This window comes from uncultured Aquimarina sp. (genome assembly GCF_947500065.1).
Taxonomy (GTDB): domain Bacteria; phylum Bacteroidota; class Bacteroidia; order Flavobacteriales; family Flavobacteriaceae; genus Aquimarina.
The window spans coordinates 230,686-346,028 of record NZ_CANMQT010000006.1; the positions used below are offsets into that span (position 1 = coordinate 230,686).

A 115,343-nucleotide genomic window follows, 5' to 3' on the forward strand; every position below is an offset into this window, starting at 1 on the left:
TGGATTTCAATCCATTGATCATACGATCCAAAAAGCCAACTTTTCCATCGGCGCGTTTTTTAATCTTTAGAAAAAACACACAGAATAAAGTGATGATACTCAGTGAAATAATCCAGGAAGATAATAATGCAATGGTAATTACTACAAAAATAGGTCCCATAATATCACCCATCACAGACTCTGCCATAAAAAATGCCAGGAATGCAGCGGAAGTTGTTAGTGTAGAAATCAATAAAGGCATAAATAATTCGGCACATGAATCAATAGCCGCTTTTTTAACTTCAATACCATTTTCCATTTTTACCATAATGGATTCTGCTACTACAATGGCATTATCTACCATCATTCCCAGTGCCATAATCAAAGCTGCTAGTGTTATCTGATTAAGACCTACATCGATTAGTCCCATAACCATTAATGTAGTAATGGTTACAATAGGAATCAAACTAGCAATAACCATTCCCGTGCGGAATCCCAAGAAAATAAGCATCACTGCTAGTACAATAGCAATAGCTTGCATCAAATTCCCTAAAAAGTCGCTAATCTTAAGATCAATATATTGATCTATAGATGCTAATCGGGAAACTTCTAATCCTATGGGGAGTTTTTCTTGCCATTCTTCTAATAGCAGATCAATTTCCTCTCCTAGTTTGATAATATTTCTCCCTTCTTTTAAGGATATATGTAGAGAAATAGCATCCTTTCCATTAATTCGTACTTTTTGTTTTGGTGGATTAATATATCCTTTTTCTATAGCTGTAATATCTCCTAAGGTAACCACTTGACCACTTTGTCCAATAGGAATTAGCATACTTTTGATATCTTCTATTTCATTAAAATTACCTGTTGGCTCTAAAATGATACGTTCGTCTTCAATATTAACTTCTCCACCAGAATTCAGGATATTTGTACTGGCAATAATTCCTTGTAGACTGCTGGAGGTTAACCCATATGCTTTAAGTTTTGTATTGTCAAATTTCACAAAAACACGTTCTTCTTGCGCTCCATTGATTTCTACTTTGGCAGCGTCTTCTAACTTAATCAAATCATCACGAAGATCATCCGCTTGTTCCTTCATAGCTGCATATGAAAAACCATCACTAGTTATTCCTACGGCAATACCAAATACCTCTCCAATACCGTCATCATTTAATTGTGGCACCACATTACTTGGCAATCCTTGGATTGTATTTAATTTACGTCGCAGTCTATCCCAAACTGGTTGTAACTGCTCGGGAGCAACTTCCATTTTTAACTCTACTTGAACCACAGAAAGCCCGGTTCTAGAAGTACTGGTTACTTTTTTTAGTTCAGGAAGCTCCTGCGCTATTTTTTCAATTTTGTCTGTTACTAATTCCTCAACACGTTCTGGACTTGCTCCCGGAAATGATGAAACAACAGATGCCACACGAATCGTATATGGTGGCATACTATCTCGTGACAGTGAGGCATAAAAAACCATTCCCATTACCATTACTACAGCAAGAATACTTAGTGCAACACGATTTTTTTCAATAGAAAATTTAGCAAAATTCATATATTCTTCTTTTGAGAGTGATTATTGTAATTTCACCTTTTGACCATCCAATAAGGTTTGTAATCCTGCAGTAGCGATTTTTTGCCCTTCAGAAAGACCGCTTTTAATTTTAAAACCATCCGTAGTAAGTTCTCCAATTTCTACACGATGTTTTTTTACAATTCCTTTGGTTTCATCCTCAGATTCAATTAAAAAGACAAAATTACCTTCACCATCTTCTCCAACAGCTTTTACCGGAATTACTAATGCGGTATCATTAGTAGTTTGAGTATTTCCAAAATTAAAAGTAACATTGGCGGTCATCCCAGGTTTTATTTCTTTAGTTGGATCTGTAATATCAATTTTAATAGGGTAGGTGGCAGAACCTTCGCTTACAATAGGTGCAATTTCTATAACATTACCGGCAAATTTCTTATCACCCAAAGCTGAAAATGAAATCTCAGGATTCATTCCTAATTGTACTTTGTTAATTACATTTTCGGGTAAGCCTACTTCGATATTAGTATGGTCTCCAGCATTTAGTATTGCAATAACCTGCCCAGCACTTACATTTTCGTTTAGTTGACTGTTTTTTGCAGCAATTATACCTGTCTTTGGCGCTTTGATATATCCATAACTAATCTGAGATTGCTGGATGCTTTTGTTGCGTTTTGCAGATTCATACTGATCTAAAGCACTCTGATATGAATTTTTTGCAGATTCATAATCACTTAAGGAGTTACTCCCTTTTTCATATAATGATTTAATACGATCCAAACTTGATTTTGCAGTATTCATAGCGGATTTAGCACTATTGAGTGCAGAAACAGATTGTTCATATGCCAGATTGGCTTGTACATTATCTAATTTAGCAATCAAATCACCTTTAGTAACTTTTTGCCCAACTTTGATATCGAGAGTCGTAATGATTCCAGTACTTCTGAAACTTAATTCAATTTCATCACCAGCTTTGGCGATCCCACTAAAGGTTCTCACCTTTTGAGCGCTAGAACTACCTACAACTTGATATTCAACCGGTCTTAGTACTTCTTTTTTTATAACTTCTTTTTCTTTACAGTTGGTAAGCATCAAAAATGCGAATACAATTAGCAGTATATGTTTTACGAATTTCATTTCTATTGGTGTATTAGTGATTTTCAAGTTAAAGTTTTATGTTTCCTCTACTTTGAGGGAGAGGATTTAGATGAGGTTGTTCTTCAACAATACCCTTTATCCTATCTCCTAAGCTTCATTCGCCCATCACAGTAGCGTTGTAGTCAAAGGAGAAGAACTCTTATGTTTTATAAATAATAACGCTTCATTAATTTCTATTGAGTATAAATTGGTTAGCTCTCTGAATAAAATCCTGATTACTTGCCTCGTCATTCATTAAAAAGAAATATCCTATAGCTCTTTCTAACTGCATTGACGTTAATAAATAGTCATAATTAGCTGTTGCTCTTGCAAGTATAGCTTGTAAGTAATTGGTCTGCGCATCGATTAATTGAATCAGTGGAACTGCTCCTTGAGAATATGCATTTTGAGTAAGATCCAAACTCTCTTTAGCTGCTTCTTCTGACACTTTAGATATTTCAATATTTGCAATTTGATTGATCATATCTAATAAAATGTCGTTCACATTTCTTTCGATGTTCAGTTCTACGTTCTCTTTCTGGACCAATAATTGATCTTCCTGAATTTTTGCAGTTTGTCTATTAATGTTTCGCTGATTTTGTTGAAATATTGGTAAGGAAAGGTTTATGCCTACATTATAGGTTCCATCAGGCGTGGTAGGAAAACCGGCAGGCACTGTTGATCCTTTACCTGATTCTGAAATAGCTAGATTATATTGCCCCTGTAACGCAACTGTTGGGACAAATCGTCCTAGATTATTCAATCGATAATTACGTTGGGTAGCTTCCATATTATAACCAATGTTTTTTAACTCAGGAGCATTTTTCTTTGCTTCTTCTACTAAAAATTCAATAAGTGCAGGTCTTAGTTTCGGGTCATCCAAAATTTCTCTAAAATCCTGATATTTATAATTTTCAAATACTCCTTCAGATATTTCTGCATTATCGATATCAATCTCAGTAGCGATAGGGTTATTCATTAATTGATTAATCGCATTGAAAGCCTGTTGTTTTTGATTTTCCGCATTAATTAAACTCTGGGTATTCTGTGCTAACTGACTTCTGAAACGCAATACATCAGACTTTCCGGATTCTCCGGCGGTAAAGTTTTGATTCGCTATTTCTAAATTCTTTTTTGTGACCTGAAGATTTTGATTTTGAATTTCAACATTAGTTTTTAAAATCAAAGCATTAAAATAGGCAACCGATGCATCTAATAATGCATCCAGTTCCGCTGCATTATAGGTTTCTTCTTGTGCTTTTTGCAAATTCTCGCTAATTGTAATATTGGCGCCGGCACCTTCTGAGTAAATCACTTGTTCTAACGTTACGTTTCCAGAAGTAGAAAACTCAGGATTAGCACCGTTAGAAATCTCTGCAACATCTGGATCTAGGTATAAACTATTGGCACTGGCGGTTACATTAGGAAGATAACTGCTTTTAGCTGTTTTTAGATCCTGAGTACTTAACTCAATATTTTTTCTTTCTGCATCAAGCGATAGATTTTTAGCTACCACTCCCTTCATAATATCAATAATAGAATAAGACGTACCTACTTGTTGATCATTATTTCCTCCTATGAAATCTGCTGTTGCCAACAAACTGTAACGCAATGGAAAATCAATTTGTTTAGCAGTATTAGAATTTATAGAAAGTTTATTTTTATATTCTAAATAGATTGGTAACTCAGAGGCATTTGTACCATTAATAATCGATTCTATATTTAACGAAATACGTCTAAAAAATTGATCGATATATGTTTCTGGTTGGTTAGATGCTAAAATTCCTCTCTTTACATCTTCAATACTATAAGCTGAAAACGAAGGTAATTTTTTTGTATTAATAGTAGTAACCAATGCGCTAAATTCGGTATCATTTAAATGAAATCCTGTGGTTAGGTATACTGCATCAACAGTATCTAAATCTCTTGGCAAATTTTTATTATTCTGAAGAGGAATCAATGTATAAGTAGCTTCTTTTTTCGAAAAATAGTCATCTAATAACTTTCTTATTGGTAATATGTCGGGTAAGAAATCATCGATAATAACACCTACTTTTTTATAGGAGTAAAGAGATTCGAAAACATCTAAATCTTTTGTGTATGAAAAAGGCGCAATGAGGTAGGTAATATTAGCGACTGCCGAAGTTTTTTGATCTTCAGGAAAGTCATAAAAATCACTATTTGCTGATCCAAACAAAATAACAGGTTTTGAATATTCTTTTTCTTTATCAATAATCAGCGTATTGATCACACCAAAGGCTAAAATGATATCAGCATCAGAATTTACCAATGTTTGATAATTTTCTTTTGCTTTGACAACATTAAATCCGTTTTCCAGTACTTTCTTAAAAACGATAGTTGCATCTTGTCCAACAACACCTTTTATTTCGTTTTGTAATTTAGAAAGTAAGGGCTTTGTTTCTTCGGATGATTTATCAGCAAGAATACCTATGGTCACTGTTTTAGAGGATTGAGAATATCCTGAAAAGTGTACGAAGATAAGTAAGAGTAGTAATCTTATATTTTTCATATTACTAAGATGATGCGTGTATAATATAAATTAAAATAATAGTTTATAATTGATTCAGTCGTTTATTCACTGACCAAGATAGTTTATCATAAAAATTAGAGAAACTCTCGAATTGTTCAGCAGGTAATACTTGTTTAAGTTCCTTATTTTGTTCTTTTACTAAACTGTTAAAATTATTTATAATTTCAATCTTGGTTAGTTTGGGATTCTCACTTAACTGTTTCATTTTTAAGCCATAATAGGAGGTGATGATCTTAAATCGGGCAGTTGTTTCTGGAGTCATTTCTTGATGAGAAATAAGATCTTTCAACCATTTTTTTATATAGTCAGTTTCTTCCTTTTGAAATATCTCCAAAACAGGTTTAGGGTCTTTCTCAATAACTTCTGTTTGCCCAAACGTAGTTGTTGAGAAAAAAACAAAACATACTATAGTAAAGAAAATGTTTTTGATATTCATAATCTACTAGGTGTAGTGACAATGATTTATTATTTGGCCCAACCATTACGATTGTATACACTAGTTACAATTTTGCTAAAGCTTTCTTTATGTATTTCGAATTGCTCTTTGGTCAGGATTTCTTTCATGTCCTCATCTAACTTTTTAATCATCTGCTTAAACTGTGCTATCATCTCTTTTTCGGTGAGTTTAGCATTCTTATCATCTAAACGCCCCATTTTATTGGTATGATATCCAAGAATCATATAATAATCATCTTCTAAATCTTTAGAAAGCTTCATTTTCTCTACCTGCTCAGCAACAAAAACTTGTAAGTTATCTTTTTCACTAGAAGTGAATATTTCTACTTTATTGTTTTGCCTTTCTTGTAGTTTCTCTTCTTGTGTTTGTCCGAACGTGGTTATACAGATTAATAGAAATAACCCAATGAGTGTGGTTTTCATAATTTATTTTTAGTAGATTAAATTTAGTGTTTTTTAATGAACGTTAATTACAAATATACACAGATTGATGAATTAGATATAAAAAGAACGCTTCTAATATTCAATGGTGTATGAGAATCTGCTATTGAAAAAAGAAGTTTGTTCTTTAAGAGTTAAAAATACGGTAATGGAGATGTCTGAGATGATGAGTTTTTCTATCTTGTTATAAAGGGTAATCATAATTTATATTACTTTTAGCTAATCTTACAGTGCTCTAAAAACTGAGTCAGTTTTTTTAGGCAATATAACATCTGTAATACAAGAATAATATTCTTTTTTAAATTCAACGATGAAAAATACATTCTTCCTGATTTCTATATTACTAAGTAGTGTTTGTAAGGCGCAAGACCTTTCTAAACTTTATGAAACTGTAAATCCGGCAGTGGTGGTAATCTTCACGCAGGAAGCAAAATTAGAATCTAATGGCGGTATTACCAAAACAGTTACTTCTGAAGGATTGGGATCTGGTTTTATGGTTTCAGAATCTGAAATTATTACTGCGTCACACGTCGTTGATGCCGCTGAAATTTTAAGAGTTAAATTTATTGATGGAGAAGTACGATCTGCAAAAGTGATTTCTACATTCAAATCAGCAGATGTTGCTTTAATTAAATTAGATATACCTAAAAAGGATGCTGTAACGGTGAGTTTTGGAGACTCTGATCGAGTAAAAATTGGTGAACAGATTTTTATTGTTGGTGCTCCTTTTGGATACAGTCATTCCTTATCTTCAGGCTATGTGAGTGGTATTGTCAAAAACAAAAAAGGTAAGAATCCTTTTACTCAAGCAGAGTTTATACAAACGGATGCTGCTATTAATACAGGTAATTCTGGAGGCCCCATGTTCAATATGAAAGGAGAGGTTGTTGGTGTAGTAAGTCAAATTCTCACCAAATCTGGAGGTTTTGAGGGTATTGGTTTTGCTGCTACTTCTAATATCACCAAAAATTTAATGCTAAACAATAGAACTCCTTGGTTGGGTTTTGATTCATATCCTTTAACAGGTAAAACACAGCGATTATTTAATGTTCCTCAAAGAAGTGGATTGCTAGTGCAACGGGTAGTTTTTGGTTCTGTATTGCATAAAATGGGATTACAAGGAGGAGATACAGAAGCTATTATCGATGGCCAAAAACTGATAATTGGCGGTGATATCATTATGGCATTTAATGGAATTACTTTTGATCTTACGGATGAGGCTCTGGTTAAGCTTGGAGAGTTCGGCAAAAACCTGAAGCCTACAGATCCTTTTGAACTTACAATATTAAGAGGAGGAAAGGTTATGAAGCTAAAAAGGTAATTATATTTATAAAAGTAGTCTTGCTATATCATCTGGATTAATAGAATTAGGCGCAAGAAAAATTATGCATACGAACAAATACTTTAACACTCTAATTGTGCTACTGCTCCTTGTTAACTTAACAGGAAATAGTCAAGAAAAAGAAAATGATTCTGTTGTCACTCCTTTTCGGAAAGGAAGATGGTTTACTGGTTTGTCAGGTACTATTAATTCTAGTACTATTAAGTTACAAAATACAGGAGAAAATACTTCTACTAATGAATTTGGAATCAATCTTACCACAGGAAAATTTATTAAAGATAGATTTCTAGTAGGAGGGACGTTAACACTGAATCGAAGTAATAATTCGGGTATTGTAGAAAGAACATCAGAAAATATATTTATAGCTCCATTAGTATCATATTTTATTTCTAAGAATAACCAAGGCTCTTTGTTTTTTCAATTAGCACCCGGATATGTGCGTTATAAAGATGAAACCCGTATAGAGCAAACGGATTCTTTTGTACAACAACTTGGCGAAGGTGGTGGCTTTGGTTCATTAGTAGGTATAGGGTATTCATATGCGTTTTTTGATCTGGTAACTTTCGATTTGGGACTCAAGTTAAATTTATTATGGATTAATATTGATCAGGAAGCGCTTCCCGCTAATACTGTAACATCAGAAGATATTTTTATAAGTAATATTTCTTTTTCATTTGGTTTTAACATTTTAGTAGATCAATTTTGATGCAAAAGCAAGGTCTAACATACATTCTAGTACTTATTCTATTTTCTACTACTTCGTGGTCTCAAAGTAAAGAGACTGTTTTTAAAACGAATACGATAGCAAGCACAAAAAGTATTCAATTTATAGGAGTTCCTATTGCCTTTTATACCCCAGAAACTGAATTTGGTTTTGGTGGTGGAGGACAACTGTTTCTATTAAATAAAAGCAATATCTATAATGACCGCCAATCAAACATTCTATTTAGCGGAATTTATACACTAAATGAACAGTTTCTATTTGAAGTCAAACCAGAAATCTATTTAGGCAAAGGAGATTATTTTATTGATATAGACTATACTTGGGAAATATACCCTAATTTATTTTGGGGCATAGGTAATAGTACACCAGATAGAGATGAAGAAGTTTATAATATGACTTCGCATAAACTAAAAATGGGATACCTAAGACGCTTACCTCCAAATCTTAATTTCGGATTTGAGTATGTCTTCGAAAACCATGAAGTTACCGAGGTTGAAGAGGGAGGAATTCTAGATGCTGCGACAGTTTTAGGCAGTGATCGAGCAATTATAAGCGGTCTAGGCGTTGTTTTTAATTTAGATACTCGAGATGATATTGGATCTCCTCTATCCGGACGTTATTATAAGCTTAATGCTCAATTTTCTAGCGAACTTCTAGGGGCAACTCATGGGTATAATAAATTCTTTTTGGATTTACGGACCTACGAACCATTAACTAAAGCGAGTATTCTGGCTATGCAAGTCTATAGTGAGAATACTTTTGGAGACGCACCTTTTCAGGGACTAGCAAAGTTTGGTGGAAGCTATAGTGCCAGAGGATATTTCTATGGTAGATTTACAGACAACCATATGTATATTATACAAACAGAGTATAGATGGCGTTTTAGACCACGATGGACAATTGCAGCCTTTGGATTAGTAGGCGAAGTGGCAAGTAATCCTGAAAATTTCTTTAGCATAAGCAATATGAAACCCAGTGCAGGAGCTGGAATACGCTTTAAGTTACTTAAAAACAAAAGTACCTGGCTGCGTTTGGATACTGGATTTGGAGAAAATGGTAATAATGGTTTTTATTTTGGGATTAATGAATCTTTTTAATAATAAACGATGTTAAAAATCAGGAACAAACTAAAAATGATATTGGTATAATACTATCTTCTACTCTTTTGAGCTAATGCAATTTTCGTAGAATTTATGACATATGGGTTTTGTGTTTTGGTGATTTTTAATTTAATATTTTCTTTTAAAACAAACATTATCATGCGAATTAATCGAATAATTCTTTAAATTTAATAAATCAAATATTTACAAGAAGATATTATGAAATCAGAAAGTACCTATCACTATCAATTTGGCGCAGTTGTAAAAATAACCTTAAGAGATGGCGAAGTATCAGAAGAAGAGAAAACCTTTTTAGGTCATTTGGCCAAAGTTTTAGGAATTTCAGGAGAAGAATATGATCACATTATGCAACACTATCTAACCTACTCATTAGAACCAACCACTACCTATAATGATCGATTAGAAAGTATGTATACTTTAACAAAACTTATTTCTGAAGATGAAACCATTTCTGGAGAACGACAAACCCTTTGGTTAGAAAGAATGGCCAAAGCAATAGGATTTACTCCGGGAAATGTTAAATACATCGTTGCAAAATCGTTAGTCGTTATTCAGAAAGGTGTAGACCAAGAAACGTATAAAGAAGAAATTAGGAATATTAATAAGTAATCTATTGTTATACACACTTCTTTAGCTAAAATTAGATGTATGATCATAACATTTTACGGTACCAGAGGTTCTATACCCGTTTGTGAATCTGGTTTTCAGGAGTTTGGAGGTAACACAACTTGTGTAGCTGTATCCGGTAAAAAAGAAGGAGGAAGTGTCCTTGTTTTTGATGCAGGAACTGGTATTAGAAAACTGGGAAAAGAACTCATTTCAAAAAACTTTTCTCAAGGGAATAAGATTTTTCTAACCTTCTCACATTTTCATTGGGATCATATTCAAGGATTTCCATTTTTTGCTCCTGCATATGATGTAAATAAAGAAGTTGAGTTTTTTATCATAGGAGATGATGCTCCAAACATACATGATTTCAAAGAAATATTTGCTAAACAAATGGAGAGCACTTATTTTCCTATAGGCATAGATGATATGGGAGCAGATTTTACTTTTACAGTCAATAAAGGCAATAAAGTTAACTTTGATGGAGGTCAAATAACAGTCAACAAACATAAGCATCCTGGTGGAGCTTATGGGTATCGTTTAGAAACTGAAGGAAAAGTATTAGTCTATTGTACAGATATAGAACACGGTTATGGGTTAGATCAAAATGTTGTTGATTTTTGTAGAAATGCAGATGTGCTTATTCACGATGCTCAATATACTCCTGAAGAGTTACCAAATCACAAAGGTTGGGGGCATAGTAGTTGGGAACAAGCTATTGGAGTTGCAGAAGCCGCGAATGTAAAGAAACTATATCTTACGCACCACGATCCAGAACATAACGATGATTTTTTAATAAAAGTAGAACGGCAATGTCAACAGCGTTTTTCAAATTGTTTTTTGGCTCGTGAAGGGGAAGTAGTGGAAATCTGATTTCACAAATCCGTGCATTTTTTGAATCCAGTAGCTTAGGATATACTTACTATAACTCGTTATTTAGTAATCAAAATAGATATCTTTTTATTTTGATGTATCAAGTGAAAAATAACATTTTTTTTTGCATAAATTTAAGTCGGAAATGGTATAAAATCAAAACCCAAACCGTATCCCTACGCCAAAAACACTTTGATTACGTCTATCTCCATTACCATCTTCACTATAATCTATACTTGCAGCAGCAAAGACATGACTAGACTTTTTAAAATTGTACCCTATTTCGGTTATTCCGAATTTGGTATCAAAATCGCCTAGATTTTGATTGTCATCTGGTTTTAAATAATTAAAACCTGCTGCAACATGCCATCTCTTATTGGTTGAGAATTTATAACGAGCATAGAACTCAACACCTTTAGCATCATAAAAAACATCCCCTAATCGTTGATGTTGTTTTAAAATAGCATACGAAGCTGCTAGTGTAAATCTATTTATTTCATAAGAAACAGAAGCCACAAAAGCCTCATCACCAACTTTTGCTTGATTTGGTAATGGATCTTCGACTCCATCATTCACTTTGTTATAACCAACTCCTATACCAAGTCCTCCTATTTTATAATTAGCTCCAAATCCATAGGTATCAATACTTTCACTATTGTCAGAGATATTTCGTGCTTCTGCTTGAACTCCCAGACTTAATCCATTCTTTTGGTATTTTAGAATAAAAACCTGATTGGCACGACCTGTCCCAGAAACTCCACCATCAGAGATGTTCCATACACCAATAGCAGCACCTCCAAAGGCTAAGAAGCGATCTATTTCAACAGCTCCCATTGTATAATACACAGAGTTTTGTTTCCCGAATGTAAATTCAAAATCTTGATAAGAAACTCCAACAAACCCTAATCGAGTAAATACTGCATCACCAACTTGTGCAATCCCTGCTCCAGGATCTACCGCAAACTCTACGGTATCATCTCTTGATACAAGGTTTACACCAAACTCAATACCGCCAATGATGTTAAAATTTTCTGCTTCGTCATTGGACAAGGCATGTTTAAATTTTAACCCTACACGTGGTGCATTATTAGAAATTCCTATTTCACCTTCTTCAGCAAAACCAGCTCCAATTCGTATACTCCCATAAGGTGTAACCCGAGAGGTAATTTCATCTATCCAATTTGAATCTTTTTTTTCGTTTTCTGAAGTCTTTGTTTCTTCAGCATTAGTGGCTTGTGCATATATTCCATTCATTAGGAGTAGAGCCATAACAATCACTATAACATTTATTAAAGGAAAATTGACATTTTTCATACACTTAAATAATTTAGTCATTCAAAAAACGTATGCTAGCCAAATAATTTAGCTTTAGCATTACGAGCATTCATTTCTGCTATATTTAGTATCGAAATCCCCTCTGGACATTCTACTTCGCAAGCACCTGTAAAAGTGCAACTACCAAATCCTTCTATTTCCATTTGATAGGTCATCTCTTCTACACGTTTATGTTCTTCCGCTTTTCCTTGTGGTAACCTATTGAGGTGATTAATTTTTGCAGCAGTAAATAATGCAGCTGAGGAATTTTTACAGGTCGCAACACAAGCTCCACATCCAATACAAGCGGCAGCATCCATAGCATTATCGGATATTTCTTTGGGAATAGGAATGGCATTGGCTTCTGGTGCGGTTCCTGTCTTTGCCGTTATATAAGCTCCGTGTTCAATGATTCTATCAAAAGCAGAACGATCTACTATCAAATCTTTGAGTATCGGAAAAGATGCTGCTCTCCAGGGTTCCACCACAATGGTATCACCATCTTTAAAGCTGCGCATATGTAATTGACAAGTCGTTATATTATCATGTGGACCATGAGCACGACCATTAATAAAAACACCACATTGTCCGCAAATTCCTTCACGACAATCATACTCATAAGCGATTACTTTTTCGTTTTTAAGCACCAATAATTCATTAAGGTGATCTAATGCCTCCAGAAAAGACATATCTTCTGTTAATCCATCTACCTTATATTCTCTGATGGCTCCCTTATCATCAGGGCCTTCCTGTCTCCAAATTTTGAATGTTACTTGCATAATATATCATTTATAACTTCTAACCGAAGGTTTTACAAATTCAAATTCTAGTTCTTCCTTGTGCAACTTAAAATCTCCATCATCATACTCCCATGCAGATACATAAGAATAGTCCTTATCTACTCTCACGGCTTCACCATCTTCGGTCTGGAATTCTTCTCTAAAATGTGCTCCGCAGGATTCATCACGTTCTAATGCATCTGTACACATTAAAATTCCTAACTCAATGAAGTCAGCCAATCGTAAGGCTTTTTCGAGTTCTGTATTTAACTCATTACTACTTCCAGTAATTTTTACATCATTCCAGAATTCATCACGTATCGTTTTTATTTGTTCTATAGCATCTTTTAATCCTTTTTTATTACGGCTCATAGCACACTCTTGCCACATTACTTTACCTAATTCTCTATGAAAATGATCTACAGTTTTCGTTCCATTAATATTTAAAATGAGATCAATACTAGCTTTTACCTCTTTTTCTGCCTTTTCAAATTCAGGATGATCTATAGTCGGATGATCTTCTTTTAAGGCGCTTGCCAGATAATTATTAATCGTATTAGGCAACACAAAATAACCATCAATACTAGCTTGAAGTAGTGAATTAGCACCTAAACGATTTGCTCCATGATCAGAGAAATTACATTCTCCTATAGCATATAATCCTGGGATAGTCGTCATTAACTCATAATCTACCCACAATCCTCCCATAGAGAAATGAGCTGCGGGTGAAATTTGCATGGGTTCTTTATAGGCATCAATCCCCGTAATTTTTTTATACATCGTAAACAGATTACCATAACGATCTTTGATCGTTTCTAAATCAAATTTTGCAATAGCGTGTTTAAAATCAAGATATACGGCATTTTTAAGCCTTCCTGCACCATAACCAGCATCGATCCGTTCTTTGGCAGCACGAGAAGCAATATCCCTAGGTGCTAAATTTCCGAAACTAGGATATCTGCGTTCCAAATAATAATCACGCTCGTCTTCAGGAATATCGTTTGCTTTTCTTGCATCTTCTTGTTGTTTAGGTACCCATATTCTTCCATCATTACGTAAAGATTCTGACATCAAGGTAAGTTTTGATTGTGCTTCACTTGATTGAGGCAATGCGGTAGGGTGAATCTGCGTAAAACTGGGAGCTGCAAAAAGAGCACCTTTCTTGTGTGCTTTCCAAATAGCACTTCCATTACATCCAATAGCTAGGGTAGATAATCGAAATACTCGTGAATATCCACCAGTAGCCAATACAACGGCATCAGCTGCATATCTTTTAAGTTTACCAGTAACCAAATCCCGAACAATGATCCCTTTAGCTTTTCCGTCAATCACTACCAAATCCAACATCTCACTACGCGGAAACATTTTTACTTTTTTGGCATGTATCATTTTGTATAGCTGTGAATATGCAGCGAGTAACAATTGCTGTCCTGTTTGACCTCTTGCATAAAAAGTACGTTGTACTTGTACACCTCCAAAACTTCGATTCACCAAAACCCCTCCATATTCTCTGGCAAAAGGTACTCCTTGTTGCACATAATGGTCAATCAATGGAGCGGATAATTCTGCAAGTCTATAAGTATTGGCTTCGCGAGATCTAAAATCTCCTCCTTTCAAAGTGTCATAGAACATTCTCCAAACACTATCCCCATCATGCTGATAATTCTTAGCTGCATTTATACCACCTTGTGCGGCTACAGAATGTGCTCTTCTGGCTGAATCTTGGTAACAGAAGCATTGTACATCGTATCCCAATTCTGCAAGGGTAGAGGCTGCTCCAGCACCCGAAAGTCCTGAACCGACTACAATAACATTTAACTTCTTTTTATTGGCTGGATTGATCAATTGTGAGGTAACCTGATAGTTACGCCACTTATCTTCTAGTTTTCCTTCTGGAATTTTTGAATTTAATTTCATACTCCTGCTACTATTTAAAATAAACAATGAATGGTATAATCCCGAAACCAATACCCATAATAAGAGCATAAACCAAAGAGATCTTTGCTATAATCTTTAATCCTTTTCTATGATAAAAGCCTAAGGTTTTGAAACCACTTTTAAAACCGTGATATAAGTGAAATGCCAGAGGTACGGACATGATTGTATAAAAAATGACATAATAAATGTTTTGAAAAAGACCATAAGTAACTGCATATACATCCTTATTTCCATTTATATCTAACGCTACTGTATCACCAAAACCTAATTTGATACGAGCCCAAAAGTTCACAAGATGAATAACAATAAAAATCAAGATAAGAGAACCTAAGATACCCATATTTCTAGAAGCCCAATTGCTATTCTCACTAGCGTGATTTACTACATATTTCTGTGGCTTTGCTTTTCTATTTCTGATAGTAATCAGTAATGCATACATCACATGAAGAATAATAGATAGATATAACAAATAGGCAACAATCTTTATCAAAGGATTTTCTCTTAATGTAGTCGAATATGAATTATACATTCCTCTAGCAATGTCTTCGGGTAATAACAGAATGCAGTTTGCAGAAAGATGTACTACAAGGAAAACGCATAAGAACAGCCCTGTTCCTGCAATCAATGTTTTCCTAAAAAATAATGGATTAAGTGCCATAATCTATTTCTGTTAAATTAATACGTATCAAAAAGTTCTTGCATGTCATTTAATTTTTCACCCTTGGATAGTGCAAGCATTAATAAAATTCTCGCTTTGGCAGGATTTAAATCTCCCGATGCAATCGTATGATAATCTTCGTCTTTAAACTCATTATCGCGCAAAACCCATCCAGTGGCGGCTCGTGTGCTTCTAACGATAATTACACCGTGGTCTTCATAGGCTTTTTTAGCCGCTTCCAAGATGGCATCAGTCATATTACCATTTCCAACACCTGCAATTACAATACCTTTGGCACCAGCTTTTACATGCATATCTATCAAATCCGGAGACATATCTGCATAGGCATAAATAATATCTACGCGGGGTAATTCTTTGACACCAGCTATCGAAAATTTGCTTGTGTTCCCGAATTTTGTGTTAGGCTTACGAAAAAAGCCCAATCTGCCATAAAATACACCTCCAAGCATTCCTTTAATGGGCGATTGAAAACTATTCACATTAGTAGTGTTCATTTTACTCACATCACGAGCAGCGTGTATTTGATCATTGAGCGATACCATCACACCTTTTCCTTTAGCTTCTGGATTTGATGCTATAGCAACCGCATTATATAGGTTCAAAGGACCTTCTGCACTTATAGAGGTTGAGGAACGCATGGAACCTGTAGTAACCACTGGCTTGTCACTTTTGACAACCAAACTTAGGAAATATGCTGTTTCTTCTTGGGTATCGGTCCCATGAGTTATTACAATGCCATCAACGTCGTCAGAAGCTAACAATTCATTAATCCGATTTGCCAATTTCAACCAAATTTCAACGGTTATGTCTTGCGAACCCACATTGGCAACTTGTTCTCCAGAGACATCAGCCAGTTTTTCTATGCCAGGTACAGCATTAATCATGGTCTGAATACCAACCTGACCTGCAGAATAACTCCCAGAAGTGGCTGACGAAGCTGATCCCGCAATGGTACCTCCAGTTGCTAGAATTTTTACATTTGGAAGGTCTGTGTCTTGAGCAAATCCAATAGCAGTTATTACAACTACTATTAGGAATGCCTTTATTTTTATATTAAATAATTTCATAATAAAAGAGTTTGTATTTCTCTATTGCTTTTGGAAAAATCAATTATTTTTATGTAATGCAGCTGTATATTTTGGATGCATCAAATTATCTACACTGAGAATTTTATCTAATTCTTCTTCGGAAAGTAATTCTTTCTCGAGTACCAATTCACGAATTGATTTTCCTGTTGCCACAGCTTCTTTACCCAAAACATCTCCCATATGGTGACCAATGTATGGGTTTAAGAAGGTGATAATTCCAACCGAATTAAACACCATCTGTTTGGTATGCTCTTCATTGGCAGTGATACCATCAATACATTTTTTGGCTAGTGTGACAGATACATTGGAGAGTAGCTCTACAGATTCAAACATACATTGCGCAATTACAGGTTCCATTACGTTTAACTGTAATTGTCCTGCTTCGGCTGCAAATGAAATGGTCACATCATTTCCAATAATCTTAAAACACACCTGATTCGCTACTTCAGGAATTACCGGATTTACCTTCGCTGGCATAATGGAAGAACCTGCTTGCATTTCCGGAAGGTTAATTTCATTTAATCCACATCTGGGACCAGAAGAAAGTAATCTTAAATCATTACAAATTTTAGATAACTTCACCGCTGTTCTTTTCAAAGCTCCAGAAATCATCACATACGCACCACAGTCTGAAGTCGCTTCTATCAAATTTGCAGCAGGCACAAAACTAGCCTTGGTGAATTGTTGTAAATACCCTATGGACAGTTCTGTAAATCCATCAGGTGCATTTACTCTTGTTCCGATTGCTGTGGCGCCTAAATTAACTTCTAAGATAAGATCACGACTATTTTTTAAGTTTTTAGTTTCTTCTTTTAAATTTGCAGACCAAGCCCCAAATTCATCACCCAAAGACATGGGTACAGCATCTTGTAACTGAGTTCTACCCATTTTAAGGACATTTTTGAATTCTGCCGCCTTTTTATCAAAACTAGTGGTCAGTACATTGATTTTTTCCAACAAATGATTCATATAATAATAAACAGCTACCCTAAATCCCGTTGGGTAGGCATCATTCGTAGACTGTGATTTATTTACATGATCATTCGGGTGTAAAATATCATAACTTCCTTTTTCGTGCCCGTTTAGTTCTAAAGCTACATTCGCAATCACTTCATTAGTATTCATATTTACAGAAGTACCTGCTCCTCCTTGGAATACATCTGAAGGAAAATATGCTGCGTACTTATCTAGATTTTCAAGAATTTCATCACAAGCCTGAATAATCATATCCGCTTTGTCTGCCGGAATTGTTCCGATTTCTTTGTTCGCACATGCGCAAGCTTTTTTAGTAACTACTAATCCTTTTATGAAAAACGGATAATCTCCGATTATTGAATGCGAAATTTGAAAATTATTAAGAGCTCTTTGTGTATGAACTCCATAATACAAATCTCTGTTTATTTCCAGTTCTCCTAAAAGATCTGTTTCTTTTCTTGTTTTCATAAGTTCTTTATTTTGATTTGATTATGAGTTTATAAAATAAGACCTCCAAGTATAAATCCGAAGATGACACTAGAAGCAATCGTTACTATTCCAGGAATAATAAAAGAGTGATTAAATACATATTTCCCTATTTTGGTAGAGCCTGTGTCATCCATTTCTACGGCAGCCAATAAGGTTGGATATGTAGGTAATACAAATAAGGCACTTACAGCCGCAAAAGAAGCTATAGCAGCAATGGGGCTTACTCCTAATGCTAAAGCAGCTGGCATTAATGCGGTTGTAGTTGCTGCCTGAGAGTATAGCAACATGCTCGCTAAGAATAAAACAACTGCCAGCATCCAAGAATATTCATTTAAAATGCCTCCTGCTGCTTCTTTAATTTCTACAATATGATTACTCACAAAGGTATCTCCTAACCAAGCAACACCAAGAACGCATATTGCAGCACTCATACCTGATTTAAAAGTGGACATACCTGTAACTTCATTAAGTTTTATTTTACAAACTAATGCAATCACCATAGCAGCTAATAACATAATGGCCATTATGGCGTGATTACGACTAATTGTTGGGTCTGGAATTAGTCCCACTTTCTTAGAAATTAAGCTTGCATAGGTTACTATAATTAATATAGAAGCACCAAAAATACTCACAGACCATTTTGCGCTTTTGGGACTTTCGCTACGTTTCTCTGTTTTCTGTTTTATCAATCCAGACGCTACACGTCTTTGATATTCTGGATCTTCAGCCAAGGGTTTTCCTAATTTGTTAGAAACAATAGCCCCAATCACACAAGCTAAAACTGTAGAAGGAATAGCAACAGCCAGCAACTGTAAATACGACACTCCTAAAGGCTCTAAAAAACTTGCAAAAATAACTACGGCTGCCGAAATAGGCGAAGCTGTAATTGCTATTTGTGATGCAACTACAGAAATACTTAAAGGTTTAGAAGGTCTTACGCCTCCTTCCTTAGCCACTTCAGTAATTACAGGTAATGCAGCATAAGCGGTGTGCCCTGTTCCTGCTAATAGTGTCATCCAATAGGTTACAGCAGGCGCAATAAACGTAACGCGCTTTGGGTTTTTTCTAAGAATCTTTTCGGATACATTGACTAGATAATCCAATCCACCAGCTTTTTGCATCGCAGCAATAGCTGCTATTACAGACATAATAATGAGTATTACATCTACTGGAACAGAACCAGCTTTTAGCCCAAAAATCAAAGTAAGAACAACAACACCAGCACCTCCTGCATAACCAATACCGATACTTCCCAATTTTGAACCCAAGAATATAAAAAAGAGTACAACTAATAATTCAATCCAAATCATATCTTAAGTTTTTAGTTAGTTAATTTCCAGTTTTTACGTTGATAAATACCTTTAAGAATGGCATCCCAACTATTTTTATGGATTTCAAATTGCTTAGGGTTGAGTATGCTTTTAACATCGTTGTGAAGTTTTCTTATTTGCTTTGGAAATTCACGACGAATTTGTTCATCACTTAATTGAACCTCTGGATTCCCTAGACATTCCATTTTGTAGGCATGATACACCACAATTTTTTTATAGTCTTGTCGTAATTTTCCTGAGAGCTTCATTTTATCCATTCGGTCTTCATACCATAATGTTTGCAGTTCTACGTCATCAGTAGAAAAAAGATCAACTTTATATTTAAGACGTTCTTTTTGTTCGTTTGTCAATTCTTGTGCCTGCACATTTAAGAAACAAAAGCAAACTAAAAAAACTGTGATAAAATGATTACAATACATAACTATATATAATTTTATAAACAACAATAATATTAGAATTCTTAACGAAGGTAATTCGATATTAAGATTAAATTTCTAATCATTTAAGTGGAGTAACTTAAATTAAATGTGAAGTGTCTAAACTTAACATTGAAATCTTTTTCACTATAAATTTTATGATTTTTTCTAACTAATTCAAATAATTAACAAAACAATAAAACCTTCTCACTGATGCCTTTCCTCCAGTATCAAAGAAATCAACTAAAACCTTTTTTAAAAATGAATAATTATTTCTTATGATTATAAATGGGGTTCAGGTTCTTAGCGACTGATAATTAAGTAATTGAAATATAAAATTTGTCTATCATAGGGATGAGAATAGAATATGTCAGAATAACAAAACTGAATCACTCGTTTTATTCTTTTTTTTTGTTAAATTTAACTACTAATTCACACCACACAAAATTTGGCTATACAAGATAAAATATTACCAGATAAAAAATCTCGTTGGCGTACTACTGCAGTATTTTTTATTGCTTGTCTTATTGGTTTAGGATTATTTATGGCTAAAGAATCAGAAATCACCTCTTATCTTGGTGATAATCCACAAACTTGTGTTAACTGTCATGTGATGACACCTGTCTATAATAGTTGGATGCATAGTTCACATAGAGAAGTAGCTAACTGTAATGCCTGTCATGTACCTCACGATAACATCGTTAATAAATACTATTTCAAGGCTAAAGATGGTTCTTACCATGCATCTGTTTTTACAATGAGAGCTGAGCCAGATGTTATTAAAATGAAAGAAGCTTCGCAGCGCGTTGTGCAAGCAAACTGTATTCGCTGTCACGTACAACAAGTTACTCAGACTAAATATGATGGATGGATAGAAGATCATAGGGAAAATAGAACAAAAAGACAATGTTGGAGCTGTCATGTAGAAATACCTCATGGTAAAAAACAAGGTATTTCTACCATAAAATATAATTTGGCTCCCATACCTACAGATCAAGCAGAGTCTGTAGTTCCTGATTGGTTGCAAAAAGAAATAGATTCAAAATAAACACAGTATTATGAAAAACAAAGTGTTATTTATCGTTACTATCGTGGTTGTCTTTTTATTAGGATTACTTGCATCAAGTATTATTAATAGAAAGAGTGAAGCAAAGTATGCCTTTGTTCCTCAAGTAAATATTAGCGAAAACGAACCTAGAAATGAAGTTTGGGGTTTAAACTATCCAAAAGAATATCAATCATCATTACAAACATTAGATACCACATTTGCCTCTTTTCAGGGAGGTTCACATATGAGAGATGTTCTTGAAGAAGATCCCAATTTAGTAGTCCTATTTGCCGGATATGGTTTTTCAAAAGATTACAATCAAGGTCGTGGTCATGGATATGCTATTGAAGACATTCATAATACATTGAGAACAGGAGGTCCTAAAGGAAAAGGAGATGGTCCAATGCCAGCTACCTGTTGGACCTGTAAAAGTCCTGATGTACCTCGTTTAATGAATGAAATAGGGATTGCAGAATTCTACAAAGGAAAATGGGCAGATAAAGGTGCAGAAATTGTAAATCCAATTGGTTGTGCGGATTGTCATGATCCTAACAGTATGAAGCTACGAATCACGCGTCCTGCACTAGTCGAAGCTTTTGATGCAATGGGGAAAGATATCAATCAAGCTACGCACAATGAAATGCGTTCTTTAGTATGTGCGCAATGTCATGTAGAATATTATTTTGACAAGAAAATACCAGGAAAAGAAGGCGTTCCATATTTAAAATTCCCTTGGAAAAATGGAATGAGTGTTGAAGATATGGAGGAGTATTATGATGCTATTGCTTTTGCAGATTGGGAACATAAAATTTCTAAAACACCTATGCTTAAAGCACAACACCCAGGTTACGAAACTTTTGTAACGGGTATTCATGCACAACGAGGTGTGTCTTGTGCGGATTGTCATATGCCATATAAAAGCGAAGGAGGGCAGAAGTTTACGGATCACCACTTGCAATCTCCTTTAAACAATATGCAAAACGCTTGTCAAGTATGCCATCGTGAAGAAGAAGGAAAATTGGTACGAAATGTATACGAACGTCAGCGTAAAGCAAACGAAACAAGGTTGAAATTAGAAAGCATATTAGTGAAAGCACATGTGGAAGCTGGTAAATGCTGGGAGCTTGGTGCTAGCAAAGATCAGATGGCGCCTATTTTACAAGACATTCGTCACGCGCAATGGCGCTGGGATTATGGAGCTGCTTCTCACGGAGCATCGTTTCATTCCCCAATAGAAACAGTAAGAGTATTGGCTAGTGGTTTAGTAATTGCACAAGAAGCACGTGTTAAGTTAGTGCGTATGTTGGCTAGTCTAGGACATAATCAAGAAGTTGAGATGCCTGACATTTCTACAAAAGAAAAAGCACAGCAATATGTTGGCTTAGATATGGAAAAGCTTCATGAAGAAAAAGCCGAGTTTAAGAGAACCTTACTACCCAAATGGATGGAAGAAGCAGTTGCAAGAGAGGCAACATATCCAGATGCTAAGGCATCATCAGCTATTGATGCAACTAATGCTACTTCAGAAGAGAAATAATATACTACTGACTTAATAAAACTAAGATACCGTCTTCAATTTAAGGTGGTGTCTTTTTATTTTAAACTTAAACATGAATAAATTATATCGTTTCCTATCTTCTCCGAACCTTGCGGTTCTGTTATTATTTGTTTTTGCAACATCGATGGCAGTCGCTACTTTTGTTGAAAATGATTTTGGAACAGCAACTGCTTGGAAGGTTATTTATGATGCTTGGTGGTTTGAAATGGTGATGATAGGATTAGGAATTTCATTTTTTCTAAACACCTTTAAGTATAAATTATGGCGTAAAGAAAAATGGCCTATTTTGATGTTTCATCTGGCGTTTATCATTATATTATTGGGCGCTGGAATTACACGTTATAGCTCTTATGGCGGTATTATGCGTATTAGAGAAGGTGCCAGTTCTAATATAATTATATCTGACGCAAATTACTTGACTGCTAAAATTTCGGATGGAACCAATACTCGGATGGTTCGCAAAAAAATTGAATTTTCTCCTATTAGTAATAATGATTTCACTATCAATACGAATATTAACGGAACACCCGTAAAAATATCATATAATAACTTTATTGCAGATGCTATTCCACAGGTAAAAGAAAATTCTCCTAATGGAAAACCAATGATCGAAATGGTTGTTACTGCTGGTAAGGGTCGACAGAATGTGTTTTTAGAAAAAGGGGAGATAGAAGCAATTGGAGAACACCAGCACTTAGTAGGTTTTGAGGTAAATAGAGATGATATTATTACTATTTCTGAAGAAAATGGCGAACTTTTTATTAAAACACCTCGTGAGTTAGGCAACTTTGTTATGGCTACGCAAACGGCTAGTACTATTAAAAAAGATAGCTTATATCCACTTGTAATTCGAACCCTATATCGAGATGGTGATGCCTCTTTTGTGCCCATGATGTATTATCCAAAAGGAGAATTAGAACTAGTAAGTCTTGCGGATAAACCCAAAGACAATGATGAGATAAAAGATGATGCCGTAAAAGTAGATGTTACTATAGGTGAGGATACCGAAACCCTTACTATGTTATATCGAGATGGTTTTTTACCTACTGAACACAATACAAAAATTCATAACCTTGACATTACATTATCTTATGGTGCAGAAGCAATAAAAACTCCTTTTGCCTTAAAGTTAAATGATTTTCAATTAGAACGATACCCAGGGTCTACAAGTCCATCTGCTTATGCCAGTGAAGTAACCGTTTTGGATAAAAATAATACTATAAAAATGCCCTATCGCATCTTTATGAATAATGTCTTAGATTATGGTGGATATCGTTTCTATCAGGCGAGTTATGATACAGATGAAAAAGGAACGGTCTTGGCTGTGAATCACGATGTGTTAGGAACGGCTATTACTTATTTAGGGTATCTATTGATGGGAATAGGAATGTTTTTTACGCTCTTTGGAAGAAAATCTCACTATGCTTCGGTAAATAAAAAACTAAAAAAATTAAAGACCAAAGCTGCTATTGTAGGGGTATTATTGCTTTCTTTTTCTTCGGAAGTGATCGCTCAAAACACACCTTGGGCTGGTAATGCCAATGCTACAATAGAACAACAACGTATTGATAAAAACCATTCTGAGTTGTTTGGCCGCTTAATGGTACAAGATCTCGACGGACGTATAAAACCTGTCAATACCCTAGCTTCTGAATTTCTACGAAAACTGTCTGGAAAACCCTATTTCAAACTCGTACAAAACGAGGAAAGAATTATCCTAGATGCTAACCAAGCATTTTTGGCCATGCATGTGGATCCTAATACCTGGCAAGATATCCCCATTATCAAAGTAGATCTTACTAAAGGAGGCGAACTCTTTAAAAATCTACCGATTAGTGATAATGGATTAGTGCCTTTTTCAGGGTTTTTGGATAATGAGGAAGTCTATCTACTTGCTGAAGAAATAGAAAAAGCCAATAAGAAAAAACCTGCAGAGCGTTCTGAATTTGATAAGGAAGTGATTAAAGTAGATGAGCGCTTCAATATTTTGTACAATGTATTTTCTGGAAATTATTTAAAGGTTTTTCCTAATAGTATTGGTGATAATAATAAATGGCATAGTTATTCTCACGATTTTGAAGATTTTCCTCCAGAGGATGCCCGTTTTGCAAAAGGAATTATTCCTCAATATTTTACAGCTTTACTGAAAAAAGATTACGAGAGTGCCTTTGAGAGTTTAGCGTATATAAAGAAATTTCAAGATGTCTTGGGTAAAGAAATTATTCCAAGTGATAAGCGCATAGCAGCCGAGTTGTGGTATAATGAATTAAATCTCAATTTTTGGTTATTTCAAGTGTTTTTTACATTAGGATTTGTGCTACTCCTACTATCAATGGTCAAAATATTTAAACAGAATACAGGTATTGAGTGGATTTGGAATCTTACTATTATTAGTACACTTATTAGCTTTTTATTATTTACAGGAAATATTATACTTCGCTGGTACATTGCTCAGCATGCACCTTGGAGTAATGGATATGAAATGCTCGTATTTGTAGCGTGGGTATTATTACTATGTGGATTACTCACTTTTAGAAAATCTGATTTTGCTTTGCCATTGGCGACCTTGTTCTCCGGAACACTTTTATTTGTTAGTTACTTAGATTGGTTAAGTCCCGAGATAACAAACCTGATGCCTGTACTAAAATCATTTTGGTTAAAAGTACATGTAGCAACTATTGTAAGTAGTTATGCTCCTCTAGCATTATCTGCTCTACTGGGTTTTATGGCTTTGATTCTAATAATTATTAGAACAGATAGAACCAAAGATGTTATAAATGTCAGGATTAAAGAACTTACCTATATTAACGAAATCTCGATGACAATGGGGCTATTTGTATTGACTATTGGTACGTTTTTAGGCGGTATTTGGGCTAATGAATCTTGGGGCCGTTATTGGGCTTGGGACCCTAAAGAAACATGGGCTTTGATTAGCGTTATTGTGTATGCTATTGTATTACACCTACGATTGATTCCTGCCTTGAAAAGTAATTTTGTACTGAATACTGCAAGTGTATTTGCTTTTTGGTCGATTATTATGACTTCTTTTGGAGTAAATTATTATTTATCAGGGCTTCATAGTTACGCAGCTGGAGATCCAATACCTATTCCTAATTTTGTTTATGTAATAGCATTATTGATGATACTTATTGCAGTAACAGCGTATTTCAGGAATAAAAAAGGAAACTATAAACGAGTTTAATTGTACTATAATAAATAGCTAATCATTAAAATTATAAATCCACCCATTTCTTGAACCCAGTAGCTTTAGCTTTGCTTACTACAATACGTTCTTTTGAAACTGGACTTATATTGACAATCAGTTTGCCATTAAAGTACTGTCTAATAGTTGAAATAGCACTTTTTCGGATTATAAATTGTCTATTTACCCGGTTAAAAATTTCGGGGTCTAATTCATCCTCGATATCTTCTAGCTTCTTGTCAATAATGTATGCTTTATTTTCTGAAGTAATTGCCTTCACTATACCTGTGTCTATATAGAAATAAGAAATGTTTTCGGTTTTTACAGGAAGTAATTCATCTCTGTGATGTACCAGATATGTAGTTTTAAAGGGTTTTGTTTTATTTTGAAGTAATTGTAGCATTCCATGAATTTGATTGTCTAGAGAGCCATCTTCTTTGGATCTGTTTTTAAATTTTTGAACAGCTTCGAACAATTCATCTTCATCAATAGGTTTTAATAAATAATCTATACTATTTACTTTGAAGGCTTTAATAGCATATTGATCATAAGCCGTTGTAAAAATAATAGGAGTTTCAATTTTGACCTGTTCAAATATTTCAAAGGAAATACCATCTGCCAGATGAATATCCATAAAAATAAGTGATGCTTCATGAGTATTAGAAAAATATTCAATTGCCGTTTTTACAGAATCTAATACCTTCAATACTTCAATATTTGGATCTATAGCATTCAATAAGAAAGTGAGTTGATCACTTGCCGTTATTTCGTCTTCAACTAATACTACTTTCATATCGTCAATTTATTGGCAGTTTTACACAGAATATATTTTCTTTATTACTAATACTGATGTGTTGTTTTTTTAATAAAAAATATCGTTTATCAAGGTTCATTAATCCGTTACCTGTACTATCTACATACGAGGTTCTTAGTCGTATTTCGTTTTGGACATAAATAATCCCATTTTTTGAATATATGTTTACCAGTAAGGGATTCTTTTCTGAAATCTCATTGTGTTTTACAGCGTTTTCTACTAATAATTGCAATGCTAGCGGAGGAACCTCTCTTAGCATATATTTTTCATTTATTGACACATTAATATCAAAACGATCGCGGTATCTGGTTTTTACCAAATGAACATAGCTATCTAAAAATTTAAGCTCTTCTTGTAAGGAGACTACATCTCTTTCTCCGCTTTGTAAAATATATCGATACATAAAGGATAGTTTTTTTATAAACTCTGTTGCATCTTTATTATCTCGTACTATTGAATTTAATGAGTTTAATGAATTAAAAAGAAAATGAGGATTGATTTGATTTTTTAGAGCTGTTAGTTCCTTTTGAAGGTTTTGTTGTTTTAGTTTTTCGTTTTCTAAAAGATCTTCGTGATGTATCATTTGATATTTAAGAATTCGAGCTATAAAAATAGTAATCACTAAAATTACAAAATACACGAAATACATAAATCCAATTTCTGATTCCGATAAAACTTGCCCTGTTACCAGTGTATAGATCGAAACAAATAATTGCACTATGCCTAAAAACAGAATTGTATTTAATACAATTGTTAAACTCGTTCTTACGAAAACAGAATACTGCGAATATATGCTCTTCCAATTGGTGTTAAGTTCTAAAGAAATTAATGATATTATAAATAGAAATAAAAACCGAATGATAATATCTAATACTGAAACTTCTGAGAAAGAATTAAATAGCTTCTGATTTACATCAAATAATGTCAATGTCCGTGGTAAGTTAATAAGGGCAGCAATCAATAATGCTATCCTTAAAATCACAATGTGTTTTACTTTTCTAGAGTTCAATGTAAATAATATCTTCTTTAATTCGTGTTTGTTAAATTTACGTAAAATTGTGCTGATCATAGGATTATTAGCCGTATTCATACTTCTATTATTTGTTTCAGAATAAGAAAAAGCCTCCGTAAGGGAATTGGAGGCTTCTATGTAGAAGTGAAGATATGGGGAGCTCTCCACTTCTTTAATTTAAATCAATTTGTTATTGTGATTTTTTACATACTTTGAATTGATCACATATTGCTTACTTAGAAAAGGCAGCCGAAAAACATCTACTACATCTCCGACTGCCCGCACTCAACTTAACCTAACAATTATGAAAAAAATATTTACTTATTCAATTCCTTGACAACTCTCTTAGAGAAATCTATAGATACTACTCCTAACGTCTGCGGATCATCTATTTCGGTTGTGATTACCGATAATAGTTGTTTTTCTTCTGGTTGTGTGAGATCATACACTACTGTTTCTAGTGTATATTTTTTTGCGTTTTCTGTTATTACTGTTACTGGGTCAGAATCGAGATATATGGTTCCGTAGTACCTATAAAACCCTCTATAATATCCTAAGCCATAATACGAAGGATATATCGTATGAAAGGAATTATTCTTACTAGTAGTTTTCGTATATTCTTCACAATGCTTTAACACCGTTACGATCACTACATCTACGCCATTATTCTTAAGCTTTTCCTTTATTTCTAATGTTTCAGATTCGTTTAATTCTTTAGTAGGTGATGATTTTGGAAAAATAATATAGCTCTCAACAGACTGGTATCCGTTTTTGTTTAAATTTTCAACTAAATCTTTTTCAAAACGCACTCTAGCAGTGTGATCATCCGTCTTGCTTACTACCATTACTCTTTTATGCTTTATATCTGGTACTTCAAGATTTTTCCAGGAATCTGTTATTCTTACAGATGAGCAACTTGATAAGAGCATCAGTACCATTAATGGGCCTATTATTTTTTTAATTACTTCCATGATTTGTTATGCTTTTAGATGAATAAAAAAACTTCATCTTGTTTGTATAAGGACAGAAACTCTTTTGAATTTTTGTATCCCTTTTTTCTTACTATACTATTCCATAAATTTTTAGCTCGATTTTCTAAAGTTGATTGTATTGTTTTCATTTTTATTGTGCTTTTATATTAACTTTTTTACTTATTTATTTTCTAATCGCATCGCCAGCAGCATATCCCCATTTTTCAAGTTCAATAAAAAACTGTGTAAACCATTTTTTAAATTTTCGAATTGGTGTATCGGTATTTATTTCTTGAGGGACATCAGTTATATCGAATCTGTATTTACGATTGTATACAATTTCTAAAGGTGTGGTTCTTGTTTCCATATCTGTACTTTTTAAATATCTTGTATTTATCTTTATTTTCTTGTACAAATGTAGTTGGGGAAGAGTTGTATATTGTTGATTTTCTGGGTGAAGCTTCTAAAAAGGAAAGTGAAACGGCTTAATTTGGTTATGAAGTATATTAAATGGTTATACCACAAAATCTTTCATATAAAAACAAAAAAAACCCCTGAAAAACAGGGGTTTAACGAATTGCTGTAGCGAGAGGGGGGCACGATCCCCCGACCTCTGGGTTATGAATCCAACGCTCTAACCAGCTGAGCTACCTCGCCAAATAGATGCTACATCATTTTAATTCGGGTGCAAATATAAAAACAAAAAGCGTTGTACCAAACAATAAAGAAGAATTAATTTTTTTCAAATACTTTTTTCAAATGCTTTTAAAGTAAATAATTAATCTATATATTGGCTTACTAACAATTTGCAATATGTCTGAAAAAATAAAATACGAACTTGAATTTGTAATACAATCCTCTCCACAGCTACTATATCAGTATATTTCTACACCTTCAGGGCTTTCTGAGTGGTTTTCTGATAATGTAAATTCCAGAGGCGAAATGTTTACATTCATTTGGGATGATAGTGAAGAGGAAGCAAAACTTCTAAGTAAAAAAAGTGGAGAAAGAATTAAGTTCAGATGGATGGCTGATGATGAAGAAGGCGATGATTATTTTTTCGAACTGCGCATACAGGTTGATGAAATCACCAAGGATGTTTCTTTAATGGTTACTGATTTCTCTGAAGATGATGAAATTGAAGAAAGTAAAATGCTATGGGATAATATGATAAGTAATTTAAAACAAGTTTTAGGTTCTTCATAATTCCTTTTATTTTTATAATGTATATTTGCCCCGCCCAATAGCTATTGGTAATAAGGGGCTTTTTTTATGATCAATATTAACGGAAATTTATTAGCTGATAATGAAGCTTCATTATCCATTACTAATAGAGGATATGCATACGGAGATGCATTATTCGAAACAATACGAGTAAACTCAGGAACTATTCTTTTTTGGGAAGACCATTATTTTAGATTAATGGCCTCCATGAGAATCTTAAGAATGGAAATTCCTATGAATTTTACTCCAGAGTTTTTGCAACAAGAAATTCTAGACCTTATAGAGAAGAGTGGCTTTATGAATTCTTCTGTGAGGATCAAAATTATGGTTAACCGGAAAGAAGGAGGATTATATACTCCTATGAATAATGGTATCGATTACAGTATTTCTGTTAAACCATTGGCTTCGGCTTTTTATACGCTTTCTAATGATTCGTATGAGGTGACCTTGTTTAAAGATCATTATATGGCTCCAGACTTACTTTCGACATTAAAATCTAATAATAAATTAGTGAATATATTAGGCGGTGTTTTTGCAAAAGAAAATGGGTTTGAAAACTGTTTGTTGTTGAATACTAATAAGATGGTGATCGAGGCCTTGAATGGGAATTTATTTTTAGTAAAAGGTAATAAGATAAAGACGCCACCTGTTGCTGATGGTTGTTTAAAAGGGGTTTTAAGGACTCAATTATTAAGAATCTTAGAGAAGTTACCAGAATATGAGTTAGAAGAAGCTTCTGTTTCGCCTTTTGAGTTACAGAAAGCAGATGAATTATTCATTACTAATGTAATTACAGGAATACAACCTATTACCAAGTTTAGGAAAAAAGAATATAAAACTGAAATAACAAAGAGGTTATTGGGAATATTGAATGCAAGAATACGAATAGGGGACTAGTTATAACTTGGATCTTCTGGAGCATTGGACCAAAGAAGGTATTCTCCACCTAATTCAATCATTTTTTCTTTCCAGAAAGTGTCATAAGATTTACCAATAATGTTTTTTTCGTAGGTGTTTTTTACAATTACCCAAGAATTTGCCTCAAGTTCCTGGATTAATTGTTCTGCATCCCAGCCAGAATATCCTAAGAAAAACCGAATTTCATTAGAAGTAATTTTGTTTTGAGCAATTAGCTCTGATACAACAGAAAAATCTCCACCCCAATAAATACCAGAAGAGATTTCTACACTATTAGGTATTAAATTTGGAATCTTATGAATAAAATATAAATTATCCTGTTCTACAGGTCCACCATTATATATTTTAAACTCAGCTTCCACTTCTGGAACCAAGTCAGATAGTACATAATCCAATGGTTTATTCATTATAAAGCCTATAGAACCTTGATCACTATGATCTGCGAGAAGCACGACAGAACGGTTAAAGGAAACGTCACCAATAATCGATGGTTCTGCAATTAGAAGATGTCCTTTACCAGGTTGAAGTGATATCATGGATGGCGTAGTTTATTCTAAAACTAAATAATTATTTCTAATAATCAAAGTGGTTATCCATATTTGTTAGTAGCTCATAAAAAAAAGCTCCCTAATTAGGGAGCTTTCTATAATTATCAAAAACTAAATAAATTAGTTAACTGAACTAGATAAATCCGCACCAGCTTTGAACTTTACAACGTTTTTAGCAGCAATCTTGATAGTTTTACCTGTTTGAGGGTTTCTACCTTCTCTTGCAGCTCTTTTAGAAACTGACCAAGAACCAAATCCTACTAAAGAAACACGGTCACCTTTTTTAAGAGAACCTTCAACATTTCCTAAGAAAGATTCTAAAGCTTTCTTTGCTGCTGCTTTTGTAATTCCAGCATCAGCTGCCATTGCATCGATTAATTCTGTTTTGTTCATAATTCTGTTTTTAAATTAATTGTTGGTTAAACCAAATTTTTGTTAAACGCTCTACAAATTTATACGGATTTATGATTCATGCAAGGATTAGCCCAGTAAATACGGGGTTTTGTTGATAACTCAAGGCGATTGTTAATAAACAAGTATGTTTTCTATGAATTTTCTTACTCTAGTGATAGCAGGGGCTCAGCCCATTTTTGCGTCTTTATAAAAGGTATACCCATTCAATAGAGATTTAGCTTCCATTGCTTTTTTCCCCGGAAGTTGAATTTTATTCAGAATAATGTACCCTTTATTTACTGCTACCTTGATTACAGAATCTTCTACAATGACTTTACCGATATCAAAACTATGCTCTTGGTTTTCTGTTTGCGCATCATAAATTTTTATGGAAACTTCTTCTCCTTTATTATATAATGAACACCAAGCGCTGGGATATGGACTTAAACCTCTAATAAGATTGTAAATAGATTGTATGTCATCGTGCCAATTGATTTTAGTATTATCCCGATGTAGTTTGTAGGCAGTTTTTAACTCACCTTCTTTAGGTTGCTCTTTAGTAGTTACGGTTCCATTTGCTATCTCTTTAATGGTGTCAATAACCAACAAAGCTCCTTTCGCCATTAATTTATCATGAAGAACACCAGCGGTATCATCATCTTGTATTTCTATTTCTTTTTGAAGAATGATATGACCTGTATCTATTTTTTCATCAATAAAAAAAGTAGTAATTCCTGTTTTACGCTCTCCATTAATAACAGCCCAGTTAATAGGTGCAGCACCTCTATAATCAGGAAGTAAAGACGCGTGTAGGTTGAATGTTCCATACTCTGGCATATTCCATACTACTTTAGGTAACATTCTAAAGGCTACAACGATGTTAAGGTTGGGGTGTAGTTTTTTTAGTTCTTCAATAAAGTCCTCATCCTTAAGATTAGTAGGTTGTAATATATTTAGATTTTGCGATAGTGCATATTCTTTAACAGCAGATGCTCTAAGTTTTCTACCTCTTCCCGCAGGTTTGTCTGGAGCAGTTATAACGCCTACCACGTTGTAATTATTTTCTATAATAGCTTTTAGGGTTTCTACCGCAAAATCCGGAGTTCCCATAAATAGAATTCTTAAGTCTCTCATTATATTTTATACTAGTTGATAGTTGTTATATGAATCAATTTTTATGATATTATGTGTATTTAGCTCTCTTAATATCTCCAGCGCTGTTTCTTCAGGGCATTTTAAATGTGATATTATTTCTCTGGAGGACAACTGTTTTTGCTGTAATAGCGCTACAATATCATTTCTGATTTTTTTTGGATCTATAACCGTTTTCTTGTTAGAAATGCAGACACTACAGATACCGCAGTCTTTTGAATCTTTTTCTCCAAAGTAGGCAAGTAGCTGTCTGCTTCGACATATTGATTCATTTTGTACAAAACGAATCATAGTTTTTACTTTGTTAGCTTTAGAAGCACTCAGTTCTTTAATATAAGGTTTAACTCTATTAATAGTGTGCTCATCCTCTCTAGGTACTAAAAAAACGATATCCGCATCTGTTAGTTTATAATTAAACTCAAGTAATTCCGCATCTTGTAATTTTTTTAAAACATCAATCACATTTGCTTCTGATGTATTAATCTTAGAAGCAATCAGTGATAAGTTAACCTTTACTTCCTCATCAAAAATACCACCATAGGTACGTAATATTGCTTTAGTGATCAATTCTAAATGTGTATTTTGTTCTAAATATTTAAGAAGTTGATCTCCTGTAGTTGTTATATGAACGGTACTTTTTTTAGTAAACCTTTGAGTGAAGTTAATAACACTACAGCGATCTAAAAATTGTAATGTATTATAGGTCATTAATGTGTTCAGGTCGTATGTCTTGCAAAAGGTATTAAAATTAAAACCATGTGCTGATTGTTCACCTTCTCCATATGATATTCTAAAATAATTGCACAGTTTGCGATAGACAAATTTTACAAAATCTACATCTGGCAGTACTTTAATGAATTGATTTTGAACTCTTACAATATCATTTTCATTTTTTAGGAGAAAAGCATAAGATGTTTCTCCATCACGTCCAGCTCTTCCTGCTTCCTGAAAATAACTTTCAATACTCTCGGGAATATTATAATGGATAATTGTTTTTACATTCGACTTATCGATACCCATCCCAAATGCATTAGTAGCTACCATAACCCTAACTTCTTCTGCTAACCATTGCTGAAAACGTTTTGTTTTTTCTTTGGCATCAACACCGCCGTGATAATATGCAGAAGTATATCCACTTGCGTTTAGAAAATCACTAATTTCTATAGCTGATTTTCGGTTTCGGACATAAATAATAGAGCTTCCTGGATATCGATTCAGAATCCTAATGAGTTTATCATTTTTATCTAAAGTATGATATACCATATATCCCAAATTACTTCTAAAGAAAGATTGTCTGAATATTTTAGGTTGAAATAAATCCAGTTCTTTAATGATATCATCTACCACTTCAGGCGTGGCCGAAGCTGTTAGAGCAATCATAGAAACTGCAGGTTTGAGCTCTCTTAAGATTTTGATTTTCTTATAAGAAGGTCTAAAATCATTACCCCACTGAGAAATACAATGTGCTTCATCAATCGCAATAAGGTTGATCTTCATTCTTTTGAGTCGCTCTTTTACCAAATCCTGCTGAAGACGTTCTGGCGAGAGGTATAAGAATTTATAATTGCCATAAATACAATTATCCAGTAAAGTATCTAACTCCGTGTATTTAATTCCGCTAGTGAGCGCAATGGCTTTAATACCTTTTTGCTGTAAATGTTGTACCTGATCGTGCATTAATGCAATGAGAGGTGATATTACAATACAAATCCCAGGTCTTAGAAGTGCAGGTATCTGGAAACAAATGGACTTACCGCCACCAGTAGGAAGCAATGCAAAAGCATCATTGTTTTCAATAACGGCATTAATAATCTCTTCCTGTAACGGTCTGAAAGTATCATAATTCCAATTCTCCTGTAATAGCTGGATTGGGCTACTCATCAATACTATTATATTACGTGTTGTAATATAAAGGTACTGCGTTCTTTTACATTTCCAAAAGGAACTTCAATACAATTGTATCCAAATTTTGTATAAGTCTCTAATAAATGGTGATGTATTTGTTGTGCTTCTTCAAAACTTTCATAACGTTCCGCATCAGATATATAAATTTCTTTCCAAGGAGGTAATAGAAAAATCTGATCATAGAGATAGTCCTTGCAAGCCTTTATAAATGGAGCATCGTATGTTTGTTTAAAAAGATCCATATATGCTAGTACGTCTGGTATTCCTCTATCGTAAAAAGCAATGCCCTTGTCGTTGGCAATAGGATCTTTGTATTGATTAATCCTGCCATTCATTAATTGTATATTGAAATCATAAGGATCAGAAACAGAAGCGATGGGATTAGAAACAATATCCACAGCGTCATTATTTTTCGCTTCTTGAGTAATACTTCTGATAAATTCAGGAAAACAAAAGAAACCATCTTCTTCCAGTGCTTTAATGATTGATGTTTTTCCTGTAGAAGGACCTCCTGTGATAACTATTTTATGTTTTGCCAAAGAAATATATTTTGTGGCGAATTTCGGAATTATAAAATGATTTTGAAAATACTTTGATAAGTATACCATAAAGCTCTGTTAAAGTTGAATTTGTCCATCCGTATTTTTAGTAACTTCAATAACGAAATAGTGATTATTCTCTTATTTAGACTAATTAAATACAAATCTTAAAATTTAAACTCATGCCTGTTTATAATCTAAAAGTAAATGGTCAATCGCTTTCTGTAGAAGCGGATGAAGACACGCCTCTTTTATGGGTATTACGAGATCATTTTGATCTGGTTGGAACTAAATTCGGTTGCGGTATTGGACAATGTGGTGCCTGTACTATTCATGTAGATGGAGTTGCTACCAGAAGTTGTTTGTTAAAAGTTTCTGTTGCAACAGAAATGGATATCAAAACAATAGAAGGTTTATCCAAAGATGTTTCACACCCAGTGCAACAAGCTTGGAAAGAAATCGATGTACCTCAATGTGGATACTGCCAAGCTGGTCAGATTATGACTGCTGCAGCTTTTCTGGAACAAAACCCTAATCCTAATAGAGAAGAGATTAGAGATGCTATGAGCGGTAATATCTGTAGATGTGCTTCTTATAATAGAATAGAAAAGGCAGTAGAACAAGCAGCAAGTAAAATAAGCTAACCAATTTAAATCCCAGAAAAATGAAACGTATAACAACTCCTTCTGTAAGTAGAAGGTCATTTATAAGAACATCAGCGTTAGCCGGTGGAGGAATCTTGATTGGCTTTAATCTATTTCAAGCTTGTAAACCCGAGGTTACACCGCCAACAGATATTGTTGATATTGCTGATTTGAACTTTAACGATTTTAATGCTTTTATTAAAATTGCAGATAATGGTATGGTGACTATTTTTTCACCAAATCCAGAAATTGGACAAGGCGTAAAAACATCTATGCCTATGCTGATTGCTGAAGAACTAGATGTTGCATGGGAACATGTTCATGTGGCTCAAGGAGCTTTAGATACCAAAAATTTTACCCGACAAGTTGCTGGAGGAAGTCAATCATTAAGACAGGGTTGGGAGCCATTGAGACAAACCGGAGCTACAGCGAGACAAATGCTGATTAATGCTGCTGCTGCTAAATGGGGTGTTGATGCTTCAACCTGTAGCACAGAGAATGGCGTTATCAAGAATAGTAATGGAGATAAATTAGGGTACGGAGAAGTCGTAAAAGAAGCAGCTTCTTTAAAAGTACCAGAAAACATAAAACTGAAAGACCCAAAAGATTTTACTATTATAGGAAAAGATATTCATAATGTAGATGTGGATAAAATCATTACCGGAAAGCCTTTATTTGGTATGGATTATAAAGAAGAAGGTATGGTGTATGTTTCCGTTTTGAGACCTCCTGCTTTTGGAAAAAAATTAGATGATTTTGATGCAACAGAAGCTAAGGCAGTTACAGGAGTAATAGATGTATTTAAGTTTGGTGATAAAATCGCAGTATTAGGAGAGAATACCTGGTCAGCTATGAAAGGTAAAAAGACTGTGAAAGCAAAGTGGATAGACGATTCTAAGCTTGAAAGTACGGCAGATCATGATAAAGCATTGACAGATCTTTTAAACGGTAAAGAGTTTAATACGATGCGCGCTGATGGTGATGTTAAAAAAGCATTTGCAGCAGCGGATAAAGTCTTGGAAAGAGTATATGAATCTCCTTTTCTTCCGCACAACTGTATGGAACCTATGAATTTCTTTGCGCATGTTACAGATGAGAAAGTGAGATTAGTGGGCCCAATCCAAACACCGGCAGGAACTGCTAGAAGAGTAGCTTCCCTTTTAGAAAGAAAACCTGAAGAAGTATCTGTCGATATGACAAGAATGGGTGGTGGTTTTGGAAGAAGATTGTATGGTGATTTTGCTCTTGAAGCAGCAGAAATATCTAATATCTCCAAGAAACCTGTAAAAGTTGTGTATTCCAGAGAAGACGATATGTCTGCCGGAATATATCGACCTGCTATAAAATACAAAATTAGTGCAGCTATAAAGGATGGTAAATTAACAGGATATCACCTAAAAGAAGCCGCTGTTAATTCTAATATGTATGGATTGATTCCTAACTTCTTTCCAGCAGGAGCTGTAGAGAATTATCAGGTAGATGTAGCGAAGTATGATAGTAATATTACTATTGGAGCCTGGAGAGCGCCTTATACTAATTTTCTGGCTTTTGCGGAGCAAAGTTTCTTTGATGAACTTGCAGAATTAATGGAAGTAGATAATATTCAACTTCGATTAGATTTATTGAAGAACGTAAAAGCAAATACAGATGAACGAATACAATATTCTCCAGAACGTTTAACACAGGTAATTAAAACGGCTGTTGAGAAATCTGAATGGGGCAAAAAACCAGAAGGTGTATACCAAGGATTTAGTTCTTATTACTGCCATAATACGCACGTTGCTGAAGTGGCAGACGTAGTATTAGTGGACGATCAACCAGTTGTTAAAAAAGTGACTTGTGTGGTTGATTGTGGAATTGTAGTTAACCCATTAGGAGCTAAAAATCAGATTGAAGGAGGAGTTATTGATGGTATTGGTCATGCTATGTATGGTGATTTTTCGTTTAAAGTAGGAGAACCACAGGACACCAATTTTGATACCTATCGTTTGATACGAATGAACGAAACACCCATTGTAGAAACTCATTTCATTGAGAGTAATATCGCTCCAACGGGATTAGGAGAGCCTACATTACCTCCTGCAGGTGCCGCAGTGGCTAATGCTATTAAAGCAGCAAAAGGAGTGAGGTTGACGAAACAACCCTTTGTTAAAAACATGGAAAACAAAGCATTGTTGGGATAATATATGACACACGAGTTTAAAGAAATAATAACATCATATCAGGAAGCGAGTCAGAAGGGAATACGAGCCGTCATTGCAACAGTAGTTAACATTGACGGCTCGTCGTACCGAAGACCTGGAGTTGGAATGCTTATTTTGGGAAATGGGCAAATGACCGGTGCCGTAAGTGGTGGTTGTGTAGAAAAAGAAGTATTAAGACAATCTCAATCAGTTTTTACTACCGGTAAAGCTAAGATGATGACCTATAACGGACGATATCGTCTGGGTTGTGAAGGTATCTTATATATATTGATTGAACCTTTTTCTATAAGTAAGGAAACCATTAATAGAATACAGCAGTATTTAGTTTCCCGAACTCCTTTTGAGATTAAATCATATTATACTGAGGATGAAGAACGTGATTGTTATATGGGATCTACAGTTGTTTTTGAGGCTACCGAGGAATTTAAATTTTCTGATCATTTTGATATTGATATCCTAAAACAGGATACCGCTTTGGCTTGTTTTGATCGTGAGATGCTACCCTGTTTTCGGTTGGTTATTATTGGATCTGAACACGATGCGATACAATTAAGTACTATAGCTAATGCAACTGGATGGGAAGTAGAAGTGGTGAATACTCCTAAAAATCCAAAAGTACCATCTGATTTTCCAGGAGCTAATAAAGTGCTAAATCAATCACATGAAAATTTAGTGATTGATAAGGTGGATGAGCAAACAGCAATCATCCTGATGACCCATAATTTTGCTAAAGATTTATTGTATCTACAGGCAATAAAAGATACGCAGCCTGTTTATATAGGACTATTAGGGCCTTCTAGAAGAAGGGAGAAGTTGTTATCTGCATTTATAGAGTATTTTCCGGAGGTGACCGATGAATTTATGGATTGTATTCATGGACCTGCCGGACTAAATCTAGGAGCAGAGACACCACAAGAAATTGCGATTTCTATTATTGCAGAAATATTATCCATCGTTCATAATCAGAAACCAATTCCATTACAGGATAAAAAGGGTGGAATTCATGGAAATATCGAAAAGGAAATGATATCAGACATTGCAAAAAACAACTAACAATATTGCGCATATTATAGTAGCAGCAGGATCTTCTAGTCGTTTGGGAAGTCCTAAGCAGTTATTGGCTTGGAAAAACAGCACATTGATTGGTCATGAAGTTGAAAAATCATTACAATTAAAAAATCTTACAACCTTTGTTGTTTTAGGAGCAAATTTTGAATTAATTCAAAAAGAAATTAAACATTTTTCTGTAGAAATCCTTTACAATCAGAATTGGAAATCTGGCATGGGATCTTCTATAAGTTTCGGAATACAACATATTATGGAAGTACAAAGAAGCTTTGATGCGGCTTTGATAACTTTAGTAGATCAACCTTTAATAGATACGATACATTTAGATAGTTTGATTTCGAAATTTAATAAGAATAAAGATACCGTTGTCGCTACTGCAATAAAAGATCGAAGAGGCGTTCCTGCTATATTTCCAAAGACTTTCTTCAAAGAATTGTTAGGTCTTAAAGAGGATTATGGAGCACGTCATATTATGAAAAAATATAAAGATCATATAATGACGATTGACGGAAAGGGAAAAACGGATGATATTGATACAATCGAACAGTATAATGTATTATTGAAAAGGGATAAAGAGTAAGCAAAAGCATTCTGATATCTGAATGATATGGCGTATCTTTGCCAAAAATTTTGTGATACATGAGTGATGCTTCTAATTCTGAAGAATTTTATAAAAAACTAAAACTACAATTGGCAGATACCGCATTGTGGCCTACTGCTTATTTATATAAATTTATTGTCCCTACTGATTCTGATAAAGTAAACCAAATAGAAGGGATATTTGATAATCTTGGCGCAGTAATTACTACTAAGCAATCTAAAAATGGTAAATATACCAGCGTGTCTGTGAATGTAAGAATGAAAAATCCGGATCAGGTGATTATCAAATATAAAGAGGTAGCGGTGAAAGTAGAAGGAGTTATTTCTTTATAACTGAAATATTTCTATACACTTAATAAGCATACTAATATTATTTTAGTATTTTGCAAAATAATTAATGAGCAACTGAAAAGCCTACACCTTAACAAGTCTTTTTTATAACTTACCATTTCTTTTTAGAGAAGCTCATACTACTATACATTTTTTATGGACGTTAACAAGCATATGGAGATTAACAATTTAGAATATAATACGGAGCGAGAAAAGCTTATAATACCAGAGTATGGTCGTCATTTACAGAAAATGATTGATCAAGCTGTAGAGATAGAAGATAAAGAAGAAAGAAATAAAGTAGCAAAAGCAATTATTGCTGTAATGGGGAACCTACAACCTCACCTTAGAGATGTACCTGATTTCCAACATAAATTATGGGATCAATTATTTATTATCAGTGATTTTAAATTAGATGTAGAAGCTCCATACCCTGTTCTTACCAAGGAAAAGTTGGAAGAAAGACCAGAACCATTAGAATATCCTCAGAATTTTCCAAAATATCGTTACTATGGTAACAATATCAAGCGAATGATCGATGTAGCTATTAGCTGGGAAGATGGAGATCTAAAAACAGCATTGACTTATACGATAGCAAATCATATGAAAAAATGTTACCTTAACTGGAATAAGGATGTAGTTGATGATTCAGCTATTTTTAATCATCTGGTTGAACTTAGTGATGGTAAGATTGATTTAAGAGATAGTACAGAGGACCTAAGCTCTGCTAGTGATTTGATGAGAGGTAAAAAGAAAAGTTATCGTTCCAATACTTCTAGTAAAAAGAATTACCGAAGTGGCGGTAGCAACAACAACCGAGGTAAAAAACGCTATTAACCAATACCAACAACTATAACCATTCGACTTTTATGAGTACTTTTCAGATAGAAGGAGGGCATCAGCTCAAAGGTGAGATAACACCTCAAGGAGCTAAAAATGAAGCCTTACAGATTCTTTGTGCTGTATTACTAACCCCAGAGGAAGTAATCATTTCTAATATTCCAGATATTAGAGATGTCAATAAATTAATAGATATCCTTAGAAATCTTGGTGTCAAAATTCAAAAACTTGATAAAGGCAAGTATTCCTTTAAAAGTGATGAATTGAACCTGGATTACATGGAGAGTGAGCAATTTAAACAAGAAGGAAGCGGTTTAAGAGGGTCTATCATGATTGTAGGACCTTTGCTTGGAAGATTTGGTAAAGGATATATTCCACGTCCTGGAGGAGATAAAATCGGACGACGAAGACTTGATACACACTTTGAAGGGTTTATTAATCTTGGAGCAGAATTTAGATACAACAAGGAAGAACGTTTTTATGGCGTAGAAGCACCAGAAGGATTAACAGGTACTTATATGTTATTGGATGAAGCTTCTGTTACGGGTACTGCTAATATAGTAATGGCTGCTTCGCTTGCAAAAGGAAAAACGACCATCTATAACGCTGCTTGTGAGCCTTATTTGCAACAGTTATGTAAGATGATCAATTCTATGGGGGGTAAGATCGAAGGAGTTGGATCTAATCTATTGACTATAGAAGGAGTTGAATCTCTTGGAGGTTGTGAGCACCGAGTATTACCAGATATGATTGAAATTGGATCATGGATAGGTTTAGCTGCTATGACCAAGAGTGAAATTACAATTAAGAATGTAAGCTGGGAGAATTTAGGAGTTATTCCTAATACTTTCAGAAAACTAGGAATCACTTTAGAACGTGTAGGCGATGATATTTATATTCCTGCACATAAAGATGGGTATCAGATCGAAAGTTATATCGATGGATCTTTTATGACCATTGCAGATGCGCCTTGGCCGGGATTCACTCCTGATTTACTAAGTATCGTTTTAGTAATTGCTACGCAGGCTAGAGGAGAAGTGATGGTACATCAAAAAATGTTCGAGAGTCGTTTGTTCTTTGTAGACAAACTAATTGATATGGGAGCAAAGATTATTCTTTGTGACCCGCACAGAGCAACTATTATAGGTCATGACTTTCAGTCTACACTAAAAGCTACTACAATGGTATCTCCAGATATTAGAGCAGGAATTTCGTTATTGATTGCTGCATTGAGTGCCAAAGGTACTTCTACGATTCATAATATCGAACAAATTGATCGTGGGTACGAAAATATTGATGAACGTCTAAGAGCTATTGGAGCAAAAATTACCCGAATAGAGTCTTAAAAACAGTATTTTTATAGAACATAAATAAGAGGAACTATAGTAATTATGGTTCCTTTTTTTATGGACTTACTTGAAAAAAGCAACAGTCACCTCGAGCATTTCGACTAAGCTCAATACAGGCTTTGTCGAGAGGTAGTTTTTGTAATTACTGGGGTTTCACCTTCTCTTAAAACAACCTTAGTTCGACATAAGAATATTTACGTCAGTCAGATTTCTATAACGTAGCCAAACGATTTTGAAAAAAAGCCTTGTCATGCTGAGCTTGTCGAAGTATAGATACAATTTTTCTCCTGTCACCTCGAGCGTAGTCGAGAGGTCACTGTGAAAAATCACTCAATTTGAAAACTTTTTTAAACTCTGTTCTTAGATCGAACTCACGTTAAAATAACAGTATAGATTAAACTATTTTAGTACTAGTTTTTTGTTATATCATAGAAACTCTTACTTTCTTCTTCTTCAATCTTGTATTTGTAACTTGTTCGATAACTTTCTTTGCTTTAGAAGCTTTGACCGCTACAAACGCACAATCAGGCTTGATTTCGATAATGCCCAATTCATCTTTACTGAGCTTACCTTGCTTAAAGAAAAGTCCGGCGATATCACCTTTGGAAATCTTATCACGTCGTCCTCCAGAAACAAATAAAGTTTCCCAACCAGATGGGGTTGGAATAGAAGCATCTGCTAACACTTCTTCATCTAGATCTGTTATGAATTCCGGAAGTTCCTCGTTTTTCCATTGTAGAATATAAGCAGTTCCATCAGCATTCATTCTGGCGGTTCTACCATTTCTATGAGTAAATTCTTGGCTTTTAAGTGGTAGATGGTAATGAATAATATATTTGATTTCAGGAACATCAATTCCTCTTGCTGCCAGATCAGTAGCGATGATAATCTGATGTGTTCCGTTTCTGAACTTAATCAAAGCACGTTCTCTGTCCTTTTGTTCCATACCTCCATAAAAGCAACCGTGACTAATTTTATGTTCCTTTAGAAAGTCACTCACTCGCTGAATCGATTCTTTATAATTACAAAAGATAATTCCCGGTTGATTCCCGATATGACTTAATGCTTTTACTAATGTTGGAAGCTTATCTTTGGTTTCGGAGATGATTGTTTTTATTTGTAATTGAGAAGAAGCTTCATCCAGATAATCAATTTGTACTGGGTTTTGTAACCCTACGAAATCTGGTATTGCTACTTCTTGTGTTGCTGAGGTTAGTACTCTTTTTTGAATATTTGGTAATGCATCGATAATTTCTGTCATTTCTACTTCGAAACCGACCTCTAATGATTTGTCAAACTCATCTAGAACGATGGTGTTGATATGATCTACAGAAAAACTATCACGTCTTAAACGATCCGCAACTCTACCAGGTGTTCCAATAAGAATCGCAGGTCGATGTCTTAGATCTAATTTATCCTGTGATCCCGATCGACCTCCATACACAGCATTCACCTTATAACCCGTACCCATATCTCTGGCTACTTGTTCTATCTGTATGGCTAATTCTCTGGATGGCACTAGCACCAACGTCTGTATCTCTGCACAATCCGAATCTAATGCTGCAATTATAGGTAGTAAAAAGGCAACGGTTTTACCCGTTCCGGTAGGAGAGAGCAACACAACATTATCACTAGATGAAATCGCTAGTTTAGCCTCTTCCTGCATAGGATTTAGGGTTGAGATTCCTAGTTTTTGTAATATATGTTGCTGATTTTTCATAGTACTTGACATTCGACAAAGGTACAGTTAAAAGAGAAATATGTGAATGTTTTTTTATCCCTTTGATAATTATTCAAGGTAAACTTAGAGAAGCGATTAAATTCATCAATCTATTTAGTTTTTCTGAATTATTGCGAATCATAATTGCTAGTGTTTTAGTATATGTTGCAATAATTTTTGATGTGTTATAAGAAGTGGAAGGAGAGTTTTTCACAGTGATACTCTTTTAATAGTATTTACTAAAAGATTCAAGTTAGTATTATAAATTAGTATTATTGAGTTATAAACTTTATTGTTAGAGTTAATCCATTCCTTGGAAAAAGAAATCTGTATTTTTTTCTTTTTCTTTTTCTTTTTCTACTTCCTGAATTAATTTTTCACAATTCTTTATATTATAAATTTGATTTTCAAGTGCATTCGAATAAGAAACAATATACTTTGAATTATTTTCAACTATTTCTTTTACCGTTTTTGGTAATATATGGCAAGAAATATCATCAAGTTGTGTTTCGTATTTGATATTAAAACTCTTACTTTTTGTAGATTTAATTTTATTGATAGATATTAAACTATCTTTTTTCTTGAAAAGCAATGTTTTAAGAGGGAATTCTTTATTAATATTTAAATAACAAACATGTTTTTTTGAATTTTTTGCATATCCTATTATAAATTCAATTGATTTAATTTTACATTCGAAATGCTTTTCTAACGACGATTGGTCGTCCATCAGTTTATTTATTACTTTTATAATTTCTTTGGTGCTATACTTAAAAAAAATAATTTTGCTATCGAATTGGTAATTTGCAATTTGTACGATAATATCGAAGTTTTTGTGATTTTTATATTGGATAATAAAATTTTTATAAAAGGTTGAGTATTCTTTACACTTCTGGTAAAGTATATGTTTTCTGAAAGATTTATAATCTATTTCATAACACATATCGATTATTCCAAAATACGATTTTGAATTTTCTCCATTATAGAGTTTATTTAAGATTTTACCCTGATTTTCTTTTGTGTCTCTACATATGAATTCTGAAGCAAAATACTCTTGTAGAGTTTTATGTGCCCATTTTAATTTCAATCCTTCCTTTTGGAAAATAGGTACATTACTAATTATATCTAGTATAAACTTATTAGTATCGAACTTTACTCCAGGAAAAAAATTATTAGATTTTTTAATGTAACGCTCTAGCTCAGCATAGTTAAATTCTAATTGATTTAATAAAGCAGTAAAGTAACCTAATCCTCTTAATATTTTGTGGAATTCGTAAAGGCTTAATCCTGATTCTTTTTCTCGCTCAAACCTATCTCCTTTGATTATGTCATGCGCTTGAAAAAGTGCTTCGAATACTTCCCAATAAAATTCTTGCTTTTGGAGAGGGATAGTTTCTCGATGTTCAAATTTTTTATAAAGTAAAGAAATTAATAACGGACTTTCTAAAAACTGAATTAGTTCTTCTCTATCGTCAGATTTAAGTTGAGAAATTAATTGAATTGATTTGGCATTATTATTCCCTATTTTTTTGATTAATTCATACGATTCCTCTGTTTTAAGTCTATCAATGCTAAATTCTTGAAAATTCCCAAAAGTTTTTAATGCATCTTCAGGGCGAGATGTTATTATGAATAAATTATTATCTGCTTTTGCAATAAAATTAGTTAAATCACCTGTAACGCTTGTTTTGTTTTTTTTAGAAATTTCGTCATATCCGTCTAAAAAGAAAATGAAATTTCCTTGAGATATTAAATTTCTTGTAACGGATTTTTCTAATTCAACATTTAATGGTTCCAATTGCATTGTGATTTCATCGATAATCGTATTCTTTTTACTTAAACTTCTTAGTTCTATAAAAATAGGAATCCCCTTATTTTTTAGTATACAGGATCTAAATAACCATTTCAGAATAGTTGATTTACCCATTCCACCTTGGTCACAAATCAATACTTTTTTATACTTAGGAATAAAGTTGTCAGAAAATTCGTAAGTCTTTATTTTAGTATGATTGTCAGATTCCTTTTTACACGTAAGTGTTAAAGGGTAATAATAGTCTTCTATTTTTTTTTGTTGATTTCCAAAAACTAGTGTCTGAGCTGAAGAATATCTGTTAAGAGCTTGCGATAGGTATGTTTTAAATCTGAATGAGAAATCTTTATGATCATTGAAAGGTATTTTATTTCCTTTAAGGCTATTTAATATAGGATCTAAATATGTTGTTATAATGTTTTCAATTAATGTATTATCGGTGGCTGTAAATATTTTAAAGTATGTTTTTGCTATAAGTGGATAATCTTGTAAATATAAATTGAGATCCTCAGGTATTATTTTATTTACTTTAATGTCTTTTACAAGTTTTTTTATTTCTTGGATTTTATCATCAATATTTATGTTTTTTAATAACTCATACTTCGATGCTATTTCAGAGCATAATTTATTCAAATCTTCATTAATAATATTTCGATTAAAATCAGATAAATATCGAATTGCAGTATTAGCAAAACCAGTACTAGTAATAAAGTAATATGTAAAATTATTTTTATTAGGTATAAGATTTGGGTTTATAATAGCATGCAAAACAAATTTTAAGAATTCATTTATAATTTGTGGTTTGGTTAATCTAGTCTTATATTTTTTACATTGTATTAAGCCATTAATTTTGCCCTTATAGTATAAAGTACAGTCGAATCCTTTTTCTCCAACCCCTGACATTAAATCGATTTTATCAAATTTCCCAAAAAAATCTTTATCATCAAATTTGATTCTTTCTTTAAAAATATCGTAGCTCAAAACTTCGAATTCCCTATCAGTTATGTCATTAAAAGGGAATTTTCCATTATAAATAATAGGTTTAGAAGCTTTGTTTTTAATTTCAGCAATTTTGGATTCTCTTATTTTTTGCATTTTTATATATTTTTAAAGCATTTTTTCTCCAATACCAAACCTAACTCAACTTCCTGAATTTCCTTTACGGAAAACCACAATAAGGTAGTCTTGCTACAAATAACGGTATAATGCAATGTTGATAATGGATGGGGTAAGTGCAGCTAAACTAATAATTATTTTTGGTTATCAACAATATAACTGTGTTTTAATGGGATTTTTCCCTCAAAATTGTTAATAACCATCAATGTTCACAGTTTTTTGTTCATAAACCGGATGTTTTTAACAGTTCAACTTAGGTTATCAACAATTTTTGTAGGAAAATAATACTTATAAACATTTTTATTAACATTTTTTCTGCTTTTAATCGATTAAAATGAGTTTTACATATAATTATTAACACTAACTTGCTGATAATGTTGATTATATGTTAATAACTTCGTATATTTACATCAGTTAAACCTTAAATCACACAGTTATGAATCATCTTTATTCTTCTATTGAGCTTATCTTAAAAAGTACAGTTTCTTTTTTAAGAGACCTTCCCGGCGCATCTCGCTATGCGATCCGTAAATAATAATAAATTGTTTAGTGTAGTTTATAAATAGTAAGAGAGGTTGCTCCCATAAGCAACCTCTTTTTTGCATATACAACACATAATAATTTATTACCTGTAACAATTATCGTTTCAAAGCAGCGCTTTGTAAACCTTTTTTCACCAGTATAAGATTTGTTTTGCGTTAAAAAATCTTGAAGCCTTGGAAAGGTTTTAGTAAAATAAATCTGGTTTTATCTGCTTAAGCAGATAAAAATACCTTGAAAAAAGCGTCTTTTCTTTTGTTTCGTTTTCTTTGGACGAACAAAGAAAATGAAAAGGTAGAGTTGTGGTAAATTGATTTAACAGAGTTAAGAATATTATTTAAAACTAAATAGGTTTCAAAATCTGTTTATCCTGAAGTTTATTATTATCTCGGTGATAACATCTATAAGGCTTGCTCAATACCTAAATATTTTGTTCTTTCGCTATTATAGCCAGACACATTGAAAGATTTAGAACAAAAAATACGCTCTTTTACGCCAGTTAGTGACTCTGATATGGAGTTTGGACTTCAATTCTACAAAAGGGAGGAGTTAAAAAAAGGGAGTCACCTTATACAACCTGGTCAATACATTCACGATTTTTATTTCATGAAACAAGGCTGTGTAACCTATTATACGATAGAAGATGGAATAACAAGGGTCATGGAATTTTTCACAGATGGTTCTTTTTTTACAGATTTATATCCATATATAGAAGAAATCCCTTCAGAATCATATTTAGAAGTAACAGAAGATTCTGTTGTGTATACCATTTCTAAGTCTGATGCATTAAAAGTCTTTGATCACTCCCATGCGTTAGAACGTTTTGGAAGATTGTCTATGCAAAAAGCATTTATTAATAATTTCCAGCGGATGAATAGGATCAAAAACCTTTCTAATCAAGAACGTTACTTACAGTTATTAGAGAGACGCCCATCTCTTTTTCAGCGTGTTCCGCAATATCTTATTGCTTCTTATCTAGGGTTAACTCCCGTAGGACTTTCTAAAATCAGAAAAAGATTGAGTAAGCAATAGCCGAAATTCATTATTTCTATCCTTAGCTTTTTTTTTCAGCGTATTGTAGTGATAACATCCCTCTAAATCTCCCTTCTAAGAGAGACTTTTTTGTATCCTTCCTTTGAAGGAAGGACTAAGGATGGATGTTTTTTAATGAATTATTATTTCTCTACTACTTCCCATTCTGTCACCTCGAGCGGAGACGAGAGGTTATGTATGCTTAAGGTGTTTTTAGAAGCTATTTTTTAGATGTTTTTTTTATAACTAAAACCAAAGAAAATCTTAAAATTCGTATTTATTAAACCAGTTTAATTAGAATCTACTAAATATTCACGAAATTTATTGTGTTGTCAATAATCAACTTCTTAAAACTTCAAAGAATGGCTAAAGAATATATAGATATAGATACCCTAAAATACCTTTTGTATGATGTTCATCAATTAAAAGAGGTGCTACAGCAAGATCGTTTTGCAGATCATGATAAAGAATCTCTTAATTTGTTTTTAGATTCAGTTAAAGAATTCTCGGATCGCGAATTGTTTCCTTATATTAAGGAAATGGACGAAAATCCCGCGTATCATAAAGATGGTGGTGTAGTGGTTCATAAACAGGTAGAAGTGATGATGAAAAAAGGAGGGGAGATGGGACTCATTTCCGGAACCTTTGATTATGATGCAGGAGGATTACAGTTACCAATGATGATCTATACAGCATCTGCTTTTATTCAAGATGCTGCTAATAATCATTTACCAGGATATGTAGGACTAACATTAGGAGCTGCAGAATTGATTATTCATTTTGCTAGTAAAGAATTAAATGACACCTATGTTCCTAATATGCTTTCTGGAAATTGGGGAGGTACTATGTGTTTAACAGAACCGCAAGCAGGGAGCTCTTTATCAGATGTGGTTACTAAAGCAACACCTCAAGAAGATGGTTCTTATAAAATATTAGGACAAAAAATATTTATTTCTGGTGGGGATCATCAATATGCTGAGAATTTTGTACACTTGGTTTTAGCTCGTATCGAAGGAGCACCAGCCGGAACCAAAGGAATATCCTTATTTATTGTACCTAAAAAACGGCCTGATGGAAATGGAGGTTTGATAGCAAATGATGTAACTACCGTTGCAGATTTCCAAAAAATGGGACAACGAGGTTATTGCACAACTCACCTGGGCTTTGGGGATGCAGATGATTGTAAAGGTTGGTTAGTAGGAGAAGCTCATCAAGGTCTTAAATATATGTTTTTGATGATGAATGGCGCTCGTATTGCAGTAGGAAGAGGTGCCGCGGCAATTGCCACAGCGGCATATCAAGCTTCATTACAATATGCAAAAGAACGTCCACAAGGGAGAAAACTAGCCAGTACTGGTAAGAAAGATCCAGAGCAAGGACAAACCTTAATTATAAACCATCCGGATGTTCGTAGAATGTTATTATTACAAAAGGTAATAGCAGAAGGTTCTTTGAGTTTGGTGTTATTAGCATCAAAATATTACGATTTTAAACAAACATTAGAGGACAAAGCCGAAAAAGAAAAGTATAGCCTATTATTGGAATTGATTATACCTATGGTGAAAACATATCCATCAGATATGGGAGCACATGCGGTTTCTAATGGGTTACAAGTATTAGGAGGTTATGGATTCTGTTCAGATTTCATACTACAACAATACCATAGAGATATTCGTATTTTTCCTATATATGAAGGCACAACCGGTATACAATCTCAAGATTTATTAGGAAGAAAACTCCTGATGGAAAACGGAAAAGCATTAGAACTACTTAATAATGAAATAATGCAAACCATCAGACAAGCCTCAAAATTTGATGATCTAAAAAAATATGCTAACGCATTAGGCGAAAAACTACTATTGACTCAAAAAGTAATCGGGTTCTTAGTTGGTTTTGCTAAAGAAGGAGATTATCAACGTTTCTTGTCAGATGCAACACCTTTTATGGAATTCTTTAGTAACATTACAATGGCGTGGATATGGTTAGATATGGCAACGAATGCTAAAAATGCAATTGTTACAGGAAAAAATACGTATTCCGAAGAGTTTTATGAAAGTAAGATTCACGCTATGAAGTTCTATTTTAAATATGAATTACCTAAAACAAGTGGTCTTGCTGAAATTCTGATGGATGAGGAAGTATTAACAATCGCAGGAGAGAAAGAGGTTTTTAACTAACTATTGAAGCATTTATAAAATTAATTACACAAACATTTTATCATTTCTCCCTTGGGGAGAAACAAGAATGAGGGATAATTTGCATAATGTTTAATTAATTTTTAGTTTCAACATTGAATCATTTTATCATTAAAAAATTAATTCATTAACTACATAATGAACAGTATAAAACAATCATTTAATTTAGAAGGAAAAGTAGCTATTGTTACAGGTTCAAGTAAAGGAATCGGAAAATCCATAGCACAAGGATTAGCAGAACATGGTGCAAAGGTCGTAATCAGTAGCCGAAATCAGGAAGCTGTAGATGCAGTAGCAGCAGCGTTTAAAGCGGCAGGATTAGAAGCCGTTGGTATTGCTTGTCATATTGGTAAAGCAGATCAACGTAAACATCTGGTACAAAAAACAATCGAGCATTATGGTGGAATAGATATTTTGGTAAATAATGCTGCTATCAATCCAATCTACGGACCTATTGAGGATGCAGAAGAAGAAGTGTTTGATAAAATTATGGACGTTAACGTAAAAGCGCCATGGATGTTATCTAATCTAACCTTGCCTTCAATGCAAGAACGTGGTGGAGGTAGTATTATTAATATTGCTTCAGTAGAAGCACTACATCCAGGAGCAGGATTAGGATTATATAGCACTAGTAAAGCGGCTTTATTAATGTTGACCAAAAATCAAGCAAAAGAATGGGGACAATATGGGATTCGAGCCAATGTACTCTGTCCGGGATTGATCAAAACTAAATTTAGTGCGGCACTTTGGCAAAACGAAAAATTACTTAATAAAATAGAAAAGACGTTACCAACTGCTCGAATGGGAATGCCAGATGAAATGGCTGGAATGGTATGTTTATTAGCTTCAGAAGCAGGAGCTTATATGACAGGAAGTGTATATAACGCAGATGGAGGATATATGATTGCTGGGTAGTTACTACCACAAACTCTTTATCATCTGATCCATAGAAAAACATAATAACATACGTACAGAATGAATTTTGATTATTCAGAAAAAATTATAGTTCTTCAACAAAAGCTGATCGCTTTTTTTGAAGAACACATACTTCCTGTAGAAGAAGAAGTAAATGCCTTTTTATATAACCCAGATAACCGATGGCAATCCTGGCCAGGAATGGAAGATTTAAAAGCAAAGGCAAAAGCAGCCGGTTTATGGAACTTGTTTTTACCTAAAAATTATGGAGATCTAAGCCCTGGATTAACAAATTTAGAATATGCTCCTTTGGCAGAAATTATGGGACGTATATTATGGTCTTCAGAGATCTTCAATTGCAGTGCTCCTGATACTGGAAACATGGAGGTATTAGCCAAATATGGATCTTCAGAACAACAGAAAAGGTGGTTAGAGCCTCTAATGAATGGAGATATTCGCTCAGCTTTTTTGATGACAGAACCTCAGGTAGCTTCGTCGGATGCAACGAATATTGAGACCTCTATTGTCAGAGATGGAGATCAATATGTTATTAATGGTACGAAATGGTGGTCTTCCGGAGGAATGAATCCTGATTGTAAAATTGCAATCGTAATGGGAAAAACAGATCCTAATGCACCAAGACATCAACAACAGAGTATGATATTGGTTCCCATGGATACACCTGGATTAAAAATTATCAGACCCTTATCTGTGTTTGGGTTTTATGATTCGCCAGAAGGACATGCAGAGATCGTTTTGGAAAATGTGCGAGTACCTAAAGAGAATTTGATATTAGGAGAAGGAAGAGGTTTCGAAATTGCACAAGGACGATTAGGGCCAGGACGGATTCATCATTGTATGCGTTTGATTGGTATGGCACAGCGATCTTTAGAATTAATGTCTAAGCGAGCTGCTGAACGTATTGCTTTCGGAAAGACGTTTAGAGACTATAGTAGTATTCGTCAAGAGATAGCTCAATCACAATGTGATATTGAACAAGCAAGATTGTTGACACTTTCTGCTGCCGATAAAATGGACAAGTTAGGTAATAAAGCATCCAAAGACTTGATCGCAATGATAAAAATAGTAGCTCCTAATATGGCATTAAAAGTAATTGATAGAGCTATGCAAATACACGGTGGAAAAGGAGTAGGGCCAGATACACCGCTAGCGCACTTTTTTGTAGCAGCTAGAATGTTACGTTTAGCAGATGGTCCTGATGAGGTTCATATGTATCAGTTAGGGAAAAGTGTTATAAAGAAATACTCGGAGTAAAAAATAATAAGTATCTATTAAGTTTATGGAGCAATGAAATTTAATACAATATATAAGTAGTTCCTTCTCCAGAGGGAGAAGGCTAGGATGAGGAGATTTTCAAAATAAACTCATTTCAATCTTACTCTTTCCCCTAGAGAAGAAAACATAAGTGATATATCATAATATTAGATACAATGTTTTTTGTACTAATCAACTATATAAATAATGCAAAACGTACGTAAAGGAGAAGAACTTAACGAAGAAACCTTAAAATCATACCTACATAAAGAAGGTTTGATTGATGATGATCAAAGTAGTTGGCAAGTAGAACAATATACACATGGCTATTCTAATCTCACCTATTTAATAAAAATAGAAGGTAAGGAATATGTGCTGCGTCGTCCTCCATTTGGAGCTATAAAAAGAGGTCACGATATGGGGCGTGAATTTAAAGTACAATCAGGAGTGTATACCGCTTTTCCGAAAGTTCCAAAAATGTATTCGTTTACAGATGATGAAAGCATTTTAGGTTGCCCTTTTTATATTATGGAAAAGGTAGATGGTATTATTTTAAGTGCTCGAGAAGCTAAAAAAAGAAATGTTTCTGCAGGTGATTTTAAAACCATTGCAGATTCCTGGTTAGATACTTTTGTAGAACTTCATAAAATAGATTATCGAGCGGTAGGGTTAGGTGATTTAGGGAAACCAGAAGGATATGTAAGTCGACAAGTGCTGAATTGGGGGAAGCAATATCTCAATGCAGCAACAGATGATGTTCCAGCAGCAGAAAAGGTAATGAAATGGATGGATGAACATCAACCTAAGGATTATAAGTATAGTCTGGTTCATAATGATTTTAAATACGACAATGTAGTTTTTAAAGATGATAGTTGGAAAGAAGTAAATGCAGTACTAGACTGGGAAATGGCAACTTTAGGAGATCCGCTAATGGATTTAGGAACCTCTTTGGGGTATTGGACCATGAGTAGTGATCACGCATTTGTTCAACAAGGAATTCCATCACCAACGATTATGGAAGGAAATCCAAGCAGAAGTGAGATCGTTGAATTGTATGCCCAAAAAAGCGGCAGAGAAGTGGACCATCTTGTGTTTTATTATGCTTTTGGACTTTTTAAGATCGCTGTAATTGCTCAACAGATTTATTATAGATATAGTAAAGGATTAACTACGGATCCTCGTTTTGCTCAACTAAATAAAGCAGCAGAGTTATTATGCAATCTAGCATGGCAAGCTATTCAGACTAAAAAAATAGATTAAAATAAATAAGAATGGATTATTTAGCAGCAACATACTTTTTTGATTATGAAAGAGAAGAGATCCAGAATATTATTAAGGAATTCAAAACAGATACATTAACTCCTAAAGAAAAAGCAAAACAATTATATCTAAAAATACGGGATAACTGGCGTTACGATCCATATCTTATTAGTTTAACTACAGAAGGGTATAAAGCAAGTACTACCGCAAAAAAGAACAGTGGTCACTGTTTGGATAAGGCAATTTTGTTAATTGCTTGCTTACGTGCATTGGGAATACCGGCAAGAATACATTTAGCCAAAGTAAAGAATCATATTGGTGTCGAACGATTGATAGAAAAATTCGGGACAAATGAATTAACACCACACGGAATGGTGAATGTATATTTAGATGGAAAATGGGTAAAAGCGTCTCCCGCTTTTAATAAAGCGCTATGCGAAAAATGTAATGTGGCACCTTTGGAATTTGACGGAGAACAGGATTCTATGTTTCAGGAATATGACAATCAAGGAGGTGTTTTTATGGAGTATATAGAAGATTATGGACATTTTGAAGATGTACCTCTTGATTTTATATTTAATAACATTAAAGAACACTATTCAGAAATAGCTAAAAAGTATGAAGGGCAAACTGAAATTAATTTATAAAGATATACAACGCTAATAGGATATATAAAACCACTTTTATGAATAACACATATGTAGGGATCACTCAAAAACAGTTTCAGGATTTTACAGCATTACCAGTTGAAGGAGCTTTTCAGATGATCAATCTGTTGAAATTTAAAGATAAAGTAGAAGAAACAGGAACTACTGGAGCAGAGGCTTATGCACAATATATGAATGCGATATTGCCGTTTTTTCAAAATACTAAAGCTAAAGTGGTGTATCAAGGGAAACCGTTATTTGGTTTAATTGGCCCAGAAGATACGGTAGAGTGGGATAAAATACTTATTGTATCGTATGAAAGTAAACAAGAGTTTATTGGAATGATTACTAAAGAAGGATATCCTGCAGAAATGCGTAGTCGTGCTTTGGCTGATTCTAGATTGATTTTGTGCACTGAAAAATAAACAACCAACCTAAACAACAATATGCAAGTAAAAAATAAAATAGTAATAGTGACAGGAGCAGGTTCAGGAATTGGAGCCGCGACCGCAAAACATTTTGCAAAACATAAGGCTACTGTAGTAGTTTCTGATATCAAAGAAACAAAAGCACAGCAGATAGTAGATGAAATTATTGGTGATGGAGGTAAAGCTATCGTTATTACAGCAAATGTTGCCAACTTTGAGGAAGTAGCGCAACTAATAACAAAAACGGTTGAGCAATTAGGACAAGTAGATATTATGGTTAATAATGCGGGTATTGGTCCTAGAAATATGTCCAAAACAGCAGAATACACATTAGAAGACTGGGATAGTGTTATCGCGGTTAATCAAACAGGAGTATTCTATTGCATGAAATTAGCATTGCAGCAAATGATGAAACAAGGTCATGGAAACATTGTCAATATTGCTTCATTGGCTGGATTGAAAGCTTCTCTTAATAATCTTTCCTATAGCGCCAGTAAATTCGCTGTAGTTGGAATGACTAAATCAGCAGCTTTAGAATACGCAACAAAGAATATTCGTATTAATGCAGTATGTCCTGGTTATACAGAATCTGCTTTATTAGAGAAGTTATTATCAGTACGTCCGGATATGGATCAAATGCTTAAAAGTGTTATTCCAATGAAACGATATGGATTAGCAGAAGAGATTGCAGAGGCTGTTGTTTGGTTGGCATCTGATAATACCAAATTCATAACAGGTCAGACTATTACTTTAGATGGAGGAACGTCATTATAAAAATATTCATTTATTACATATTAAATTAAGTTACAACAAAGCATGCAAACTATTAAGATAGAAAGAAAACAGAACTATGCGATTGTTCAGTTGAGCAGAGGTAAGGTAAATGCGATTAATCATGAAATGACTAGAGAAATACGACAAGCTTTTGCAGAGTTAGAAACTGATGATACAGTAAAGGGAGTTATTATCACTGGAACTCCACATTTCTTTTCTGCAGGCTTAGATGTAATTGAATTGTATAGTTACGATAAACCAAAAATGAATGAGTTCTTTAACGATTTTGGCGGAATGTATATTCAACTGGCAAAGTTCACCAAACCTTTTATATGTGCAATTACTGGATATTCTCCAGCGGGAGGTTGTGTAATAGCAATTACTGCAGATCACCGGATTATGGCAGAAGGAGAAAAGTATACCATCGGGTTAAATGAAGTTGCGGTGAACATTCAAATTTCTAATAACCTGATTCGAGGATATTCATATTGGTTAGGTGAAGGAAAAGCAAACGAATGTATTTTAGGAGGGAAATTATTAAATGTAGAAGAAGCTTTAACCTCTGGATTAGTCAATGAGGTATGTGACTTGGAAGAAGTGTTGCCTAAAGCAGAAGCTAAGATGCAGCAATATTTACAAGCAGACGAGGATATTTTTAAAAACACAAAATACAAACTCCGTAAAGATTGGTTAGAAAGTATGGAGGAAAACCCTAAAATTGATCTGGAACAAGCAATTTCACTTTGGTGGAAACCGGAAATAAGAGCAAAAATGAAAGCTTTTGTAGAGAGTCTTCAGAAAAAATAGGAAAAAATTTAAAACTTTTAGTAAAACATAATAATACACAAAAATGAATAAGCAAATCATCTTAAAAAACCGCCCTGAAGGATTACCAGATAACAATACTTGGGAATTACAATCCAATCCAATTCCTGAACCTGCTGACGGAGAAGTACTGGTACAGCATCATTATATTTCACTAGATCCAGCAATGAGAGGTTGGATGCGTGAAGGTAAATCATATATAGAACCTGTTGAATTAGATGATGTTATGCGTGCTGGTTCTATTGGAAAAGTTATAAAATCGAATAACCATCCAAAGTTTAAAGAGGGTGATTATCTAACTGGTTGGGGTGGTGTACAACAATATACGGTTACTAATGGAGATAATTGGTATGCAGTGGATCCGAGCTTAGCACCTTTACCGTTGTATATAGGAACTCTAGGTATGCCTGGAATGACAGCGTATTTCGGGATTTTAGAAGTAGGGAAAATCAAAGAAGGCGATACTGTTTTGGTTTCTGGAGCAGCTGGAGCTGTTGGTAGTGTGGTTGGACAAATCGCAAAAATCAAAGGATGTCGTGTTATTGGAATTGCAGGCGGAAAGGATAAATGTGACTATGTCGTAAACGAATTAGGCTTTGATGCTGCGATTGATTATAAGTCAGAAGATATTTATGAAGCAATTAAGCGGGATTGCCCAAAAGGAATTGATGTCTATTTTGATAATGTTGGAGGAGAAATCTTAGATGCTGCATTGTCAAGACTTCGTATGCATGCTCGAATTGTGATCTGCGGAGCCATTTCTCAGTACAATAATATGGAAGATATGCGCGGACCTAAAAACTACCTGTCGTTATTAGTAAACAGAGCTACTATGCAGGGAATGGTAGTAATGGATTATGCTAAAGACTATGGCAAGGCTGCTATGGAAATGGGGGGGTGGATTGCTCATGGAAAACTAAAAACAAAAGAAGATATTTATAACGGAATCGAAAACTTTCATGAAACATTCTTACGCCTCTTTTCTGGTGATAAAATGGGGAAACTGGTCTTAAAGGTTATTGAAGAATAGTATTATTAAGACCTTTCAGATTTTTAAAACCTGAAAGGTCGATTCATAATAAGTAACTTAATTCCTCAAATACTCAAATACTCAAATACTCAAAAACTATTATGAAAGCAATAGTCTGTAAACAATATGGTCAACCATCTAATTTGGTGTTAGAAGATATAGAAAGTCCAAAGCCTAAAGAGAATGAAGTTGTAGTAGCTGTAGAAGCTTGTGGAGTTAATTTTCCGGATACCCTTATCATTCAGGGATTATATCAGTTTAAGCCAGAATTACCATTCACACCAGGAAGCGATGTAGCGGGAGTGGTAAAAGAAGTGGGTGAAGGAGTCAAGCATCTTAAGGTAGGTGATGAAGTTTTTGGGTTTGTAATGCAAGGAGGATATGCAGAAGAAGTAGCTGTTCCAGCAAATGTATGTTTCAAAAAGCCACCAAAAATGGATTTCCCGATAGCTTCCTCTTTTATGATTGCTTATGGAACATCATATCATGCATTAAAAGATAGAGCAAAACTAAAAGAAGGAGAAACATTATTGGTATTAGGAGCTTCTGGAGGTGTAGGTCTTGCTGCTGTAGAGTTAGGGAAATTAATGGGAGCTAAGGTAATTGCCGCCGCTTCTTCTGATGAAAAACTCAAATTATGTAAAGAATACGGAGCTGATGAGGTCATTAATTATTCAGAAGAAGACTTGAGGTCTAGAATAAAAGAATTAACAAACGGAAAAGGAGTAGATGTTGTTTATGACCCAGTAGGAGGTGATTATTCTGAAGTGGCATTACGCGGAATGGCTTGGGAAGGCAGATATTTAGTTATAGGTTTTGCTGCAGGACAAATTCCAAAGATTCCTTTGAACCTGGCATTGTTAAAAGGTTGCTCTATAGTAGGAGTGTTTTGGGGTAATTTTGCTATGAAAACTCCCAAGAAAAACTTGGAGAACACGATGCAATTAATGCAATGGCTCGAAGAAGGGAAACTTAAACCACATATTCATAAAATATATCCATTAGAAGAAGCTCCTAATGCCTTAGAAGAAATGATGGAACGAAAAGTAAGAGGTAAAGTAGTGATTCAGTGTTCTTGATATATAAAGTCATATCGATTGACTCGACGATAGGAGAGTTGTATCGAGATATATAGTGAACACTCTTATTTTGATTCCTGTGTGATAGTTAGGAAGGCTTTCTCAAGGAATAGGAAATCGTAAAATAATAAGCAAAAAAACATGAGACTAAAAAATAAAGTAGCAATTGTAACAGGCGGTGCCAGAGGGATTGGTAAAGCAATTTCAGAATTGTTTGCTCAAGAAGGTGCAACAGTGATAATATGGGATTTATTAACCGAAGGTGAAGGTGTTGCTAAAGAGATTATAGCAAAAGGCCAAGTAGCGGAATTCACGAATATTTCTGTGACAAATAAAATTGCTATCGAAGCTGAAGCTGAAAGAATTCATAAAAAATACGGTAAAATCGATATTCTGATTAATAATGCAGGTATTACTAAGGATCGTACGCTTCATAAAATGAGCGAAGCAGAATGGGATGCAGTAATTGATGTAAACCTGAAAGGTGTTTTTCTATGTACACAAGTTGTTTCGCAGTACATGAAAGACGCTGGATATGGTCGTATTGTTTCTGCAGCGTCTAATGTTGGATTGCGAGGTAATTTTGGGCAAACGAACTATGCTGCAACCAAAGCAGGAGTAATTGCAATGTCTAAAACCTGGACGATGGAATTAGGGAAATACGGTATTACAGCTAATGCATTAGCACCAGGTTTTACTTTAACAGAAATGACAGAACAAATACCTGAAGAGCATATTGAAAGTATTAAATCACAGATTCCACTTAAAAAAGCAGCTACACCACTAGATATAGCATATGGATATCTGTATCTGGCATCAGATGAAGCATCATATGTTTCGGGTATTTGCCTAACAATTGACGGAGGAATCTCGAGGTAGTTAGCGAGTGTTTGAGATTGTGAGTTTTTGAGCCTACGAACTTTTGAGATTAAGATATAGCTTTTCTTGAGAAATGAGTAATAAAGCATATAGTATAATATCCTTGTCAATCTGAACTTGTCGAAGATAAGTAAAACTTTAGTTGTCAATTCACTTCGACTAGCTCAGCGTGACATCGATTCATAAAGTATAAAATCATGAATCAACTAATTTGTAAAAACTTTGAAGAGTTTAAAACCTATGAAGGGAAACCATTACCAATAGGTGAGTGGTTAACCGTTACACAGGAAATGATCAATGCTTTTGCAGAAGCAACGCAGGATTTTCAATGGGTGCATGTAGATTTAGAACGCATCAAAAAAGAATCACCATTTAAAAAGCCTATTGCACATGGTTTTCTGTCGATTTCTTTATTGTCTAAGATGTTAATGGATCTGATCTATATAGAAAGCTTTGCGATGGGTGTTAATTATGGGCTCAATAAAGTACGGTTTCCAAGCCCTGTGTTGGTAGATAGTAGATTGAGATTACATAGTAGTATTAAGATGATAGAACCTTATGCGAATGAAGGATTAAAAATCACTTGGGATTGTTCTGTGGAAATAGAAGGTGTTGATAAACCTGCATGCGTGGCAGAATTTGTTTCTTTGATGTTCGAAGGGTAGGAGTTTGATATGTATCCTAGACAAACTATCTCTGGATGATGTGTTAGTCTAAAGGAAAAGAATACCCTAATGTTATTGCTCCCACAAATTGTTCTACCTCAGGTTGATAGTAATAGGCGAATGAAAATTCATAGTTGTGGTTACGGCCAATAGCTAATCCTAATGTAAATGGATAATGATCTATTATTCCACTTTTTTCGATATTTTCAGTTCTTCCATCAAAATTTTTAAAAGAACCGATAGATGCTCCAATGCCAAATTCTATAAACGGCGCTACCCAAGGAATTGGGGCAGCAAGACGAATTTTACCACCAATTAGGAATGCTCTTGATGTAACCTCAAGATTATCTTGATTAAGTGTATTGTCATTATTGTCGGGCCAGGTTAAAATAACTCCAGCATAGGGTCTAATCCCAAACCATTTGGTAATTCCTAGAGCATATTCCCCTTGGGCATAAAAACCAGAGCCAATTGCCTCAGAAGATGAAGCGTAAGGAATGCTTATTCCATATCCAATCTCTACATCGATAGATTGACCTTTGGTAGGTTGAGCATTGGTGGAATTAGAAAAAAATGTTAGTATGCAAAAGATAAGAGTAATCCTAAAAATAGATAGCATAAAGATTGTTTTGGTGTGAATGATGAATGTTATCTGTGCAATTTTACTAATTGTTTTCGATAGTTTCACTATTTGTACCGTGCAAATAAATAAAATTTCCCTTGTTTATGTATTGCGAATAAAGTAAAATATCCTTTCTATACTTCTTTCGAAACCAAAGATATTTGAGTTTTATGATAAAAGGAAATAACCTTTTGATTTAGGGCTAAAATTTGCTCTGATTTTATACATAATGTAGTGTGTGTTATTCGAATTCGTCAGCGATTTCTTCTGTATCATCAACTATTTTTAGTGGAATTTTTTCATCCCAATATTTGTTTTCTTCAAACTGTTCAGATATACGTATTAATTTTGGAGTTTTCTTAAAGTTTTTTATGGTAAAATCAAAATAAAAAAAGCAATCGCAATCAGTCAAAGGATATGATTCTTCAATCTCATATTCAATCACATTGTTTTTTAAAGTATCTATTCTTAAAGTGTCAATATCATGAGGTCTATCTAATTTAATTAGTAAAGTGTCATTTTTGTCTATAACACTCTTTAAGTATCCATTTCCCCAAGAACAATTAACAATATATCCCAGTCTTACAAATAAATCTCCGTTCTTAACTTTATTTAGCCTAATTCCGATTGAATCAACACCACATTCTTTTTTGCACTCGGAAATTTTGAAATTTTCAGTTCTTTCAAAGAGAGATATTTCTCTGGGTTTAGAGCAGCTTATAATTAGGAGCAATATAATTCCAACATTAAGTATAACTTTCATTCTTTATTTTTCATTGTCTTTATTGCATATAATGCCAAATATATGAATGGGAGCAAGATAAATATGCATGAACCAATCGATTTATCCCTACCTACTTGGCGGATGGCAGGCAGGTGTGCATTTTTATTTCTTGTTTAATTTATAAAAGCTTGTACTCAGCTTGACTGGTATATATTTCCATTCCAAAAATGCAACAACTATTCGGTCGATCACTTAGTTTAGTTGTTATGATCATATATGCAATGGTGCCTACTGGCTTTTATTTCGTTATAACCGAACCAGAACAAACATCACCTTCTTCAATTCCAGCTAGCCAAACGTTTAATTTTTAAGTTCGCTGCTCAGTAAGTTTTTTCAAAAAGTTGGAAACGCACATTGGATAAACACTTCCATATTCCGCTTGCTTATTTTTTGCCGGGAATTTCATTTCTAATTCAGCGTCTCTGTATGAAATCCAAATTCTTTGAACTTTTTTAAGTCTGTCAATAAAAACTGAGTCAGATTTATATTCAATCAATATTTTTTGATAAACATTATTAAGTTCAATGTCAGCTTTTTGATATTCATTATTCGCATCTTTATTCATTTCTGATTGAGTCTGCGAAAAACAAGGCAAATAAAAAGTTAGAAATAATATTAAAAGTATTCGATTCATTTTTCAGAGTTTTTTTTAGATTGTTATCAACTTGTTTGTGTATGGCTGGTGTGACTTAGAATTCACAGGATTTTTAGTTACAATAAATGGTTGTTTAAATGTATACGTTTTGCTTAGAGCAGAAGTTAAGCATTTATTATACACGTCTTATAGGTAGTAGTCATTTCTATAATTTCAATTTCATTATAATATTTTTTGCATTTTCGTTTTTTGGATCTAATTCTAGCGATTTTTCATAATTTAAAAGAGCTTGTTTTTTATTTCCATTTTTTAAATACGCTTCTGCCAAACTATCATATGCATTTGAAGATTTTGGAAATTCTACAACATTTAATTTAAAGGCTTCAATTGCATCCTTTATTCTATCCATCTTTAACAAAGCATATCCAACTTGATTCATCTCTGCCTCTGATAAATAATAAGTTCCCAAGGCTTTGTGTTTATTGAAAAATTGGATTCCAGTTTCCATATTTTCGTTCTGAATAATATCAATAAAGGATTGAGCTAGCGACTTTTTTGGCTTCGAATAAGGCATTTCAATTAGCTTATGATAAATTTCAGTAGCTAGAGGACCCATCCAAGGACCTCCACTAGAAGTAAAAAGAATCAAAGCAATATCGTAATCTGGAAAAAGCAGATACAATGTTCTAAACCCATTGTTGTTTCCTTCGTTCACATAAAATGTATAGTTTTCTTTTTCTCCTTTTATAAGCCCTAATCCATAATCTCCGGTGATTTCATCGAAATCTGTAAGAATTAAAGGTGTTCTAATGCCATTGGTTTTGTAATCCTGATAAGCTCGCATTTGCACAATAGCCAATTTGGATAAATCGGTAACAGTTGAATAAGTACCACTTGCAGGAACAGCCTTACCCCAATCGGTTTTAACGTTAGCGGGTTTACTTCTATTCTCAGGACGATAAGCTGTTACTAAATTGTTTGTTTGTTTTTCATTTAGTGAAATGACGGTGTTTTTCATGCCATATTTAATAGACCTTCCCGTAACATATTCCCTTAAAAGCTCATCATAACTTTGTCCTGAAACGAGCTCACAAATGTATCCTGCGATATTATATCCGGAACTAGAGTAAGAAAATTTTTCTCCTGGTTCAGAGTTTAAAACGATTTTATTTAAATCATTGATGAATTCCTGTTCGGTATATCCTTTAGTATAATTAGACTCTTGCTTATTGTATATTGAGCATAATCTATGAGGAATTCCTGCTGTATGAGACATTAAATGTTTAAGCTGTACATTTTTTAAATTTTCTTTTGCCTCTTTTGTCAATACATTGTCTAAGTAAGTGATGATAGGTTCCTCTAAATTTAGTTTCCCTTCATCTATTAAATAGTTTGTAATAATTCCAGTAAACGTTTTGGCAATAGATGCTAACTCATACATCGAATTTTTATCGATCTTTTTTTCGCTTCCTCGCTTCATGATACCAAATTCATCAACATATGAAATAGCACCTCCTCTTACTACACTTATGGAAACAGCAGGAATATTGTTTTCTATCATTGCCGACTCTATGGTAGCCGCAATCCACTTATTTTCTTCTATAATTTTATCTTTAGATTCGTTCACTAATTTCTGTCTACTTTGTGCTTCCGAACTTTTACAACTAGTAAATGCTAATAAAAATATAGAAGTGTAAATAAGACTCATTTTAATTTTCATAATGGATAGTATTAATATTTATAAAAACCAAAAGTAGTTTAGCTTATATTCGTATGCGACCGAATAAACTATTCGAACCTTTTTTTTTCTAAAAATCTGAAATTATTTTTTTAGATAATTTCTTGATTTAGGAATATTGTTTTCTATACGAAGTGGGAGTTAGCCCTGTGTGTTTTTTAAAACTAGAATTAAATGACGATTTTGAATTAAAGCCAACTTCATATAAGATTTCCAGGATGGTAGTTTTTTTTTGGTTTGGGTCTTGGAAAATTTTCTTAGCAACCTCAATTCTATAGTCGTTAATAAATTCATAGAAGTTTTTATGAATATGATGGTTTATGAGAATTGATAATTCTTGTGGTGTCATATCCAGATCGCTTGCTAATTCTTTAATGGTCAAATTTGGATTTAAAAAGGGTTTTTGTTCTTCCATATACAACTTCAATGAATTAATCTTTTTGGATATGGATTCTAGATGATTATAATTTTCACCCGCTCTAGAATTAACCAATGTAGATATCAATTGAATTTTAGAATCAATCCCTCTAAACATTTTTGGTATAAGTAAGGCCTTTAGTATTAACCAGCAAGTAAAAGCTAAAATTAGAATAAGGATAATGAGCCTTATCTCTATCATGTAATTTGGTGAAGAACTAAATTTGTAGATGTTCTTAGCCACGGTTGCTACAAATAGAATAGTTAATATTACATTCATTTGAAACAACCAGTTGTAATTGTCTTTTATGGTCGAAGAATAATTTTCGTACATTATTCTTTTATATTTCCAAAGTGCGAGAAATGTAGCTATGATGTAGCCCAATCTTTGAAATGTTGCCAGAATATAAGTAAATGAGCCTTCAATTTCTTTCGAATTTGTTGGTAATTCCCCAAGAATAAATGACAAATAAAACCTAGGGAATAATACTATGGTACTTAATAAAAGAGGAACTAAATGCCATAGATGTTTGAATCTAATTTTAAAATCAGAGTAAAGAATTGAAATTACAAATAAATATAATAACGGTCGTTCTAGAAAACCTGCAATATCATGCCTAAGCATGTCTATAATAGGGTGGACATACGAAAAAGTATTATAAAAATAGGAACTGATATCTAAGCTTCCAATTAATAGATATAATGCTAGCAAGATATTCGGCAACTTGTTATTTGTTCTAACAGTAATTAGAAAAAAAGAAAAAAGTATAGATATTATGATTAATACTGCAGTGATTATTTGAAGAAAGAATTCCGATAAATTGAGTGTTACTTCACTATTCATTTAACTAAGTCTCTATTTTGCATTTGTCAAAGCAATTGCTGGTAACATTTAATATATGGTGTTGTAGCAAAGTAAAATAGTTACCTTGCTTTTCGATTTCTTCCTGCCTACCTGGCGGATGGCAGGCAGGTGTGTATTGTTTGCTAAGTTTTACTTTTTGCAAGCATTGTGTCTTGCCAAAAATACAGAAACGATTCGATTCATCATCTAGCTGCTGATCATATATATGGTGTTATGTGTTTTTTTATTTCATTCGAGTCTTTTATTTCATACTCTTTTGAGACAGGGGAATATCTATTAATTTTCAAATAATTCCATCAGTTCCTTACTATACAATCCAGATTTGATCATAAATAAATTGTTAGATATTGTACTTATTATATGAAAGTCATTTCCTATTCCTTCATGAACATCTTTAGGTTTTCTTACTCTAGAGTCGTCTTCCCATTCCGCTTGTCCGTTATATTTGCAGTATAATTTATAAGTTTAGAGATTAATTTTACTCATTGATAATTAATTCCAACTTAGGTTGTGATTTTGTTATTTTAGGTTTATTTCTATCTCATTATTTGGTTCATCAATTTTTATCCATTCCATAAAATCTGATTTCGGATAACATTTTGTGAAATCAGTTCCTTTAATATTTGCATAAGCTTTGCGTGAATAATTTCCGAAAATTACTCTTCCTAAATATTCTTTTTCTTCTCCATTTTCAACAAACAAAATTGTTGTTTTAACCGTTGCGGATTCGTTAGTTTTTCTTTTTTTAAAAAGCGAACTTATTGATATTTCAATAGGGTACATCCCAGTGTAATTATACCCATTTTTATTAAACTGATTTAGAAGTTGATGATTTAGATAATTCCAAAAAGCATTATTATATGGTATTTTATTTTCAACTAGCATTTATAGATAAAAATTTAGATAGTTTTTTTAATGAATCACAACAATTGCATATAATCATCAAAAGTAACTATATATTCTTTTATAAACTTTACCCTATATTAATTCCTCATTAGCATATGTGTTATAGTAACAAGGATACGATATTTTAGGTTTCTGTTGGGATGCTCATTCCAAAAGAAAATAAGTTTTCTGGATCGACTTGTTTTTTTATTTCAATCAATTTAGGTAGGTTGTCACCATAATAATATTGTAATAGCTCAATTCTTCCTTTTGGAGTATCTGGTCTATTCACTAGACTTGCATCCGGAAAATTGATAAATGCCCCTTCTACATGTGGTTGTAAGGCTGTTCTGAAATCTTCAATCCATTTTATATATTTTTCTGTATTAGGATCCTCAGGATTAGACCACCATGCCTGGAACTGGAGTAAGAAGTCTTTTGCTCGATATGGGAATGGACCCTCAGTAAAATCCTGGATAGCTCCACCCATTCCATGTAAGCTTAGGTATAGATTAACCACTTCAGAGGCTTTTGTGTTATCAAGATAGGTAACGATTTTATCCACTAACGCATCATCATATATCGGAAATGCTGAAGAGATTTTATGTGGGTGTGGTCCATCACAAGTCTGCGTTGGCGCTTCTTCATCCTTTACTAGAGATACTGTTGGTTGTAAAAGGCTACCTAAACGAGTTTGTCGTTTAGCTAAAAGACTTGGCAATGGTTCACTTTGCTTTTTAGAATGAAGTAATGCATTAACTATTTCTGTATAGGTTTGTGATTCATACAGTTCATACGTTGGCTTAGAAATATCATAAAATGGCTGCAAAATCTTTTGTAAATCCGGGATCTCTCCATAGAATTGCCCTACTAACAATATAGCTGTTCTAGAAGGTGTATTTTGATCAGTAACAGAAAGACGACAAGCAGTAGTTAGATTACAGGTATGTGTGGGTAGTTCTTGCATCCATTTTTTAGCAATCTTTAGCATTTTGTCTTTAGGCCAATGTAGCTCAAACGTAGTTACATTGTCCTTAAGTGGACTTAACTTAAATAAAAAGTCAGTGATTACCCCAAAATTACCACCACCGCCACCTCTGATTGCCCAAAAAAGTTCTGAGTAACTATCTTTATTGGCTTTTACGATCTTTCCGTTTGCCAGCACAATTTCTGCTTCAATGATATTGTCTGCGGTCAGTCCATATTTTCTGGCTGATAATCCCCATCCACCACCTTGTGTCAATCCTCCAACATTAACAGAACCACAACCACCTCCAGGAATGATTCGATTTTTAGATTCTAATTCTTTGTATACTTCTTGCAATTTTTTTCCAGGTGGAATCCAAGCGTAATCATTGGTGTTATCTGTGTATCGAATGGTGTGTATTTTGGATAAATCGATGATAAAAACATCGTTATCAGAACACATTCCTTCATGCTGGTGACCTCCTGATCGTATACGAAGATGTAATCCTGCTTCTTTGCAAATTTTGATAGCACAAGATACATCTTCTGCATTTTCGCAATATCCAATAGCCAGTGGATAATAATTAAACCTAGAATTGGCAATAATACGACTCTTATCATAATCAGGATCGGTAGGACATACGATTGTAAAAGTACAGCCTTGCTCTTTAAACTTATTCCTTAATTCTTTACAGTTGATCATAATGATTTACTTCTATTAATTAATACCTGGATTATTGTATTACTTTGGGGAGAACAATTGTAGCCATAAACATGGCTGACATAGATGTTAAAGCTACGAACAATCGTTGGAATTTATAACCCGTATAAACCCTTAATCTTTTATGTGATTGACATACTGAGAAATCTTTTTTTTTTTTAGAAACAAGTGCTAGAGGTGTTAGAGTACGTTTTTTAGGGTTCTTATCTGCGACAAATGATATGTCTGTGAGCCTTTTTCTGTTATTCCGGCACTTCGGTTATATTCGTATTTTAGAACTTTGGTTGGAATCAAACTAATAATAAAAATCTAAATTCAATTAAGGATTATAATTCTAATTAATAAAATAGTAATAGTATATTTAAGCCATGCAACATCAAGAATATTTTTTCGAGTATAAAAAACACAAACTCTTTGGGCAGTATTGGTTACCTGAAGATAGTAAAGCAATGGTTGTCTTAGTACATGGTATGGGAGAGCATTCATCTCGGTATGCGGATTATGTAATTCCACAATTATTGGAGAAAAATATTGGGGTGATTACGTATGATAATTTTGGTCATGGAAAGAGTGGTGGTAAAAGAGGGCATTGCCCGAGTTATGAAGCTCTTATAGAAGTTATAGATGTGGTCTATCGAAAATCAAAGGAAATTGCAGGTGATCTTCCAGTTTTTCTTTACGGTCATAGTATGGGAGGGAATTTGGTAATCAATTATGTAATGCGAAACAATGGTGAGATAGCTGGAGCAATATTGACCAGTCCGTTTTTGCGTTTAGCATTTCAACCACCTGCTTGGAAATTGACTATGGGTAAGCTATTTCAGAAAATAGCACCTTCGATAACGCTTCCTTCAGGATTGGATGTTCAAGCGATTTCTAGAGTAACAGAAGAAGTGGAGAAATATAAAAATGATCCTTTAGTACACGATAAAGTAAGTTCTAATTTTTCTATACCTGTCATAGATGCTGGTGAGTGGGCGATAGCTCATGCTTCTCAATTAGAAAAACCTATTTTATTAGTACACGGAACGGCTGATCAAATAACGGATTATAATGCGAGTCTAGAATTTGCCAAGAAAACAGATCATGTTGAATTTGTTTCTTTTGATGATGGATATCACGAACTCCATAATGATATAGAAAAAGAGAAGTTTATAAAGAAAATTATTTCTTGGATTAATACCAAAGTGTAGTATTCTACTATTATATTTTAGTATAAGGAATGGTAAAATAGAAGATGGAACCTAAATCTTTTTTACTTTCAAGCCAAATTTTACCACCCAACATCTCGCTGTATGCTTTGGCAATTGACAATCCTATACCTGCGCCTTCTATAGCATAGTTGTTTTCAATATCGGCTTGTACGAAGCGTTCGAAAATGGCTTTTTGCCGATCTTTGGCAATACCCATACCGGTATCTTTTACATAAAATTGCAAAAACTCATCTTGTACTTCATATCCAAATGAGACAGAGCCTTCAGGGGTGTATTTAAGAGCGTTTTTCACAAGATTGGTGAGTATAGCATTAAATTTTTCTTTATCCGTTTTAATAAGACCACTATTATCTGGTAAGCCATTGCTAATAGATAACTGTAGATCTTTTCTGTCTGCTTCAGGTTTAAAAAATTGATATAAATATGTAACTTGTTCATTAATATCTACCTCAGATAGAAAAACTTTTACTTGACCAGATTCGATTTTTGAAATGTCAATAATATCTCTGATGATATTTAACATACGCGCACCACTTTCTTCAATCAAACTGATATACAATTGCTGTTCATCTCCCGTAAGAATAGGTTCTTTAAGTAGTTCTGCAAAACCTAATATACCGTTCATAGGAGTACGAATTTCATGACTCATATTTGCTAAAAAGGCAGACTTAAGCCGATCACTTTCTTCGGCCTTGTCCTTCATTTTATTTAACTCTATTTCGTAGAGCTTCAGTTCGGTGATATCTGTAGTAGTGCCTACATAACCAATCACTTCTTTTTTCTCATTATATTCAGGAATCGCCTGTCCTAACACCCATTTAGTGGTGCCATCAGGTCGGAGAAATCTATATTCTGCATGAGAGGTTTCTCTTCTTCCGGCATCGTCATACCAGCCTGATTTTAGCTTCTTTTTATCTTCAGGATGTACCGCTTTAAGCCATCCGTCGTCCATCGCTTCTTGCTGTGATAAACCAGCAATTTTGCACCATTTTTCGTTTACAAAAGTAGTTTTACCGTTAGCTTTGGTCATAAATATACCAACTGGTGATATATCTGTAAGTGTTTGATATCTGCTTTCGCTGAGTTGTATAACCTTTTCTGCTTCTTCAAATTTTTGACGATAAGTAAGAGAATGGTATATATCTTTAAAAGAAGAGTAACTATTTTCCGAAACTTCTTTTTGAAAATATTTTATATAAATAGTAAACAAAATTCCATAATAAAAACTCATTACCATTTTAGAAGATAACCCTGAAATTAGAAAATTAGTTATGTTGTTAGAGCTCCAAAACCCTATCACGCTAAATAAAATAGCATCTAGAGAAAGGACAATAAGCATGGTTAGGAATATTCTTAAAAATAGAACTTGAATATGTTTTGAAATGTATTCAAAGATAAAAATGATCAAAATCGAATCCATGAATAGGAGTATAGTACCATATACTAAAAGAATAACATTTGTATTAAAAAAGTCTGATAACATAGTAAAGGATACTTGATGCATGCTAGAATTTTCTAAATTAATCCCAAAAAGCAGCAATAGGATCACAATCATTAGATTCGCAATTACTAGTGCATAGATAAGCCTTCGTGTTACTAAAGCATCTTCTTTAATATAAAATATTAATACCGTAAAAAGTGTCACTGAGAATAGAACGGAGGAACCAGGAGATACAGTAATACCATCAAATATTTCGAAGTACATAGTAGTAGCTGTGAATACCTGAATAAATTGAAACATACCCAATGTTGTAAATAACAGTCCGTTACCTGTTACTTTTCGAAAATGGAATAATGTTAATACTAAAAAGGAAATAATGAACCCTTGTAAAAGAAAAATTGATATTTGATAAAAATTAATTGCCTCCATAAAACATAATTAATCACCTTTGTCTTTCAGCGGGTGAAGGAATAGTTTTTTTATTAATAAAAGCCCGAAAGATGATCAATGTGTATAAACCCGTAAGGGAAAATTGATTATAGTATGTATTTTTCGAAGATACAAAAGTAATTGTATTTTAGTTACTGAAAAAATGTATGTTTTTTAGTCCAAAAGTTATTGTATTATTTTACCTATCTATTGTTACTCCTTGTAACAGTGTTTTTTGTATCTTTAAATTGAAAATTTGACAATCATTTGTTGTTTTAATTTTTTACAATATCAATAACTTTTTAACCTTTTAAATAAAACTAAACATGGGTATCTTTTTAGGCACATATGTTCCGGAGTTAGGTACGAGTCCTGATTCTGAAATATGTCATTCTTTTGTGTTTCGCTGGTTGATAGCGAATGGTAACTTTACAGGTGATTATCCAGATCCTTTAGAAAATATTTCTTCGGTTGATGCAGAGCGTATGTTTTTTCCAGATATGGGTATTGCAGCCAGAATAGGAGTAGAGATTCAAGTCAAAGCAAGTTCAGTTATAGGTTTTTGGGATTATGGAGGGAATTTGCAACATTCTATGATTGCTATGACACCAACTTCTTGGTTTGGAGCAAATAATACTGGTTGTTTTGGTGTTCCTGGGGGGCGTCAGCAAATTGATGATGTAGATGAGGTGATTCATAGTCAACAAAATCATTTTGGTTGGACAGGAGATGACAATGATTGGCAGGGAATGTATCAAGGACTAACAGTTACCTACAGAGATTTGCCTACCAGACGATTCTAGAGATAGTATTTATAATGTTATGTGAATTATTACTTCTGTAGATATGTATAAATAAAAAATAGTAAAACTGCAGATACAGTACTAACAATGAAGAGAAGGGTTCTTTTGGGATCTTTCTCTTTTTTTATTGTGATTATTTTAAAAGTCTGGATTATTATTTTTCGTTCAAAAAAAAGTAATATCAATAGAATAGCAAGAAATATGATAGCGTTCATAGTAGCACCAGTTTTTACTTGATAAAAAACATCAAATAATACAATATTAGTCATAATAGGAATCAGTAATAATATTCCAATGATTTTGGCGCGTTGAGATAATAGAAGTAATGCTCCGGTAACTTGCAGTATTCCTATAATTATTGGTAAGGTCTGGGTGTATCCAAAAAAAGACCACATAAGTTCCATGCCACTTAATTCGCTTACCAGTTTATCGGGAAAATCATTTTTGTTTCCAAACTGGAGTGGTTTGGCTGCTCCATAGACAAATATGAAAAACGCAACAAAATAACGCAATGTTCGCTCAATAATTTTTCGGAAAGTCATAAAACAAGAGTTTGGTTATCAGACGATTTGCTATAAGTTTTGTTACATCATCAAAACAAATCTATGTTTTGGAAATTTTTTGTCTCCAAAAAATAACAAATACTAATGTGATAATTGAAGGAGTTAGCCAAACCCATAGGGTACTTGAATTTAATGCAGCTAATAAAAAAGCAGTTACAGCGGCTCCATAAGCACCAGACATTTTACCGATATGATTAGATAGATAGGCAGTAGGATTTGTTTTAAATGCTTTATAGAGCTTAATATCTCTTACTATAGCCATTATGCCAAATCCTCCAAAAAAGAAGAATAAAGTGCTTTTAGGGATCTCTTGCGTTCGATTATAGATACCAATAAAGATCATTCCAAGAAAAACTAATCCCATACTACTGGTAATCGCGATATCTAATACTCCTAGAGTATGATGTTTCTTAAACCGAAGCACTCGGTTTCCTGAAATCACTAAGTAAATAGTGAAAATAGAGAGCAAATGCAATAATAGGTTTTCATGATTCGGTAATAGGGTGATAGGAATTGCAATCGAAGCACTAATAAACATTGCAATGGAAAATATGATTCCAGCTTTACGATGATAAAACCTTCCTTTTTTACCAACGATACTTACTAAACCAGATAACAACCCAATACCACCAAAGAAAGCGTGAATATAGATGAGTGTTAATGCTATTTGTTCCATCAGGTCGGTTAATAGTTATATTGTAAATGTATAACTGAAGGAACAAAAAATAAAATTATTGAGAAGAAATAAATTTCATGATGTAATACACTAATCTTGACGCTAGCCTTGCTGTACAATTGTCTACATCATATATAGGATTTAACTCTACTATATCAGCACTAATTAGTTTACCAGATTTACAAATTTGTTCAATTGCAACTAGTGCGATATCTACTGAAAACCCAAATGGAGAAGGAGCACTTACTCCAGGTGCATATGCAGCATTAAAACCATCTAGATCAATGGTTAGATATACGTGATCCACATGAGTTATAAAATCATCAATAGCGGAAATAACGTAGTCTTTGTTTTCGATTGTGAAACTTGTATTCTTGATATATTCTGCTTCAAGTTTATGAGCCGTTGCGAATAATTCTTTGTTATTAGATTCCTCCTGAATTCCTAAACAAAGGTATTTGAAACGATCGTTTTCTTTTGCGATTTGATAAAAAGGAGTACCAGAATTACATGCTCCTTTTACCTCTCTTAAGTCAAAATGTGCATCTAAATTAATGATTCCGATTGTAGTATTTGGTACGTGTTTTTTAATGCCATTATAATGTGCGTACGCTAGATCATGACCTCCACCTAGTATTATTGTAAAATACTTGTTATCAAGAATTTGAGACACTATCCTTGAAGTGTAACTTTGAGTACTTTCTAGATCATTATGATTACAGATAATATCTCCGGTGTCAACAATTTTAATAGTGTTTTCAAAGTGATTTGATAATGAACTTATCATCGTTCTTATAGCGTCTGGAGCTAAGGCAGCACCAATTCTTCCTGAATTTCTTTTAACTCCTTCGTCGCAAGCATATCCTAAAATTGCAAAGGCTGTATGTTCATTTTTAGGAAGTTCATTGTTTTCTAAATCAATACAAATCACTTTTTCATGAAGATATAGTTGATCATCAGAGGTTCGTCCTGTCCAGATGTCTGCATTCGTTTTTTTATAATTGTTCATTGGCTAAAATAATGCTTGTGTATAAAATATTGCACAGGTGTGTTGGTTGTTAAAATAATTTTTCTAAAATATTGTTTTCTAATATGTTAGGAATGGTTACTTTAAGTCCAGGTGTACGTTGCATTTCACGTTTAATAGCAAATAGAGCTTCTTCATTTCTTGCCCAACTTCTACGGGAAATACCATTATTTACATCATAAAATAACATGTTTTTTAAACGTCTGGAAGCTTCATCTGATCCGTCTAGCAACAATCCGAATCCACCATTCATTACTTCACCCCAACCAACACCACCTCCATTGTGAATGGATACCCAGGTCGCACCTCTAAAACTATCACCGATCACATTATGGATCGCCATGTCTGCCGTAAATTTGCTGCCATCATAAATATTGCTGGTTTCTCGGTACGGAGAATCCGTTCCGCTAACATCATGATGATCTCTACCTAAGACAACAGGAGCAGATATATCACCTGATTTAATAGCTTTATTAAACGCCTCAGCAATCTTTGCTCTTCCTTCCGCATCTGCGTATAGAATTCTGGCTTGAGAGCCTACAACGAGCTTATTTTGCTTCGCTTCGTTAATCCATGTAATATTATCTTGCATTTGCTGCTGAATTTCTTTTGGAGCGGTAGTTTTGATTTCTTGCATTACGTTTACGGCGATCTGATCTGTAGTGTCTAGATCTTCGGAATTACCTGAAGTGCATACCCATCTAAATGGTCCAAAACCATAATCAAAACACATAGGACCCAAAATGTCCTGTACATATGATGGATATTTAAAATCAATTTTGTTTTTCGCCATAACATCTGCACCGGCTCTTGATGCTTCTAAAAGAAATGCATTTCCATAATCAAAGAAATACGTCCCATTCGCCGTATGTTTATTGATCGCATCAGCATGTCTTCTAAGAGATTCCTGAACTTTTATTTTAAAAGTATCGGGATCATTTGCTATCATCTCATTAGATTCAGAATAGCTCATGCCAACAGGGTAATATCCTCCTGACCATGGATTGTGTAAGGATGTTTGGTCAGATCCGAGATGTATGTAGATGTTTTCGTCATAAAAACGTTCCCATACATCTACTATGTTTCCTTTGTAAGCAATAGAAACTACTTCTGCATTTCGAATAGCTTTTTGTACTCTTTCAACTAAACTGTTTAAATTATCTATAATTTCATCTACCCAACCTTGCTCATGGCGTTTTTCGGCAGCATCGGGATTTACCTCTGCGCAAACCGTGATACATTTAGCGATATTGCCTGCTTTGGGCTGTGCACCACTCATTCCTCCTAAACCAGCGGTAAGGAAAATCTTTCCAGCGGAGCTTTCTTCAGGTTTTAATGTTTTTCTAAAAGCATTCATTACGGTAATAGTTGTTCCATGGACAATACCTTGAGGACCGATATACATATAACTTCCTGCAGTCATTTGTCCGTATTGGGTAACGCCTAATGCATTATATTTTTCCCAATCATCCGGTTTGGAGTAATTTGGAATCATCATTCCATTTGTTACGACTACTCTTGGAGCTTCTTTTGATGATGGAAATAATCCCATAGGATGACCAGAATACATGTGTAATGTTTGTTCTTCTGTCATTGTAGCGAGATAATGCATAGTGAGCAGGTATTGTGCCCAGTTCTGAAATACAGCACCGTTCCCACCATAAGTGATTAACTCGAATGGATGCTGTGCTACTGCTGGATCCAAATTGTTTTGTATCATTAGCATAATCCCAGCAGCTTGCGCTGTATTAGCAGGATACTCTTGTATGTGTCTGGCGTACATTTCGTAATCTGGCATAAATCGATACATATAAATACGCCCGTATTCATTTAGTTCTTCAAGAAATTCTTTGGCTAATTCTTCATGCCAATCCGAAGGAAAATACCTTAGTGCGTTTCTAAGTGCCAATTTCTTTTCGTCAAGAGATAAGATTTGTTTCCTTTTAGGAGCTCTACTTATCTTTACGTTAAGTTTCCTTTTTGGAGGAAGTGTTTTGGGGATACCTGTTATGATTTGTTCTTTGAAAGTCGTCATACTATGTTGTGAAATTTCGGATCATATAGATGATCATTGAAATATTGTTTTGAGTTTACTTATTGTTCTGTATAGACTGCATCTCCACGTTTCCATACTTGAGAAGGAGTCAATTTACCTTGGTGGTATAATATTTCATTATAATTATCAGTAGAAAAAAGACAAAAATCTGCTAGTGTTCTTGAAGTCAGTTTACCACGATCTTCCAATTTTAAGGCTGCAGCAGCTCTGGTTGTAATTCCGGCTAATACTTCAGCATTACTAAGTTTTTGAAATGTTCCTAAAATACAGGCTTGCGTTAATAAATCTCCCATTGGTGCGGATCCAGGGTTCCAATCACTGGCAATTGCCAGAGCACCTCCTGCATCCAGAATCCTGCGTGCAGGAGTAAAATTACATCCTAAACCTATCGATGCTCCAGGAAGTGCTACGGATATTACATCACTTTCTGCCAGTATTTTAATTTCAGCATCTGTACTGGCTTCTAAGTGATCAGCACTTACCGCATTTATTTTTACGGCGATTTTACTGCCTCCAGGAGTAAATTGATCTGCATGAACAGTGATATCAAATCCCATTTCTATAGCTTTTTTGAAATACGGCTCTATATCTTCTTTAGAAAATGCACTTTGCTCAACAAAAGCGTCAATCCTATTCGTTAATTTTTCCTCTTTAAGTATTGGAAATAATGTTGATGCAATTTCATTTAAGTATTCTTGGTGATTTCCATCGTAATCTTTCGGTAGCATATGAGCTGCTAAACAGGTAGCTATTAGATCTGATTCTAGATTTAGATTAGCCTCTTTAATGGCTCTTAACATTTTGAGTTCTTCTTCTACAGAAAGTCCATAACCACTTTTTACTTCTACTGTAGTGATGCCATTTTTAAGAAGGTGATTAGCTCTTTTAATTACACCATGACAAAGTTCCTGTTGACTGGCGATTCTAGTATTGGTAACCGTGTCCCAAATTCCTCCTCCTGCTTTTGCGATCTCGAGATACGATTTTCCTGAGTTTCGCATGGCATAATCATTAGCTCTTGAACCAGAGAAACAAATGTGAGTATGCACATCGATAAATCCAGGAAGACAAACATAATCTGACTGTAGTTTTATAATTCTCACATCTAGATTGCTTGCAATTTCGGTTACATCATCATAATTTCCAATAGTATGTATATGCTCACCTTCAGTTAGAATCCCTGCGTTATGAATGACCTGCAATTCTTCATCTTTTAAAGCACCTTTTAGCGGTAATCCATCCATGGATATGAGTTGTGTGATGGGGCCAATAAGTTTGTACTTTGTCATAATTAATATGTTTCGAATTGATTAGAAAACTTGGTTTCTAAAGATAACTTTTCTTTTCTAGCTACTTCATTTGCTAGTGTAATGATCGTTTTGTTTTTAATAATACCAATTCCTTTTTCTATATCATCTGAAAAAACACGGTCTTTTTCTGCAAAAGAAACTTCTTTGCGTATGGTTTTATGAATTTCATCTAAAATCGCACCGGATTTCATAGGTTTTCTAAATTCAAATGCTTGTGCAGCTGTTAAAAGTTCTATAGCTAATATTTTTTCTACATTTTCAATAACTCTTAGTGCTTTTCTGCCCCCAATTGATCCCATACTTACATGATCTTCTTGTCCAAGGGAGGTTGGTATACTATCTGCACTAGAAGGAAAGCATAGTCCTTTATTTTCACTGGCTAATGCTGCAGTAGTATATTGTAGGATCATATAACCAGAGTTAATACCTGTATCCTCCATTAATAATTTAGGGACTCCAGGAGAATTACCTTCTAAAGCCAAATATATTCGTCGATCCGAGATGTTTCCAACTTCCGAAGCTGCAAGGCAAGCATAATCTATTGCCATAGCTAAAGGTTGTCCATGAAAACTTCCACCACTTATCGTTAGTTCTTCGTCAATGATTATAGGATTGTCGGTTACGGAGTTTAGTTCGATCTCTACTAATTCCTTAAGATGAAGCCAAGCATTTCTAGACGCTCCGTGCACTTGAGGAATGCACCTTAGTGAATATGGATCCTGAACACGATCACAATCGATATGATCTTCCATGATTTCGGATCCTTTTAGAAATGATTTTACTCTGGAAGCTACGTGGATATTACCTTTAAAGGGGCGTAGTTCGTGTAATTCATTATAAAAAGGTTTTACAGATCCTTGTAGTCCTTCTATCATCATGGCTCCAATAATATCTGCTTGCGAAAGGCAACTATGTAGTTTTTCTACAATTTTTACGGCATGAGCTGCTATAAACTGCGTTCCGTTAATGAGAGCAAGTCCTTCTTTTGGACCAAGATCTAAGGAGGATAATCCTGTTTCTTTAAATAAGCTTGAGGAAGTTACCTCACTATCTTTATATAACACCTTTCCTAGGCCAATTAAAGGTAGGAAAAGATGGGAGAGTGGTGCTAAATCTCCGGAAGCTCCTACAGAACCTTGAGAAGGAACAACAGGAATAGCATCATTATCAATATGCCAAAGGATACGATCCAAAGTGCTTTCTGCAATACCAGAATATCCTTTAGACAGTGACTGTAACTTTAGGATTAACATGAGTTTTGCTATTTCGGTATCAATAGGTTCGCCTACGCCAACACTATGACTTTTTAAGATGTTGGATTGAAGTATTTTGGTTTCTTCTTTAGAGATCATAGTGGTGCATAAAGGACCAAAACCTGTATTAATTCCATATACAGGGTGACCTTTATCTACAATGTTTTCTACTACCTGACGACTCTTCCTGATTTTTTCTCTGGAAGCCTCAGAAATAGTTCCTTTAATTTCTCCCGAAGCTATTTTTATTGCTATGCCAGCTGTTAGGTAATCTTCTCCGAATTGAAAGTTTGATGATGTTTCAGACATTATTTGCTATTGATAATTTGTATAAGCTAAGATAATTAGTATTTTTAATACCTATAAATACTAATTTTGTCAATAATTAATAACTATGGGTTATCAATTGGAATTACGTCATTTCACTTATTTTTTGGCAGTAGCAGAAGAATTACACTTTAGAAAAGCCGCTGAACGACTTTTTATTTCGCAACCTGGTTTAAGTAGGCAGATTAAGCAAATGGAAGAAATTATCGGAGCTGAACTGTTTATAAGAAATAAAAGAAATGTTAGTTTAACTGTCGCAGGTGAATATCTTAAAAAAGAAATTGCTTATATTTTTAATCATATAGATTTTACAGTAAAACAGACAGCATTAATTGATAAAGGAAGTGAAGGTGAAGTTAGAATTGGTTTTTTAGGCTCAGCGATTCAGACAGTGATACCGGAACTTTTAGTGAAGGTGGATGAAGAATATCCTAAAATTCAGTTCAGTCTTGAAGAAATGTCTAATTATGATCAAGTAAAAGCTATTGTAAGCGATGAATTGGATATAGGATTTGTAAGGTTAGCGAGAGTACCAGATGGGGTTTGTATAAAAGAAATACAGACAGATACATTCTCATTGGTTTTGCCAAAAGATCATCTGTTAAACAAAGAAAGCTTTAAAAGTGTAGCTCAGGTTTCTTCAGAACATTTTGTTTTATTTTCATCTGATTATAGTTCAATATATTATAATAAAATTATGAGTATCTGTGAGGATAAAGGATTTACTCCAATAGTTTCTCATAAATCGGTACATGCGCAAACGATTTTTAAGTTGGTCGAAAGTGGGTTAGGGGTAGCGATAGTACCAACTTCATTACAATATGGTTTTGATCTTAATGTCAAATTTTTAGAGATCCCAAACATAACTCAAAAGGCAGAGTTATCTGTTATTTGGAAAGAAGATAATCGTAATCCAGCTTTAGAGAAGGTTAAGAAATTTTTGTAGACCTACCCGAAATGGGTGGGAAATTACACTGGAAGCTTATGTAGATTTGCATCAAAAATTTTATTATTATTTAATTTATGATGTATATGAGGATTTTTAAAATTGCTATTTTGGGTTTATTGTTTACAATTATTTCTTGTAGTGAAGATGATGAGACTGTTTCATTTGTTTTAGCAGAGAATTTTTCTAAAGAAATTTATGAAAATCCAATTGAGGGAGTGAGTTTAGGTTTTGTAAATGGATCCTCAAATGAAGGAGATGTTTCTTTTTCCTTAGTATCTCAAGAGCAAGAAGGAGCTTTGTCAATTGATGAGCAGACAGGAGAATTATTTGTACTTGATAAAGATTTGTTTGATTATGAGGTAAATACCGTAATCACAGCAATTGTGGAAGTAACTAACGGCTCTGTTAGTGAGGAGATTACTGTAACTATTACTGTCTTGAATTTGGAAATTCCGCAAATAGGTTTGATTGCTTATTTTCCTTTTAACGGTGATGTTAATGATGAATCGGGAAATGGAAATGATGGAGTTTCAAGTTTAATATCTCCTTCCAAAGACAGGTTTAATATTGATGATAGCGCATTTGATTTTAGTGCTGCAGAATCTTTTATTGATTTAGGAGATTTAGATGTATTTTCAGGAAACGAGAATGCTTTTAGTGTATCTTTTTGGATGAAACCTACGGGAAGTTTAGAGAATAGTACGATACTATCAAAATTATCACAAATTGTAAGTTGTGGTGAAAACGAACAAGAATTTATTGTACGGATAAGAGAAGGAAGAATTGCTCCGATATATTATAAAAATTCTACAAGTTCATATAGAGGATATAGAGGAAACACTCCGTTGTTAGTAAATACTTGGTATCAAGTGGTGATTACGTATGATGGAAAAGTGAATACTAATGATGGAAAAGATCGATTGGACATTTATGTTAATGGTAATTTAGAGAAATTTACAATAAGTGAGCCTCAAGGAGCTACTCCATTTGATGTAGAGGATACTGATTCTCATTTGGGAATAGGGAATCGATTGGATAGTAATGGTAGTGTATGTGTAGATAGACCTTTTTTAGGAACGCTTGATGATGTAATATTTTATGATAGGAGTTTGCAGCTTGACGAAGTAGTTTTATTATCAAAAGATAGTTTTTAACAAAGCCTAAATAAAGATTAAAATGCTAGAACCTCACCTAAATATTTAACCATATTGAGGTGAGGTTTATCGATTAATTAGGCATCGAATAAAAGAACTGTTCTTCTACTATTTTGCCATCATTTACATTGTAAATGGCTAGTTCTTCTATTTGCATTCGCCCTTGACCTTTAAAAGTGCAATCCATTTTCATCTTACAGGAGAAATGATTTTCTGCAACTACTGGGTCAGAAACTTCTCCACCATGAAATTCTTCTACAGTCGCATACCAATCTTGACTTTTCTTGGTTACGGCATCTTTTCCAGAAACAATATGATTTGGAGCTCCAGGCATTTCTTTACTAACCACGTTGTCAGCATATAGTTCTTTTAAGGCTTGCATATTTTCGCCTTTGCGGCAAAGTTCTACTAAACGATTGGCTACATCTTGTGTATTCATTGGTCTAAAGTTTATTAATTTGTAATTGATTTGCGATGCTATTAAATTACAAAAAACTTCAATCCATATTTTTAAATAAATGTTATAATTTGCTTGTTAAGCAACTGCTTTTTTATAAACTGCCAGACAACGTTCTCTCGCCATTTTATGATCTACTATTGGTTTTGGGTATGTTAGTTCGTTAAAATCTTGAACCCAAGTGGTAATATATTCTAGTTTTTTATCGAATTTAGTTACCTGAGTAGTGGGGTTAAAAATTCTGAAATATGGAGCAGCATCTACACCAGAACCAGCTGCCCACTGCCAGTTACCTACATTGGCAGACATATCATAATCTAAGAGTTTTTCTGCAAAATAAGCTTCGCCCCAACGCCAATCAATCAATAGATGTTTACATAAAAAACTAGCGACTAACATTCTCACACGATTATGCATATAGCCAGTTTTATTAAGTTGGCGCATTCCAGCGTCTACCAATGGATATCCTGTTTCTCCTTTTTTCCAGGCTTCAAATTCATTTTCATTGTTTCTCCATTCTATTTGGTCGTATTTTGGTCTGAATGATTTCTCTTTAGTGTGCGGAAAGTGCCAAAGAATTTGCATAAAGAACTCACGCCATATTAATTGTGACCAAAAAACTTCATTCTCTTCAGTGATTGCTTTTTTTATCATGTTGCGCACACTAATAGTACCAAAACGTAGATGAGGACCTAATCCAGATGTGCCATTTTCTATTGCTGGGAAATTACGTGTATCTTCATAGTTTTTAATAAGAGTAGGAGTAACCAGATAGTTTGGTGTTTCGATAGGAGATTTTTTGAAACCTATATCGGATAATGATACGATAGGCAATCCGACGTCTTCAATTAAATTATTAAGATGTTTTCTGGTGTTATGTATGTTCAATTTCGATTGGCTAAATTGCTCTTTCCATTTGTTTTTATAAGGTGTGTAAACTACATAAGGGGTTCCGTCTGATTTTACAATTTCATTTCTCTCGAAAATCACCTGATCTTTAGAGGTGTTAAATTCGATAGTATTGTTTTGTAATATTTTCTTTATCTCCTGATCCCTCTTTATTGCATAGGGTTCGTAATCATGATTAGTGTATACTTTCTCAATATCATAAGTTTTCATTAAATCATTAAAAATATCTACAGGTTGGCCATGAAAAAAAGCAACAGAACTATCATAATCTTGTATTAACTCTTTGCGTATATCTTGAAGCATATCATATATAAATGATAATCTTGCATCGTCTTCTGGGAGTTTGTTTAGTATTTCGGTATCAAATATAAAAATAGGTAAAACGGGTAGATCATCTTTTAGGGCTTTAAGAAGTCCAATGTTATCATCAAGCCTTAGGTCTCTTCTAAACCAAAATATATTTACTTTTTGGAGCATATTAATTTATGTTTAATGTAGATATTCCTCCATCTACACCTAACACTTGACCAGTAATCCAACTACTATCATCACTTAATAAGAATTTTGCAGTATTGGCAATGTCCTCAGCTTCTCCAACTCGTTTAAGAGGGTGTCTTTCATTCATTTTTTCTCGCTTCTTTTCATTACCTAATAATCTTTCCGCTAAAGGAGTGTCTGTTAAAGATGGAGCAATTACATTAACTCTAAATTTAGGAGCATACTCAGCTGCCAGTGCTTTTGCAAAGCCTTCTATAGCCCCTTTTGCTGCAGCTACACTTGTGTGAAAAGGCATACCAACTTTTACAGCAACGGTACTAAAGAAAATTAAACTAGCTTGTTCCGATTTTTTTAATTGTGGAAGAATTGAATGCATTATTTTAACTAAAAACATAAAATTAATCTGCATATCTTCCTGAAAAATATCTGGACTTAACATTTTAAAAGGTTTAAGATTGATACTTCCTGGACAGTATACAAAACCATCTAGCTGGTCCGGTAATTTTGAGGTGTCGATTTCGTCTGTAGAAGCATCATATGGAATATGAGTAACCTCTAATTTTCCTAGGTTTTCCGAGGTTCGAGAAGCTATAAAGATATTATGGTCATTATATAACTTTAATGCTATCTCGAATCCAATTCCGTGACTACCACCAATAAGTAAAATATTTTTTCTCATTCTTTGTTTTCTAAATAATTAAATGGTCTAAGCTTGATTTTCTAAAACTCCAAATAGTTCAATTAACTTCCTTTCTCTATAATCAAATATTTCTTTTAGTTTTGGTTTTACTAAAAAGGGATGTACTAATTGTCCTAAAATACCAAAGGGAATCTTGTAATCAATAACATCTTCCATTTCGACACCTCCAGGAATTTCTTTGATAAAATGTTTGTGATGCCAAAGAGCGTATGGTCCAAATCGTTGTTCATCTACAAAATATTCTTTATCCACTGCTTGAGTGATTTCTGTCACCCATTTAGTTTTAATGCCAGCTACCGGAGTAACGATATACTGAATGATTTGTCCTGCATACATTTTTCTATCAGCGCCAGATAAAATTTTAAATCCCATATAATCTGGAGTTATAGTCTTTAAATTATTAGGGTCAGATAGGAAATCCCATGCTTCCTGAAGAGAAATGGGTAGATTTTGTTTTGCTCGTAAGGTGTATATTTTCATTGTAAACCTTTTTTAAGGATAAAGGTACAATCATTTTTGTTTATTTTTTATGAAAAAAAGTTAAACAAAATTAAAAATAGGATTTTGCCCAAGATTTTGCTTCTTCAAGACTCTCAAAAAAGGCAAAAGACTTATCAAATAACTTTTGTTCAATAATAGCTTTGTCACGCTCTGTTTTTTCTTTTGAGACTATAGCTAAGCCTTTCATATTAGACAATTGTCCTTGTTTATATACCTCTGTTGATACTTCGTGGCTGTTTTTTCTATTAGTAATCATAATAAAGTTCTGGCCATTATAGTAAGAGCGAAGTTTTTTTCTTATAGAATTTGCTTTGTTAAGGGTAAGTATAACGTCTTTGTTTACCGTTATAACGGCAAATTTTTCATAAAACTCAATAGTACAAAAATCAGTAGTGTGTAACTCCATTGGGAGGAAGTTTAATATTTTATAAATATATGTTAATAGGATGAATTGTGTAATTGAAACTCTAAAAAGAATTAAATATTGACTATTGTTCCATCTTTTTAGAAGTAATTTTAGAATTAATCAGGAATAAGTATGCTATTTGACTTATACCAAGAAAACAGTACACAGGAAATCTCATTTTTTTGTAAAAAATATAAAAATCCCCATATTCAGGGATTAAGCAGGAAAGCTTAAGTATCATATAAGGTATGCTTGGTAGTGAAACTCCATAAAGCAGAACAATAAAAACGATGGTGATAACCTGTGTGTTTTGTTTGATGTTAAAATCTGACGAAAATTTATATTTTCTATAATTTATGTATAGTAATATCAGAAGAATTACAAAATCTATAAATACTAAAATCATAACAGGTAATCATAAGAGTTTGATAACAATATACTAAATTTTATGAGTGTTATTTAACAATCGTTACAGCAGTTTTCAGGTTTTACAAGTTTACAAGTAAGGACAGCTAATAGTGCTCCGATTATTGGGGCTGTCATATATAGCCATTGATGTTCCCAATGACCAGATAATAGAGCAGGTCCCAAGGATCTTGCCGGATTCATTGAAGCATTAGTCATAGGTCCAGCAAACATAGCTTCTAGAAGAACAACACCTCCAATAGCAATTCCGGCCATCATACCTACTTCTTTTGATCCGGTTGATACGTTTATTATGACTAACATTAAAAAGTAAGTAAGAAGTAATTCTAATACAAATGCTCTGAGATCATCAAAAGAGGGTAGTGTTCCACCAAGAAATTCACTTTCAGGAAATAAAAAAAGCAAAATACTGCTAGCAGCAATTGCTCCAATGCATTGAGCCAAGATATATTTTGGAACTTCTTTCCATTCGAATTTTTTTGCATAAGCAAAAGCGATAGTAACAGCAGGATTAAAATGCGCTCCTGAGATATCGCCAAACGCATAGATCATTGCCATAACTATTAAACCCCAGGTAACCGCAATACCTACATGAGTCACATCACCTCCAGTTATTTCATTGATTGTCATGGCTCCTGTTCCACAAAATACCATAGAAAATGTACCAATTACTTCTGATATATATTTACGTCTCATATTGTTAGAAATGACAACAAATATAGTACTAGTTATTTTAAGTTTTTGTTAACTGTTAATGTATGTGTAATTATTATTTTCGTTGTTAGTAAACTAATTAATAGACTAAATTTAAACACAATGAAAAAGATCATCTTATTCGTATCTGCAGCCTTATTATCATTTGGTATTGAAGCTCAGGTAAAAACTCCGCAGCCTAGCCCTTTATCTAAAGTAGAGCAAGTGGTTGGCTTGACAGATGTTTCTCTTGAATATTCTCGTCCTAGTATGAAAGGACGTACTATTTTTGGAAACTTAGTGCCTTTTGATAAATTATGGAGAACAGGAGCTAACAAGAATACTCAAATCACTTTTAGTGATGATGTAAAAGTAGAAGGAAGTGAACTTAAGAAAGGAACGTATGCTATCTTTACTAAACCAGGAAAAGAAACTTGGGAAGTTATTTTCTATAGCGACGCTAGTAATTGGGGTACACCTCAAAAATGGGATGACAGCAAAGTAGCTGCTAAAGCAACTGTAAAAACAAATACATTACCATTTAATGTAGAAACATTTACTGTAATGTTTAGTGAATTCAAAATGGATGGAGCTACAATGAATTTTGTATGGGAAAATACAGAAGCTGCTATTAAAATAGAAGTTCCTACAAAGAAAATTGCTGCTGCTAGTATAGAAGCTGTAATGGCAGGACCATCTCCTAATGATCATTATCAAGCGGCTGTATTTTATAAAGATACTGAGGATTATGCTAAAGCAAAACAACACATAGAAAAAGCAGTAGCGGGTAGAGCAGATGCTTTTTGGTATCACAGACAGCATTCTTTAATTTTAGCTAAAAATGGAGATAAAGATGGAGCAATAAAAGCTGCTAAAACATCTTTAGAACTTGCGGAAAAAGCTAAAAATGCAGATTACGTAAAGTTAAATAAAGACTCCCTTGCAGAGTGGGGAGCTAAATAAATACTCTTTTTTTTTACACAAATCAAAAGCGTTTGATCAATAGATCAAACGCTTTTTTGTTTCGAATTAGTCTTCGATATCTAAAAAGAAAATATCCTCCACAGGTTTTTTGAATAGTTTAGCAATTTTCAAAGCTAAAACAGTAGAAGGAACGTATTTGTTCTTTTCCATAGCATTGATTGTTTGTCTGCTCACTCCAATTTTTTTAGCTAAATCTGCTTGTGTAAGATCAAGAATAGCTCTTTCAATTTTTATCCTATTCTTCATGATTCGATTTTTTATAAATAACATAGTTAAATCGAAGAATAAATATGAGCAAGGGTGTAAACATATTGTAAATTAACACGTGAATGTACCTTATGTCGTATATAAAAAGAGTTGCAAATAGCAAAATGATATAATTTACTATAACTGCCCAAACCAAAGAATCTAACCTGGTTTTTGAAATAAACTCATCTTCGATTTTTTCCTTGGAGAAAGACACTAATAGGCCACCAATTATAATCACGATTACTATTATTTCGTCTAAAATGTTATTCTCAATGATTCTTAAAAACCCATTATTCTCTTTGAGAAAAGAATCATAGTGGAATAATGAGATAACTTTAGTTTTTATTAAGTTTGACTCATAATCATTGATAGTGAGTAAAACTCCTGATACGATACCTGTAATAAATAACACCCATCCTGGCTTTTTAAATTTGTTCTGTAATAAATATTTCATCTTGTTCGATTTTTGATTAATAAATCAAATGTAGTGTTATTTTTACAAAATGTAAAATAAACTTTACATTTTGTAAAATATTTAATACTTTGTATAGGTTTTAAATAGTATTAGCTATTCATACTGTAAGTTAATCTTATTTCTAACAGTATCTAATAAATTAATTAATTGTAGACTTGTCTCAAAGGTCATGACTGTACTTTCCATAGTGCCTTGAGCGAGCATTTCTTGTACATGGATCGCTTCAAAACTATAGCCATTTGTGCTAACAGGAAACTCATGTAATTTTGAAATCCCATTCTTGGTAATAATTACTGAAGAAGGTTCGTGAAAACGAGTATTTATCGTGATGATTCCTTTTTCTAATTCAATAATAGCTTCCGTATTTGTTTCTTTAGTAATTGAAGAGTATAAAGAAGCCTGAACATTATTTTTATAGGTTAGTAACATGGTACAATTTTCATCAATACCATTTTTGTCGAATGTGGCATTTGCTTCGATTTTATCTGGATTTCCTAAAATGCTTAGTGCAGCAAATAAAGGATAAATCCCTACATCCAGTAAGCTACCTCCTCCTAATTTCTTATTGAATAACCTGTTTTTAGGATCATAGGAGCTTGCGAAACCAAAATCAGCTTTTAAGTTTTTAATTGTGCCAAGGTCATTAGATTTTATTGCTTTTAAAGCATATATGTAATGTGGCAAGAAGTAAGTCCATAATGCTTCCATTAGAAAAGTATTATTCCGTTTTGCAACAGCAATCATCTCTTTTACTTGCTTACTGTTCATTGCAAATGGTTTTTCGCATAATACCGCCTTTTTATGATGAAGACACATTAGTGTATTTTCGTAGTGAAACACATGAGGAGTAGCTATGTAGATAATATCTACCTTGGGATCTGTTATAAGCTCTTGATAACTTCCGTAACACCGAAAAACATTGTATGCTTTTCCAAAATCTTTAGCCTTTTTTGTATCTCTGCTTGCCACTGCATATAATGTTGCGTTAGGAATGGTCGCCAAGTCTTCTGCAAATTTATGTGCAATTTTACCGCAACCGATGATTCCCCAGCAATACTTTTTTTTCATGGTCATTAATTCTCTTAATTGTTATTTAGGTGATTGAAAAATAAGGGAAAATGCCCTTTTTTTTTAATTTCTGATGATTATCTTTTTCGAGTTTTTTATTAAAATTTAATGTTGATTTTTTTATAAATCGTTTAATTATTTAACATAAATATAAAACATGTGCATATACCGATTAAATTTTTTGATGTGTAATTAATTATAGGTAAATTTAAAACACTCACTTTTAAAACCAAACCATAATGAAAAATCAAACTACTTCAAAAGAATCTCCAAACCGACAGACACATACCCTTAGATTAAGACGTATGAAAGATGAACTTTCTGCAATGCTTTTAGATTTGCATTCGTATCGCTGCGAACCCTGTACACCAGATATGCATAGACAATTCTTAGAATTGGATGATAGTGGACGTAAGTTATCACAAACGATTAGTAAAGCCTCGGATTTATTAAAGGATTCTGTAAAGCTTTCTAAAGAAATAGGAGATGAGGTTTTTAGGGTGATGAAAAAATACCATAAATTTCAGAAAAATTTATCCTCTTATAGGTCAGAAGCAGTTGTACATCATTAAGATGCTTTATTACGATACTAAAAAACCTCAATTAAAATAATTGAGGTTTTTTTTTCGTATTCCTTAGTTGTTACTAGTGTAGATGGCGTGTTATTTTTTTAATAACCCTAACATATTCAATTATATAAAGTGATGAAAATACTTTTAATTGGATTGGAGATGAAATTAGATTTGATCTTTGTGTATAAAACCTAATAGAAATCAAAGGGTTTATTGTTGGTGAGCTGTTAGTAATTCTTATATTTGAAAACACAAAATCATACATATCATTTACAAATGGTATGTCATACCAAAAAACATTATAGAGCGAATGAATCTCTTACAAGGCAAAACTGCAATTATCACTGGTGCTACTCGTGGTATTGGAAAAGGAATAGCACAAGTTTTTGCAAAACAAGGTGCAAACGTGGCATTTACATATAGTTCTTCTGTAGATGCAGCAAAAGATTTAGAAAAAGAATTGAATGATTTAGGTGTTCAAGCAAAAGCATATCAAAGTAATGCTGCTAGTTTTGAGGAATCTGAGAGCTTAGCGAAAGATGTTCTAGATACTTTTGGAAGCATAGATATATTGGTCAATAACGCTGGGATTACTAAAGATAATTTACTTATGAGAATGAGTGAAGAGGATTTTGATAAGGTAATCGAAGTCAATCTTAAAAGTGTTTTTAATATGACTAAAGCAGTGCAAAGAACAATGCTTAAGCAACGTAGCGGAAGTATAATTAATATGAGTTCTGTTGTTGGGGTAAAAGGAAATGCAGGTCAAGCAAATTATGCTGCTTCTAAAGCAGGTATTATTGGTTTTTCTAAATCAGTTGCTTTAGAATTGGGTTCTAGAAATATACGTAGCAATGTGATTGCTCCAGGTTTTATTGAAACCGAAATGACAGGTAAGCTTGATGAAAAAGTTGTAGATGAATGGAGAAAAGCTATACCTTTAAAAAGAGGTGGAGCTCCAGAAGATATAGCTAATGCTTGTTTGTTTTTAGCAAGTGAGTTAAGTGGATATGTTACAGGACAAGTACTTAATGTAGATGGAGGAATGCTAACCTAAGTTAAATTCTCGAATTACGTTTAACGATTTTTGATTAGTTTTTTAATAAGTTTAAGATCTTTTTAATTAAATGTGATTATTTTCAGGCTTCTAATTAACTACCTTAAAATTTGAAAAACAAAAATTGTAAATCTGAACTCTTAGATCGTAATTAACAAGAATGCAGACACAAAATATAGTATTGATTATTATAGCAGGCATAATTGCATTGATTATTGCGCTATTTCAATATATGAATAAAGCAAAGAATAGAACCAAAAGGAATCTGTTTTTTGCTTTTTTACGTTTCTTAAGTGTTTTTGCATTGTTGATTTTACTAATTAATCCTACATTCAGGAAGAATTCTTATTATACGGAAAAACCTACTTTAGTAGTTGCCATTGATAATTCTTCCTCAATACATCATCTAAATCAAGGTCAGTCGGTATCACAGTTTGTTGATAGGATTCAAAAAAATGAAGAACTTAAGGAACGATTTGATATAAAATACTATTCGTTTTCTAATGAATTAAAAGACACCTTAAGTTTAACGTTTGATCAGAAACAAACCAATATTTCTAAAGCATTAGAAAATTTAGATCAGATATACAAAAATTCTAATGCGCCAACGATATTGGTTACTGATGGTAATCAGACCTATGGTAGAGATTATCAATATAGTAGTAAGACATATAAACAACAAGTTTTCCCAATAATTACGGGAGATACTGCTAAAGTAACTGACACAAAAATTCAACAGCTTAATGTAAATCGTTATGCATACCTTAAGAATAAATTTCCGGTAGAGGTCATTCTTACCTATTCTGGTTTAGAAAGTATCAATACAAGATTTGAGGTTAAATCTGGTCGGAATACAATATATTCTCAACCTGTTTCTTTCTCTGAAGAAAATAACTCTAAAGTAATTAATTTTACACTAGCTGCTAATACTGCAGGAGTACTGAAGTATAGAACGACGTTAATTCCGGTAGAAAATGAGAAGAACACTATAAATAATAGCAAAGATTTTGCGGTAGAAGTAATTGATCAAAAAACAAACGTATTATTGATCAGTGATCTAATGCATCCAGATTTAGGAGCGATTAAAAAAAGTGTTGAAAGTAATGAACGTAGAAGTCTTACGATCATAAAGCCTACAGAGGTGAAAGATCTAGAAGAATATCAGCTTATTATTTTATATCAACCTAATGCTCGGTTTAATGGAGTTTACAAAAAACTAGAAGGTACTAGAAAAAATTATTTCACAATAACTGGAGCTAAAACTGATTGGGCATTTCTTAATAAAATCCAAAAGAAGTACAGACAAGAGATTACTAGACAAACTGAGTATTACTTACCGAGATTTAATCCTAACTACGGAACTTTCTTGATAGAAGATATTGGTTTCAACGGGTATCCACCACTGATTGGTGCATTTGGAGAAATATATATGAATTCCTCTTATGATATGTTATTACAAAGAAATATAGGTAATATTACTACTGAGGAACCTCTATTAGTTACTATAGAGGAGAATGGTATAAGAGAGGCAGTTTTATTCGGAGACGGAATATGGAGATGGAGAGCGCAGGATTATTTGGATAATAAAAATTTTAAGAGCTTTGATGAATTATTTGGAAAGTTGATCCAATATTTAGCCTCTAACAAAAGAAAAAGTAGATTAAATACCATTTCAGAATCTTTTTATTATGGTAACGCAAGTATTAAAATCAAAGCAGAGTATTTTACCAAAAACTATGAATTTGATCGTAGAGGGAGCTTAAATATTGTGGTTAAAAATAAAGATACTGAAGCATCTCAGACGATACCAATGTTATTGAAAAACAATTCGTATGAGGCTGATCTTAGTAGTTTGTCGTCCGGGAATTATGATTACACTGTAATGGTCGCAGGTGAAAATATATCACGTTCTGGAAGTTTTAGCATTTTAGATTATGATGTAGAACAACAATTACTTAATGCAGATGTAACAAAACTAATACAAGTAGCGACTAATACTGATGGAAAGGCTTATTTTATGAATCAAAATGAAATCTTGATTCGTGATCTAATTGAGGATCAGAGATATCAGGCAATCCAGAAGAGCAAGGAAAATATCGTATCTTTAATAGATTGGAAATATCTTTTGGCAATTATAATATTATTGCTCTCTATAGAGTGGTTTATGAGAAAATATAATGGGCTTATTTAAAATTAAAAATTTAAAAATTTATCATGGAAAAATTACCTAAAATAGGGTTACCTATTCTTATTATTGTTGTTTTAGTAATAGTTTTTATTACAAAATCTACAATTACTATTAGCTCTGGAGAAGCTGGAGTACTTTATAAAACTTTTGATGAAGGAGTTGTGACTGATGAACCTCCTCTTGGAGAAGGGTTTCATTTAGTGGCTCCATGGAATAAAGTAATTGTTTATGAAGTAAGGCAACAAGAAGTTTTTGAAAAAATGCAAGTACTTTCTTCTAATGGTCTGGAGATAAAATTAGACGCATCGGCTTGGTTTCAGCCGCAATATGAAAAGTTGGGGCTATTACACCAACAAAAAGGAGAGAATTATGTACAACGAATATTATTACCAACGATAAGATCTGCGGCTCGTAGTGTAGTCGGTAGGTATACTCCAGAACAATTGTATTCTAGTAAGAGAGATGTAATTCAGAAAGAGATTTATGAAGAAACAAAAAAGATTGTAGGGAATCAATTTATTCAATTAAATGAAGTTTTGGTGCGTGATGTAACTTTACCTCCAACAATCAAGGAAGCTATTGAGCGTAAATTAAGACAAGAGCAAGAATCATTAGAGTATGAGTTTAAATTAACGAAAGCTCAAAAAGAGGCCGAAAGACAAAAAATTGATGCAGAAGGTAAAGCCATTGCTAACCAAATTCTAAGTGCTTCATTAACAGATAAAATTCTTACAGAAAAAGGAATTGAAGCCACTTTAGAATTAGCTAAATCTACTAATGCTAAAGTGATAGTAATAGGCTCAGGTGAAAGTGGAATGCCTATAATCCTAGGAAATCAGTAGAAAAAGATATATCTAGTATATCTTCTAAGTTTATAACCATCATAAAATATGAGAATATTTTATGGTGGTTTTTTTATGCGCGTTAGTTAATCTTAAAATGTAGTAAAATATTCGCATACTAAACCTAGGGAATAATACTGTTAATTATTTTTTTTTGAAATGACTTGTACTTCAAAAATAGTTGGGTTACTAAGAATGAATTTAAAAAATAGTGTATTTTTATCTTTATTAACAATCATTTAATCTTTTTTTTGTAGAATTATTAATAAGAATTATACTACATAGTTGTTTCGTATGAACGAACAGAATACCGCATTGTCTAAAATCACACATCTACTTGATCAATCCTATGAACTTAGGGTTAATGATTTACAAGAAAGTGTGAAATTGGCTAATGAGGCATTGTTGTTAAGTGAAAAAATAGATGATAAAGCATGTATTGGTAAAAGCTTAAACATGTTGTCATTGTTCAGTATGATTTGTGGAAAAGGTGGTGAAGCTTTGTCTTTTGCAGAAAGAGCGATTAAATGTTTTGAATCATTAGAAGATGATAGAGGAGTAGCTGATGCTAAATATAGTATTGCAGGTATACATTATAAAACAAACAATTATCATCTTGGGATGATTTATCTCATTGATGCCTTAGTTATTTATCAAAAATATGATGATTGGCATAATCAATCTAGAACTCAAAAATCGCTTGGTTCTATTTATGAAATTTTAGGGGATGAAAATAATGCAACTGAAGCCTATAGAATAGCTATTGAAACTGCAAAAAAATGCAAAAATAAAAATTTTGAATCCAATGTGTATAACCCTATGTCAGGGATGTTGCTCAAAAAGGATAAGCCTAAAGAAGCTCTAGAAATGATTAATAAATCAATAGAGTTAAAATTAGAAACAGGAGATGATAGAGGTCTTGCTTTTGCTATTTACGGTCGAGGTAAAGTGTATAGTTATAACAAAGAGTATGAAAAAGCTAGCGCTGATTTTATAAAAGCGTTGAGTATACACGAAAAATATAATGAGGTTTATGGTATAGGAATGACTAAGCATAAACTAGCTCAATTATATCTTGAAACGGGAGAAAGTGAAAAAGCGAAAACTTTACTAAAAGAAGTGGTGGCTCATAGTACAAAATATAATCTATCTAGAACTAAATATAAGGCAAGTCATCTTCTTTATGAAACCTATAGAGGTGAAAACGAACATGAAAAAGCTTTAAAATATCTCGAAAGCTATTTAATAGAAAAAGATGCTTCAGTTAATTCTCAAACTGTAAAAGTTATAGAGAATTATGAACGTATTTCTAAAATGAAATATGAGCAACAAGAAGAAAATCTTAAACGAGAAAAAGAAGCTATTGTAATAAAGAAAAAACAAGCAGAAGAAACCGCAAAAATGCGGCAGTCATTTCTATCCGCTATGAGTCACGAGATAAGAACTCCACTGAATGCCGTTACAAGTATTATTTCCATGTTAAAGGAAAGAGCAGATGCAGATGATCAAAAGTTACTAAAATCGCTACAATTTTCTTCTAAGAATTTAATGCGAATTATTAACGACATTTTAGATTTTTCCAAGTTAGATTCTGATAAAATGGAATTGGAAATGTATTCGGTTAATTTCGAAGAGCTTATTAATAATATTAAGGAAACCTATTTAGGAATGGCTCTTGAAAAAGGGATAGAGTTGAATGTTCAAATTGATGTAGCGTTAAGTAAATTTTACATGCTTGATGAAACCAAATTGTTTCAAATTTTAGGAAATCTAGCAAGCAATGCTATAAAATACACAAACAAAGGATTTGTGTCTATAGATATTAAGTTAATATCCTCTGTAAAGAATAAGGATACAATTTCTTTTAGTATAGAAGATACAGGGGTTGGGATAGCTGAAGATGAACAAAGTAGACTCTTTGATAGTTTTTATATACCTTCTACTATAACAACAAGAAATAATGGAGGTACGGGATTAGGTTTGGCAATTGTTAAAAAAATAGTAGAATTGTTCGGTAGTACCGTTAGTCTAACTAGCGAAAAAGGAAAAGGTTCGACTTTTTACTTTGAGTTAACATTAGAAAGAGCTAAAGCAATTGTTCAGGTTAATCAAAAGCATACAAATCAACTTAAAAATACAACAGCAATCCTTGCAGAAGACAATGAAGTAAATGCTTTAGTTATGGGGCAGTTACTAAAAAAATGGGGAGTGAAAATACAGCGTGTAAAAAATGGGTGTGATGCTGTTAAGGTTGCTAAAGAGGCAAAAGTAGATTTTATTTTAATGGATATTCATATGCCGGAAATGAATGGTTTTGATGCTGCTAAGCTTATAAGAAATTCAACAAATGAAAATCAACATACTCCCATATATGCGCTAACAGCAGATGTGACAGCTGTTAATAACGAAGATTATTTGACTTACTTTAATGGCTTTTTATGGAAACCTTTACAGATAGACAGGCTTTTTGATACTTTGGTGAATCAAAAAGAAAAATAATTACTTCGCAGTTAGTAGTAAAGACAATCCTATAGATACCAAATTATTAGACATGTGAAAAAGTAATGGATATTGAAATCCAAACTTTACTCTTATATACCCGTTAGCTATTGCGCTCATTAATTGAGGTAAAGTAAGAATAGGTAATAAGACAATGTTTATCCAAACCAATTCATATTTGGAGATATGCATCCAAGCAAAAACTATGCAGGACACGTAGTATATAATTCGAAAGTTGCTACTCCAAAATTTTGTCAATTTCCGCTTTACCAATTTGCTATTTAGTATAGGTAAAAGAATGACCCCTATTGCAATTGCTGAAACAATTCTAATAACGAAACTCTCATCTACAGCAGTATTTTTAGTTTGAAAAATAACTTTAGTTAAAAAATAATATAAAAACACACTGATGGATAGTGCAAGGTAAATCGGTTTAAACTTTAAAGAAAGCCTAAAGGCAACTTCTTCAATTAGGGGCAGAAGAAATCCTCCAACTAATAAAAACACCAAAGGGGAAAAACGTTCAGACATCTTTACACCTTGAATATTTTCGGGGTCATAAACTAATGCGAAAAATAAAACTACAGGAATCAAGAATATCATTTTTAAAATATACAATCCTATGGTGTCATAAATTTTAAGTTTTGTTGATTTTTGAGATGTTATTTGGGTATCTGGATTTTTAATAAAACCAGCTATATCTTTGAATAAGGAAAAATAATATTTACGCTTAATAAATGGGTATCTCATATACTTCCGTTTATTCAGAAGACGATAGGTCTTAAAATTTGTAACAGATATAATTGAGAGATTGGTTTAATTGATTAAAACTAAAGGTTGCCTAGGAGATAAATGATATTATTTGCTAAACCTATAATTACTTCACATTAAAAAATATTTAATTGTAACAATACTCATGAATTTTATACTAATAGGTAAACTATATTGTTCAGTTATGAATTACTTTTTTGTTTTATTGTTAAGTTTTTCAGGTATTATTTCAATTAAAGAAGAGAAAGATAAGAAAAGAAGAAATCTCTTTATATTGTTGTATATATGCTTGATTGGAACCGCTGGGATCTATCTTTTTGGAGAATTCTTAGGACAGATGCTTTATAATATTCAAAACTAATAACACATGAAAAAGATAGAACCATATAAAGATATAAACGAAGCTATAACTTCATTGGATAATGGAGGAAGGTTTTATAATATTCTTACCAAAGCCGATGACGGAGTAATTTCAAAAGCTGAATTAGGAAAAATAGCGGGTCTTTTTAGTAATAAACAGACCATGATTCTTTTCTTGGAACTAGCGATTTCTAGGCTAGAGGAAGGTGCGAAAAAGCAGTTGATTTCCAATCTTACTGATGATTTGAAATCTATGTATGTGGAATATGCAGCTCAAGTATTACTTCCTTCTGAAGCAAATGATAAAGGGAGTTTATCTAAGAATACGATTATAACGGGTATTCCTAAAAAGATAGCATCTAAATCTGATTTTAATGGATTTATTATGGTTCCAATTGTAGCAGGTAAAGTGACTACCTTTACTATGATTCCGATAATTGATACCTATGATGTATATGAAATAGTAGAAGAGGAGTCGTCAGAAACTTTTATTATTGCCCACGCAAAAGGATCTCACAAACTTCCGGAAAAAAGAATACAAGTAGCAGGAGTTTTAAAAGAATTGAAATCTAAAAAAGATGAAAAATCAGGAATTAAAAAATATTTAGAAGCTGTCTATTATCTTGATTAATTCCTAGGGTTCAATTTTACTTATTTATTATCATAATAGAAGTCTACCATTTCAAAATGTTTAATAAGTTCGCCATTTTTGTATATCAGATCCACATCATATTTTAGGTTGTGATATTCTTTTGATAGATTAAATTCTGTATAAGGCATAAAAACAACTACATCTTCATAATAAGAATTATTATATTTTGGGATGAGTTTTTTGTATAATGAAATATGACCAGAAACATTTTTATACCCTACTTTGGTAGTGGTGAGGAATTTTTCGTCCTTATCTGCAAAACGCACTAACATATAACATTCTTTTCCTTTCAAGTTATACACCGTGAATTCTCCATGGATTCTCATACCTTTTTTACCATCTTCGGTTACATTGTAATCCACCCAACTTTTTGTGAATTTGGTAGAAACGTCTTCTTTCTTAACAGTTTCTATTACTTTATCTTTTAAGCTTATATCATAAAAATTCCAACAACCGGTTTCACAACCTAGTTCTGTTAATGAATATATTTCATCAATTTTCTCTAATTTATTAAAGAATAACTTCAGATATTTTTTTTCATTAGTTACAAGTTTTACGGTTCCATAGCCTCCTGGATCAGGACCTTCCCATCCCATTTGATTTTTAAGAGCGTATCTATTACCTCTTTGATCACTAAGGATAAATGGAGATTTACCTGTAGGAGGATGAAGTGTAGCATTGATATCATTAGTAGGATTAAATTCTAAAGAGATTTCGGTCCAATTGCCCATATTCTGTACATCGATAATGTTGACATAGGTTGTGGTAGGGTTACCAACAACTATTGTTTTTTCTTGAGCATCTATTTGCATAGAAAGCATGACTAGACATAGAAGTATTTTTTTTCTCATAAATCTTAAGGGTAAGAATTACTTAAATATAAGAAAATATTAATAAGTGAATTCTTACAATCTAAAGATTTCAAGAAAAAGGATTGCTAAGTCTTTATTTTTGGCATGTTAAGGTCGTATGGAGTTACAAAGGTTTCCTTCTAATTCTCATTAAAACTAATACTGCAGCAATAGTGATGGCTGATAAGATTAATGCACCTGTAATATTTCCATAAATAAAATATCCAGTTGCAAATAATGAACAATAAACCAATAACACTCCTAGTAGCATAGAAGCAAGATCAACAGTGAATTTATCTGTGCTTTTATCTAAGATGATATTTGTTTGTGATAGCTTGGATTTAAGACCATTCCAACCTATTCCATAAGGTTTTACTTTATTGTAAAACTTGCTTAAGGTTTCATTATCTGTTGGCTTGGTAATGAGTGTAACAGAAATCCATGAAATTGTTGTAAATACTACTCCAATTACTAATTCTTGATATCCTTCTAATTTTGATCCAAAAACAGCCTCGTGAGCAAATTCAAACCAAATTGCAATCACAAAAGAAACAATCATACCAGTGATTTCACTATAAGCATTAATACGCCACCAGAACCATCTTAGTATAAAAATTAATCCAGTACCAGCTCCGATTTGCAAAAGGATATTGAAGGTGCTTAAGGCGCTTTCTAAAGCTAAAGCAAGCAATGCAGCCAAAATCATTAATCCTACAGTGCTGAGACGACCAATATTTACTAATTTTTTTTCACCAACATCAGGAGAGATAAATCTTTTATAAAAATCAATTGCAATGTAAGAAGATCCCCAATTTAAATGAGTGGATATAGTACTCATAAAAGCGGCCACTAATGAGGCAGCCACAAGACCTAGCAACCCACTCGGTAATTTAGTCAACATTGCGGGATACGCTAAATCATGACCAATAATATTAGGATCTACATTGGGAAATGCTTTTTGAATAGTATCCAACTCCGGGAAGATAACCAAAGAAATCAAGGCAATTAATATCCATGGCCAAGGTCTTAGAGCGTAATGTGCAATATTAAATAAAAGAGTAGCTCCTATTGCATTTTTTTCATCTTTAGCCGAAAGCATTCGCTGTGCGATATATCCACCACCACCTGGTTCGGCACCAGGATACCAAACGCTCCACCATTGTACAGCAAGAGGTATTACTAATAATGGAATCAAAGTTTTAGTATCGTTAAAATCGGGTAAGAAGTTAAGCTTGTCACTTACATTAGCATGTTCTAATAAGTTGGATAACCCGCCAACTTCAGGTAAATTAATAAGGTAGTAAGCTGCGGCTATAGAACCAATCATCGCAACAATAAACTGTAGGAAGTCAGTAAATATAACACCTCTTAATCCTCCAAGTGCACTATAGATAACGGTTATTATGGAAGCGTATAATACACATTGCCATGGAGCTAAACCGAATAATATGCCCCCAATCTTAATAGCAGCCAAACAAACTGAAGCCATAATCATTACGTTAAAAAAGACGCCAAGATAAATAGCTCTAAACCCTCTTAGAAACGCTGCTGCTTTTCCGCTATAACGGATTTCATAAAATTCAAGATCCGTTAACACTTCTGATCTTCTCCATAATTTAGCATAAACAAATACTGTAAGCATTCCCGTAAGTAAGAAAGCCCACCAAACCCAATTACCAGAAATTCCGTTCTGTCTCACAATGTCCGTTACTAGATTTGGCGTATCTGCCGAAAAAGTAGTAGCCACCATAGAAATTCCTAATAACCACCAAGGCATATTTCTTCCGGATAAAAAGAATTCTTTAGCACTTTTACCGGATTTTTTAGAAACAGCAATACCAATAATTGCAAAAACTATAAAAAATGAAATAATGATTCCCCAATCTAAAGTAGATAATGACATAAAACAGAAATTAGTTAGATTTCGTAAATCTAATACTTTTTTAGTATACAAAAAGATCAAAAAAAAGCCTTTATGATGCTTTCATAAAGGCTAAGTTTTAATATGTGTTGGTAGCACTATTTATCTTTAAGCTTTTCTGCTTGGTTTGCCCAATTGTCACGCTCAATTCGACCAGGAAAGAACTGTATTAAATCTGTAACAGTGTCGATATCCTCTTTCGTAAATCTACTTATCTGATCAAAAGTATATATTCCTATACTATTCAATTTTTCTTCTATAAAAGGACCTACACCACTAATTAATTTAAGATCATCTTTTTGTGATTCATCCGCTTTTCCAAAACTTTCAAAGTTTAGTTGAGGTTTTGTTTCGGTATCACCTGATGCTATTGTCTTTTGAGTATCATTTGTTTCGACGGGAATAGGGTTAGTAAATGTTGTATTTGCTTTTTTGAAATTTCCATTTCTTAGCTTCTCTTTTTCCCTCAAACATTGATCTAGTTCTGTTTTATATTTATTTTTTAGACTCCATTTTGATAAGAACCATCCTAGTAAGAATGCAATTAATAACAATAGTAGTAGACACCACCAATTTGCTTCATTTAAAAAATCTAACATATTTTTGGTTATTTTATTTAGTTTACAATTATTTCTATTCTTCTGTTTTTTGCTCTGTTTTCTTCTGTATCATTTGGAGCAATAGGATTAGACTCTCCTTTAGATTCTGAAGTAAGTTTCTCGATAGGAATACCCTTAGAAGCTAGATAGTTTTTAACATTATCAGCTCTTTTTAAACCAACAAATTGATTAGCTTCATCGTCACCAACATTATCAGTATGTCCGGTAATTAATACTGTTTTATCAGGATACTTGTTTAAATAATTTTTGAGCTCTAGTGCGTAATTTGATAAAGTAGCATCTGGTTTAAACTCTTTTGATCCAAAATCAGAGTATAAAGTTCTATTGGCAATGCCTTTTTCAACTTCTTTTAACCTAGATTCATCTATTTTATGAAAATTTAGAAGAATACCGCCATTATATTTACCATCAGAGTTGTAATCATAAGTATATAATTTTGCTTTAGGAACAATTCGATCCCCATTTATTCCGGCTTTTATCAGAATATCTTTGATATAATTTGATCTAGCGAGTCCAACTTCTTTACCGTTGTTTTTCTCATCAGTGGTTTCATAACCATAAATGATTAATTCCTGATCTTGATTTTGACCAAGATATTGGGCTATGTTAGCCTCAAAATCTTGAACGGCATCTGGAATGTATACTTCAGAATTGGAATTGTTTATTTGAAGATTTTCTGGATATCTAAAAACATCAGCGTTTAGGTTATCCTTAGCATATAGACCGTGAGCTAGCGCTAAACTATCCTCGTAAGCCTTTTTAGCTTTGGCCTCTGCTTCGAGATTAATTTGTTCCTCTACAATAGAAGACCCCTTATTTCTATCGCCAAGACACCAATTGCAGGAATAGTACCACCACATTCCCAGTAAAGCGAATAAGATAAAAATAAAGAATGAAATTAAATTTTTCATATGTTGATGATTAGTGTTAGTCTCTTAAAGTTATAAAAATGTTTTAATTAAATTATTATAATAGAGTGATTTATACTTCGAAAAAAGATAAATAACAAAAAATTAAGCTGAAATACATTTCAGAAAAAATATTTTTTATAAATTCGCACCATATTAGAAGCAATGAAAAATATTCTTTTACATCATCATCATTCTTACATCTCCGCTCAGGCGTGGTAAGTTGATATGTGTATAAGTTAATCATATATAATAACCCGTTTGAGCATTCTCAAACGGGTTTTTTTATTTAAAGCTTGTTTTGAATTGACCAAACACAACAACAAAAAAGAGAAAATGTCAAAAATTAAAATTGCTATTCAAAAAAGTGGAAGACTTAACCAGGATTCTGTTCAGATTTTAAAAGATTGTGGGATTTCTATCGATAATGGTAAAGATCAACTAAAAGCAACCACAAGAAACTTTCCTATGGAAGTTATGTTTCTGCGTAACGGTGATATTCCTCAATACCTTAGAGATGGTGTGGTGGATATTGCGATTATTGGAGAAAATGTATTAGTAGAAAAAGGTAAAGATATTGCTATTTCAGAAAGATTAAATTTCTCTAAATGTAAAGTGTCTCTTGCAGTTCCAAAGGATGTGGAATATAACTCCATTAAAGATCTTGATGGGAAAAGAATTGCCACTTCATATCCTAATACAGTCAATGAATATTTAAAAGAAAGAGGAATATCCGCGGATTTACACCAGATCTCAGGATCAGTGGAAATAGCTCCTAATATTGGTCTGGCAGATGCTATTTGCGATATCGTTTCTAGTGGAAGTACTTTGTTCAAGAATAACCTGAAAGAAGTAGAAGTAATGTTAACCTCAGAAGCTGTATTAGCAGTTTCCCCAAGTATTAGTAATGAGAATAAAGAAATTCTAGAAAAATTACAATTTAGAATTCGTGCGGTATTAAAAGCAAGAGCTTCTAAATATGTATTGCTTAATGCTCCTAATGATAAAATTGAACGTATTGTAGATATTCTTCCAGGAATGCGTAGTCCAACAGTTTTGCCACTTGCAGAAAAAGGATGGAGTTCAATTCACACCGTAGTAGAAAAAAATAAGTTCTGGGATATTCTGGATGAATTAAAAGTCGAAGGAGCAGAAGGTATTTTGGTGTGTCCTATTGAAAAAATGGTATTGTAGTTAATTCTAAAGACGATGCAGAAGATATATAATCCAGAAAGAAGTACCTGGTCAGAATTATTAAAAAGACCAACGCAAACAGTTGCCGATATCGAAAATGTTGTTTTAAATGTTTTTGATGGAGTAAAGATAGAAGGAGATCGTGCTATTGACAGGTATACTCAGAAATTCGATAAAGTAACGTTAGATGCAATTGTAGTTTCATCAGAGGAAATACAAGAAGCTAAGAATTTAGTTAATAATGAATTAAAAGAAGCTATTGTATTAGCAAAATCAAATATTGAAGTTTTTCATGCGGCGCAAAAAACAGAAAAGGTTTCTGTAGAAACTATAAATGGAGTAAGCTGTTGGCAAGAAAAAAGACCTATAGAAAAAGTGGGGTTATATATTCCAGGTGGAACAGCACCTTTATTTTCGACAATTTTAATGTTGGCTGTTCCAGCAAATATTGCAGGTTGTAAGGAAATAGTTCTATGCTCTCCACCAAATACCGAAGGGAAAATCAATCCAGCTATTTTGTATACTGCAGCTCTTTGTGGGGTAACCAAAATATTTAAGGTTGGTGGAATTCAAGCAATTGCAGGAATGACATTCGGAACAGAAACGATACCTCAAGTTTATAAGATATTTGGTCCAGGGAATCAATTCGTTACTGTAGCGAAGCAATTGGCAACCAAATTTGGAGTGGCCATTGATATGCCTGCTGGTCCAAGTGAATTATTGGTAGTTGCAGATGATACTGCGAATGCTTCTTTTGTAGCTTCAGATTTACTAAGTCAAGCAGAACACGGAAAAGATAGTCAAGTGATTTTAGTGTCTACTTCTAAAAAACTTATGAAAGAAGTAGAAATAGAAGTAACGAATCAGTGTAGCGTGTTGCCAAGAAAAGAGATAGCAGAAGCTGCAATTGCCAATTCTAAACTAATTTATGTTGAGAATGACACTGAAGCATTAGAATTAATTAATGAATATGGTCCAGAGCATTTTATTGTATGTGTAGCGGATCAGGATTTTTATGTTGATAATATAAGTAATGCAGGTTCTGTTTTTATTGGTAATTATACTCCAGAAAGTGCTGGTGATTATGCTTCAGGAACAAATCATACATTGCCTACCAATGGATATGCTAAACAATATAGTGGAGTAAATCTAGATAGTTTTATGAAATCAATGACATTTCAGAAGTTATCTGAAGAAGGAATTAAAAGCATTGGTAAGGCTATAGAGATAATGGCCGAAGCGGAGGGGTTACAAGCGCATAAAAATGCTGTAACATTACGATTGAATAGTTTAGAAAAGTAATTGGTTAAACCAAATGTGTTTAAAAGGTTTATAATGTAAATAAAGAATTGATGAATTGTAGAAATTGCAAATATGCTTTTTCAGAAATAGCGGATTATTGTCAGGGTTGTGGAGCTAAGGTTGTTACAGAAAGACTTACCGTGAAGAGAATATTTCTGGAATTCCTTAATAAGGTTTTTGGTTGGGATAATACATATTTAAGAACCTTTAGAACAATGGTTGTAACACCAGATATAGTTGCTAAGGATTACATTAATGGAGTCAGAAAGAAATTTATGCCTCCGTTTACGTTTCTTTTAATCGGCCTTACTATAGCAACGCTTGTTTTTAATTCTTTTTCAGATAAATATACCGAGTTTTCAACTGATATGTTTGGTGAAAGCTTTTATCGATTTCAATTTGATAGTGCTAAACAAAAAGAAGGTTCTCTTAAAAATTTAGAAAATGAAAATGACCAGAAAGCATTTGAAGATTTCATGAAAGGGCAAATAGAGAGTCAAAAAAAGTCGCAAGGTATGATTTTAAAGTACTTTAACCTTTTCGCTTTTCTCTCAATTCCTATGTATACTTTTATTTCATATTTAGTTTTTGGAAGAAAGAAGTACAATTACGCAGAGCATTTAGTTGTTAATTGCTATATACAAGGTTTTTCCATGATTGCAACCACTTTTTTGTTTGTGATCGCATTGCTGGTTCACCCGTACATGTTTTCTTCAGGCGTTTTAATTGCAGTTTTTTATTATTCATTTACCTATAAAAGATTATGTGATCTTACGCTAGCTAAGACCTTATGGAAATTTATAAAATTCTTACTAATCTTAATTATTACATTTATAACAATAAGCGTTTTATTAGGAGTTGTAGTGGTCGTATTAGATAAGTTTTTTGGAATAAACTTGATAAATTAAGATTAGTAAATTAAAATATGAGATCCTGAAAACGGTTCAGGACGACAATGGAAAATGAACAAAATACAATTCAACATAAATAAGATAACTAGAGAAAACGTACAGGGATTAAAACCATATTCCTCTGCGAGAGATGAATATGTTTCAGATGGCTCTGAAATGATTTTTCTGGATGCGAATGAAAATCCTTTTGAGAATGGAGTAAATAGATATCCGGATCCGCAACAGCGAAGTCTTAAGGCTATATTGGCAGAACAAAAAGGAGTTTCTACCTCTAATATGTTATTAGGAAACGGAAGTGATGAAGTTTTGGATCTTTTGTTTAGGGCATTTTGCGAACCTAAAATAGATAGCATTATCACATTGCCGCCAACCTATGGGATGTATAAGGTATTAGCAAACATTAATAACATTGATGAAAAAGAAGTTTTATTGACGAAAAATTTTGAGCCCAATGTATCTGAAATTTTGCAAGCAGTAGATGAGACTACTAAGATTATTTTTTTATGTTCTCCAAATAACCCAACAGGGAATTCTTTTTCAGAAGATAGTATTATCAAAATACTTGAAAGCTTTCAGGGCTTAGTTGTTATTGATGAAGCTTATATTGATTTTTCATCCAAAGATAGTTGGATCAATAAAATTAGTATGTATCCTAACTTGATCATCACACAAACATTGTCTAAGGCATATGGTATGGCTGGAATTAGGCTTGGATTATGTTATGCTTCAGAAGAAATCATAGGTGTGCTTAATAAGATCAAGCCTCCTTATAATGTAAACGAGCTAACGCAGCAAAGAGCATTAGAAAGATTAGAAAACGTTAGTTTGGTAAAGAAAGAGGTTGCTAGTATTTTAATGGAAAGAGAACGAATGATTACTTTCTTAAAAGAAGTCAACTTTGTAAAGGAAGTTTATGAAACGGATGCAAATTTTGTTTTGATAAAGGTAGATGATGCGAATACAAGATATGATCAATTGTTAGAAAATGGTATTGTAATTCGTAATCGAACAACACAACCACTTTGCGAAAACACACTGAGATTAACAGTGGGTACAAAAGAGGAAAATAAAAAATTAGTAGAAATATTAAAACAATTATAAAAAATCCTTAGTTTCCTCTCCTTGTGGGAGAGGGTTAGGGTGAGGGCATATGAAAAAGAAAGTATTATTTATAGATCGTGATGGAACGATTATCAAAGAGACAGTAGACGAGCAAATAGATGCATTTGAAAAAATGATCTTTTATCCTAAAGCATTTACGTTTTTAGGAAAGATAGCTCAAGAATTGGATTATGAATTAGTAATGATTACTAATCAAGATGGGTTAGGAACGAATGTGTTTCCTGAAGATACATTCTGGCCAGTTCATAATTTCATAATGAAATCTTTCGAAAACGAAGGAGTTGTATTTGATAAGGTGTTTTTAGATAGAACATTTCCTCATGAAAATGCCAATACAAGAAAACCAGGAACAGGATTGCTAACAGCGTATTTTTCTGACGAGTATGATCTGGAGAATTCTTTCGTAATTGGAGATCGATTAACAGATATGGAGCTAGCAAAAAACCTAGGTTCAAAAGGTGTTTTTATTAATGATAATACGAATCTGGGAACAGGTGAAATTACGATTAAGCGAGATGAGTTAAATGATCATATTGCATTAGAAAGCAATGATTGGGAAAAGATTTATGAGTTTTTAAAACTAAAAGATCGAGCGGCAGAAATTACCAGGAAAACCAATGAAACAGATATCTATATTAAATTAAACCTTGATGGGACTGGTAAAAGTAATATTTCTACAGGATTAGAGTTTTTTGATCATATGTTAGATCAAATTTCTCGCCACGGACAAATGGATCTTGATATACAAGTTAAAGGAGATTTAGAAGTTGATGAGCATCATACTATAGAAGATACAGCGATTGCATTAGGAGAAGTTTTTAGTGAAGCATTAGGTAATAAGCTTGGTATAGAAAGATATGGTTTTTGTTTACCAATGGATGATTGCTTAGCGCAAGTAGCTATAGATTTTGGAGGGCGTAACTGGTTAGTTTGGGATGCTGATTTTAAAAGAGAGATGATTGGAAAAATGCCAACAGAAATGTTTTATCATTTTTTTAAATCATTTACAGATGGTGCAAAAGCTAATCTGAATGTAAAAGCAGAAGGAACTAATGAACATCATAAAATTGAAGCTATATTTAAAGCTTTTGCAAAAGCAATTAAGGTTGCGGTGAAAAGGGATCCTGAGAAAATGATTTTGCCAAGTACTAAAGGAATGTTATAGTTTTTAGTATTAGGTATAAAGTAGAATATTTAGAGTTAATTAAAGAGATCCTGAATCAAGTTTAGGATGACAAGTCAAATGAAAATAGTAATTATAAATTACGGAGCAGGAAATATCCAATCGATAAAATTTGCGATTCAGCGATTAGGGTATGAAGCGATCTTAAGTGATGATCCAGAAGAAATCAAAGCTGCGGATAAAGTTATTTTTCCAGGAGTTGGAGAGGCGAGTAGTGCTATGAAGAAATTGAAGGCTTCAGGCTTAGACGCTTTAGTTCCTCAATTAAAACAGCCAGTTTTAGGTATTTGTTTAGGAATGCAGTTGATGTGTAATTATACAGAAGAAGGAGACACAAAAGGTCTAGGGATTTTTAATACCGACGTAGTACGTTTCAATCATGGTGTAAAAGTACCGCAGATAGGATGGAATCAAATTGAGTCTCTAAAATCTCCATTGTTCGAAGGAGTAGAGGAAAAAGAGTATATCTATTTGGTGCATAGTTATTATGCTCCAGTAATGGAAGAAGCTATTGCGCAATCACATTATGGAGTTCCTTATAGCACAGCATTGCAGAAAGATAATTTTTATGGAACGCAGTTTCATCCAGAAAAGAGCAGTGTTACAGGTTCAAAAATTCTAGAGAATTTTTTGAATCTGTAACATTCTGAACTTGTTTCAGAATCCTTGCTAATTAGCTGATAGATTATAGTTGAAGTATTATTGTTACATATTGTCAAATAGAAATAGAACAGTTATTTATATTGGCGTTACTAATGATATCAGTAGGAGACTTAAGGAGGACAAGTCAGGAAATGGAGCGTATTTTACAAAACGATATAATGTATTTGACTTAATCTATTTAGAAGAATACGAAGAAGACAATTTGGCAAGAGCTAGGGAAAAACAATTAAAAAATTGGCATAAAGAATGGAAATGGAATTTGGTAAAGAAATCAAATCCAAAATTAGAGACGCTAATAGTACAAAAAAGACCCTGAAACAAGTTCAGGGTTGATTAATAAGTTAATCAATGAGAATAATACCTGCAATAGATATCATAGACGGAAAATGTGTTCGACTCTCTAAAGGAGATTATGACACTAAAAAAATATATAATGAAAACCCATTAGAGGTTGCCAAAGAATTTGAAGACCACGGAATTCAATATTTACATTTGGTAGATTTAGACGGAGCAAAGTCTAAGCATATTGTGAATCATAAAGTGTTAGAACAAATAGCTTCTAAAACAAGTTTGAAAATTGATTTTGGAGGCGGTTTAAAAACAGATGAAGATTTAAAGATTGCTTTCGATAGTGGAGCAAATCAAATAACAGGAGGTAGTATTGCTGTAAAAGATCCTGATACTTTTAGATCTTGGTTGTCTACCTTTGGTAAGGATAAGATCATTCTCGGCGCAGACGCCCAAAATGAAAAGATTGCAGTTAGTGGTTGGTTAGAAGAAAGTGATAAAGAGCTTATTCCTTTTGTCACTGAGTATCAAAAACAAGGCGTGTCTTATGTGATTTGTACAGATATCAGTAAGGATGGAATGTTAGAAGGACCATCATTTGATTTGTATGAGAAAATGTTGAAAGAAATAGAAGGCGTAAAATTAATAGCTTCTGGTGGAATCTCAACCTTTGATGAATTACCAAAACTAGCAGAGTTAGGCTGTGAAGGAACTATTATCGGGAAAGCGATTTATGAAAACCGAATTAGTTTGAAGCAATTAGAAAACTATATTAGTGAAACTCAATTTTAAGGAGTTCAAGAACGGACTCAAAATTGTAAGTTGAACTAATCCCGCTGCAGAGCGGGATCTAATACTTTAAAATAATGAATGAAGAAATAGCTCAAGAATTCAAGGAACAAATCGTCTATAGATTAGATGAAAGTATCAGGATGATTTCTATCAGTTTTGATCAATTGTCTGAAGCTGATGTATGGAAACGATTTAATGATTCTTCTAATAGTGTTGGTAATTTGATATTACATCTTTGTGGTAATATTACTCAATATGCTATTGCTTCTTTAGGGAATAAAGAAGATAAAAGAGATCGTGATGCAGAGTTCGAAGTTGTTGATGGTTTCTCTAAACAGGAATTATTAGCAAAACTGAAGAATACTATTAATGATGCAAAGACGACTTTGTTAAACTGTTCTGTTGTAGAATTAATGAGAAAACGAGAAGTACAAGGCTTTACTTTTTCTGGAATAGGTATAGCGATTCATGTAACCGAGCATTTGTCATATCATACAGGACAGATAGCTTTTTGGACAAAACAAATAAAAAATAAAGATTTAGGTTTTTACGATGGTATGGATCTGAATAGTAAAAATGAATAAGTAATTAGTAGCTAGCAAAGAGTACAAAGTACGAAAAAGGAAAATGTGTTTTTAATTACATAGACAACATTATGCTTACTACTTATAATAACAATATATGCTTACAAAAAGAATTGTACCGTGCTTGGATATTAAGAACGGCCGAACAGTAAAAGGTGTTAATTTTGTTGACTTAAGAGATGCAGGCGATCCTGTGGAATTGGCGCAAATTTATTCTGAAGCAGGAGCTGATGAATTAGTGTTTTTGGATATTTCAGCTACCGAAGAAAGAAGAAAAACATTGGCAAATTTAGTACTTAGGGTTGCGGAAAAAGTGAATATTCCTTTTACTGTTGGTGGAGGGATATCATCAATTGAAGATGTTGACATATTGCTTCAAAACGGAGCAGACAAGGTTTCAGTGAATTCATCCGCTGTTAAAAACCCACAGCTTATCAATGATTTAGCTGGTAAATTCGGAAGTCAATGTATTACTGTTGCTATAGATGCTAAGCAGATTGATGGAAATTGGATAGTGCATTTGGTAGGTGGAAAAGTACCAACAGAACTAGATTTATTTGATTGGGCGAAGGAAGTAGAAAATAGAGGTGCAGGAGAAATTCTATTTACATCTATGGATAACGACGGTACCAAAGACGGTTTTGCTAACAAAGCATTGGCTAGATTATCTGATGAGTTGAGTATTCCTATAATAGCTTCCGGTGGAGCTGGTACTATACAACACTTTGTAGATACCTTCAAAGAAGGAAAAGCAGATGCTGCTCTAGCCGCAAGTGTTTTTCATTTTAAGGAGATAGAGATAAAAGATTTAAAAGAGGAATTAAGGGTAAACGAAATTCCGGTAAGATTATAAATTAAATATAAAAAACCTATAAACTCTCTCTCCTTTTGGGAGAGGGTTGGGGTGAGGACTATGGAAATAAATTTCAATAAAAATAACGACGGTCTTGTTCCTGCAATTATTCAGGATGCAACTACTAAGAATGTGCTAATGCTTGGGTATATGAATGAGGAAGCATATCAAAAAACCTTAGATTCTAAAAAAGTTACTTTTTTTAGTAGGACTAAAAACCGCTTATGGACTAAAGGAGAAGAAAGTGGAAACTTTTTAAATCTGGTAACCATAAAAAACGACTGTGATGAAGATACTTTATTAATTACAGTTAATCCGGTTGGACCAACATGTCATAAAGGTTCAGATACGTGTTGGAATCAAGATAATTCACAATCTTTTGGTTTTTTAAGTGATTTGGAAGCAACTATCCAAAGTAGAAAAGAAAACCAGGACAATGAGAAATCTTATGTAGCTTCATTATTTAGGGAAGGAATGAATAAAATTGCTCAAAAGGTTGGAGAAGAAGCAGTAGAAGTAGTTATTGAAGCAAAAGATGATAATGAAAAACTGTTCTTAGATGAAAGTGCTGATTTGCTTTTTCATTATCTGATTTTATTACAGGCTAAAGGCTATAAACTGAATGATATAGTTGAGGTTTTAAAATCTCGAGGATAATTAAAAGTATCGACTAAACACTTTCTTTGTCGATAAATACCTTGTTTTTAACATAGTTTTATATTTTTGCCGGGCTTTTTAAGTACCGGTCAATTAATTTATTTCATTTTAACAGGTAACAAATAGCCTAGGAAAGATACTTACTTATAAACTAATTAATTTTGAAAGAATATAAAGCTGAATTACTATTCATTTTATTGATATTATTCGGAAGCTTTGGGAAGATTATATCACAATGTAATCAAACTCAAATAATATCAATATGTGATATGACAACCATCGATTTTGATACGGATGGTAATCCTGATGGTATTATTAATCTATACGCAGAGACAGGCACTACTCCTATAGATGGAGTTTGGTCTATCGCACCAAGATTTGCCGCTGCTTTTGACTCTTTAACAGGTGATTTATCATTGTGGGCATTACAAAATTCTACAACAGAAGATAGTCAAAATGATTATTTATTCGAGTTGCGTAACGTAAATTGTGAACCGGATCCAGTAAGAACAGCTACATTAATCGTAGGTCCTTATTCGGGAGTTGCATTACCACCTGGTTCAAATGATGCCAATACAGAAATTTGTGATAATGAAGTATTAGATCTTTTCGAAGTTTTAGCTTCAGAGGCTACCATTCCTCCTCCACATATTAATGGGCGATGGGAGTTTATAGGCAGTAGTTCAGGAGCCGATTTCGAAGGAACTTTTGAATTAGAATTTGGAGGCTCATTATTTTCTGCAGAAGTACCATATGATCAAGGGCTACCTCTGGTAGATAGAGAGGTTTTTGAATTTAAGTACACGGTACCTGGTTTTACTCCTTGCGCACCATCTCAAGAAACTATAATCAAAGTATCTGTTGTTAGAGCGGTTGATGCTGGATCGGGTTCAACTATTAGAATCTGTGAAGACGATTTAAAAGCTGGATTGTATGATGCTGATATAAACCTAAGAGACGATCAATATTTAAGAGATGAAGATATAGAAGGTATTTGGATGGCGGATCTAGATACTACTGGAGAAATAGAAGATGAACAGGATTCTGTCATCAATTTAAGAAAGATATATGATGACTTAATTGATAATGGAAATAATATACGATTCGGATGTGAAACCTATGATTTTACCTATAGAGTAATTTCTAGATCACCTGTATGTCCAAGTTCATCCGCTACAGTCCGTTTCGTTTTTTATGAAGAGTTAAGACCATTTAGTCAAGAGGTTGCACCTCCAGAAATTTGTAAAAATGAAGAACCAGGAGATATTAATTTATTTGATTTAATTACATTTTCTGAAGAAAATGGTGAAGATTTTATATATACAAATATAGCTGCAGTGGATTGGAGGTTAGTTTCTGGAGCATCGAATTTAGGACTTAAAAGAGTTGGAGAGCCTGGATTTTCACATTTAGGAACTGTAAATACTTTTGGAAAAGAACCTGGTATATACATATTTGAATATGGTGTTCATTCTTCAATAAATTGTTCGGTTTCGTGTAACCCTTTTTCACCAGCAGTAGACGAAAATGATATTTGTTTCCCTTTATGTGACGTGTTGACCGCTCAAGTAACTATAGAAATTTTACCATTTGATTATCCTGGAGAAGATACAACTGATCTTAATTTATGTGAAACTCAGGAGAGCGTGGACTTAAGAAGTTTGTTAAGAACGAATGGAGTTGATACTATTGTAACTACAGGAGTTTGGACAAATAGCAGTGGAGATATAGTAGATAATACTTTTGTGTTTCCAGAAATTGATAATGAACAAACTTTTACGTTTACGTATTCAACAGTAAGTATCGATGGGTGCACAGAAAGTGCGAATTTATCTTTCACAATTTTTAAAGAGGCAAATGCAGGAAGCGGAACTGTTATATCATTGTGTTCTGATAATTTGACAGTTACTCTTTTTGATTTATTAGAAGGAGATCCTAATCCAATAGGGGGTTGGACGGGGCCTTTTGGGTATACTTCACCAAATCATCTAGGTGTTTTTGATGCTCTGGATACAACATTGCCAATTCTTGGCCCTGGTGACTATGTGTATACCGTTATGGCAAATGTAGGTTGTTTAGGAACAGATCAAGCTACAGTTACGATTAGTATTGTAGAACCGGTAGAAATAGGTAATGATAGGAGTGATTCTTTTTGTGAAATTGATGGACGCGTAAATTTATTTACAATACTGGATAATGATACTCCGAGAATAGGAAGTTTTCAGGATATAGAAAATACAGGAGCATTGACCCCGGAAGGAGTCGTAGAGTTTGATTTATTGCCTAATCCCGATAACGAAATCAATAAAATATATAATTTTAGATATGTAATACCCAATACTGCTCCTTGTGATGAATCGGCACTAAATGTAGAAGTACAAATTATAGATTTGCCAGAACCCAATGTGCCAGATCAGGAATTTTGTATTCTGGACGCAAAGAGGTTGGATGATATAGAAGTGGATGTCTTAAATTATAATTGGTACCCCACACTAGAGAGTGATATGCCAATTATTGATAATCCATTACTTGTTGATAATCAAATTTATTATATAGCTACTGTTGATACAGATAATTGTGAATCAGAAAGGGTGACTGTTGCAATAAATATACTCAATATTGGTGAGAGATTTTCTAATGGAGATGTATGTTCATTAGATTTTCAAGATGGAGTTTCTCCTGATGGAAATAACCAAAATGATACTTTTGACTTATTTATAGAAGACGAGTTTAATATTCCTGTTGCTTTCCCAGATTTTAATTTGAAAATTTATAATAGATATGGAGCTACTGTTTTTGAGGGTAATCGAAATACAGAGGAGTTCAGAGGAGAAAGTAATGTTTCAATACGATTAGGGGATGATCTTCCATCAGGAACCTATTTCTACATTTTTACACCCAATTTTGAAAATAATTTTCCAATTCAAGGAAGCTTTTACCTAAGCAGATAAACGATGAAATCACGATTAATTTTTAGTATAGCGATAGTTTTCTGCTCAGTATTATATGCACAGCAGGATCCACAGTATTCTCAATATATGTATAACATGAGTACAGTTAATCCTGCTTATGTTACGAACCAAAGTGGATTGATTTCTACAGGTCTATTATATAGAAAACAATGGACAGGAATTGACGGTTCGCCAGAAACGGCCAATATTTTTGGTAATATTCCATTAAGTGAAAAGATAGAGTTAAGTGTTAATTATGTAAATGATAGAATCGGCGAAGCAATTAGTACAAATAATAATTTCTTCAATGTTGATTTTGCTTATATTACCCGTATTTCTGATCGTTTTAAATTGTCCTATGGGTTAAAAGCCGGAATTAATAGTTTTAAACTTGATGCTTCTGGTTCTGATGTAGCGGATGATCCTGCATTTGCTAGCAATAATTCTAAATTGCAACTTAATATTGGAGCGGGTCTATTCTTATTCTCTAATAATTTTTATGCAGGAATATCATCTCCCAATTTATTACCTAATGATGTAGCTATTAATGGAATAGGAGTTTCGGAATCAAAAACACATTTATATGGAGTAACAGGTTTCGTATTTGATCTAGTAGATGAGGTTAAATTGAAACCTTCAATGGTAATAAAACAAGTATTAGATTCTCCGCTGACATTCGATATTTCACTCAATTCTTTAATTTATAATAAATTCGAGTTAGGAGTTTCTTATCGCTATGAAGATGCTTTTATTGCACTGGCAGGTTTTAATATAACAAAAAGCCTAAAAGTTGGATATTCATACGACTTTAGTACCAGTGAACTAAGTGGATATAATAATGGAAGTCACGAAATTATTTTACTATATAATTTCGATTTACTCAATTTCAGTAATAAATATACATCTCCAAGATTTTACTAGGCTATGAAAACTAAAATAATACTCGTATTAATCTTATTGATTACACAGATTACTTTTTCTCAGAAAAAGAGTAGGGCTGATCGTTTTTTCGAAAAAGGAGATTATATAAATGCAGCGTTGGGATATGAAGAAGAATTAAACCAGGAAGGGTATGAGAAGCATATTCTCGAGAATATTTCTACCTCATATTACAATACATTTCAGTTTAAAGAGGCATATAGGTATCTTAAGATTCTGACTT

The 115,343-nt window shown here is 33.3% G+C and carries 107 protein-coding genes and 1 tRNA gene (2 of these 108 only partly in view); 55 read left to right on the forward strand and 53 right to left on the reverse strand.

Annotated elements, in window-relative coordinates; genetic code table 11:
* The 5 genes from Q0975_RS18200 to Q0975_RS18220 all read right to left on the reverse strand — a co-directional run.
* Nucleotides 1-1,537, reverse strand: the 5' portion of a protein-coding gene (locus tag Q0975_RS18200) for an efflux RND transporter permease subunit (protein WP_299439271.1). 1,574 nt of this gene lie to the left of the window's left edge; 1,537 of the gene's 3,111 nt are visible here — the first part of the coding sequence; the start codon lies at nt 1,535-1,537; its stop codon lies beyond the left edge, outside the window.
* A gap of 21 nt (nt 1,538-1,558) precedes the next feature.
* Nucleotides 1,559-2,650 (reverse strand): efflux RND transporter periplasmic adaptor subunit, encoded by a 1,092-nt coding sequence (locus Q0975_RS18205; protein WP_299439273.1) that lies wholly within the window; start codon nt 2,648-2,650, stop codon nt 1,559-1,561.
* A 187-nt stretch (nt 2,651-2,837) separates the two neighbouring features.
* Nucleotides 2,838-5,180: a TolC family protein gene (locus Q0975_RS18210; RefSeq protein ID WP_299439275.1), complete on the reverse strand. Its 2,343-nt coding sequence runs from the start codon at nt 5,178-5,180 to the stop codon at nt 2,838-2,840.
* A 43-nt stretch (nt 5,181-5,223) separates the two neighbouring features.
* Nucleotides 5,224-5,637 (reverse strand): hypothetical protein, encoded by a 414-nt coding sequence (locus Q0975_RS18215; protein ID WP_299439277.1) that lies wholly within the window; start codon nt 5,635-5,637, stop codon nt 5,224-5,226.
* Between the two features lie 29 nt (nt 5,638-5,666).
* Nucleotides 5,667-6,080, reverse strand: a complete 414-nt coding sequence (locus Q0975_RS18220) for a hypothetical protein (protein ID WP_299439279.1) — start codon at nt 6,078-6,080, stop codon at nt 5,667-5,669.
* Between the two features lie 328 nt (nt 6,081-6,408).
* Between Q0975_RS18220 and Q0975_RS18225 the strand changes: the two genes are divergently transcribed.
* The 5 genes from Q0975_RS18225 (at nt 6,409) to Q0975_RS18245 (ending at nt 10,764) form a co-directional block, all read left to right on the forward strand.
* On the forward strand, nt 6,409-7,419 hold the full coding sequence (locus tag Q0975_RS18225) for a trypsin-like peptidase domain-containing protein (protein WP_299439281.1): 1,011 nt from the start codon (nt 6,409-6,411) through the stop codon (nt 7,417-7,419).
* Between the two features lie 97 nt (nt 7,420-7,516).
* Nucleotides 7,517-8,146: a hypothetical protein gene (locus Q0975_RS18230; protein ID WP_299439283.1), complete on the forward strand. Its 630-nt coding sequence runs from the start codon at nt 7,517-7,519 to the stop codon at nt 8,144-8,146.
* Nucleotides 8,146-9,261 (forward strand): BamA/TamA family outer membrane protein, encoded by a 1,116-nt coding sequence (locus Q0975_RS18235; RefSeq protein WP_299439286.1) that lies wholly within the window; start codon nt 8,146-8,148, stop codon nt 9,259-9,261. The genes Q0975_RS18230 and Q0975_RS18235 overlap by 1 nt, the downstream gene beginning before the upstream one ends.
* Nucleotides 9,262-9,483: 222 nt before the next feature.
* On the forward strand, nt 9,484-9,894 hold the full coding sequence (locus Q0975_RS18240; RefSeq protein ID WP_299439288.1) for a TerB family tellurite resistance protein: 411 nt from the start codon (nt 9,484-9,486) through the stop codon (nt 9,892-9,894).
* 39 nt (nt 9,895-9,933) lie between these two features.
* The gene (locus Q0975_RS18245) at nt 9,934-10,764 is read left to right on the forward strand and encodes an MBL fold metallo-hydrolase (protein WP_299439290.1); all 831 of its coding nucleotides are present in this window, start codon (nt 9,934-9,936) and stop codon (nt 10,762-10,764) included.
* 156 nt (nt 10,765-10,920) lie between these two features.
* On the opposite strand, the gene Q0975_RS18250 is transcribed toward Q0975_RS18245, so the two are convergent.
* Genes Q0975_RS18250 through Q0975_RS18285 form a run of 8 tightly spaced genes read right to left on the reverse strand, consistent with a single transcriptional unit; the run spans nt 10,921 to nt 19,722 of the window.
* On the reverse strand, nt 10,921-12,078 hold the full coding sequence (locus Q0975_RS18250; protein ID WP_299439292.1) for a porin: 1,158 nt from the start codon (nt 12,076-12,078) through the stop codon (nt 10,921-10,923).
* A gap of 35 nt (nt 12,079-12,113) precedes the next feature.
* Nucleotides 12,114-12,857: a succinate dehydrogenase/fumarate reductase iron-sulfur subunit gene (locus Q0975_RS18255; RefSeq protein ID WP_299439295.1), complete on the reverse strand. Its 744-nt coding sequence runs from the start codon at nt 12,855-12,857 to the stop codon at nt 12,114-12,116.
* A gap of 6 nt (nt 12,858-12,863) precedes the next feature.
* A complete protein-coding gene (locus Q0975_RS18260) occupies nt 12,864-14,774 on the reverse strand; it encodes a fumarate reductase/succinate dehydrogenase flavoprotein subunit (protein WP_299439297.1) in 1,911 nt (636 codons plus the stop codon).
* Nucleotides 14,775-14,784: 10 nt separating this feature from the next.
* Nucleotides 14,785-15,453, reverse strand: a complete 669-nt coding sequence (locus Q0975_RS18265) for a succinate dehydrogenase cytochrome b subunit (RefSeq protein WP_299439299.1) — start codon at nt 15,451-15,453, stop codon at nt 14,785-14,787.
* A gap of 17 nt (nt 15,454-15,470) precedes the next feature.
* Nucleotides 15,471-16,541 (reverse strand): type II asparaginase, encoded by a 1,071-nt coding sequence (locus Q0975_RS18270; RefSeq protein WP_299439301.1) that lies wholly within the window; start codon nt 16,539-16,541, stop codon nt 15,471-15,473.
* A 39-nt stretch (nt 16,542-16,580) separates the two neighbouring features.
* Complete coding sequence (gene aspA, locus Q0975_RS18275) at nt 16,581-18,005, reverse strand: aspartate ammonia-lyase (protein ID WP_299439303.1); 1,425 nt, start codon at nt 18,003-18,005, stop codon at nt 16,581-16,583.
* Between the two features lie 29 nt (nt 18,006-18,034).
* Nucleotides 18,035-19,336, reverse strand: coding sequence for an anaerobic C4-dicarboxylate transporter (locus Q0975_RS18280; RefSeq protein ID WP_299439305.1), 1,302 nt, complete (start codon nt 19,334-19,336; stop codon nt 18,035-18,037).
* 11 nt (nt 19,337-19,347) lie between these two features.
* Nucleotides 19,348-19,722, reverse strand: a complete 375-nt coding sequence (locus Q0975_RS18285; RefSeq protein WP_299439307.1) for a hypothetical protein — start codon at nt 19,720-19,722, stop codon at nt 19,348-19,350.
* 499 nt (nt 19,723-20,221) lie between these two features.
* Between Q0975_RS18285 and nrfH the strand changes: the two genes are divergently transcribed.
* The 3 genes from nrfH to ccsA all read left to right on the forward strand — a co-directional run bounded on the left by nrfH (nt 20,222) and on the right by ccsA (nt 25,581).
* Nucleotides 20,222-20,821, forward strand: coding sequence for a cytochrome c nitrite reductase small subunit (gene nrfH, locus Q0975_RS18290; protein WP_299439309.1), 600 nt, complete (start codon nt 20,222-20,224; stop codon nt 20,819-20,821).
* Between the two features lie 10 nt (nt 20,822-20,831).
* A complete protein-coding gene (gene nrfA, locus Q0975_RS18295; RefSeq protein WP_299439311.1) occupies nt 20,832-22,358 on the forward strand; it encodes an ammonia-forming cytochrome c nitrite reductase in 1,527 nt (508 codons plus the stop codon).
* A 73-nt stretch (nt 22,359-22,431) separates the two neighbouring features.
* Nucleotides 22,432-25,581 carry a cytochrome c biogenesis protein CcsA gene (gene ccsA / locus Q0975_RS18300; RefSeq protein ID WP_299439313.1) on the forward strand — a complete coding sequence of 1,050 codons (3,150 nt, stop codon included), beginning with the start codon at nt 22,432-22,434 and terminating at the stop codon, nt 25,579-25,581.
* A 31-nt stretch (nt 25,582-25,612) separates the two neighbouring features.
* Here the strand turns inward: ccsA and Q0975_RS18305 are convergent, their stop codons facing one another.
* The 5 genes from Q0975_RS18305 to Q0975_RS18325 all read right to left on the reverse strand — a co-directional run bounded on the left by Q0975_RS18305 (nt 25,613) and on the right by Q0975_RS18325 (nt 29,035).
* Nucleotides 25,613-26,374 carry a LytTR family DNA-binding domain-containing protein gene (locus Q0975_RS18305; RefSeq protein ID WP_299439316.1) on the reverse strand — a complete coding sequence of 254 codons (762 nt, stop codon included), beginning with the start codon at nt 26,372-26,374 and terminating at the stop codon, nt 25,613-25,615.
* 4 nt (nt 26,375-26,378) lie between these two features.
* Nucleotides 26,379-27,485, reverse strand: coding sequence for a histidine kinase (locus tag Q0975_RS18310; RefSeq protein WP_299439318.1), 1,107 nt, complete (start codon nt 27,483-27,485; stop codon nt 26,379-26,381).
* A 239-nt stretch (nt 27,486-27,724) separates the two neighbouring features.
* A complete protein-coding gene (locus Q0975_RS18315; RefSeq protein ID WP_299439320.1) occupies nt 27,725-28,378 on the reverse strand; it encodes a hypothetical protein in 654 nt (217 codons plus the stop codon).
* Between the two features lie 184 nt (nt 28,379-28,562).
* Complete coding sequence (locus Q0975_RS18320; protein WP_299439322.1) at nt 28,563-28,745, reverse strand: hypothetical protein; 183 nt, start codon at nt 28,743-28,745, stop codon at nt 28,563-28,565.
* Between the two features lie 216 nt (nt 28,746-28,961).
* Nucleotides 28,962-29,035: transfer RNA gene (locus Q0975_RS18325), tRNA-Met, on the reverse strand.
* Between the two features lie 156 nt (nt 29,036-29,191).
* On the opposite strand from Q0975_RS18325, the gene Q0975_RS18330 reads away from it, so the two are divergent.
* Together Q0975_RS18330 and Q0975_RS18335 are read left to right on the forward strand one after the other, a co-directional pair.
* A complete protein-coding gene (locus Q0975_RS18330) occupies nt 29,192-29,584 on the forward strand; it encodes an START-like domain-containing protein (protein ID WP_299439324.1) in 393 nt (130 codons plus the stop codon).
* Between the two features lie 66 nt (nt 29,585-29,650).
* Nucleotides 29,651-30,499, forward strand: a complete 849-nt coding sequence (locus tag Q0975_RS18335) for an aminotransferase class IV (RefSeq protein WP_299439326.1) — start codon at nt 29,651-29,653, stop codon at nt 30,497-30,499.
* Here the strand turns inward: Q0975_RS18335 and Q0975_RS18340 are convergent.
* The 5 genes from Q0975_RS18340 to Q0975_RS18360 form a co-directional block, all read right to left on the reverse strand.
* Nucleotides 30,496-31,056 (reverse strand): YqgE/AlgH family protein, encoded by a 561-nt coding sequence (locus Q0975_RS18340; RefSeq protein WP_299439328.1) that lies wholly within the window; start codon nt 31,054-31,056, stop codon nt 30,496-30,498. The genes Q0975_RS18335 and Q0975_RS18340 overlap by 4 nt on opposite strands.
* Before the next feature lie 132 nt (nt 31,057-31,188).
* Nucleotides 31,189-31,461 carry an HU family DNA-binding protein gene (locus Q0975_RS18345; protein ID WP_027391128.1) on the reverse strand — a complete coding sequence of 91 codons (273 nt, stop codon included), beginning with the start codon at nt 31,459-31,461 and terminating at the stop codon, nt 31,189-31,191.
* 186 nt (nt 31,462-31,647) lie between these two features.
* Nucleotides 31,648-32,595, reverse strand: a complete 948-nt coding sequence (gene fmt / locus Q0975_RS18350; RefSeq protein WP_299439330.1) for a methionyl-tRNA formyltransferase — start codon at nt 32,593-32,595, stop codon at nt 31,648-31,650.
* Between the two features lie 6 nt (nt 32,596-32,601).
* Nucleotides 32,602-34,494, reverse strand: a complete 1,893-nt coding sequence (locus tag Q0975_RS18355) for an ATP-dependent DNA helicase RecQ (RefSeq protein WP_299439332.1) — start codon at nt 34,492-34,494, stop codon at nt 32,602-32,604.
* An 8-nt stretch (nt 34,495-34,502) separates the two neighbouring features.
* Complete coding sequence (locus Q0975_RS18360) at nt 34,503-35,057, reverse strand: ATP-binding protein (protein ID WP_299439334.1); 555 nt, start codon at nt 35,055-35,057, stop codon at nt 34,503-34,505.
* 182 nt (nt 35,058-35,239) lie between these two features.
* Between Q0975_RS18360 and Q0975_RS18365 the strand changes: the two genes are divergently transcribed.
* The 7 genes from Q0975_RS18365 (at nt 35,240) to murA (ending at nt 42,089) form a co-directional block, all read left to right on the forward strand.
* A complete protein-coding gene (locus tag Q0975_RS18365) occupies nt 35,240-35,701 on the forward strand; it encodes a (2Fe-2S)-binding protein (RefSeq protein WP_299439336.1) in 462 nt (153 codons plus the stop codon).
* A gap of 20 nt (nt 35,702-35,721) precedes the next feature.
* Nucleotides 35,722-37,884, forward strand: coding sequence for a molybdopterin cofactor-binding domain-containing protein (locus Q0975_RS18370; protein ID WP_299439338.1), 2,163 nt, complete (start codon nt 35,722-35,724; stop codon nt 37,882-37,884).
* A gap of 3 nt (nt 37,885-37,887) precedes the next feature.
* Nucleotides 37,888-38,958 carry an XdhC/CoxI family protein gene (locus Q0975_RS18375; RefSeq protein ID WP_299439340.1) on the forward strand — a complete coding sequence of 357 codons (1,071 nt, stop codon included), beginning with the start codon at nt 37,888-37,890 and terminating at the stop codon, nt 38,956-38,958.
* A complete protein-coding gene (locus Q0975_RS18380) occupies nt 38,942-39,553 on the forward strand; it encodes a nucleotidyltransferase family protein (protein WP_299439341.1) in 612 nt (203 codons plus the stop codon). The genes Q0975_RS18375 and Q0975_RS18380 overlap by 17 nt, the downstream gene beginning before the upstream one ends.
* A 59-nt stretch (nt 39,554-39,612) precedes the next feature.
* Nucleotides 39,613-39,906: a DUF493 family protein gene (locus Q0975_RS18385; RefSeq protein ID WP_299439344.1), complete on the forward strand. Its 294-nt coding sequence runs from the start codon at nt 39,613-39,615 to the stop codon at nt 39,904-39,906.
* A 171-nt stretch (nt 39,907-40,077) separates the two neighbouring features.
* On the forward strand, nt 40,078-40,740 hold the full coding sequence (locus Q0975_RS18390; RefSeq protein WP_299439579.1) for a DUF4290 domain-containing protein: 663 nt from the start codon (nt 40,078-40,080) through the stop codon (nt 40,738-40,740).
* 32 nt (nt 40,741-40,772) lie between these two features.
* Entirely contained in the window at nt 40,773-42,089 is a 1,317-nt protein-coding gene (gene murA, locus Q0975_RS18395) for a UDP-N-acetylglucosamine 1-carboxyvinyltransferase (RefSeq protein WP_299439346.1), read from the forward strand.
* A gap of 424 nt (nt 42,090-42,513) precedes the next feature.
* Here murA and Q0975_RS18400 read toward each other — a convergent pair whose 3' ends face one another.
* Together Q0975_RS18400 and Q0975_RS18405 are read right to left on the reverse strand one after the other, a co-directional pair.
* Nucleotides 42,514-43,824 (reverse strand): DEAD/DEAH box helicase, encoded by a 1,311-nt coding sequence (locus Q0975_RS18400; RefSeq protein ID WP_299439347.1) that lies wholly within the window; start codon nt 43,822-43,824, stop codon nt 42,514-42,516.
* 289 nt (nt 43,825-44,113) lie between these two features.
* On the reverse strand, nt 44,114-46,714 hold the full coding sequence (locus Q0975_RS18405; RefSeq protein ID WP_299439348.1) for an NACHT domain-containing protein: 2,601 nt from the start codon (nt 46,712-46,714) through the stop codon (nt 44,114-44,116).
* A gap of 1,020 nt (nt 46,715-47,734) precedes the next feature.
* Between Q0975_RS18405 and Q0975_RS18410 the strand changes: the two genes are divergently transcribed.
* The 13 genes from Q0975_RS18410 (at nt 47,735) to Q0975_RS18470 (ending at nt 60,279) form a co-directional block, all read left to right on the forward strand.
* Nucleotides 47,735-48,307 (forward strand): Crp/Fnr family transcriptional regulator, encoded by a 573-nt coding sequence (locus Q0975_RS18410; RefSeq protein ID WP_299439349.1) that lies wholly within the window; start codon nt 47,735-47,737, stop codon nt 48,305-48,307.
* A 362-nt stretch (nt 48,308-48,669) separates the two neighbouring features.
* On the forward strand, nt 48,670-50,484 hold the full coding sequence (locus tag Q0975_RS18415) for an acyl-CoA dehydrogenase (protein WP_299439350.1): 1,815 nt from the start codon (nt 48,670-48,672) through the stop codon (nt 50,482-50,484).
* A 156-nt stretch (nt 50,485-50,640) separates the two neighbouring features.
* Nucleotides 50,641-51,417, forward strand: coding sequence for a glucose 1-dehydrogenase (locus Q0975_RS18420; protein WP_299439351.1), 777 nt, complete (start codon nt 50,641-50,643; stop codon nt 51,415-51,417).
* Nucleotides 51,418-51,477: 60 nt separating this feature from the next.
* The gene (locus Q0975_RS18425; RefSeq protein ID WP_299439352.1) at nt 51,478-52,692 is read left to right on the forward strand and encodes an acyl-CoA dehydrogenase family protein; all 1,215 of its coding nucleotides are present in this window, start codon (nt 51,478-51,480) and stop codon (nt 52,690-52,692) included.
* A gap of 207 nt (nt 52,693-52,899) precedes the next feature.
* Nucleotides 52,900-53,952 (forward strand): phosphotransferase family protein, encoded by a 1,053-nt coding sequence (locus tag Q0975_RS18430; RefSeq protein WP_299439353.1) that lies wholly within the window; start codon nt 52,900-52,902, stop codon nt 53,950-53,952.
* Between the two features lie 11 nt (nt 53,953-53,963).
* Nucleotides 53,964-54,599, forward strand: a complete 636-nt coding sequence (locus tag Q0975_RS18435; RefSeq protein ID WP_299439354.1) for a transglutaminase-like domain-containing protein — start codon at nt 53,964-53,966, stop codon at nt 54,597-54,599.
* A 38-nt stretch (nt 54,600-54,637) separates the two neighbouring features.
* Nucleotides 54,638-55,024, forward strand: a complete 387-nt coding sequence (locus Q0975_RS18440) for a hypothetical protein (RefSeq protein WP_299439355.1) — start codon at nt 54,638-54,640, stop codon at nt 55,022-55,024.
* A gap of 21 nt (nt 55,025-55,045) precedes the next feature.
* Nucleotides 55,046-55,801 carry a 3-oxoacyl-ACP reductase family protein gene (locus Q0975_RS18445; protein WP_299439356.1) on the forward strand — a complete coding sequence of 252 codons (756 nt, stop codon included), beginning with the start codon at nt 55,046-55,048 and terminating at the stop codon, nt 55,799-55,801.
* 42 nt (nt 55,802-55,843) lie between these two features.
* Nucleotides 55,844-56,608 (forward strand): enoyl-CoA hydratase/isomerase family protein, encoded by a 765-nt coding sequence (locus tag Q0975_RS18450; RefSeq protein WP_299439357.1) that lies wholly within the window; start codon nt 55,844-55,846, stop codon nt 56,606-56,608.
* A gap of 43 nt (nt 56,609-56,651) precedes the next feature.
* Complete coding sequence (locus Q0975_RS18455; protein ID WP_299439358.1) at nt 56,652-57,656, forward strand: NADP-dependent oxidoreductase; 1,005 nt, start codon at nt 56,652-56,654, stop codon at nt 57,654-57,656.
* A 101-nt stretch (nt 57,657-57,757) separates the two neighbouring features.
* Complete coding sequence (locus tag Q0975_RS18460) at nt 57,758-58,735, forward strand: NADPH:quinone oxidoreductase family protein (RefSeq protein ID WP_299439359.1); 978 nt, start codon at nt 57,758-57,760, stop codon at nt 58,733-58,735.
* A gap of 141 nt (nt 58,736-58,876) precedes the next feature.
* A complete protein-coding gene (gene fabG, locus Q0975_RS18465) occupies nt 58,877-59,614 on the forward strand; it encodes a 3-oxoacyl-ACP reductase FabG (protein WP_299439360.1) in 738 nt (245 codons plus the stop codon).
* A 197-nt stretch (nt 59,615-59,811) separates the two neighbouring features.
* Nucleotides 59,812-60,279, forward strand: coding sequence for a MaoC family dehydratase (locus Q0975_RS18470; RefSeq protein WP_299439361.1), 468 nt, complete (start codon nt 59,812-59,814; stop codon nt 60,277-60,279).
* A 43-nt stretch (nt 60,280-60,322) separates the two neighbouring features.
* Here the strand turns inward: Q0975_RS18470 and Q0975_RS18475 are convergent, their stop codons facing one another.
* The 7 genes from Q0975_RS18475 to Q0975_RS18505 all read right to left on the reverse strand — a co-directional run bounded on the left by Q0975_RS18475 (nt 60,323) and on the right by Q0975_RS18505 (nt 67,854).
* Complete coding sequence (locus Q0975_RS18475) at nt 60,323-60,898, reverse strand: hypothetical protein (RefSeq protein ID WP_299439362.1); 576 nt, start codon at nt 60,896-60,898, stop codon at nt 60,323-60,325.
* Nucleotides 60,899-61,142: 244 nt separating this feature from the next.
* Nucleotides 61,143-61,664, reverse strand: coding sequence for a hypothetical protein (locus Q0975_RS18480; RefSeq protein WP_299439363.1), 522 nt, complete (start codon nt 61,662-61,664; stop codon nt 61,143-61,145).
* Nucleotides 61,665-61,992: 328 nt separating this feature from the next.
* Nucleotides 61,993-62,319, reverse strand: a complete 327-nt coding sequence (locus tag Q0975_RS18485; RefSeq protein WP_299439364.1) for a lysozyme inhibitor LprI family protein — start codon at nt 62,317-62,319, stop codon at nt 61,993-61,995.
* A gap of 166 nt (nt 62,320-62,485) precedes the next feature.
* A complete protein-coding gene (locus tag Q0975_RS18490; RefSeq protein ID WP_299439365.1) occupies nt 62,486-64,000 on the reverse strand; it encodes a serine hydrolase in 1,515 nt (504 codons plus the stop codon).
* A gap of 127 nt (nt 64,001-64,127) precedes the next feature.
* Nucleotides 64,128-65,279: a helix-turn-helix domain-containing protein gene (locus Q0975_RS18495; protein WP_299439366.1), complete on the reverse strand. Its 1,152-nt coding sequence runs from the start codon at nt 65,277-65,279 to the stop codon at nt 64,128-64,130.
* Between the two features lie 540 nt (nt 65,280-65,819).
* The gene (locus Q0975_RS18500) at nt 65,820-66,185 is read right to left on the reverse strand and encodes a hypothetical protein (protein ID WP_299439367.1); all 366 of its coding nucleotides are present in this window, start codon (nt 66,183-66,185) and stop codon (nt 65,820-65,822) included.
* A 145-nt stretch (nt 66,186-66,330) separates the two neighbouring features.
* Nucleotides 66,331-67,854 carry an FAD-binding oxidoreductase gene (locus Q0975_RS18505; RefSeq protein WP_299439368.1) on the reverse strand — a complete coding sequence of 508 codons (1,524 nt, stop codon included), beginning with the start codon at nt 67,852-67,854 and terminating at the stop codon, nt 66,331-66,333.
* Nucleotides 67,855-68,240: 386 nt separating this feature from the next.
* On the opposite strand from Q0975_RS18505, the gene Q0975_RS18510 reads away from it, so the two are divergent.
* Nucleotides 68,241-69,065 (forward strand): alpha/beta hydrolase, encoded by an 825-nt coding sequence (locus tag Q0975_RS18510; protein ID WP_299439369.1) that lies wholly within the window; start codon nt 68,241-68,243, stop codon nt 69,063-69,065.
* Nucleotides 69,066-69,075: 10 nt separating this feature from the next.
* On the opposite strand, the gene Q0975_RS18515 is transcribed toward Q0975_RS18510, so the two are convergent.
* Entirely contained in the window at nt 69,076-70,956 is a 1,881-nt protein-coding gene (locus Q0975_RS18515) for a PAS domain-containing sensor histidine kinase (RefSeq protein ID WP_366889131.1), read from the reverse strand.
* Between the two features lie 326 nt (nt 70,957-71,282).
* Between Q0975_RS18515 and Q0975_RS18520 the strand changes: the two genes are divergently transcribed.
* Nucleotides 71,283-71,759, forward strand: coding sequence for a hypothetical protein (locus tag Q0975_RS18520; RefSeq protein WP_299439372.1), 477 nt, complete (start codon nt 71,283-71,285; stop codon nt 71,757-71,759).
* Nucleotides 71,760-71,788: 29 nt separating this feature from the next.
* On the opposite strand, the gene Q0975_RS18525 is transcribed toward Q0975_RS18520, so the two are convergent.
* From Q0975_RS18525 to hutH, 6 genes are all read right to left on the reverse strand, one after another.
* Nucleotides 71,789-72,301: a hypothetical protein gene (locus tag Q0975_RS18525; RefSeq protein ID WP_299439374.1), complete on the reverse strand. Its 513-nt coding sequence runs from the start codon at nt 72,299-72,301 to the stop codon at nt 71,789-71,791.
* Nucleotides 72,302-72,362: 61 nt separating this feature from the next.
* The gene (locus Q0975_RS18530) at nt 72,363-72,998 is read right to left on the reverse strand and encodes a hypothetical protein (protein ID WP_299439376.1); all 636 of its coding nucleotides are present in this window, start codon (nt 72,996-72,998) and stop codon (nt 72,363-72,365) included.
* Between the two features lie 55 nt (nt 72,999-73,053).
* On the reverse strand, nt 73,054-74,007 hold the full coding sequence (gene hutG, locus Q0975_RS18535; protein WP_299439378.1) for a formimidoylglutamase: 954 nt from the start codon (nt 74,005-74,007) through the stop codon (nt 73,054-73,056).
* Between the two features lie 49 nt (nt 74,008-74,056).
* Entirely contained in the window at nt 74,057-76,060 is a 2,004-nt protein-coding gene (locus Q0975_RS18540; RefSeq protein WP_299439380.1) for a urocanate hydratase, read from the reverse strand.
* 59 nt (nt 76,061-76,119) lie between these two features.
* Entirely contained in the window at nt 76,120-77,370 is a 1,251-nt protein-coding gene (gene hutI / locus Q0975_RS18545; RefSeq protein WP_299439382.1) for an imidazolonepropionase, read from the reverse strand.
* Nucleotides 77,371-77,372: 2 nt separating this feature from the next.
* Entirely contained in the window at nt 77,373-78,953 is a 1,581-nt protein-coding gene (gene hutH / locus Q0975_RS18550; protein WP_299439384.1) for a histidine ammonia-lyase, read from the reverse strand.
* Between the two features lie 85 nt (nt 78,954-79,038).
* On the opposite strand from hutH, the gene Q0975_RS18555 reads away from it, so the two are divergent.
* On the forward strand, nt 79,039-79,917 hold the full coding sequence (locus Q0975_RS18555) for a LysR family transcriptional regulator (protein ID WP_299439386.1): 879 nt from the start codon (nt 79,039-79,041) through the stop codon (nt 79,915-79,917).
* A gap of 86 nt (nt 79,918-80,003) precedes the next feature.
* Nucleotides 80,004-81,074, forward strand: a complete 1,071-nt coding sequence (locus tag Q0975_RS18560; protein ID WP_299439388.1) for a LamG-like jellyroll fold domain-containing protein — start codon at nt 80,004-80,006, stop codon at nt 81,072-81,074.
* Nucleotides 81,075-81,147: 73 nt separating this feature from the next.
* On the opposite strand, the gene Q0975_RS18565 is transcribed toward Q0975_RS18560, so the two are convergent.
* The 6 genes from Q0975_RS18565 to Q0975_RS18590 form a co-directional block, all read right to left on the reverse strand.
* Nucleotides 81,148-81,513: a SnoaL-like domain-containing protein gene (locus tag Q0975_RS18565; RefSeq protein WP_299439390.1), complete on the reverse strand. Its 366-nt coding sequence runs from the start codon at nt 81,511-81,513 to the stop codon at nt 81,148-81,150.
* Between the two features lie 96 nt (nt 81,514-81,609).
* Entirely contained in the window at nt 81,610-82,917 is a 1,308-nt protein-coding gene (locus Q0975_RS18570; protein WP_299439392.1) for a deoxyribodipyrimidine photo-lyase, read from the reverse strand.
* A gap of 1 nt (nt 82,918) precedes the next feature.
* A complete protein-coding gene (locus Q0975_RS18575; RefSeq protein ID WP_299439394.1) occupies nt 82,919-83,617 on the reverse strand; it encodes an SDR family oxidoreductase in 699 nt (232 codons plus the stop codon).
* 27 nt (nt 83,618-83,644) lie between these two features.
* The gene (locus Q0975_RS18580) at nt 83,645-84,118 is read right to left on the reverse strand and encodes an SRPBCC family protein (protein WP_299439396.1); all 474 of its coding nucleotides are present in this window, start codon (nt 84,116-84,118) and stop codon (nt 83,645-83,647) included.
* 70 nt (nt 84,119-84,188) lie between these two features.
* Nucleotides 84,189-84,545, reverse strand: a complete 357-nt coding sequence (locus Q0975_RS18585; RefSeq protein WP_299439398.1) for a hypothetical protein — start codon at nt 84,543-84,545, stop codon at nt 84,189-84,191.
* A 459-nt stretch (nt 84,546-85,004) separates the two neighbouring features.
* Nucleotides 85,005-85,667 carry an MIP family channel protein gene (locus Q0975_RS18590; protein WP_299439400.1) on the reverse strand — a complete coding sequence of 221 codons (663 nt, stop codon included), beginning with the start codon at nt 85,665-85,667 and terminating at the stop codon, nt 85,005-85,007.
* Nucleotides 85,668-85,787: 120 nt separating this feature from the next.
* On the opposite strand from Q0975_RS18590, the gene Q0975_RS18595 reads away from it, so the two are divergent.
* Nucleotides 85,788-86,627, forward strand: a complete 840-nt coding sequence (locus tag Q0975_RS18595; RefSeq protein ID WP_299439402.1) for a DUF2911 domain-containing protein — start codon at nt 85,788-85,790, stop codon at nt 86,625-86,627.
* Nucleotides 86,628-86,693: 66 nt separating this feature from the next.
* On the opposite strand, the gene Q0975_RS18600 is transcribed toward Q0975_RS18595, so the two are convergent.
* The 3 genes from Q0975_RS18600 to Q0975_RS18610 form a co-directional block, all read right to left on the reverse strand.
* The gene (locus Q0975_RS18600; protein ID WP_299439581.1) at nt 86,694-86,897 is read right to left on the reverse strand and encodes a helix-turn-helix transcriptional regulator; all 204 of its coding nucleotides are present in this window, start codon (nt 86,895-86,897) and stop codon (nt 86,694-86,696) included.
* A complete protein-coding gene (locus Q0975_RS18605) occupies nt 86,884-87,351 on the reverse strand; it encodes a hypothetical protein (RefSeq protein ID WP_299439404.1) in 468 nt (155 codons plus the stop codon). The genes Q0975_RS18600 and Q0975_RS18605 overlap by 14 nt, the downstream gene beginning before the upstream one ends.
* Before the next feature lie 114 nt (nt 87,352-87,465).
* The gene (locus Q0975_RS18610) at nt 87,466-88,440 is read right to left on the reverse strand and encodes a Gfo/Idh/MocA family oxidoreductase (protein WP_299439406.1); all 975 of its coding nucleotides are present in this window, start codon (nt 88,438-88,440) and stop codon (nt 87,466-87,468) included.
* Nucleotides 88,441-88,679: 239 nt separating this feature from the next.
* On the opposite strand from Q0975_RS18610, the gene Q0975_RS18615 reads away from it, so the two are divergent.
* The 5 genes from Q0975_RS18615 to Q0975_RS18635 all read left to right on the forward strand — a co-directional run bounded on the left by Q0975_RS18615 (nt 88,680) and on the right by Q0975_RS18635 (nt 95,598).
* Complete coding sequence (locus Q0975_RS18615) at nt 88,680-89,012, forward strand: hypothetical protein (protein WP_299439408.1); 333 nt, start codon at nt 88,680-88,682, stop codon at nt 89,010-89,012.
* Nucleotides 89,013-89,322: 310 nt separating this feature from the next.
* Nucleotides 89,323-90,069: a 3-oxoacyl-[acyl-carrier-protein] reductase gene (fabG, locus tag Q0975_RS18620; protein ID WP_299439410.1), complete on the forward strand. Its 747-nt coding sequence runs from the start codon at nt 89,323-89,325 to the stop codon at nt 90,067-90,069.
* Nucleotides 90,070-90,229: 160 nt separating this feature from the next.
* Nucleotides 90,230-92,260, forward strand: a complete 2,031-nt coding sequence (locus tag Q0975_RS18625) for a VWA domain-containing protein (protein ID WP_299439412.1) — start codon at nt 90,230-90,232, stop codon at nt 92,258-92,260.
* Between the two features lie 23 nt (nt 92,261-92,283).
* Nucleotides 92,284-93,099: a prohibitin family protein gene (locus Q0975_RS18630; protein ID WP_299439414.1), complete on the forward strand. Its 816-nt coding sequence runs from the start codon at nt 92,284-92,286 to the stop codon at nt 93,097-93,099.
* 294 nt (nt 93,100-93,393) lie between these two features.
* A complete protein-coding gene (locus Q0975_RS18635; protein ID WP_299439416.1) occupies nt 93,394-95,598 on the forward strand; it encodes an ATP-binding protein in 2,205 nt (734 codons plus the stop codon).
* Here Q0975_RS18635 and Q0975_RS18640 read toward each other — a convergent pair whose 3' ends face one another.
* Nucleotides 95,599-96,348, reverse strand: a complete 750-nt coding sequence (locus Q0975_RS18640; RefSeq protein WP_299439418.1) for a hypothetical protein — start codon at nt 96,346-96,348, stop codon at nt 95,599-95,601. It lies immediately after the preceding gene.
* Between the two features lie 388 nt (nt 96,349-96,736).
* On the opposite strand from Q0975_RS18640, the gene Q0975_RS18645 reads away from it, so the two are divergent.
* On the forward strand, nt 96,737-97,360 hold the full coding sequence (locus Q0975_RS18645) for a hypothetical protein (RefSeq protein WP_299439420.1): 624 nt from the start codon (nt 96,737-96,739) through the stop codon (nt 97,358-97,360).
* A gap of 20 nt (nt 97,361-97,380) precedes the next feature.
* Here Q0975_RS18645 and Q0975_RS18650 read toward each other — a convergent pair whose 3' ends face one another.
* The 4 genes from Q0975_RS18650 to Q0975_RS18665 form a co-directional block, all read right to left on the reverse strand.
* Complete coding sequence (locus tag Q0975_RS18650) at nt 97,381-98,232, reverse strand: hypothetical protein (RefSeq protein WP_299439422.1); 852 nt, start codon at nt 98,230-98,232, stop codon at nt 97,381-97,383.
* Between the two features lie 124 nt (nt 98,233-98,356).
* Nucleotides 98,357-100,135, reverse strand: a complete 1,779-nt coding sequence (locus Q0975_RS18655; RefSeq protein WP_299439424.1) for a sodium:solute symporter family protein — start codon at nt 100,133-100,135, stop codon at nt 98,357-98,359.
* 116 nt (nt 100,136-100,251) lie between these two features.
* Nucleotides 100,252-100,752: a hypothetical protein gene (locus Q0975_RS18660; RefSeq protein ID WP_299439426.1), complete on the reverse strand. Its 501-nt coding sequence runs from the start codon at nt 100,750-100,752 to the stop codon at nt 100,252-100,254.
* A 17-nt stretch (nt 100,753-100,769) separates the two neighbouring features.
* On the reverse strand, nt 100,770-101,684 hold the full coding sequence (locus tag Q0975_RS18665; RefSeq protein ID WP_299439428.1) for an OmpA family protein: 915 nt from the start codon (nt 101,682-101,684) through the stop codon (nt 100,770-100,772).
* A gap of 333 nt (nt 101,685-102,017) precedes the next feature.
* Here Q0975_RS18665 and hisG point away from each other — a divergent pair, with 333 nt between their 5' ends.
* From hisG to Q0975_RS18735, 14 genes are all read left to right on the forward strand, one after another.
* Complete coding sequence (gene hisG, locus Q0975_RS18670; RefSeq protein WP_299439430.1) at nt 102,018-102,875, forward strand: ATP phosphoribosyltransferase; 858 nt, start codon at nt 102,018-102,020, stop codon at nt 102,873-102,875.
* 15 nt (nt 102,876-102,890) lie between these two features.
* Nucleotides 102,891-104,177 (forward strand): histidinol dehydrogenase, encoded by a 1,287-nt coding sequence (gene hisD, locus Q0975_RS18675; protein WP_299439432.1) that lies wholly within the window; start codon nt 102,891-102,893, stop codon nt 104,175-104,177.
* A gap of 50 nt (nt 104,178-104,227) precedes the next feature.
* A complete protein-coding gene (locus Q0975_RS18680; RefSeq protein WP_299439434.1) occupies nt 104,228-105,085 on the forward strand; it encodes a DUF3667 domain-containing protein in 858 nt (285 codons plus the stop codon).
* Between the two features lie 54 nt (nt 105,086-105,139).
* The gene (hisC, locus tag Q0975_RS18685) at nt 105,140-106,189 is read left to right on the forward strand and encodes a histidinol-phosphate transaminase (RefSeq protein WP_299439436.1); all 1,050 of its coding nucleotides are present in this window, start codon (nt 105,140-105,142) and stop codon (nt 106,187-106,189) included.
* Nucleotides 106,190-106,238: 49 nt separating this feature from the next.
* The gene (gene hisB / locus Q0975_RS18690) at nt 106,239-107,375 is read left to right on the forward strand and encodes a bifunctional histidinol-phosphatase/imidazoleglycerol-phosphate dehydratase HisB (protein WP_299439437.1); all 1,137 of its coding nucleotides are present in this window, start codon (nt 106,239-106,241) and stop codon (nt 107,373-107,375) included.
* A gap of 78 nt (nt 107,376-107,453) precedes the next feature.
* Nucleotides 107,454-108,035, forward strand: a complete 582-nt coding sequence (gene hisH, locus Q0975_RS18695; RefSeq protein WP_299439438.1) for an imidazole glycerol phosphate synthase subunit HisH — start codon at nt 107,454-107,456, stop codon at nt 108,033-108,035.
* 49 nt (nt 108,036-108,084) lie between these two features.
* A complete protein-coding gene (locus Q0975_RS18700) occupies nt 108,085-108,372 on the forward strand; it encodes a GIY-YIG nuclease family protein (protein WP_299439440.1) in 288 nt (95 codons plus the stop codon).
* Between the two features lie 32 nt (nt 108,373-108,404).
* Nucleotides 108,405-109,136, forward strand: coding sequence for a 1-(5-phosphoribosyl)-5-[(5-phosphoribosylamino)methylideneamino]imidazole-4-carboxamide isomerase (gene hisA / locus Q0975_RS18705; RefSeq protein WP_299439442.1), 732 nt, complete (start codon nt 108,405-108,407; stop codon nt 109,134-109,136).
* Nucleotides 109,137-109,210: 74 nt separating this feature from the next.
* Nucleotides 109,211-109,720: a DUF1572 family protein gene (locus Q0975_RS18710; protein WP_299439444.1), complete on the forward strand. Its 510-nt coding sequence runs from the start codon at nt 109,211-109,213 to the stop codon at nt 109,718-109,720.
* Nucleotides 109,721-109,817: 97 nt separating this feature from the next.
* A complete protein-coding gene (hisF, locus tag Q0975_RS18715) occupies nt 109,818-110,573 on the forward strand; it encodes an imidazole glycerol phosphate synthase subunit HisF (protein ID WP_299439446.1) in 756 nt (251 codons plus the stop codon).
* A gap of 60 nt (nt 110,574-110,633) precedes the next feature.
* The gene (gene hisIE / locus Q0975_RS18720; RefSeq protein WP_299439447.1) at nt 110,634-111,230 is read left to right on the forward strand and encodes a bifunctional phosphoribosyl-AMP cyclohydrolase/phosphoribosyl-ATP diphosphatase HisIE; all 597 of its coding nucleotides are present in this window, start codon (nt 110,634-110,636) and stop codon (nt 111,228-111,230) included.
* A gap of 161 nt (nt 111,231-111,391) precedes the next feature.
* Nucleotides 111,392-114,181: a gliding motility-associated C-terminal domain-containing protein gene (locus tag Q0975_RS18725; protein WP_299439449.1), complete on the forward strand. Its 2,790-nt coding sequence runs from the start codon at nt 111,392-111,394 to the stop codon at nt 114,179-114,181.
* Nucleotides 114,182-114,184: 3 nt separating this feature from the next.
* Nucleotides 114,185-115,102 (forward strand): type IX secretion system membrane protein PorP/SprF, encoded by a 918-nt coding sequence (locus Q0975_RS18730; RefSeq protein WP_299439451.1) that lies wholly within the window; start codon nt 114,185-114,187, stop codon nt 115,100-115,102.
* Nucleotides 115,103-115,105: 3 nt separating this feature from the next.
* Nucleotides 115,106-115,343, forward strand: the beginning of a protein-coding gene (locus Q0975_RS18735; protein WP_299439453.1) for an OmpA family protein. Its footprint extends 1,820 nt past the window's final position; only the first 238 of its 2,058 coding nucleotides appear in the window; it begins with the start codon at nt 115,106-115,108; the stop codon falls past the right edge of the window.

What these genes read in the sequence shown, in the direction of transcription:
- Q0975_RS18205 (WP_299439273.1), bottom strand. Translation starts at nt 2,650, where the DNA reads ATGAAATTCGTAAAACATATACTGCTAATTGTATTCGCATTTTTGATG.
- Q0975_RS18210 (WP_299439275.1), bottom strand. Translation starts at nt 5,180, where the DNA reads ATGAAAAATATAAGATTACTACTCTTACTTATCTTCGTACACTTTTCA.
- Q0975_RS18215 (WP_299439277.1), bottom strand. Translation starts at nt 5,637, where the DNA reads ATGAATATCAAAAACATTTTCTTTACTATAGTATGTTTTGTTTTTTTC.
- Q0975_RS18220 (WP_299439279.1), bottom strand. Translation starts at nt 6,080, where the DNA reads ATGAAAACCACACTCATTGGGTTATTTCTATTAATCTGTATAACCACG.
- Q0975_RS18225 (WP_299439281.1), top strand. Translation starts at nt 6,409, where the DNA reads ATGAAAAATACATTCTTCCTGATTTCTATATTACTAAGTAGTGTTTGT.
- Q0975_RS18235 (WP_299439286.1), top strand. Translation starts at nt 8,146, where the DNA reads ATGCAAAAGCAAGGTCTAACATACATTCTAGTACTTATTCTATTTTCT.
- Q0975_RS18240 (WP_299439288.1), top strand. Translation starts at nt 9,484, where the DNA reads ATGAAATCAGAAAGTACCTATCACTATCAATTTGGCGCAGTTGTAAAA.
- Q0975_RS18245 (WP_299439290.1), top strand. Translation starts at nt 9,934, where the DNA reads ATGATCATAACATTTTACGGTACCAGAGGTTCTATACCCGTTTGTGAA.
- Q0975_RS18250 (WP_299439292.1), bottom strand. Translation starts at nt 12,078, where the DNA reads ATGAAAAATGTCAATTTTCCTTTAATAAATGTTATAGTGATTGTTATG.
- Q0975_RS18255 (WP_299439295.1), bottom strand. Translation starts at nt 12,857, where the DNA reads ATGCAAGTAACATTCAAAATTTGGAGACAGGAAGGCCCTGATGATAAG.
- Q0975_RS18260 (WP_299439297.1), bottom strand. Translation starts at nt 14,774, where the DNA reads ATGAAATTAAATTCAAAAATTCCAGAAGGAAAACTAGAAGATAAGTGG.
- Q0975_RS18265 (WP_299439299.1), bottom strand. Translation starts at nt 15,453, where the DNA reads ATGGCACTTAATCCATTATTTTTTAGGAAAACATTGATTGCAGGAACA.
- Q0975_RS18270 (WP_299439301.1), bottom strand. Translation starts at nt 16,541, where the DNA reads ATGAAATTATTTAATATAAAAATAAAGGCATTCCTAATAGTAGTTGTA.
- aspA (WP_299439303.1), bottom strand. Translation starts at nt 18,005, where the DNA reads ATGAAAACAAGAAAAGAAACAGATCTTTTAGGAGAACTGGAAATAAAC.
- Q0975_RS18280 (WP_299439305.1), bottom strand. Translation starts at nt 19,336, where the DNA reads ATGATTTGGATTGAATTATTAGTTGTACTCTTTTTTATATTCTTGGGT.
- nrfA (WP_299439311.1), top strand. Translation starts at nt 20,832, where the DNA reads ATGAAAAACAAAGTGTTATTTATCGTTACTATCGTGGTTGTCTTTTTA.
- ccsA (WP_299439313.1), top strand. Translation starts at nt 22,432, where the DNA reads ATGAATAAATTATATCGTTTCCTATCTTCTCCGAACCTTGCGGTTCTG.
- Q0975_RS18305 (WP_299439316.1), bottom strand. Translation starts at nt 26,374, where the DNA reads ATGAAAGTAGTATTAGTTGAAGACGAAATAACGGCAAGTGATCAACTC.
- Q0975_RS18310 (WP_299439318.1), bottom strand. Translation starts at nt 27,485, where the DNA reads ATGAATACGGCTAATAATCCTATGATCAGCACAATTTTACGTAAATTT.
- Q0975_RS18315 (WP_299439320.1), bottom strand. Translation starts at nt 28,378, where the DNA reads ATGGAAGTAATTAAAAAAATAATAGGCCCATTAATGGTACTGATGCTC.
- Q0975_RS18320 (WP_299439322.1), bottom strand. Translation starts at nt 28,745, where the DNA reads ATGGAAACAAGAACCACACCTTTAGAAATTGTATACAATCGTAAATAC.
- Q0975_RS18330 (WP_299439324.1), top strand. Translation starts at nt 29,192, where the DNA reads ATGTCTGAAAAAATAAAATACGAACTTGAATTTGTAATACAATCCTCT.
- Q0975_RS18335 (WP_299439326.1), top strand. Translation starts at nt 29,651, where the DNA reads ATGATCAATATTAACGGAAATTTATTAGCTGATAATGAAGCTTCATTA.
- Q0975_RS18340 (WP_299439328.1), bottom strand. Translation starts at nt 31,056, where the DNA reads ATGATATCACTTCAACCTGGTAAAGGACATCTTCTAATTGCAGAACCA.
- Q0975_RS18345 (WP_027391128.1), bottom strand. Translation starts at nt 31,461, where the DNA reads ATGAACAAAACAGAATTAATCGATGCAATGGCAGCTGATGCTGGAATT.
- fmt (WP_299439330.1), bottom strand. Translation starts at nt 32,595, where the DNA reads ATGAGAGACTTAAGAATTCTATTTATGGGAACTCCGGATTTTGCGGTA.
- Q0975_RS18355 (WP_299439332.1), bottom strand. Translation starts at nt 34,494, where the DNA reads ATGAGTAGCCCAATCCAGCTATTACAGGAGAATTGGAATTATGATACT.
- Q0975_RS18365 (WP_299439336.1), top strand. Translation starts at nt 35,240, where the DNA reads ATGCCTGTTTATAATCTAAAAGTAAATGGTCAATCGCTTTCTGTAGAA.
- Q0975_RS18370 (WP_299439338.1), top strand. Translation starts at nt 35,722, where the DNA reads ATGAAACGTATAACAACTCCTTCTGTAAGTAGAAGGTCATTTATAAGA.
- Q0975_RS18375 (WP_299439340.1), top strand. Translation starts at nt 37,888, where the DNA reads ATGACACACGAGTTTAAAGAAATAATAACATCATATCAGGAAGCGAGT.
- Q0975_RS18385 (WP_299439344.1), top strand. Translation starts at nt 39,613, where the DNA reads ATGAGTGATGCTTCTAATTCTGAAGAATTTTATAAAAAACTAAAACTA.
- Q0975_RS18390 (WP_299439579.1), top strand. Translation starts at nt 40,078, where the DNA reads ATGGAGATTAACAATTTAGAATATAATACGGAGCGAGAAAAGCTTATA.
- murA (WP_299439346.1), top strand. Translation starts at nt 40,773, where the DNA reads ATGAGTACTTTTCAGATAGAAGGAGGGCATCAGCTCAAAGGTGAGATA.
- Q0975_RS18400 (WP_299439347.1), bottom strand. Translation starts at nt 43,824, where the DNA reads ATGTCAAGTACTATGAAAAATCAGCAACATATATTACAAAAACTAGGA.
- Q0975_RS18405 (WP_299439348.1), bottom strand. Translation starts at nt 46,714, where the DNA reads ATGCAAAAAATAAGAGAATCCAAAATTGCTGAAATTAAAAACAAAGCT.
- Q0975_RS18415 (WP_299439350.1), top strand. Translation starts at nt 48,670, where the DNA reads ATGGCTAAAGAATATATAGATATAGATACCCTAAAATACCTTTTGTAT.
- Q0975_RS18420 (WP_299439351.1), top strand. Translation starts at nt 50,641, where the DNA reads ATGAACAGTATAAAACAATCATTTAATTTAGAAGGAAAAGTAGCTATT.
- Q0975_RS18425 (WP_299439352.1), top strand. Translation starts at nt 51,478, where the DNA reads ATGAATTTTGATTATTCAGAAAAAATTATAGTTCTTCAACAAAAGCTG.
- Q0975_RS18430 (WP_299439353.1), top strand. Translation starts at nt 52,900, where the DNA reads ATGCAAAACGTACGTAAAGGAGAAGAACTTAACGAAGAAACCTTAAAA.
- Q0975_RS18435 (WP_299439354.1), top strand. Translation starts at nt 53,964, where the DNA reads ATGGATTATTTAGCAGCAACATACTTTTTTGATTATGAAAGAGAAGAG.
- Q0975_RS18440 (WP_299439355.1), top strand. Translation starts at nt 54,638, where the DNA reads ATGAATAACACATATGTAGGGATCACTCAAAAACAGTTTCAGGATTTT.
- Q0975_RS18445 (WP_299439356.1), top strand. Translation starts at nt 55,046, where the DNA reads ATGCAAGTAAAAAATAAAATAGTAATAGTGACAGGAGCAGGTTCAGGA.
- Q0975_RS18450 (WP_299439357.1), top strand. Translation starts at nt 55,844, where the DNA reads ATGCAAACTATTAAGATAGAAAGAAAACAGAACTATGCGATTGTTCAG.
- Q0975_RS18455 (WP_299439358.1), top strand. Translation starts at nt 56,652, where the DNA reads ATGAATAAGCAAATCATCTTAAAAAACCGCCCTGAAGGATTACCAGAT.
- Q0975_RS18460 (WP_299439359.1), top strand. Translation starts at nt 57,758, where the DNA reads ATGAAAGCAATAGTCTGTAAACAATATGGTCAACCATCTAATTTGGTG.
- fabG (WP_299439360.1), top strand. Translation starts at nt 58,877, where the DNA reads ATGAGACTAAAAAATAAAGTAGCAATTGTAACAGGCGGTGCCAGAGGG.
- Q0975_RS18470 (WP_299439361.1), top strand. Translation starts at nt 59,812, where the DNA reads ATGAATCAACTAATTTGTAAAAACTTTGAAGAGTTTAAAACCTATGAA.
- Q0975_RS18475 (WP_299439362.1), bottom strand. Translation starts at nt 60,898, where the DNA reads ATGCTATCTATTTTTAGGATTACTCTTATCTTTTGCATACTAACATTT.
- Q0975_RS18480 (WP_299439363.1), bottom strand. Translation starts at nt 61,664, where the DNA reads ATGAAAGTTATACTTAATGTTGGAATTATATTGCTCCTAATTATAAGC.
- Q0975_RS18485 (WP_299439364.1), bottom strand. Translation starts at nt 62,319, where the DNA reads ATGAATCGAATACTTTTAATATTATTTCTAACTTTTTATTTGCCTTGT.
- Q0975_RS18490 (WP_299439365.1), bottom strand. Translation starts at nt 64,000, where the DNA reads ATGAAAATTAAAATGAGTCTTATTTACACTTCTATATTTTTATTAGCA.
- Q0975_RS18495 (WP_299439366.1), bottom strand. Translation starts at nt 65,279, where the DNA reads ATGAATAGTGAAGTAACACTCAATTTATCGGAATTCTTTCTTCAAATA.
- Q0975_RS18500 (WP_299439367.1), bottom strand. Translation starts at nt 66,185, where the DNA reads ATGCTAGTTGAAAATAAAATACCATATAATAATGCTTTTTGGAATTAT.
- Q0975_RS18505 (WP_299439368.1), bottom strand. Translation starts at nt 67,854, where the DNA reads ATGATCAACTGTAAAGAATTAAGGAATAAGTTTAAAGAGCAAGGCTGT.
- Q0975_RS18510 (WP_299439369.1), top strand. Translation starts at nt 68,241, where the DNA reads ATGCAACATCAAGAATATTTTTTCGAGTATAAAAAACACAAACTCTTT.
- Q0975_RS18515 (WP_366889131.1), bottom strand. Translation starts at nt 70,956, where the DNA reads ATGGAGGCAATTAATTTTTATCAAATATCAATTTTTCTTTTACAAGGG.
- Q0975_RS18520 (WP_299439372.1), top strand. Translation starts at nt 71,283, where the DNA reads ATGGGTATCTTTTTAGGCACATATGTTCCGGAGTTAGGTACGAGTCCT.
- Q0975_RS18525 (WP_299439374.1), bottom strand. Translation starts at nt 72,301, where the DNA reads ATGACTTTCCGAAAAATTATTGAGCGAACATTGCGTTATTTTGTTGCG.
- Q0975_RS18530 (WP_299439376.1), bottom strand. Translation starts at nt 72,998, where the DNA reads ATGGAACAAATAGCATTAACACTCATCTATATTCACGCTTTCTTTGGT.
- hutG (WP_299439378.1), bottom strand. Translation starts at nt 74,007, where the DNA reads ATGAACAATTATAAAAAAACGAATGCAGACATCTGGACAGGACGAACC.
- Q0975_RS18540 (WP_299439380.1), bottom strand. Translation starts at nt 76,060, where the DNA reads ATGACGACTTTCAAAGAACAAATCATAACAGGTATCCCCAAAACACTT.
- hutI (WP_299439382.1), bottom strand. Translation starts at nt 77,370, where the DNA reads ATGACAAAGTACAAACTTATTGGCCCCATCACACAACTCATATCCATG.
- hutH (WP_299439384.1), bottom strand. Translation starts at nt 78,953, where the DNA reads ATGTCTGAAACATCATCAAACTTTCAATTCGGAGAAGATTACCTAACA.
- Q0975_RS18555 (WP_299439386.1), top strand. Translation starts at nt 79,039, where the DNA reads ATGGGTTATCAATTGGAATTACGTCATTTCACTTATTTTTTGGCAGTA.
- Q0975_RS18560 (WP_299439388.1), top strand. Translation starts at nt 80,004, where the DNA reads ATGAGGATTTTTAAAATTGCTATTTTGGGTTTATTGTTTACAATTATT.
- Q0975_RS18565 (WP_299439390.1), bottom strand. Translation starts at nt 81,513, where the DNA reads ATGAATACACAAGATGTAGCCAATCGTTTAGTAGAACTTTGCCGCAAA.
- Q0975_RS18570 (WP_299439392.1), bottom strand. Translation starts at nt 82,917, where the DNA reads ATGCTCCAAAAAGTAAATATATTTTGGTTTAGAAGAGACCTAAGGCTT.
- Q0975_RS18575 (WP_299439394.1), bottom strand. Translation starts at nt 83,617, where the DNA reads ATGAGAAAAAATATTTTACTTATTGGTGGTAGTCACGGAATTGGATTC.
- Q0975_RS18580 (WP_299439396.1), bottom strand. Translation starts at nt 84,118, where the DNA reads ATGAAAATATACACCTTACGAGCAAAACAAAATCTACCCATTTCTCTT.
- Q0975_RS18585 (WP_299439398.1), bottom strand. Translation starts at nt 84,545, where the DNA reads ATGGAGTTACACACTACTGATTTTTGTACTATTGAGTTTTATGAAAAA.
- Q0975_RS18590 (WP_299439400.1), bottom strand. Translation starts at nt 85,667, where the DNA reads ATGAGACGTAAATATATATCAGAAGTAATTGGTACATTTTCTATGGTA.
- Q0975_RS18595 (WP_299439402.1), top strand. Translation starts at nt 85,788, where the DNA reads ATGAAAAAGATCATCTTATTCGTATCTGCAGCCTTATTATCATTTGGT.
- Q0975_RS18605 (WP_299439404.1), bottom strand. Translation starts at nt 87,351, where the DNA reads ATGAAATATTTATTACAGAACAAATTTAAAAAGCCAGGATGGGTGTTA.
- Q0975_RS18610 (WP_299439406.1), bottom strand. Translation starts at nt 88,440, where the DNA reads ATGAAAAAAAAGTATTGCTGGGGAATCATCGGTTGCGGTAAAATTGCA.
- Q0975_RS18615 (WP_299439408.1), top strand. Translation starts at nt 88,680, where the DNA reads ATGAAAAATCAAACTACTTCAAAAGAATCTCCAAACCGACAGACACAT.
- fabG (WP_299439410.1), top strand. Translation starts at nt 89,323, where the DNA reads ATGAATCTCTTACAAGGCAAAACTGCAATTATCACTGGTGCTACTCGT.
- Q0975_RS18625 (WP_299439412.1), top strand. Translation starts at nt 90,230, where the DNA reads ATGCAGACACAAAATATAGTATTGATTATTATAGCAGGCATAATTGCA.
- Q0975_RS18630 (WP_299439414.1), top strand. Translation starts at nt 92,284, where the DNA reads ATGGAAAAATTACCTAAAATAGGGTTACCTATTCTTATTATTGTTGTT.
- Q0975_RS18635 (WP_299439416.1), top strand. Translation starts at nt 93,394, where the DNA reads ATGAACGAACAGAATACCGCATTGTCTAAAATCACACATCTACTTGAT.
- Q0975_RS18640 (WP_299439418.1), bottom strand. Translation starts at nt 96,348, where the DNA reads ATGAGATACCCATTTATTAAGCGTAAATATTATTTTTCCTTATTCAAA.
- Q0975_RS18645 (WP_299439420.1), top strand. Translation starts at nt 96,737, where the DNA reads ATGAAAAAGATAGAACCATATAAAGATATAAACGAAGCTATAACTTCA.
- Q0975_RS18650 (WP_299439422.1), bottom strand. Translation starts at nt 98,232, where the DNA reads ATGAGAAAAAAAATACTTCTATGTCTAGTCATGCTTTCTATGCAAATA.
- Q0975_RS18655 (WP_299439424.1), bottom strand. Translation starts at nt 100,135, where the DNA reads ATGTCATTATCTACTTTAGATTGGGGAATCATTATTTCATTTTTTATA.
- Q0975_RS18660 (WP_299439426.1), bottom strand. Translation starts at nt 100,752, where the DNA reads ATGTTAGATTTTTTAAATGAAGCAAATTGGTGGTGTCTACTACTATTG.
- Q0975_RS18665 (WP_299439428.1), bottom strand. Translation starts at nt 101,684, where the DNA reads ATGAAAAATTTAATTTCATTCTTTATTTTTATCTTATTCGCTTTACTG.
- hisG (WP_299439430.1), top strand. Translation starts at nt 102,018, where the DNA reads ATGTCAAAAATTAAAATTGCTATTCAAAAAAGTGGAAGACTTAACCAG.
- hisD (WP_299439432.1), top strand. Translation starts at nt 102,891, where the DNA reads ATGCAGAAGATATATAATCCAGAAAGAAGTACCTGGTCAGAATTATTA.
- Q0975_RS18680 (WP_299439434.1), top strand. Translation starts at nt 104,228, where the DNA reads ATGAATTGTAGAAATTGCAAATATGCTTTTTCAGAAATAGCGGATTAT.
- hisC (WP_299439436.1), top strand. Translation starts at nt 105,140, where the DNA reads ATGAACAAAATACAATTCAACATAAATAAGATAACTAGAGAAAACGTA.
- hisB (WP_299439437.1), top strand. Translation starts at nt 106,239, where the DNA reads ATGAAAAAGAAAGTATTATTTATAGATCGTGATGGAACGATTATCAAA.
- hisH (WP_299439438.1), top strand. Translation starts at nt 107,454, where the DNA reads ATGAAAATAGTAATTATAAATTACGGAGCAGGAAATATCCAATCGATA.
- hisA (WP_299439442.1), top strand. Translation starts at nt 108,405, where the DNA reads ATGAGAATAATACCTGCAATAGATATCATAGACGGAAAATGTGTTCGA.
- Q0975_RS18710 (WP_299439444.1), top strand. Translation starts at nt 109,211, where the DNA reads ATGAATGAAGAAATAGCTCAAGAATTCAAGGAACAAATCGTCTATAGA.
- hisF (WP_299439446.1), top strand. Translation starts at nt 109,818, where the DNA reads ATGCTTACAAAAAGAATTGTACCGTGCTTGGATATTAAGAACGGCCGA.
- hisIE (WP_299439447.1), top strand. Translation starts at nt 110,634, where the DNA reads ATGGAAATAAATTTCAATAAAAATAACGACGGTCTTGTTCCTGCAATT.
- Q0975_RS18730 (WP_299439451.1), top strand. Translation starts at nt 114,185, where the DNA reads ATGAAATCACGATTAATTTTTAGTATAGCGATAGTTTTCTGCTCAGTA.